The 115,343-nt window shown below is 72.7% G+C and carries 95 protein-coding genes, 2 tRNA genes and 1 riboswitch (2 of these 98 running past the window's edge); of the genes, 62 read left to right on the top strand and 35 right to left on the bottom strand.

All coding sequences use genetic code 11. The features are described 5' to 3' along the window. Positions 1 to 180, bottom strand: partial view of a S41 family peptidase gene (locus PS271_RS10845; RefSeq protein WP_398381748.1) — the 5' portion only. Its footprint begins 3,195 nt before the window's first position; the window shows 180 of its 3,375 coding nt (coding positions 1-180); its start codon is at positions 178 to 180; the stop codon falls past the left edge of the window. A gap of 159 nt (positions 181 to 339) precedes the next feature. Here PS271_RS10845 and PS271_RS10840 point away from each other — a divergent pair, with 159 nt between their 5' ends. The 3 genes from PS271_RS10840 (at position 340) to PS271_RS10830 (ending at position 4,782) form a co-directional block, all read left to right on the top strand. Further along, on the top strand, positions 340 to 939 hold the full coding sequence (locus tag PS271_RS10840) for a TetR/AcrR family transcriptional regulator (RefSeq protein ID WP_398381747.1): 600 nt from the start codon (positions 340 to 342) through the stop codon (positions 937 to 939). Between the two features lie 119 nt (positions 940 to 1,058). Further along, positions 1,059 to 3,272 (top strand): MMPL family transporter, encoded by a 2,214-nt coding sequence (locus PS271_RS10835; protein ID WP_398381746.1) that lies wholly within the window; start codon positions 1,059 to 1,061, stop codon positions 3,270 to 3,272. Positions 3,273 to 3,585: 313 nt separating this feature from the next. Further along, positions 3,586 to 4,782, top strand: coding sequence for a MarP family serine protease (locus PS271_RS10830; protein WP_398381745.1), 1,197 nt, complete (start codon positions 3,586 to 3,588; stop codon positions 4,780 to 4,782). A gap of 55 nt (positions 4,783 to 4,837) precedes the next feature. Here PS271_RS10830 and PS271_RS10825 read toward each other — a convergent pair whose 3' ends face one another. After that, positions 4,838 to 5,788 (bottom strand): HNH endonuclease family protein, encoded by a 951-nt coding sequence (locus PS271_RS10825; protein ID WP_398381744.1) that lies wholly within the window; start codon positions 5,786 to 5,788, stop codon positions 4,838 to 4,840. A 141-nt stretch (positions 5,789 to 5,929) separates the two neighbouring features. Further along, positions 5,930 to 7,954: an MDR family MFS transporter gene (locus PS271_RS10820; RefSeq protein WP_398381743.1), complete on the bottom strand. Its 2,025-nt coding sequence runs from the start codon at positions 7,952 to 7,954 to the stop codon at positions 5,930 to 5,932. A gap of 181 nt (positions 7,955 to 8,135) precedes the next feature. Between PS271_RS10820 and PS271_RS10815 the strand changes: the two genes are divergently transcribed. The 6 genes from PS271_RS10815 (at position 8,136) to PS271_RS10790 (ending at position 14,452) form a co-directional block, all read left to right on the top strand. Next, on the top strand, positions 8,136 to 9,254 hold the full coding sequence (locus PS271_RS10815) for an energy-coupling factor ABC transporter permease (RefSeq protein WP_398381742.1): 1,119 nt from the start codon (positions 8,136 to 8,138) through the stop codon (positions 9,252 to 9,254). Between the two features lies 1 nt (position 9,255). Next, the gene (gene cbiQ, locus PS271_RS10810; RefSeq protein ID WP_398381741.1) at positions 9,256 to 10,023 is read left to right on the top strand and encodes a cobalt ECF transporter T component CbiQ; all 768 of its coding nucleotides are present in this window, start codon (positions 9,256 to 9,258) and stop codon (positions 10,021 to 10,023) included. Beyond that, entirely contained in the window at positions 10,020 to 10,841 is an 822-nt protein-coding gene (locus PS271_RS10805; protein ID WP_398381740.1) for an energy-coupling factor ABC transporter ATP-binding protein, read from the top strand. The genes cbiQ and PS271_RS10805 overlap by 4 nt, the downstream gene beginning before the upstream one ends. Positions 10,842 to 10,932: 91 nt before the next feature. Next, the gene (locus PS271_RS10800) at positions 10,933 to 12,114 is read left to right on the top strand and encodes a serine hydrolase domain-containing protein (protein WP_398386800.1); all 1,182 of its coding nucleotides are present in this window, start codon (positions 10,933 to 10,935) and stop codon (positions 12,112 to 12,114) included. 84 nt (positions 12,115 to 12,198) lie between these two features. Then, complete coding sequence (locus PS271_RS10795; RefSeq protein ID WP_398381739.1) at positions 12,199 to 13,551, top strand: acyltransferase family protein; 1,353 nt, start codon at positions 12,199 to 12,201, stop codon at positions 13,549 to 13,551. Between the two features lie 49 nt (positions 13,552 to 13,600). Further along, positions 13,601 to 14,452, top strand: coding sequence for an EamA family transporter (locus PS271_RS10790; protein ID WP_398381738.1), 852 nt, complete (start codon positions 13,601 to 13,603; stop codon positions 14,450 to 14,452). Between the two features lie 17 nt (positions 14,453 to 14,469). On the opposite strand, the gene PS271_RS10785 is transcribed toward PS271_RS10790, so the two are convergent. The 4 genes from PS271_RS10785 to PS271_RS10770 form a co-directional block, all read right to left on the bottom strand. Further along, on the bottom strand, positions 14,470 to 15,255 hold the full coding sequence (locus PS271_RS10785; protein WP_495656773.1) for an SDR family NAD(P)-dependent oxidoreductase: 786 nt from the start codon (positions 15,253 to 15,255) through the stop codon (positions 14,470 to 14,472). Positions 15,256 to 15,355: 100 nt separating this feature from the next. Beyond that, complete coding sequence (locus tag PS271_RS10780) at positions 15,356 to 16,987, bottom strand: penicillin-binding transpeptidase domain-containing protein (protein ID WP_398381736.1); 1,632 nt, start codon at positions 16,985 to 16,987, stop codon at positions 15,356 to 15,358. Between the two features lie 185 nt (positions 16,988 to 17,172). Further along, the gene (locus PS271_RS10775) at positions 17,173 to 18,933 is read right to left on the bottom strand and encodes a dolichyl-phosphate-mannose--protein mannosyltransferase (protein ID WP_398381735.1); all 1,761 of its coding nucleotides are present in this window, start codon (positions 18,931 to 18,933) and stop codon (positions 17,173 to 17,175) included. Between the two features lie 37 nt (positions 18,934 to 18,970). Next, complete coding sequence (locus PS271_RS10770) at positions 18,971 to 19,348, bottom strand: cupin domain-containing protein (RefSeq protein ID WP_398381734.1); 378 nt, start codon at positions 19,346 to 19,348, stop codon at positions 18,971 to 18,973. A gap of 338 nt (positions 19,349 to 19,686) precedes the next feature. On the opposite strand from PS271_RS10770, the gene rsmI reads away from it, so the two are divergent. The 18 genes from rsmI to PS271_RS10680 all read left to right on the top strand — a co-directional run bounded on the left by rsmI (position 19,687) and on the right by PS271_RS10680 (position 40,378). Continuing rightward, positions 19,687 to 20,544 carry a 16S rRNA (cytidine(1402)-2'-O)-methyltransferase gene (gene rsmI, locus PS271_RS10765; RefSeq protein ID WP_398381733.1) on the top strand — a complete coding sequence of 286 codons (858 nt, stop codon included), beginning with the start codon at positions 19,687 to 19,689 and terminating at the stop codon, positions 20,542 to 20,544. A gap of 183 nt (positions 20,545 to 20,727) precedes the next feature. Further along, positions 20,728 to 21,270, top strand: coding sequence for a hypothetical protein (locus PS271_RS10760; RefSeq protein WP_398381732.1), 543 nt, complete (start codon positions 20,728 to 20,730; stop codon positions 21,268 to 21,270). 30 nt (positions 21,271 to 21,300) lie between these two features. Continuing rightward, the gene (locus PS271_RS10755) at positions 21,301 to 22,224 is read left to right on the top strand and encodes a TatD family hydrolase (protein WP_398381731.1); all 924 of its coding nucleotides are present in this window, start codon (positions 21,301 to 21,303) and stop codon (positions 22,222 to 22,224) included. Between the two features lie 171 nt (positions 22,225 to 22,395). Further along, positions 22,396 to 24,009 carry a resuscitation-promoting factor gene (locus PS271_RS10750; RefSeq protein ID WP_398381730.1) on the top strand — a complete coding sequence of 538 codons (1,614 nt, stop codon included), beginning with the start codon at positions 22,396 to 22,398 and terminating at the stop codon, positions 24,007 to 24,009. Continuing rightward, positions 24,006 to 24,887: a 16S rRNA (adenine(1518)-N(6)/adenine(1519)-N(6))-dimethyltransferase RsmA gene (gene rsmA / locus PS271_RS10745; RefSeq protein ID WP_398381729.1), complete on the top strand. Its 882-nt coding sequence runs from the start codon at positions 24,006 to 24,008 to the stop codon at positions 24,885 to 24,887. Before PS271_RS10750 ends, rsmA begins: the two co-directional genes overlap by 4 nt. Before the next feature lie 262 nt (positions 24,888 to 25,149). Then, the gene (locus tag PS271_RS10740) at positions 25,150 to 26,049 is read left to right on the top strand and encodes a 4-(cytidine 5'-diphospho)-2-C-methyl-D-erythritol kinase (RefSeq protein WP_398381728.1); all 900 of its coding nucleotides are present in this window, start codon (positions 25,150 to 25,152) and stop codon (positions 26,047 to 26,049) included. Positions 26,050 to 26,099: 50 nt separating this feature from the next. After that, positions 26,100 to 26,501 (top strand): hypothetical protein, encoded by a 402-nt coding sequence (locus tag PS271_RS10735; protein WP_398381727.1) that lies wholly within the window; start codon positions 26,100 to 26,102, stop codon positions 26,499 to 26,501. A 114-nt stretch (positions 26,502 to 26,615) separates the two neighbouring features. Further along, the gene (locus tag PS271_RS10730) at positions 26,616 to 27,425 is read left to right on the top strand and encodes a helix-turn-helix domain-containing protein (protein WP_398381726.1); all 810 of its coding nucleotides are present in this window, start codon (positions 26,616 to 26,618) and stop codon (positions 27,423 to 27,425) included. After that, positions 27,422 to 27,604 (top strand): DUF397 domain-containing protein, encoded by a 183-nt coding sequence (locus PS271_RS10725; protein ID WP_398381725.1) that lies wholly within the window; start codon positions 27,422 to 27,424, stop codon positions 27,602 to 27,604. The genes PS271_RS10730 and PS271_RS10725 overlap by 4 nt, the downstream gene beginning before the upstream one ends. A gap of 32 nt (positions 27,605 to 27,636) precedes the next feature. Then, a complete protein-coding gene (locus PS271_RS10720; RefSeq protein ID WP_398381724.1) occupies positions 27,637 to 27,903 on the top strand; it encodes a hypothetical protein in 267 nt (88 codons plus the stop codon). A 296-nt stretch (positions 27,904 to 28,199) separates the two neighbouring features. Then, entirely contained in the window at positions 28,200 to 30,761 is a 2,562-nt protein-coding gene (locus PS271_RS10715; protein ID WP_398381723.1) for an ABC transporter permease, read from the top strand. Positions 30,762 to 30,822: 61 nt separating this feature from the next. After that, entirely contained in the window at positions 30,823 to 32,634 is a 1,812-nt protein-coding gene (locus PS271_RS10710; RefSeq protein ID WP_398381722.1) for an ABC-F family ATP-binding cassette domain-containing protein, read from the top strand. Positions 32,635 to 33,079: 445 nt separating this feature from the next. After that, positions 33,080 to 34,870: an outer membrane protein assembly factor BamB family protein gene (locus PS271_RS10705; RefSeq protein ID WP_398381721.1), complete on the top strand. Its 1,791-nt coding sequence runs from the start codon at positions 33,080 to 33,082 to the stop codon at positions 34,868 to 34,870. Positions 34,871 to 35,183: 313 nt separating this feature from the next. Then, a complete protein-coding gene (locus PS271_RS10700; RefSeq protein WP_398381720.1) occupies positions 35,184 to 35,882 on the top strand; it encodes a response regulator transcription factor in 699 nt (232 codons plus the stop codon). Between the two features lie 73 nt (positions 35,883 to 35,955). Next, a complete protein-coding gene (galT, locus tag PS271_RS10695) occupies positions 35,956 to 37,038 on the top strand; it encodes a galactose-1-phosphate uridylyltransferase (RefSeq protein ID WP_398386798.1) in 1,083 nt (360 codons plus the stop codon). Beyond that, complete coding sequence (gene galE / locus PS271_RS10690) at positions 37,035 to 38,009, top strand: UDP-glucose 4-epimerase GalE (RefSeq protein ID WP_398381719.1); 975 nt, start codon at positions 37,035 to 37,037, stop codon at positions 38,007 to 38,009. The genes galT and galE overlap by 4 nt, the downstream gene beginning before the upstream one ends. Then, complete coding sequence (galK, locus tag PS271_RS10685) at positions 38,006 to 39,178, top strand: galactokinase (protein ID WP_398381718.1); 1,173 nt, start codon at positions 38,006 to 38,008, stop codon at positions 39,176 to 39,178. Before galE ends, galK begins: the two co-directional genes overlap by 4 nt. 333 nt (positions 39,179 to 39,511) lie before the next feature. Beyond that, a complete protein-coding gene (locus PS271_RS10680; protein WP_398381717.1) occupies positions 39,512 to 40,378 on the top strand; it encodes a response regulator transcription factor in 867 nt (288 codons plus the stop codon). Here the strand turns inward: PS271_RS10680 and PS271_RS10675 are convergent. Beyond that, on the bottom strand, positions 40,337 to 40,834 hold the full coding sequence (locus tag PS271_RS10675) for a MarR family winged helix-turn-helix transcriptional regulator (protein WP_106682081.1): 498 nt from the start codon (positions 40,832 to 40,834) through the stop codon (positions 40,337 to 40,339). The two genes, PS271_RS10680 and PS271_RS10675, sit on opposite strands and share 42 nt — an antisense overlap. A 73-nt stretch (positions 40,835 to 40,907) precedes the next feature. On the opposite strand from PS271_RS10675, the gene PS271_RS10670 reads away from it, so the two are divergent. Further along, positions 40,908 to 41,696, top strand: coding sequence for a trans-aconitate 2-methyltransferase (locus PS271_RS10670; protein WP_398381716.1), 789 nt, complete (start codon positions 40,908 to 40,910; stop codon positions 41,694 to 41,696). Between the two features lie 340 nt (positions 41,697 to 42,036). Here the strand turns inward: PS271_RS10670 and PS271_RS10665 are convergent, their stop codons facing one another. Together PS271_RS10665 and PS271_RS10660 are read right to left on the bottom strand one after the other, a co-directional pair. After that, entirely contained in the window at positions 42,037 to 42,729 is a 693-nt protein-coding gene (locus PS271_RS10665) for a TetR/AcrR family transcriptional regulator (RefSeq protein WP_194959945.1), read from the bottom strand. Beyond that, positions 42,726 to 43,706 carry an acyl-CoA desaturase gene (locus PS271_RS10660; RefSeq protein WP_398381715.1) on the bottom strand — a complete coding sequence of 327 codons (981 nt, stop codon included), beginning with the start codon at positions 43,704 to 43,706 and terminating at the stop codon, positions 42,726 to 42,728. Before PS271_RS10660 ends, PS271_RS10665 begins: the two co-directional genes overlap by 4 nt. Before the next feature lie 194 nt (positions 43,707 to 43,900). On the opposite strand from PS271_RS10660, the gene ppc reads away from it, so the two are divergent. Next, positions 43,901 to 46,624, top strand: coding sequence for a phosphoenolpyruvate carboxylase (gene ppc, locus PS271_RS10655; RefSeq protein WP_398381714.1), 2,724 nt, complete (start codon positions 43,901 to 43,903; stop codon positions 46,622 to 46,624). Positions 46,625 to 46,691: 67 nt separating this feature from the next. Here ppc and pth read toward each other — a convergent pair whose 3' ends face one another. From pth to PS271_RS10630, 5 genes are all read right to left on the bottom strand, one after another. Next, a complete protein-coding gene (gene pth, locus PS271_RS10650) occupies positions 46,692 to 47,285 on the bottom strand; it encodes an aminoacyl-tRNA hydrolase (RefSeq protein WP_398386797.1) in 594 nt (197 codons plus the stop codon). 98 nt (positions 47,286 to 47,383) lie between these two features. Further along, the gene (locus PS271_RS10645; protein ID WP_398381713.1) at positions 47,384 to 47,959 is read right to left on the bottom strand and encodes a 50S ribosomal protein L25/general stress protein Ctc; all 576 of its coding nucleotides are present in this window, start codon (positions 47,957 to 47,959) and stop codon (positions 47,384 to 47,386) included. A gap of 222 nt (positions 47,960 to 48,181) precedes the next feature. Then, a complete protein-coding gene (locus PS271_RS10640; protein WP_030365148.1) occupies positions 48,182 to 49,156 on the bottom strand; it encodes a ribose-phosphate diphosphokinase in 975 nt (324 codons plus the stop codon). A gap of 73 nt (positions 49,157 to 49,229) precedes the next feature. Next, positions 49,230 to 50,684: a bifunctional UDP-N-acetylglucosamine diphosphorylase/glucosamine-1-phosphate N-acetyltransferase GlmU gene (gene glmU / locus PS271_RS10635; protein WP_398381712.1), complete on the bottom strand. Its 1,455-nt coding sequence runs from the start codon at positions 50,682 to 50,684 to the stop codon at positions 49,230 to 49,232. A gap of 119 nt (positions 50,685 to 50,803) precedes the next feature. Further along, positions 50,804 to 50,875 (bottom strand) — tRNA-Gln (locus PS271_RS10630). A gap of 198 nt (positions 50,876 to 51,073) precedes the next feature. On the opposite strand from PS271_RS10630, the gene PS271_RS10625 reads away from it, so the two are divergent. Next, complete coding sequence (locus tag PS271_RS10625) at positions 51,074 to 52,471, top strand: histidine kinase (RefSeq protein ID WP_398381711.1); 1,398 nt, start codon at positions 51,074 to 51,076, stop codon at positions 52,469 to 52,471. A 224-nt stretch (positions 52,472 to 52,695) separates the two neighbouring features. On the opposite strand, the gene PS271_RS10620 is transcribed toward PS271_RS10625, so the two are convergent. Together PS271_RS10620 and PS271_RS10615 are read right to left on the bottom strand one after the other, a co-directional pair. Further along, the gene (locus PS271_RS10620) at positions 52,696 to 53,205 is read right to left on the bottom strand and encodes an SUKH-3 domain-containing protein (protein WP_398381710.1); all 510 of its coding nucleotides are present in this window, start codon (positions 53,203 to 53,205) and stop codon (positions 52,696 to 52,698) included. A 7-nt stretch (positions 53,206 to 53,212) separates the two neighbouring features. Next, entirely contained in the window at positions 53,213 to 53,788 is a 576-nt protein-coding gene (locus tag PS271_RS10615) for a YwqJ-related putative deaminase (RefSeq protein WP_398381709.1), read from the bottom strand. A 413-nt stretch (positions 53,789 to 54,201) separates the two neighbouring features. Here PS271_RS10615 and PS271_RS10610 point away from each other — a divergent pair, with 413 nt between their 5' ends. The 3 genes from PS271_RS10610 (at position 54,202) to PS271_RS10600 (ending at position 59,257) form a co-directional block, all read left to right on the top strand. Further along, positions 54,202 to 55,179 carry an HNH endonuclease gene (locus tag PS271_RS10610; protein ID WP_356288716.1) on the top strand — a complete coding sequence of 326 codons (978 nt, stop codon included), beginning with the start codon at positions 54,202 to 54,204 and terminating at the stop codon, positions 55,177 to 55,179. A 7-nt stretch (positions 55,180 to 55,186) separates the two neighbouring features. Beyond that, positions 55,187 to 58,159 carry an SUKH-4 family immunity protein gene (locus PS271_RS10605; RefSeq protein ID WP_398381708.1) on the top strand — a complete coding sequence of 991 codons (2,973 nt, stop codon included), beginning with the start codon at positions 55,187 to 55,189 and terminating at the stop codon, positions 58,157 to 58,159. A 207-nt stretch (positions 58,160 to 58,366) separates the two neighbouring features. Beyond that, positions 58,367 to 59,257, top strand: coding sequence for a cellulose-binding protein (locus PS271_RS10600; RefSeq protein ID WP_398381707.1), 891 nt, complete (start codon positions 58,367 to 58,369; stop codon positions 59,255 to 59,257). Between the two features lie 345 nt (positions 59,258 to 59,602). On the opposite strand, the gene PS271_RS10595 is transcribed toward PS271_RS10600, so the two are convergent. Further along, a complete protein-coding gene (locus PS271_RS10595; protein WP_398381706.1) occupies positions 59,603 to 61,378 on the bottom strand; it encodes a lytic transglycosylase domain-containing protein in 1,776 nt (591 codons plus the stop codon). 639 nt (positions 61,379 to 62,017) lie between these two features. Between PS271_RS10595 and PS271_RS10590 the strand changes: the two genes are divergently transcribed. Both PS271_RS10590 and PS271_RS10585 read left to right on the top strand, forming a co-directional pair. Next, a complete protein-coding gene (locus PS271_RS10590) occupies positions 62,018 to 62,806 on the top strand; it encodes an ABC transporter ATP-binding protein (protein WP_398381705.1) in 789 nt (262 codons plus the stop codon). Next, positions 62,803 to 65,376, top strand: a complete 2,574-nt coding sequence (locus PS271_RS10585; protein ID WP_398381704.1) for an ABC transporter permease — start codon at positions 62,803 to 62,805, stop codon at positions 65,374 to 65,376. The genes PS271_RS10590 and PS271_RS10585 overlap by 4 nt, the downstream gene beginning before the upstream one ends. A gap of 92 nt (positions 65,377 to 65,468) precedes the next feature. On the opposite strand, the gene PS271_RS10580 is transcribed toward PS271_RS10585, so the two are convergent. Together PS271_RS10580 and PS271_RS10575 are read right to left on the bottom strand one after the other, a co-directional pair. Continuing rightward, complete coding sequence (locus PS271_RS10580) at positions 65,469 to 65,663, bottom strand: DUF397 domain-containing protein (RefSeq protein WP_398381703.1); 195 nt, start codon at positions 65,661 to 65,663, stop codon at positions 65,469 to 65,471. 12 nt (positions 65,664 to 65,675) lie between these two features. Next, the gene (locus tag PS271_RS10575) at positions 65,676 to 66,530 is read right to left on the bottom strand and encodes a helix-turn-helix domain-containing protein (RefSeq protein ID WP_398381702.1); all 855 of its coding nucleotides are present in this window, start codon (positions 66,528 to 66,530) and stop codon (positions 65,676 to 65,678) included. A gap of 169 nt (positions 66,531 to 66,699) precedes the next feature. Here PS271_RS10575 and PS271_RS10570 point away from each other — a divergent pair, with 169 nt between their 5' ends. The 4 genes from PS271_RS10570 (at position 66,700) to mfd (ending at position 71,383) form a co-directional block, all read left to right on the top strand. Then, positions 66,700 to 67,056, top strand: coding sequence for a hypothetical protein (locus PS271_RS10570; RefSeq protein ID WP_398381701.1), 357 nt, complete (start codon positions 66,700 to 66,702; stop codon positions 67,054 to 67,056). Between the two features lie 56 nt (positions 67,057 to 67,112). Beyond that, positions 67,113 to 67,439: a hypothetical protein gene (locus PS271_RS10565; RefSeq protein WP_398381700.1), complete on the top strand. Its 327-nt coding sequence runs from the start codon at positions 67,113 to 67,115 to the stop codon at positions 67,437 to 67,439. Further along, positions 67,432 to 67,695 (top strand): hypothetical protein, encoded by a 264-nt coding sequence (locus PS271_RS10560; RefSeq protein ID WP_398381699.1) that lies wholly within the window; start codon positions 67,432 to 67,434, stop codon positions 67,693 to 67,695. Before PS271_RS10565 ends, PS271_RS10560 begins: the two co-directional genes overlap by 8 nt. Positions 67,696 to 67,849: 154 nt before the next feature. Next, the gene (mfd, locus tag PS271_RS10555; protein ID WP_398381698.1) at positions 67,850 to 71,383 is read left to right on the top strand and encodes a transcription-repair coupling factor; all 3,534 of its coding nucleotides are present in this window, start codon (positions 67,850 to 67,852) and stop codon (positions 71,381 to 71,383) included. Positions 71,384 to 71,420: 37 nt separating this feature from the next. On the opposite strand, the gene PS271_RS10550 is transcribed toward mfd, so the two are convergent. Next, the gene (locus tag PS271_RS10550; protein ID WP_398381697.1) at positions 71,421 to 72,905 is read right to left on the bottom strand and encodes a DUF2079 domain-containing protein; all 1,485 of its coding nucleotides are present in this window, start codon (positions 72,903 to 72,905) and stop codon (positions 71,421 to 71,423) included. A 171-nt stretch (positions 72,906 to 73,076) separates the two neighbouring features. Beyond that, positions 73,077 to 73,778 carry an Rv1352/Rv1906c domain-containing protein gene (locus PS271_RS10545; RefSeq protein ID WP_398381696.1) on the bottom strand — a complete coding sequence of 234 codons (702 nt, stop codon included), beginning with the start codon at positions 73,776 to 73,778 and terminating at the stop codon, positions 73,077 to 73,079. A gap of 207 nt (positions 73,779 to 73,985) precedes the next feature. Here PS271_RS10545 and PS271_RS10540 point away from each other — a divergent pair, with 207 nt between their 5' ends. The 5 genes from PS271_RS10540 (at position 73,986) to PS271_RS10520 (ending at position 80,500) form a co-directional block, all read left to right on the top strand. After that, the gene (locus tag PS271_RS10540; RefSeq protein WP_398381695.1) at positions 73,986 to 76,094 is read left to right on the top strand and encodes an N-6 DNA methylase; all 2,109 of its coding nucleotides are present in this window, start codon (positions 73,986 to 73,988) and stop codon (positions 76,092 to 76,094) included. 136 nt (positions 76,095 to 76,230) lie between these two features. Beyond that, complete coding sequence (locus PS271_RS10535) at positions 76,231 to 77,115, top strand: hypothetical protein (RefSeq protein WP_398381694.1); 885 nt, start codon at positions 76,231 to 76,233, stop codon at positions 77,113 to 77,115. Next, positions 77,112 to 78,659 (top strand): serine/threonine-protein kinase, encoded by a 1,548-nt coding sequence (locus tag PS271_RS10530; RefSeq protein ID WP_398381693.1) that lies wholly within the window; start codon positions 77,112 to 77,114, stop codon positions 78,657 to 78,659. Before PS271_RS10535 ends, PS271_RS10530 begins: the two co-directional genes overlap by 4 nt. Before the next feature lie 178 nt (positions 78,660 to 78,837). Then, positions 78,838 to 79,458, top strand: a complete 621-nt coding sequence (locus PS271_RS10525; RefSeq protein WP_398381692.1) for a SurA N-terminal domain-containing protein — start codon at positions 78,838 to 78,840, stop codon at positions 79,456 to 79,458. Between the two features lie 52 nt (positions 79,459 to 79,510). Then, the gene (locus PS271_RS10520; protein WP_398381691.1) at positions 79,511 to 80,500 is read left to right on the top strand and encodes a nucleoside triphosphate pyrophosphohydrolase; all 990 of its coding nucleotides are present in this window, start codon (positions 79,511 to 79,513) and stop codon (positions 80,498 to 80,500) included. 167 nt (positions 80,501 to 80,667) lie between these two features. On the opposite strand, the gene PS271_RS10515 is transcribed toward PS271_RS10520, so the two are convergent. After that, positions 80,668 to 81,432, bottom strand: a complete 765-nt coding sequence (locus PS271_RS10515; RefSeq protein WP_398381690.1) for a hypothetical protein — start codon at positions 81,430 to 81,432, stop codon at positions 80,668 to 80,670. A 147-nt stretch (positions 81,433 to 81,579) separates the two neighbouring features. On the opposite strand from PS271_RS10515, the gene PS271_RS10510 reads away from it, so the two are divergent. The 10 genes from PS271_RS10510 to PS271_RS10465 all read left to right on the top strand — a co-directional run bounded on the left by PS271_RS10510 (position 81,580) and on the right by PS271_RS10465 (position 93,015). Further along, positions 81,580 to 82,023, top strand: a complete 444-nt coding sequence (locus tag PS271_RS10510) for a DUF6479 family protein (RefSeq protein ID WP_398381689.1) — start codon at positions 81,580 to 81,582, stop codon at positions 82,021 to 82,023. A gap of 97 nt (positions 82,024 to 82,120) precedes the next feature. Beyond that, a complete protein-coding gene (locus PS271_RS10505; RefSeq protein WP_398381688.1) occupies positions 82,121 to 83,485 on the top strand; it encodes a cytochrome P450 family protein in 1,365 nt (454 codons plus the stop codon). 197 nt (positions 83,486 to 83,682) lie between these two features. Beyond that, the gene (locus PS271_RS10500; RefSeq protein WP_398381687.1) at positions 83,683 to 84,813 is read left to right on the top strand and encodes a transglycosylase family protein; all 1,131 of its coding nucleotides are present in this window, start codon (positions 83,683 to 83,685) and stop codon (positions 84,811 to 84,813) included. 260 nt (positions 84,814 to 85,073) lie between these two features. Beyond that, positions 85,074 to 85,268: riboswitch (cyclic di-AMP (ydaO/yuaA leader) on the top strand. A gap of 3 nt (positions 85,269 to 85,271) precedes the next feature. Continuing rightward, the gene (locus PS271_RS10495) at positions 85,272 to 86,015 is read left to right on the top strand and encodes a transglycosylase family protein (protein WP_398381686.1); all 744 of its coding nucleotides are present in this window, start codon (positions 85,272 to 85,274) and stop codon (positions 86,013 to 86,015) included. 220 nt (positions 86,016 to 86,235) lie between these two features. Further along, complete coding sequence (eno, locus tag PS271_RS10490) at positions 86,236 to 87,522, top strand: phosphopyruvate hydratase (RefSeq protein ID WP_398381685.1); 1,287 nt, start codon at positions 86,236 to 86,238, stop codon at positions 87,520 to 87,522. A 146-nt stretch (positions 87,523 to 87,668) separates the two neighbouring features. Next, complete coding sequence (locus PS271_RS10485) at positions 87,669 to 88,133, top strand: FtsB family cell division protein (RefSeq protein WP_120756774.1); 465 nt, start codon at positions 87,669 to 87,671, stop codon at positions 88,131 to 88,133. A gap of 109 nt (positions 88,134 to 88,242) precedes the next feature. Continuing rightward, positions 88,243 to 88,785, top strand: a complete 543-nt coding sequence (locus PS271_RS10480) for a DUF501 domain-containing protein (RefSeq protein WP_398381684.1) — start codon at positions 88,243 to 88,245, stop codon at positions 88,783 to 88,785. Then, positions 88,782 to 89,723, top strand: coding sequence for a Ppx/GppA phosphatase family protein (locus PS271_RS10475; protein WP_398381683.1), 942 nt, complete (start codon positions 88,782 to 88,784; stop codon positions 89,721 to 89,723). The genes PS271_RS10480 and PS271_RS10475 overlap by 4 nt, the downstream gene beginning before the upstream one ends. A gap of 380 nt (positions 89,724 to 90,103) precedes the next feature. Further along, a complete protein-coding gene (locus PS271_RS10470) occupies positions 90,104 to 91,495 on the top strand; it encodes an NAD(P)/FAD-dependent oxidoreductase (RefSeq protein ID WP_398381682.1) in 1,392 nt (463 codons plus the stop codon). 194 nt (positions 91,496 to 91,689) lie between these two features. Continuing rightward, positions 91,690 to 93,015 carry a class I SAM-dependent methyltransferase gene (locus tag PS271_RS10465; protein ID WP_398381681.1) on the top strand — a complete coding sequence of 442 codons (1,326 nt, stop codon included), beginning with the start codon at positions 91,690 to 91,692 and terminating at the stop codon, positions 93,013 to 93,015. A gap of 72 nt (positions 93,016 to 93,087) precedes the next feature. Here PS271_RS10465 and PS271_RS10460 read toward each other — a convergent pair whose 3' ends face one another. Then, entirely contained in the window at positions 93,088 to 95,607 is a 2,520-nt protein-coding gene (locus PS271_RS10460; RefSeq protein ID WP_398381680.1) for an ABC transporter permease, read from the bottom strand. Positions 95,608 to 95,681: 74 nt separating this feature from the next. Further along, positions 95,682 to 96,464: an ABC transporter ATP-binding protein gene (locus PS271_RS10455; RefSeq protein ID WP_398381679.1), complete on the bottom strand. Its 783-nt coding sequence runs from the start codon at positions 96,462 to 96,464 to the stop codon at positions 95,682 to 95,684. A 457-nt stretch (positions 96,465 to 96,921) separates the two neighbouring features. Between PS271_RS10455 and PS271_RS10450 the strand changes: the two genes are divergently transcribed. Further along, positions 96,922 to 97,004: transfer RNA gene (locus PS271_RS10450), tRNA-Leu, on the top strand. Positions 97,005 to 97,183: 179 nt separating this feature from the next. Next, positions 97,184 to 98,041, top strand: a complete 858-nt coding sequence (locus tag PS271_RS10445; protein WP_398381678.1) for a Bax inhibitor-1/YccA family protein — start codon at positions 97,184 to 97,186, stop codon at positions 98,039 to 98,041. A gap of 135 nt (positions 98,042 to 98,176) precedes the next feature. Here the strand turns inward: PS271_RS10445 and PS271_RS10440 are convergent, their stop codons facing one another. Then, on the bottom strand, positions 98,177 to 98,407 hold the full coding sequence (locus tag PS271_RS10440) for a DUF4287 domain-containing protein (protein ID WP_030365184.1): 231 nt from the start codon (positions 98,405 to 98,407) through the stop codon (positions 98,177 to 98,179). 98 nt (positions 98,408 to 98,505) lie between these two features. Here PS271_RS10440 and PS271_RS10435 point away from each other — a divergent pair, with 98 nt between their 5' ends. After that, entirely contained in the window at positions 98,506 to 98,844 is a 339-nt protein-coding gene (locus PS271_RS10435; protein ID WP_398381677.1) for a hypothetical protein, read from the top strand. A gap of 208 nt (positions 98,845 to 99,052) precedes the next feature. On the opposite strand, the gene PS271_RS10430 is transcribed toward PS271_RS10435, so the two are convergent. The 3 genes from PS271_RS10430 to PS271_RS10420 all read right to left on the bottom strand — a co-directional run bounded on the left by PS271_RS10430 (position 99,053) and on the right by PS271_RS10420 (position 102,629). Continuing rightward, entirely contained in the window at positions 99,053 to 99,940 is an 888-nt protein-coding gene (locus PS271_RS10430; RefSeq protein WP_398386795.1) for a hypothetical protein, read from the bottom strand. A 236-nt stretch (positions 99,941 to 100,176) separates the two neighbouring features. Then, entirely contained in the window at positions 100,177 to 101,397 is a 1,221-nt protein-coding gene (locus PS271_RS10425; RefSeq protein WP_398381676.1) for an acetyl-CoA C-acetyltransferase, read from the bottom strand. Between the two features lie 197 nt (positions 101,398 to 101,594). Beyond that, on the bottom strand, positions 101,595 to 102,629 hold the full coding sequence (locus tag PS271_RS10420) for an SGNH/GDSL hydrolase family protein (protein ID WP_398381675.1): 1,035 nt from the start codon (positions 102,627 to 102,629) through the stop codon (positions 101,595 to 101,597). Between the two features lie 232 nt (positions 102,630 to 102,861). On the opposite strand from PS271_RS10420, the gene PS271_RS10415 reads away from it, so the two are divergent. After that, positions 102,862 to 104,265 carry a cystathionine beta-synthase gene (locus PS271_RS10415; protein WP_398381674.1) on the top strand — a complete coding sequence of 468 codons (1,404 nt, stop codon included), beginning with the start codon at positions 102,862 to 102,864 and terminating at the stop codon, positions 104,263 to 104,265. Positions 104,266 to 104,666: 401 nt separating this feature from the next. Here PS271_RS10415 and PS271_RS10410 read toward each other — a convergent pair whose 3' ends face one another. Further along, positions 104,667 to 105,098: a hypothetical protein gene (locus tag PS271_RS10410; protein ID WP_398381673.1), complete on the bottom strand. Its 432-nt coding sequence runs from the start codon at positions 105,096 to 105,098 to the stop codon at positions 104,667 to 104,669. Between the two features lie 109 nt (positions 105,099 to 105,207). Between PS271_RS10410 and PS271_RS10405 the strand changes: the two genes are divergently transcribed. Then, on the top strand, positions 105,208 to 106,587 hold the full coding sequence (locus PS271_RS10405; RefSeq protein WP_398381672.1) for an acyl-CoA synthetase: 1,380 nt from the start codon (positions 105,208 to 105,210) through the stop codon (positions 106,585 to 106,587). Between the two features lie 135 nt (positions 106,588 to 106,722). Further along, a complete protein-coding gene (locus PS271_RS10400; RefSeq protein ID WP_398381671.1) occupies positions 106,723 to 107,580 on the top strand; it encodes a MurR/RpiR family transcriptional regulator in 858 nt (285 codons plus the stop codon). 21 nt (positions 107,581 to 107,601) lie between these two features. Here the strand turns inward: PS271_RS10400 and PS271_RS10395 are convergent, their stop codons facing one another. Next, a complete protein-coding gene (locus PS271_RS10395; RefSeq protein ID WP_398381670.1) occupies positions 107,602 to 109,005 on the bottom strand; it encodes an alpha/beta hydrolase family protein in 1,404 nt (467 codons plus the stop codon). A 219-nt stretch (positions 109,006 to 109,224) separates the two neighbouring features. On the opposite strand from PS271_RS10395, the gene PS271_RS10390 reads away from it, so the two are divergent. Next, entirely contained in the window at positions 109,225 to 109,830 is a 606-nt protein-coding gene (locus PS271_RS10390) for a hypothetical protein (protein ID WP_398381669.1), read from the top strand. A gap of 30 nt (positions 109,831 to 109,860) precedes the next feature. Here the strand turns inward: PS271_RS10390 and PS271_RS10385 are convergent, their stop codons facing one another. Both PS271_RS10385 and PS271_RS10380 read right to left on the bottom strand, forming a co-directional pair. Then, positions 109,861 to 111,207, bottom strand: a complete 1,347-nt coding sequence (locus PS271_RS10385; RefSeq protein WP_398381668.1) for a type III PLP-dependent enzyme domain-containing protein — start codon at positions 111,205 to 111,207, stop codon at positions 109,861 to 109,863. Positions 111,208 to 111,395: 188 nt separating this feature from the next. Next, complete coding sequence (locus PS271_RS10380) at positions 111,396 to 111,752, bottom strand: MerR family transcriptional regulator (RefSeq protein ID WP_398381667.1); 357 nt, start codon at positions 111,750 to 111,752, stop codon at positions 111,396 to 111,398. A gap of 59 nt (positions 111,753 to 111,811) precedes the next feature. On the opposite strand from PS271_RS10380, the gene PS271_RS10375 reads away from it, so the two are divergent. Continuing rightward, entirely contained in the window at positions 111,812 to 112,747 is a 936-nt protein-coding gene (locus PS271_RS10375; RefSeq protein WP_398381666.1) for an aldo/keto reductase, read from the top strand. Between the two features lie 56 nt (positions 112,748 to 112,803). On the opposite strand, the gene hutI is transcribed toward PS271_RS10375, so the two are convergent. Both hutI and PS271_RS10365 read right to left on the bottom strand, forming a co-directional pair. Beyond that, complete coding sequence (hutI, locus tag PS271_RS10370) at positions 112,804 to 113,973, bottom strand: imidazolonepropionase (RefSeq protein WP_398381665.1); 1,170 nt, start codon at positions 113,971 to 113,973, stop codon at positions 112,804 to 112,806. Between the two features lie 116 nt (positions 113,974 to 114,089). Beyond that, positions 114,090 to 115,343, bottom strand: partial view of a formimidoylglutamate deiminase gene (locus PS271_RS10365; protein ID WP_398386793.1) — the 3' portion only. Its footprint extends 87 nt past the window's final position; only the last 1,254 of its 1,341 coding nucleotides appear in the window; its start codon lies beyond the right edge, outside the window — the gene reads right to left on this strand; its stop codon occupies positions 114,090 to 114,092.

Here is a 115,343-nt window from a genome sequence, read left to right as displayed (position 1 = left end):
GATGTGGCGGCCGTCGGGGGAGAAGCGGGGGTGGCCGACGCGGGTGCGGTCGACGGTCAGCCGCCAGGCCCGGCCGCCGGACGTCCCCGGCGCCAGGGGGGCCAGCCACAGGTCGTCCTCCGCGGTGAAGCAGAAGAGGTCACCATGGAGATGAGGAAATCTCAGGTAAGAATCACTCACTCCACCATCGTTTCGGCCCCGGGGTGGCGCGGCAACCGGAGCCCCCGGTGCCCCGTGACGGAGAACACGTGCGAAACGGCGTCGTTTCGCAAGGGGGCGTCGTACGCTCGATGTGTACGAAACCGTTTCGTACGTGTGCGCACGCGCAAGGAGGCGGACGTGTCCACGGAATCACCCAGGCCGGCGTCGCGCCGCACCCGGCTCACCCCCGAGCGCGAGGCCGAGCTCTACGAGGCGGTCCTCGCGATCCTGCGCGAGGTCGGCTACGACGCCCTGACCATGGACGCCGTCGCCACCCGCACGCACGCCAGCAAGGCCACCCTCTACCGCCAGTGGAAGGGGAAGCCGGAGCTCGTCGTGGGGGCCCTGCGCCACAAGAAGCCGATCAAGCTGGCGGACATCGACACCGGCACACTGCGCGGTGATCTCCGAGCAATGGTGTGCGAGGCCGACGATGAGCAGATGGCACAGGACGCCGCCCTTATGCGGGGGCTGGGGCACGCGATCCACGCGAACCCCGATCTGCACCGGGCGCTGCGCGAGCTGCTGATCGAGCCGGAGAGCGAAGGTCTCCGGGCGATGCTGCGGCGCGCGGTCGAGCGGGGCGAGATCGCCGCGGACAACCCCGCGACCGACTTCGTCGCGCAGATGATGCTCGGTGCGTTCATGACCCGCCCGCTGGTCGAGGACCGGCCGGCGGACGCCGCGTACCTGGTCCGCTACATCGACGCCGTGGTGCTCCCCGCCCTCGGCGTCTGATCCCCCACACCCCCACATACTCCCCACCCCCCACCGCCCAGCTGACGCGCCGCTCTCGTCGTCGGGCTGCATCCCCATGCCCTTGTTCATCCACTGATCCGACGGGAGCACCACCCCTCGTGGCCACGTTCCTCTACAGACTCGGCCGGCTCGCCTACCGGCGGCGCTGGTACTTCGCCCTGATATGGGTGCTGCTGCTGGTCCTCGCCGGGGCCGGCGCAGCCACCGCGTCCAAGTCCAGCAACAACGACTTCTCCATCCCGGGCACGGAGGCGCAGCGCGCCTTCGACCTGCTGGAGAAGCGCTTCCCGGGCAACAACGAGCAGAACGCCTCCGCCCGCATCGTCTTCAAGGCCCCCGAGGGCCAGAAGCTCACCGACGCCAAGAACAAGGCGGCGGTCGAGAAGGTCATCGCCGAGCTGAAGCGCAGCCCGCAGGTGGCCGGCGCGGCCGACCCGTTCGCGGGGCAGACCGTCAACCCGGCCGGTACCACCGGCTACGCGTCCGCCGCGTACAAGGTCAAGTCCATGGACCTGACCGAGGACTCGCGCACCGAGCTCAAGGACGCGGCCCAGCACGGCCGTGACGCCGGGCTGACCGTCGAGGTCGGCGGCAGCGTGCTCCAGGAGATGCCCGAGGGCGGCTCCGAGGTCATCGGCATCGCCGTGTCCGCGGTCGTCCTGCTGATCACCTTCGGCTCGCTCGTCGCCGCGGGCCTGCCGCTGCTGACGGCCATCATCGGCGTCGGCATCGGCGTCTCGTCCATCGCGGCGCTCGCGCCCCTGCTGGACCTCTCGACCAGCACCTCCACGCTCGCCATGATGATCGGCCTCGCGGTCGGCATCGACTACGCGCTGTTCATCGTCTCCCGCTACCGCGCGGAGCTGGCCGAGGGCCGAGAGCGCGAGGAAGCGGCGGGCCGGGCCGTCGGAACCGCCGGTTCCGCGGTGGTCTTCGCGGGCCTGACGGTCGTCATCGCGCTCGCGGGCCTCATGGTCGTCAACATCCCCATGCTGACGAAGATGGGCATGGCCGCGGCGGGCACCGTCACCATCGCGGTGCTGATCGCGCTCTCGCTCATCCCCGCGCTGCTCGGCTTCGCCGGCAAGCAGGTGCTGGCCCGCAAGGTCCGCAAGGCCGGGCCGGGCGCGGCCGCGGACGAGAAGCCCAACATGGGCACCCGCTGGGCCCGCCTCGTCCTGCGCAAGCCGGTCCTCGTGCTCGTCGCGGGCGTGCTCGGCCTCGGCGCGATCGCCGTCCCGGCCGCCTCGCTGGAGCTGGGCCTGCCCGACGACGGCGCGGCGTCCAAGAGCAGCACGCAGCGCAAGGCCTACGACCTGCTGTCCGAGGGCTTCGGCCCCGGCTTCAACGGCCCGCTCATGGTCATCACCGACGTGGCGCACGCCAAGGACCCCAAGGGTGCCGTCCAGAAGGTCGGCGACACCCTCAAGGGCCTGGACAACGTCGCCACCGTGACGCCGGCGCACTTCAACCCGGCCGGTGACACGGCCATGCTCACCGTCGTCCCCAAGTCCAAGCCGACCAGCACGGACACCGAGGACCTCGTCCACGCGATCCGCGCCGAGGGCGGCTCGCTGAAGGCCGACACGGGCGCGGACGTGCTCGTCACCGGCGCCACGGCGATGAACATCGACGTCTCGCAGAAGCTCAACGACGCCCTGCTGCCCTACCTGGCGCTGGTCGTCGGCCTCGCCTTCCTGCTGCTGATGGTCGTCTTCCGGTCGGTGCTGGTGCCGCTGAAGGCCGCGCTCGGCTTCCTGCTGTCGGTGGTCGCCGCGCTGGGCGCCGTCGTGGCGGTCTTCCAGTGGGGCTGGCTGGGCTCGCTCTTCGGCGTCGAGGAGACCGGGCCGATCATGAGCATGATGCCGATCTTCATGGTGGGCGTCGTCTTCGGTCTCGCCATGGACTACGAGGTCTTCCTCGTCACGCGGATGCGGGAGGCGTTCGTCCACGGCGAGCGGCCGGGCCAGGCCGTCGTGACCGGCTTCAAGCACGGCGCGCGGGTGGTGACGGCCGCGGCGATCATCATGATGAGCGTCTTCGCCGGCTTCATCGGCTCCTCCGAGCAGATGATCAAGATGATCGGCTTCGGCCTGGCCATCGCGGTCTTCTTCGACGCGTTCGTGGTCCGGATGGCCATCGTGCCGGCGGTGCTGGCCCTGCTCGGGAAGTCGGCCTGGTGGCTGCCGGGGTGGCTGGCGAAGATCCTGCCGAACGTGGACGTCGAGGGCGAGGGCTTGCAGAAGCAGCTGGCGGAGCCGGCGGCGGGTGCGCCGGAGGCGGACGAGGACAGGGAGCTGGTCAAGGCCTGACCTCGCCTTTCACGGCTGCGGCCCGGCGGTGCGGCTCACCCATGCGGGTGGGCAGGCACCGCCGGGCCGCGCCGTTTCCGGCTGAGCGCCGCTGCGGCGGGAGAAGAGCCCGGGGCGCTCAGCCACCATCAACGCACCCGGCGGTGCCGAAACCGCCCGCCGTCGTACGCCCCGCCCCCCAACACAACGTGTCGTACGCCATGAATTCGCCCGGAATGGGAACCGCCCCCCGCCGCGCCCGCGTTTTCCCCAGTCCACGGGTCGACGACCCGAGGAGCGCGTCGGGGGCGCGCGCGAAGGAAAGGGCTCCACGTTGAACCTGCTCGATCTGCTGCTGTTGCTCGTCGTGCTCGGCTACGCCGTCTCCGGCTACCGCCGCGGCCTCGTGGCGAGCGCCGTGCTGCTCGCCGGTTTCCTCGGCGGAGCCGTCCTCGGCGTGTGGGCGCTGCCGTTCGCCCTGGAGCCGTTCGACGCGGGGTCGGCCGGCGCGGCCGTCGTCGCCGTCCTCGTGGTCCTCGTCCCGGCGGGGATCGGCCACGCCCTGGCCGGCCGCCTCGCCTACGGCCTGCGCCGCAAGCTCACGTGGGCCCCGGTCCGGGGCGTGGACGGCATCGGCGGTGCCGCCGTGAACTCCCTGGCCGTGCTCCTCGTGGCCTGGGTCGCCGCGAGCGTGCTCGTCTCGGCGCACTCCCCGCTCCTCTCCCGCCAGATCAAGGACTCCACCCTGCTCGGGGCCGTGCAGAAGGCGATGCCCGAGCAGGCCCCGACGTGGTTCAGCCGCACCACGGACGCCCTGACGGGCGCGGGCTTCCCGCAGGTCTTCAACCCGTTCGAGAACGAGCCGGCGACGGGCGTCCCCGAGCCCTCCGGCGACACCGTCACCCCGGCCGCGCAGCGCGTCGCCCGCGAGAGCGTCGTCAAGGTGGAGGGCGTCGCCGACACGGGCGAGGGCCGCCGCGGCCAGGAGGGCAGCGGCTTCGTCTACGCCGCGCAGCACGTGATGACGAACGCCCACGTCGTGGCGGGGGTGCGGACACCCACCGTGCGCGTGGGCGGCGTCGGCAAGGCGTACCAGGCGAAGGTCGTGCTCTTCGACCCGCGCACGGACGTCGCCGTCCTGGACGTGCCGGGCCTGCGGGCCCCCGTGCTGCCGTTCGACAAGAGCGCCAAGCGCGGCGACGCGGCGATCGTCGCGGGCTTCCCGCAGAACGGCGGGCTCGACGTCCGCGCGGCCACTGTTGCCAATGAGCTCCGTGCCAAGGGCCAGGACATCTACGGCGACGGCGTGACCACCCGCCAGGTGTACTCCGTACGGTCCACGATCCGCCCGGGCAACTCGGGCGGCCCGCTCCTGACCCCCTCCGGGCGGGTCTACGGCGTCGTCTTCGCCCGCTCGACGTCCGACGCGGAGACGGGCTACGTCCTGACGGCGGCGCAGGTCGCGGACGCCGCCCGGAGCGCGGCCACGGCGACGGCGCCGGTGAGCACCGGGAGCCGGGCGGCGCTGTAGCACCGCCCGGCTCCGGGGCACGGCCGGGGCTGCCGCGGTCGGTCCCGGCGCCGGTTCAGTTCCGGCAGCCGGACAGGACCTGGGCGAGCTTGTCCTTCTCGGAGCTGGTGACGCTCAGCCTGTAGTAGTCCTTCACGCCGACCCAGGCCCGGGCGTAGCTGCACTCCCCGCCGGCCGCCGGCATCCACTGGTCCGGGCTCTTGTCGCCCTTGCGCCGGTTGGCCCACGTGGACACCGCGACCAGCTGCGGCGAGGCGGTCAGGTCGTTGGCGAACTCCCGCCGCTTCCTGTCCGTCCAGTCGCGCGCCCCGGCCCCCCACGCCTGCCGCAGCGGCACGATGTGGTCGATGTCGACGTGCGCCGGGTCGGCCATGTCCCTGTTGTCGTACTCGCTGTGCCAGCGGCCGCCGACGACCTTGCACCGGCCGTCGAGCCTCGCGGGGACGGCGGACTGGAGCTTGAGGGCGACCTCCCGGGTCGTGCACTGGTCGACGCCGTGCCGGACCCAGCAGGCGGAGCCGCCGAAGTACTTGCGGTGGTAGCCCCTGCTGTTGAACGCCCTGACCTTGAGGTCGTCCAGCATGCGTGCGGCCTCCTTGGTCTCCGGCAGGTTCCGGGGCCACTTCTGCGGGAGGGCGCGGTGGTGCGCGGGCCGTGCGTGTGAAGGCTGTGTGTGGGAGGGCTGCGCATGCGAGGGCTGTGTGTGGGAGGGCCGTGCGTGGGAGGGCTGCGTGTGTGCGGGCTGCGCGTGTGAGGGCTGCGTGTGCGTGCCCGCCGAGTGGCCGGTCGTGTCGGTCTTGGGCGGTGCGAAGACGTCCCCTTCGTCCGGCGTGGCGCCTTCGCATTCGTTCTCGTCGTAGTCCAGCGGGGCCCGGTGGTGCCCGGACTGCGGGGCGGCGGGTTCGGGCGGCGGGGGAGTGGCCCGGGCCGCGGTTCCGGGAAGGGCCGCCGGAAGAAGGGCGGCGGCGGTGGCGAAAACGATGACCAGGCGTCTGGACCGGCTCATGACGCATCTCCTCGTGGCTGCTGCGGATGCCGATGTGGCCGATGTAGCTGTCAAGAGGAATTGCCCAAAGAGAGGTCAAGTCTGCATATATTCCGATGAATTCACTCATCCGAGCAGGCACGCGCACTAAGTCCGGCGCCGTCACACCCCCACCCGTTCGTCCTCCTCCTCCGACTCCTCCAGGAGCCGGGCCGCCAGGGCGTCCAGCGCGCGGTCGAGGCGGGCGCGGTCCTCCGGGGAGCCCGGGTCCCAGTCGTCCAGGCGGGCGCCCAGCCACGAGCGCCACGTCGCGGCCAGCCGCTCGATCTCCGCCTCGCCCGCGGGCGTGAGCGACAGCACGTCGCCGTCCAGCCGCGCGTACCCCGCCCCCGCCGTCCGTGCGAACACGGGCTCCAGCGCCTCCGGCGGCATCCGGTGCGCGGCCGCCACCGACGACAGCGTCGCCTCGCCGCGCACGCGCAGCCGCCAGTGGATCTGGCCCAGCGTCCACGCCTCCGCCGGATCGAGCGGACTGCCCGACTCCGCCAGCATCCGCGGGCCCACCGGCCCCCCGGCCTTGCGCAGGACGCCCGCGACCGCCCGTTCCAGCTGCCGCTCCGCCTCCCCGGAGTCCGGCGCCGCGAAGCCCTCGCCCATGTCGGACGCCCCGGCCCGCGCACTGTCGCGCAGCGGCACCTCCTTGAGGAACCACGCCGCCACGAAGCCCGCCAGCGCCACCGGCACGACCCACAGGAAGACGTAGTTCACGGTCTCCGCGTAGGCATCGACGACCGGCCGGGCCTGCGCGGGCGGCAGCGCGGCCAGTCGCTGCGGGCTGACGACGGCGGACGGCGGCACGCCGGGTGAGCGCAGCAACGCCTCCGTCAGGTTCGGCTTGAGCCGGTTGCTGTAGAGCGTGCCGAAGATGGCTGTCCCGAACGAGCTGCCGAGCGTGCGGAAGAACGTGACGCCGGAGGTGGCCGTGCCCAGCTCGTGGTACGGGACGGTGTTCTGCACGGCGATCGTCAGCACCTGCATGGCCAGCCCGATCCCGGCCCCCAGCACGAACATGTACAGGGACTCCAGCCACGCCCCCGTCGACGCCCCCATTGTCGACATCAGGAACAGCCCCAGCGCCATGACCGCCATCCCGGCGACCGGGAACCACCGGTAGCGGCCGGTGCGGCTGATCACGATGCCCGAGACCATGGACGCGCCCAGCAGCCCCACGACCATCGGCAGCGCCCGCACGCCCGACATCGTCGCCGACACCCCGTCCACGTACTGCAAGTACGTCGGCAGGTACGTCAGCGCGCCCAGCATCGCGAAGCCGACGATGAAGCTGAGGAGGGAGCAGACGGTGAAGACGGGGTTGCGGAAGAGGTGCATGGGAAGCATGGGCTCCCGTGCCCGCAGCTCCACCAGGACGAAGCCGGTCAGCAGCACGACCGCGCCCGCGAAGAGGCCGACGATCACCGCCGAGCTCCACGCGTACGTGTTGCCGCCCCACTCCAGGCCGAGGACGAGCGCGGAGGCGCCCGCCGCGACCAGGGCGATGCCCAGGTAGTCGATCACGGGCCGCACGGCCGAGCGGACGACGGGAATCGTGCGGGCGGCCATCACGACCATGACGACGGCGACGGGCACGTTGACGTAGAAGCACCACCGCCACGTCGCGTGATCGGTGAAGACGCCGCCCAGGGTCGGGCCGACGACCGTCGTCACGCCGAAGACCGCACCCAGCGCCCCCTGGTACTTGCCGCGCTCGCGCAGCGGGATCACGTCCGCGATCAGCGCCATCGCGGTGACCATCAGCCCGCCGCCGCCCGCGCCCTGCACGGCGCGCGCCGCGATCAGCATCGCCATGGAGCCGGCGGCGCCCGCGAAGACCGACCCCGCCGTGAAGACCACCGCACTGAGCTGGAAGACGATCTTCCGGCCGAAGAGGTCGCCGAACTTGCCGACGAGGACGGTCGCGACGGTCTCGGCCAGCAGGTACGCGGTGACCACCCAGGCCATGTGCCCGCCGCCGCCGAGGTCCGCGACGATCGTCGGCAGCGCGGTCGAGACGATCGTCTGGTCGAGGGCCGCGAGCAGCATGCCGAGCACGATCGTGACGAAGACCAGGTTCGTGCGGCGGCGGGTGAGCACGGGCGGGGCCGTGGTCGCCGGGGTGGCCGTGGTCATACGCCCAGCATTCGGGGGATGGGCGGAGGCCGCCACCGGGGCCGCCGCGGAAGCCGCCGGCGGGGGAGGCGCGCGCGGGGGCGAGGGGCGCGCAGAAGCGGGTTGCGAGCTCTTGCGAATGCTTCGCAGAGAGCCCCTATCATCGAGCGGCCCGTTGCGGGCAGGAAGTGAGGGGGACGCCATGCACGTACCCGACGGATTCATCAACGCGCCGGTCTCCGCCGCCACCGCCGCCGTGGCCGCGGCGGCCGTCGCCGTGAGCCTGCGCGGCGCCCGGCGCGAGCTCGACGACAAGGCCGCGCCGCTGGCCGGCCTCGTCGCGGCGTTCGTCTTCGCCGTCCAGATGCTGAACTTCCCCGTCGCGGCGGGCACCAGCGGGCATCTCCTCGGCGGCGCGCTCGCGGCGATACTCGTCGGCCCGTACACGGGAGTGCTCTGCATATCCGTCGTCCTGCTCATGCAGGGCGTCCTCTTCGCGGACGGCGGGCTCACCGCGCTCGGCGTCAACATCACCGACATGGGCATCGTCACGACGGTGGTGGCCTACGGGGTCTTCCGCGTGCTGGTGCGGCTGCTGCCGCGCGGGCGTACGGGCCTGAGCGCGGCGTCCTTCCTCGCGGCCCTCGTCTCCGTGCCGGCCGCGGCGGCGGCGTTCACCCTGATCTACGCGCTCGGGGGGACGACGGACGTCCCGGTGGACCGGGTGTTCACGGCCATGGTCGGCGTCCACGTCCTGATCGGCCTCGGCGAGGCGGCGATCACCGCGCTGACGGTCAGCGCGGTGGCGGCGGTCCGCCCGGACCTGGTCCACGGGGCGAGGGGTGTGACGAAGCCCCTGGAACTCCGGACAACCCCGGAAACGGCACCTTCCGCTCCGGGAAGCCCGGAAATCTCTTCCCGCCGCGACGGCGATCAGCCACAGCGGCGCGATCCGGCGGTGCCGGACCACGGCACCCCGGGGGCACCCCGCAGCGCCACGCGCCTCTGGCTGGCCGGCGTCGCCGCCGCCCTCGTCTGTGCCGGCGGGCTCAGCTACTACGCCTCCACCAGCCCCGACGGCCTCGAAAAGGTCGCCCACGACCAGGGCATCGACAGCAAGGAAGAAGCGCACGCCGCCAAGGACTCCCCCCTGGCCGACTACCAGGTCAAGGACGTCGCGGACGAGCGCCTCTCCGGCGGCCTGGCCGGCGTGATCGGCGTGGGCGCCACCCTCGCCGCCGGCACGGGCGTCTTCGTCACCCTGCGCTGGAAGCGCGCCCGCACGGCGGCCCGCGCCGGGTCCGAGTCGGCAGCCCTCTGACATGTCCGCCGGCCACGCCCACAAGCTCTACCGCCCCGCCCGCACCCCCGTGCACTCCCTCCCCCCGCACTGCAAGATCGCAGCGGTCCTGGCCTTCGTCGTCACCGTCGTGGCGACCCCGCGCGAGGCGGTCTGGGCGTTCGCCCTGTACGCCGTGCTGATCGCCGCCGCGGCGGCAGCGGCCCGCATCCCCGCCGCGTTCCTGCTCCGCCGCCTCCTGATCGAGATCCCGTTCGTGGCGTTCGCGCTGCTCATGCCGTTCGTCGTGCCGGGCGAGCCGGTGGCGCACGTGCTCGGGGTGCCGCTCAGCGGCCCCGGCCTCTGGGGCGCCTGGAACGTCCTGGCCAAGGGCACCCTCGGCGTCGCCGCCTCCGTCGTGCTCGCCTCGACGACGGAGCTCCGTGCGCTGCTCCTCGGCCTGCAGCGGCTGCGCATGCCCCCGCTGCTCGTCCAGATCGCCTCGTTCATGATCCGCTACGGGGACGTGGTGACCGACGAGATGCGCCGGATGCGCATCGCCCGCGAGTCCCGCGGCTTCACCGCCCGCGGCGTGCGCCACTGGGGCGTGCTGGCCAGGTCCGCGGGCGCGCTGTTCATCCGCTCCTACGAGCGGGGCGAGCGCGTCCACCTGGCGATGGTCAGCCGGGGCTACACCGGCACGATGCCGGTGACCGACGACGCGCCCGCGACCCGTACGCAGTGGACGTACGCCGCCGCACTGCCGCTGGCCGCCCTCGCGGTCTGCCTGACCGGATGGACCCTCACATGACCGCCGCACCCCGCACGGCCGACGCCCCCTCCCTGGCCGTCTCCGGCCTCGCCTACGCCTACCCCGACGGCCACCAGGCCCTCTTCGGCGTCGACCTGGAGGTCGCCCGCGGCGAGCGCGTCGCGCTCCTCGGACCGAACGGCGCCGGCAAGACGACCCTCGTCCTGCACCTCAACGGCATCCTCGGCGGCGGCCTCGGCACGGTCCGCGTCGCGGGCCTGCCCGTCGAGAAGCGGAACCTCGCCGAGGTCCGCCGCCGGGTCGGCATCGTCTTCCAGGACCCCGACGACCAGCTGTTCATGCCGACCGTCCGCGAGGACGTCGCCTTCGGCCCGGCCGCCGCGGGTCTGCGCGGCGCCGAGCTCGCGGCGTGCGTGGAGAAGGCCCTGGCGCAGGTCGGCATGGCCGGCTACGCGGACCGGCCCCCGCACCACCTGTCCTTCGGGCAGCGCCGCCGCGTCGCCGTGGCGACCGTCCTCGCCATGGAGCCGGAGATCCTCGTCCTGGACGAGCCGTCCTCCAACCTCGACCCGGCCTCCCGCCGCGAGCTCGCGGACATCCTGCGCTCCCTGGACGTGACGGTGCTCATGGTCACGCACGACCTCCCGTACGCCCTGGAGCTCTGCGAGCGCTCCGTCGTCCTCAGCGACGGCGTCATCGCGGCCGACGGCCCGACCCGCGACCTGCTGTGTGACGAGGACCTCATGCGGGCGCACCGACTGGAACTGCCGTTCGGCTTCGACCCGCGGACCCCGTGCATCCCGGTCACCGCACGGCCGGACGCGGCGGACGCGGCCGCCGGGACGGCCCGGAGCTGACGGACTCCGTCCACCCCGGTCTACGCGCATTGACGAACACGTTGCACCATGGTGGAGGAATTTGCAGCAATCGGCACAGGAGCAGGCAACAGTGGTGGACGTCCAGGGCACGGTGACGGACGGTTTCGAACCGGTCCGGGACGCCTTCGCGGAGAACTTCGCCCGGCGCGGCGAGCGGGGCGCGGCGGTCGCCGTGTACCGCGACGGGCGCAAGGTCGCCGACCTGTGGGGCGGCGTGCGCGACGCCGACGGCGGCGAGGAGCCGTGGCAGCACGGCACCGCGCAGATCGTCCGCTCCGCCACGAAGGGCGTCGCCGCGGCCGTCCTGCTGCTCCTGCACCAGCGCGGCCAGGTCGACCTGGACGCCCCCGTCGGCACGTACTGGCCCGAGTTCAAGGCGGCCGGCAAGGAGCGCGTCCTCGTCCGGCACCTCCTCTCGCACCGCGCCGGCCTGCCCGCGCTCGACACGCCCCTCACCCCGGCGCAGGCCGTCGACGGCGTCAGCGGCCCCGCAGCCGTCGCCGCCCAGGCCCCGGCCTGGGAGCCCGGCACGGCGCACGGCTACCACGCCCAGACGTACAGCTGGCTGATCGGCGAGCTCGTCGAGCGCATCACCGGGCGGTCCATCGGCCGCTGGGTCGCCCAGGAGATAGCCGGGCCGCTGGGCCTGGACCTGTGGATCGGCATGCCGGAGCCCGAGCAGGCGGCCCGCGCCGGGCGCATCGCCGACATCGAGCCGCCGGCCGCCGCCGCGCCCTCGGCGGGCCTGCGCGTGCGCCCCAAGCAGTCCGTCACGGACGCCTACGGCGACCCGGAGTCGCTGACCCGGCGCGCCTTCGCCGCGATCTCCCCGGCGGCGGACGAGAACGACCCGGCGTACCGCGCCGCCGAACTGCCCGCCTCCGCGGGCATCGCCACGGCCGACGCCCTCGCCCGCTTCTACGCCTCCCTCATCGGCGACGTGGACGGCGTACGGCGCCTCTTCGCCCCCGCGACGCTGACCCTGGCCCGCACGGAGGAGTCCGCCGGGCCGGACAAGGTCCTCGTCGTCACCACCCGCTTCGGCCTCGGCTACATGCTCCACGGCCCGGCCTCCCCGCTCCTCGCCCCCGGCTCCTTCGGCCACCCGGGCCGCGGCGGCTCCCTGGCCTTCGCCGACCCGGAGTCGGGCCTGTCCTTCGCGTACGTCACGAACGGCATGCAGAAGAACGTCACCGCGGACCCCCGGGCCCAGGCCCTGGTCCGCGCGGTCTCGCGAGCGCTCGCGGCGTAGCTCGTAGCTCCCGCGGGTACTCAGGAGCGATCTGAGTACCCCGGCGGTGGTGGGCGGTCGCCCGCGCGGGCGAGGCTCGCGTGCATGGGAACGATAATGAGCGCGCGGGAGCTCGCCGCGGCGACGCCCGGGGCGCGCGACCGCGTCATCGACCTGCTGCGCGTGGCGTCCCTCGGGACCGTCGTGCTCGGGCACTGGCTCATGGCCGCCGTCACCGTGGACGACGACGGCCGGGCCGCCGTCGGCAACCTCCTCGCGGTCGAGCCGAAGCTGCAACTGCTGACCTGGTTCCTCCAGGTCATGCCGGTGTTCTTCTTCGTCGGCGGCTTCTCGCACGCCCTCTCGTACCGCTCCCTCACCCGCCGCACCGGCGGCGCCCCCGCCTACGCGCTCTTCCTGCGCGCCCGCCTCCAGCGCCTCCTCCGCCCCACGATGCTCTTCGTCGCAGTGTGGGGCGCGGGCGCGCTCGCCGTGCAACTGGCGGGCGGGAACGGGAACCTGACGGACGTCGCCGCCCGGCTCGTCGCCCAGCCGCTCTGGTTCATCGGCATCTACCTCGCCATGGTGGCCTTCACGCCGCCCCTCCTGCGCCTCCACGAGCGCTACGGCTGGGGCGCGTTCGCCGTCCTGGCGGCCGCCGCCGCGGCCGTCGACGTCCTGCGCTTCGCCGCCGGCGTCCCGTACGTGGAGTTCCTCAACTTCGCCTTCGTCTGGCTGGCCGTCCACCAGCTCGGCTTCCTCCGCGCGGACGGGCGCCTGCGCCGCCCGGCGCTCCTCGCCGCCGCGGGCCTCGCCGGGGCCGTCGCCCTCGTGGCCTTCGGCCCGTACCCGCTCTCGATGGTGGGCATGCCGGGCGAGAAGATCAGCAACATGGCGCCGCCCACCGCCGCCCTGCTCTGCCACGGCATGTGGCTGATCGGCGCGGTCGAGCTGCTGCGCGGCCGCATGACCCGCGCGGTGGCCCGCCCCCGCGTCTGGCGCACGGTCGTCGCCGCGAACGGCGTCGCGATGACGGCGTTCCTGTGGCACCTCACGGCGATGCTGGGCGTGTACGGGGCGATGCTCGCGGCGCACGTGACCCTGCCGGCGCCCGCGAGCGCGGCCTGGTGGCTGCACGTCCCGCTCCGCATCGCGGCCGCGGCGGTCGTCACGGCGCTCCTCGTCGCGGTCTTCCGCAGGGCCGAGCAGCCGCCGGCCTCGGTCTCCGCGGGGGCGCCCGCCGCCCGCCGCGGCGCCGCTCCCGCCGCCGCGCTCGGTGTCACGCTCGCCCTCTTCGGCGTGCTCGGACTGTCCATGGTGGGCTTCGGTGGACTCCTGGAGGGGCACTCCGCGGTGCTCGTCGCGGTACGGGTCACCGCGCCCGTGACGGTCATGATGTGCGCGGTGGGCTGGCTGCTCGTGGAGACGGCGGGGCGGGCGCGGCGCTCTGCGGCGTGAGACGCACGTCATCGCGTGGGGCGTACACCCAGGACTAACGTCCTGGTCCATGACCCCTTTGGTCGCCACGGCCGTCCTCATAGCCGCCATCACGCACGCCAGTTGGAACGCCGTCGCGCACGGCATCAAGGACCAGCTCGTCGCCTTCACGCTGGTCGGGGGCGGCGGGGCGCTGTGCGGGGTGGCGATGGCGGGCTTCGTCCCCCTGCCGGCGGGCGCTGCCTGGCCGTACCTGCTGGGCTCCGCGGTCCTGCACGTCGTCTACCAGCTGCTGCTCATGCGGTCGTTCACGCTCGGCGACTTCGGGCAGATGTACCCGATCGCCCGGGGCACGGCCCCGCTCGCGGTCACCGTCCTGGCCGCCGTGTTCGCCGGCGAGACGCCCGGCGGCTGGCAGGCGGCGGGCGTCCTCGTGGCCTCGGCCGGGCTGGTCGGGCTCGCGCTCTGGGGGATCCGGGGCTCGGGGAAGCGGCCGCACTGGGCGGCGATCGCCGCGGCCGCGGCCACGGGCCTCGCGATCGCCGCGTACACGGTCGTGGACGGCCTCGGAGTCCGCGCCTCCGGGACGCCGCTCGGCTACATCGCGTGGCTGATGATCCTGGAGGGGCTCCCGATCCCGGTGTACGCGATGGTGACGCGGCGCGGCGGGTTCGCGGCGCAGGTCAGGCCGTTCGCGGTGCGGGGACTGGCGGGCGGGGTGCTGTCCGTGGCCGCGTACGGGCTGGTGCTGTGGGCGCAGACGCGCGCGGACCTCGCGCCGATCTCGGCGCTGCGGGAGTCGTCGATCCTGGTGGGGGCGGCGATCGGGGCGGTGTTCTTCAAGGAGCGGTTCGGTGCGCCGAGGGTGGCGGCGGCGGGGCTGATGGTGGCGGGGATCGGGATGATGCTGCACGCGGGGTGAGGCGTGGGCTGCGCCGCTCACTGTCTCTTGAGCGCTTGTCGCAGGCCGAGGTTGCCGATGAGGATGCCGCCGTCCACGGGGAGGGTGACGCCCGTGATCCAGGAGGCGTCGCGGGAGGCGAGGAAGGCGACGGCCGCCGCGATGTCCTCCGGCTCGCCGACCCGCCCCAGCGGGTACTGCCCGGCCGCCCGCTCCAGCGCGCCCGGCCGGTCGTCCCAGCCGGGCGTGCGGACGGTGCCGGGGGCGACGAGGTTGACCCGTACGCCGCGGGGCGCGCACTGCCCGGCCAGGGTGCGGGTCAGGCTCGCGAGGCCGGCCTTGGCGGCGCTGTAGGCGTGGTTGCCGAAGTCCTGCTCGCCGTTGACGGAACCGATGCTGACGACGGCGCCGCGGCCGTCCGGGGCGGCGGCCAGGTGCGGCATGGCGGCCCGTACGCAGCGGAACGCGCCGGTCAGGGTGATGTCGAGGTCCCGGGCCCAGGTCTCGTCGGGGACGTCCTCGACGAGCGGGGGGTCGGAGTGGAACGCGTACGCGTTGTTGACCAGGACGTCCAGCCCGCCGAACCGCTCGACGGCGCGGGCCACGGCCGCCTCGACGGCCGCCCGGTCGCCCACGTCGCACGGGTACGCCTCGGCCGCGAGGCCGTCGGCACGGAGCCGGCTCGCGGCGCGGTCGGCTCGGTCGCCGTCAAGATCCGTGACGAGCACGCGGGCGCCCTCCGCGGCGAGGCGCCGCGCGATGGCGGCCCCGATGCCGCGCCCGGCACCGGTAACAAGGACGACGTACCCACCGAAGCGCTGCAGAGCCTCCATGAACGGCAACGGTAGGCACCTCCCGCCGCCCCCAAAAGACCGCCGCGGCGGCGGGGACGGCCGGAGCCGACAGCCGATCGTGCGGGCCGTCTCAGGACGCCCGCAGAACCGACGCCACGAGTGGGCCCGCCGAGTCGCCGCCGTGGCCGCCGCTCGGGACGACCGCCGCCGCGGCGACGTCGCCGCGGTACGCGGTGAACCAGCCGTTCGGCTTGGGCTGGCCGTCGACCTCCGCGGAGCCGGTCTTCGCGCCGATGTCCGGGCCGAGCCCGGACATCGCCCGGGCGCCCGTCCCCGCCGTCGCGGTGAGCCGCATCATGCCCCGCAGCTGCTCGGCGACACCCCCCGGCAGGGACCGCGGCGCCCGCGCGAGCTTCCGGTCGTCGAGCGACGGGTCGACGACGTAGGGCTGGTGGAAGGAGCCGGCCCGTACCGTCGCCGCCATCGAGGCGACGTTCAGCGCGGACATCTGCACCTTGCCCTGCCCGATCATCGCCGCCGCCTTGCCCGCCCCGGACTCGGCCGGCACGCTGCCGTCGAACGTGGCGAGGCCCGTCTTCCACTCCATCCCGAGCCCGAAGACGTCCCGCGCCTCCGCCGCGAGCGCCCCGTCACCGACCTCGCCCGCCAGCGAGATGAAGGCGGTGTTGCAGGAGGCGGCGAAGTCCTGCGCGAAGGTCGCGCCGGGGTTCTCGCTCTCCTCCACGTTGTGGAAGCGCATCCCGTACGTGGCGTACTTCGGGCACGGCAACGGCTTGCCGGGAGACGCCTTCCCGGCCTCCATCAGCATCGCCGACGTGATGATCTTCATCGTGGAGCCGGGCGCGGTCTGCCCCATCAGCGCGGTGTTGAACTCGGTCTTCTTGGAGTTGGCGATCGCGAGGATCTCGCCCGTACTGGCCTTGACCGCGACGACGGACGCGTCGTCGCGGAGGTTCACGGCCGCCTCGGCCGCCCGCTGGACTCCGGCGTCGAACGTGGTCTTCAGCTGGGCGGGCTTGCCCTTAGAGACGACGTGCAGGGTCTTGGGGGCGGAACTCCCGGCCCCGGCAGCGCCTTCCGGCACCGCCTGCACCTCCACCCCCGGCGCGCCCCCCGCCTTCTCCCCGAACCGCTTGCGCAGCTGCGGCAGGACGGACGCGAGCGAGGGATAGTCCTTGGCGTCCAGCTTCGCGCCGTTCCGGTCGAGCGCGTCGACCTGCGGCGGGGCGGCCGCGGTGGTCCGCAGGGTCTCGCCGTGCGCGAGCTGCGGATGGACGACGGCCGGCTGCCAGTCGACGAGCGCCTGCCCGCTGGTGCGCCCGCGGACGACGTCGAGCGAGGAGTCGTACGTCCACGTCGAGCGCTGCTCGCCGTAGGAGATCTCGGCGCTCACCGAGAACGGCACCTTGGCGCCCTGCGGCGCGCCCGGCTTGAGGGACACCTTCTCGACGTGCGCGGTCTCGCGGTAGCCGGTGAGGGCGGTGGCCGCCGCGCCGGAGTTGTCGGTCAAGGCGGCGGCCTTGGCCGCGTCGCCGGACTCCCACGCGGCGAGGAAGTCCTGCGCGGTCTTCTTGATCTCGGCCGCTGTCGGCGGCCCGGTTCTCAGCGGGGCGGGCTCGCCGTGCGCCCCGGTCGAGCCGTCACCCGCCACGGCGTCGACCAGGTTGTACGCGCCCAGGCCGGCCGCCCCCACGACCGCCGTCGCCACGACGCCGATCGCGATCTTCGCTCCCTTGTGCATGTGTTCCCCCTCCAGGCCCGTACCGGGCCTCCCCGCCCGACCGGTTTAATCATCCGATTAAAACCTCTGTGTGGGCACTGTACGGGAAGGCCGGGGCGCCGGAGGGGGCTATGGCCGGAACCGGTCCTTCAGGTTTCCTTCAGGGTTATTGAATCGCCGTCAGATCCACGTCAGCCCGGTCCACGTCAGATCCACGAGTCGAACCACATCCGGTTCCGCCACGCGTCTATCGGGATCGCATGGCCGGTGTAGATCGGCCAGAAGTAGACGAAGTTCCACGCGATCAGCAGCACCAGCGTGCCCGCACCGACCGCGCCCGCCACCCGCCGCCGCTCCGAGGACCCCGGCGGCCCCAGGATCGCGCCGATCATCATGGCCAGCGCCAGGCACAGGAACGGCAGGAACACCACCGCGTAGAAGATGAAGATGGTCCGCTCCTGCCACAGGAACCACGGCAGATAGCCCGCCGCGACCGCGCACAGCACCGCGCCCGCCCGCCAGTCGCGCCGCAGCGCCCACCGGTAGAGCAGGTACGCCAGCGCGAAGCACGCCGCCCACCACAGCAGCGGGGTGCCCAGCGCGAGCACCTCGCGCGCGCACTTGTCCGCCGCGTTCACCGGGCAGCCGTCCTCGCCCGGCTTCGGCGACTCGTAGAAGTACGAGACCGGGCGCGCCTGGACGAGCCAGCTCCACGGGTTGGACTGGTACGTGTGGGGCGAGGAGAGCGTGGTGTTGAAGTGCCACACCTCCTGCTCGTACTTCCACAGGCTGCGCAGCGGGTTGAGGACGCCGGAGAGGAAGCCGTCCGTGCTGTAGCCGCCGTCGTTCTCGGCCCAGTGCCGGTAGTAGCCGCTGTGCTGCCAGCCGTTCGTCTTGTCGTACGTGCCGCTGTTGGCGAACCAGCCGGTCCACGACGCCACATAGACCGCGATCGCCACCGGCACCGTCGACAGGAACGCCCACGGCACGTCGCGGCGCAGCGCCGAGCGGTACGGGCGGCGGGCGCCCGCCGTCCGCCGGGACGCCGCGTCCCACAGGACGATCATCAGGCCGAACGCGGCCAGGAAGACGATGCCGTTCCACTTCGTGGCGCAGGCCAGGCCCAGGAAGACGCCCGCGGCGATCCGCCACGGGCGCGGGCCCAGCCGCAGGCCGTCACCGACCCCGTCGTCGGGGCAGGCCACGCCGTCCGGGCCGACCGGCAGCGCGGCGGCCAGCCGGGCGCGCGAGCGGTCCCGGTCGACCAGGACGCAGCCGAACGCCGCCAGCACGAAGAACATCAGCACCGAGTCGAGCAGCGACGTGCGGCTCATGACGAAGTGCAGGCCGTCCACGGCCATCAGGGCGCCCGCGAGGCAGCCGAGGAACGTGGAGCGGAAGAGGCGGCGGCCGATGCGGCACAGCATCAGGACGGACAGGGTGCCCAGCACCGCCACCATGAAGCGCCAGCCGACGGGGTTCAGCCCGAAGAGCCACTCGCCCAGGCCGATGACCCACTTGCCGACCGGCGGGTGCACGACGTAGCCGGGGGCGTCCGCGACGTCGGACCAGCCCCCGATGACCTTGTCGTTGATGTCGTCCGGCCACTTCGCCTCGTAGCCGTACTTCCACAGGGCCCACGCGTCCTTGGCGTAGTAGGTCTCGTCGAATATGACGGCCTTGGGGCTGCCGAGGTGCCAGAAGCGGATGAGGCCGGCGAAGAGGGTGACGAGCAGCGGGCCCGTCCAGCCCGACCAGCGGGCGAGCCGGTGCGCGGCGTCCTGCCGCACGCCCAGCAGTGACCACACGCGCGTCCCCGGCTCCGGGAACGGAGGGACGAGCCGCTCCCGCACGTCCTGCTGCGGCCGGGCCGCGTAGCCGAACCGGCGGAGTCTGAGCTGCCACGGTGGCGGTTGCTCGGCTGCCGTCCGGCCTTGCGAGGCGTGCGTCGCGGTGTCACTGGTCACCGCGCCATCGTAGGGAACCAGCCTGTGGACCGGCGGATCACCGCCCGGGCATGTTCGCCTGCATCGCTTCCTCCACGACGCGGAGCTCCGCGGTGGGGCTGAACTGGACGACCTCGCTCCCCGCGGTGGCGAGCGGCACGTGCCCGCGCGGCAGGTAGAACGCGTCGCCCTCCTCGAAGACCTCCTCACGGCCTCCGTCGTCCGGGAACCGGTAGGTCAGGCGGCCCTTCAGTACGTAGCCCCAGTGCGGGCAGCTGCACGCGCCGCCGGGCAGACCCCGGAAGAGGCCGGTGCCGTCGACGTCATCGGTGAAGGTCACGAAGTCGACGGTGTACCCGTCGATGTCCTCGTGCCGGTGGACGATGGGCCCGTACGTGCTGACCTGCGCGGCCCGCTCCCTGGAAACCCTGGCCATGCCACCCACCTCTCTCGTACGGACCTCGACCCTTACAGGGTCCGCCTTCGCGGGCCCGCTCGCACGGGGGTGATCCCGGCACCGCCGGGCAGCTCCGTGGTGGTTGCGCGCCGCTGCGGCGGATTTTTCTTGCCTGCGGCAAGGAGGCGGGCCGCAGCCCGCGGCTTTACCTGTCGGCCGGATGGCCGGACACGCACTCTTGCCCGTCGGCAAGGAACCCCGCCCCGCGGGGCACCCGCCCCCGTCGGCAGGCGGGAGAAGCCGCCCGCGACGGGGGCGCACCCTCCGCCGTCACGCGACCCGCGCCGGAGGCGCCCCGCGCCTGGGAGGATGGGGGCGTGACTGGAACGCTCGTACTTGCTGGTACTCCCATCGGGGACGTCGCCGACGCCCCGCCCCGCCTCGCCGCCGAGCTCGCCGCCGCCGAGGTGATCGCCGCGGAGGACACGCGCCGGCTGCGCAGGCTGACCCAGGCGCTGGGCGTGCACACGACCGGCCGCGTCGTGTCGTACTTCGAGGGCAACGAGTCGGCCCGCACCCCCGAGCTCGTGGAGGCCCTGGCCGGCGGCGCCCGCGTGCTGCTGGTCACCGACGCCGGCATGCCCTCCGTCTCCGACCCGGGCTACCGCCTCGTCGCGGCCGCCGTCGAGCAGGACATCAAGGTGACGGCCGTGCCGGGCCCGTCCGCCGTGCTGACGGCGCTGGCCGTCAGCGGCCTGCCCGTGGACCGCTTCTGCTTCGAGGGCTTCCTGCCCCGCAAGGCCGGCGAGCGCCTGGCCCGCCTCCGCGCGGAGGCGGGCGAGCGCCGCACGCTCGTCTACTTCGAGGCCCCGCACCGCCTGGACGACACCCTCGCGGCCATGGCGGAGGCCTTCGGCGCGGACCGCCGCGCCGCGGTCTGCCGCGAGCTGACGAAGACCTACGAGGAGGTCAAGCGGGGCCCGCTGAAGGACCTCGCGGCCTGGGCGGCCGAAGGCGTACGCGGCGAGATCACGATCGTCGTGGAAGGCGCACCCGAGCCCGGCCCCCAGGAGCTGGACGCCGAGGAGCTCGTGCGCCGTGTGCGGGCGCGCGAGGAGGCCGGCGAGCGCCGGAAGGAGGCCATCGCGGCTGTGGCTGCGGAAGCAGGCCTACCCAAGCGCGAGGTCTTTGATGCGGTCGTCGCAGCAAAAAATGCGCCACACCAGGGCCCATAAGACAGTAAAGGGATAATCTGAAAAGCAAAGCTTAGGCCTGGCAACCTGGGACTTTGGGCAGTACCCCGCCAAGTTTGCCCCAATTCGGGGGAAGGGCTGCTGCGCCGTCGCCGGGATGGGCGTTCCCTGGATGTGGGACGTCCGGTCCCGGAGAGACTTGTCCTCAGGACAAGAGGAGCTGCCATGAGCGAGATCGCAGGAACCTCGAACGGTGTCCACTCGATAGCCGGCCCGCAGCCGGCCCCCGAGCGCAGCACATTCACCGCCGCCGCACCTCCGACCGTGCTGGAGACGGAGACGGTGCACGAGTCGTACTCGTTCGCCTGCATGCGGTGCGGCCACGGCTGGGAGCAGTCGTACGAGATCAAGCACCACACGGACGCCGAGGGCCGGCCCTTCGTCATCTACTACGCGGACGGCGAGCGCGTCCCGTCCCCGCTGACCCGCCCCACCTGCGTGAACTGCGGCGAGCATGTCGTGCGCATCATGCGGTCCGGCCGCGTCTCGCTGATCGCGGACGTCCTGCACCGCCCCGCCCATGAGGTCCCGGCCACCCAGCAGGCCCCCGCGGGCCCCCTCCACGCCGGCGGCCCGGAGCCGTGGCACCGGTCGCGCCGGGAGCGCGCGGAGGCGCCGGAGAGCGCCGGCGAGCCCGACCGGGCGCACCACTGGCACCTCTCCGATCTCCTCCACCCCTTCCGGGCCCACCGCGAGCACCAGCGCTGACGGTCACGGGCGCTGCCTAGAATCGCTCGCATGGCGGCAACAGCATCGAACAGCAGTAGCAGGACCGGCAGCGGCAAGACCGACAAGACGGACAAGGACGTCCCACCGCCGCTCCCGGCCCCGCTGAACATTCCTGTTGCCGACTCGCACACCCACTTGGACATGCAGGGCGGAACCGTCGCCGACGCGCTCGCCAAGGCCGCGTCCGTCGGCGTGACGACGGTCATCCAGGTGGGGTGCGACGTGGCCGGTTCCCGCTGGGCCGCGGAGACGGCCGCCGCGCACGACGCCGTCTGGGCCACCGTGGCCCTCCACCCCAATGAGGCTCCCCGCATCGTCCACGGCGACCCCGACGGCTGGTCCCGCCAGGGCACCCGCCCCGCGGGCGGCCGCGAGGCCCTCGGCGAAGCCCTCGCCGAGATCGACCGCCTCGCCGCGCTCCCGCAGGTCAAGGGCGTCGGCGAGACCGGCCTGGACTTCTTCCGCACCGGCCCGGAGGGCATGGAGGCGCAGGAGTACTCCTTCCGCCGCCACATCGACATCGCCAAGCGCCACGGCAAGGCCCTGGTCATCCACGACCGCGAGGCCCACGCCGACGTCCTGCGCGTCCTGGACGAGGAGGGCGCGCCCGACGCCGTCGTCTTCCACTGCTACTCCGGCGACGCCGCCATGGCGAAGGTCTGCGCCGACAACGGCTACTACATGTCGTTCGCCGGCAACGTCACCTTCAAGAACGCCCAGCCCCTGCGCGACGCCCTCGCCGTCGCGCCCCTCGACCTCATCCTCGTCGAGACCGACGCGCCCTTCCTGACCCCCGCCCCCTATCGCGGACGGCCCAACGCGCCGTACCTCATTCCGGTCACGTTGCGCGCCATGGCGGGCCACAAGGAAATCGGCGAGGACGAGCTCGCCACGGCCGTCGCGGCGAACACGGCCCGGGCCTTCGGTTACTGAAATCCGGCCGCCCCGGCGGCTGACGGGGCGGCTCCCGAGGTGGTCCGCGAAGGCCTCCGCGCGCCCCCTCCGCACCCCACGCCCCGCGACACCGTGTGATGATCCGACTTTGGAGAGTGACGCCCCCTCCGCTACAGTCCCGGGCCGAAGCCCGTCCCAGGGGAGCGTCACGTGACTCATGCACAGGGCAGCCCCCGCGCCGCACGCAGCGGTGCGGCGGAAGCACCGCCGTACGACCCGTTCGACCCGTACAGCCCGTACGCCGCGCACGACCCGTACGACCCGCACGATCCGTACTTTGCGGGGCGCTACGACGACGGTCGCTACGGCGACAGCCGGTACTACGCCGCCTACGCCGCCCCCGCCGGGCCTTCAGAGCCCTACCACCCGATATACGAACCGGTTCCCGCCCCCGCGGGCCCCGGCTCCGTCCCGTACGACCCCTTCCTGCCCGAGCCCCGCGAGTCGGCCGGCCCCGAGACGCCCTACGACGCGCCCTACGACGCGCCGCCGCCGGCGCACTTGCCGCGCCAGCCGCTCACCCGGGAGGTGTACGCGGCGGGGCAGGTCGTCGCGGGCGAGGTCGTCTCAGCCGAGGCCCCGGCCCCCGAGGCCGCCCCGGACGCCCCCCGCCTCGCTTCTGAGCGCCGCTCCGGCGGCCGCGGCCGCAAGCGCCCCGGCGACCGCCCCGACGCCCTCCGCAAGCTCCTCCCGCAGGCCCTCGTCGTCGCCTTCCTCGCCGGCGGCACGTCCGCGTTCGTCGCCGACGACAAGACCGTCCACCTCACCGTCGACGGCCGCGAGCGCGTCCTGCACACCTTCGCCGACGACGTCGACGAGCTCCTCGCCGACCAGGGCATGGCCCTCGGCGAGCACGACGACGTCTCACCCGGCCACGGCCACGACCTTGCCCGCGGCGACGAGATCCACGTCCGCTACGGCCGCCCCCTCGCCCTCACCCTCGACGGCGAGCACCGCCGCATGTGGACCACCGCCCGCACCGTCGACGGCGCCCTGCGCCAGCTCGGCGTCCGCGCCGAAGGCGCCTACCTCTCCGCCGCCCGCTCCGCCCCCATCAGCCGCGAAGGCCTCGACCTCGACGTCCGTACGGAGCGCACTGTCACCTTCATGGCCGACGGCCGCGAACGCACCATCCGCACCAACGCCGCCACCGTCCACGAAGCCGTCGAACAGGCCGGCATCTCCCTCCACGGCGAGGACACCACCTCCGTCGACCCCGACAGCTTCCCCCGCGAAGGCCAGACGATCTCCGTCATGCGGATCACCGGCAGCGAGGAGGTCCGCGAAGAGCCCATCGACTTCACCACCGAGCGCCACGACGACCCCGACCTGTTCAAGGGCACCGAGGTCGTCTCCCAGCGCGGCGAGAAGGGCGTCGAACGCATCACGTACGCCCTGCGCACCGTCAACGGCGTCAAGCAGAAGCCGCGCCGCGTCGCCTCCGAGACCGTGCGGGAGCCCCGCACCCAGATCGTCCGCGTCGGCACCAAGCCCCGCCCCGTCTCCGTCCAGAGCGTCAGCGGGGACGGCCTGAACTGGGACGGGCTCGCCCAGTGCGAGGCCGGCGGCCGCCCGGACGCGGTCGATCCGTCCGGTACGTACGGCGGCCTCTACCAGTTCGACGTGCACACCTGGCGGTCCCTGGGCGGCAGCGGCCGGCCGCAGGACGCGCCCGCCTCCGAGCAGACGCTGCGGGCCAAGAAGCTGTACGTCAGCCGGGGGGCGAGCCCGTGGCCCGTGTGCGGCCGTAAACTTCACGGGTGAGCTCCAGCCCCAGCACAGACGAGTCCGGTTCCGGCGCACTGCTCGGCCCCGCCGACATCCGCGAGCTGGCCGCAGCCCTCGGCGTACGTCCGACGAAGCAGCGCGGCCAGAACTTCGTGATCGACGCCAACACGGTCCGGCGCATCGTCCGCACCGCGGAGGTCCGGCCCGACGACGTCGTCGTCGAGGTCGGCCCCGGCCTGGGGTCGCTGACCCTCGCCCTGCTGGAGGCCGCCGACCGGGTCGTCGCCGTCGAGATCGACGACGTGCTGGCGGGAGCGCTCCCGTCGACGATCGCGGCGCGGCTGCCCGAGCGGGCGGACCGTTTCTCGCTGGTCCACAGCGACGCGATGCACGTACAGGAGCTTCCGGGGCCGCCGCCTACGGCGCTGGTGGCCAACCTGCCGTACAACGTCGCCGTGCCGGTGCTGCTGCACATGCTGGACCGGTTCCCCAGCATCGAGCGCACCCTCGTCATGGTCCAGGCCGAGGTCGCGGACCGGCTCGCCGCCGCGCCCGGCAACAAGGTCTACGGCGTGCCGTCCGTGAAGGCCAACTGGTACGCGGAGGTCAAGCGCGCCGGTTCCATCGGGCGGAACGTCTTCTGGCCGGCGCCGAACGTCGACTCCGGTCTGGTGTCGCTCGTCCGCCGCGACAAGCCGGTCGAGACCACGGCGAGCAAGGACGAGGTCTTCGCGGTCGTGGACGCCGCGTTCGCGCAGCGGCGCAAGACGCTGCGGGCGGCGCTGGCCGGCTGGGCCGGTTCGGCCGCGGCGGCGGAGGCGGCGCTGGTCGCGGCCGGGATCTCGCCGCAGGCGCGGGGCGAGGCGCTGACGGTGCACGAGTTCGCGGCGATCGCGGAGAACAAGCCGGGCTGAGCCGGCCGGTGGTTCGGGTGCCGGTGCGGGCCCGTTCGGGTGCCGGTGGCGGGGGCTCCGGGGTGGGGGTCCGGGGCCGTATATTTACGGGCCCGTTGCCGCGGTCGCCGAGGGCACCCCGGTATTGGGCCCACAAATACACGTCAGCGCCCCGGACCCCCACCCCTGCGCCCCCACCACCTCCGCCGTCTTCCGGCTGGCGCTCTCGTCCCCCGTACGATCGGGGTGACCGATATCGCCCCCACCCGTAGGAGCCCGCTCCGTGTCCGTGACCGTTCGCGTTCCCGCCAAGGTCAACGTCCAGCTCGCGGTCGGCCCGCTGCGGCCTGACGGCTTCCATGACCTGGCCAATGTGTTTCTGGCGGTCGGTCTGTACGACGTGGTGACGGTGACGCCGGCTGATGAGCTGCGGGTGACCTGTTCGGGGCCGGACGCGGACAAGGTTCCGCAGGACCGTTCCAATTTGGCGGCTCGGGCGGCGCTGGCCCTGGCCGCGCGGCACGGGCGTGAGGCGAACGTCCATATCCACATCGAGAAGGACATTCCCGTCGCGGGCGGCATGGCGGGCGGCAGCGCGGACGGCGCGGCCGCGCTGGTGGCGTGCGACGAGCTGTGGGGGACGGGGGCTTCGCGCGAGGAGCTCCTGGAGATCTGCGCCGAGCTCGGCAGCGACGTGCCGTTCAGCCTGGTCGGCGGGACTGCTTTGGGCCGGGGGAGGGGCGAGCTCCTGACGCCCGTCGAGACGGGCGGGAGCTTCTGGTGGGTGTTCGCCGTCGCGGATGGCGGGTTGTCGACCCCGGCCGTGTACGGGGAGTGCGACCGCCTGCGGAGTGACGCGTACGTGCCGTCGCCCGACCCGTCGCCCGCGCTGCTGGAGGCGCTGCGGGCCGGGGACGCGGTCGCGCTGGCGGGCGCCGTGGCCAACGACCTCCAGGCGGCGGCGGTCTCGCTGCGGCCGTCGCTGGCGGAGACGCTGACGGCGGGTACGGAGGCGGGGGCGCTGGCGGCGATGGTCTCGGGTTCCGGGCCGACGACGGCGTTCCTGGTCAGCGATGAGGCGGAGGCGGAAGAGGTCGCCGAGGCGCTGAAGGCTTCCGGCACGTGCCGGGCGGTCCGAGTGGCGGCGGGGCCGGCGCCCGGAGCGACGATCACTGTCGGTTAGGCTCTGCGATTCCGCGCCCAGGAGGGGCGCCTGAATCGGGGGTTACGAACGTGGCGACTCCGCCGCCGTACCAGCAGCAGAATCCGTACCAGCAGCAGCCGCCCGCGTACGGTTACGCGGCGCCCGGCGCTGCGCCCGCGCCCATGTTCGCGGGGCCGTCGTGCCGGATGTGCGGCGGGTTCCCCGCCGTCGAGGCGACGGTCCGGCAGCACCAGGGAGTCCTCATCATGATGCGGTTCCTGCATGTGCGGGGACCGTTCTGCCGCAACTGCGGGTTGTCCGTGGTGAGCGACATGACGGGCAAGACGCTGTGGCAGGGCTGGTGGAGCCCGCTGTCCCTGGCACTCTTCACGCCGTTCACGCTGATCTGGAACATGACGGTGAAGTCCAAACTGCAGAAGCTTCCGCCGCCGATGATGCCGGGGCAGCAGCAGCCCCAGCCCTGGCAGTAGTTCGCCCGTTCACCCGTTCGGGGAGTAGTTCTTCGAGTCCGGCGTGTTTGCGGCTTGCCCGCCCTAGCGTCCCTTGCTACCGACAGAGGTAGGCAGAAGGGGCGGGATGCCGGGATGGAACTGCGATCCGACTCGCCGATGGCGTGGCGCCTGTGCGGCAACCAGATCAAGCTGTGGCGCCAGGCGGCGAACGTCTCCCGCGAGGAGCTGGCAGCGGAGGCGGGGTACGGCGTCGAGGCCGTGAGGTCGATGGAAATGGGACGGCGCAGGCCGTCCCAGCACCTCCTTGAGGTGGCGGACAGCATGTTCGGCGCGTGCGGAAAGTTGAAGGCGGCCCATCCGTACCTGGAGCCGGACCGGTTCAACAATCGCGTGCGCGAGTACATGGCCATTGAGGCCGAGACGGTCGCCTTCCACTGGTACGACGTCCTGCTCATCCCCGGCTTGCTGCAAACCGAGGGCTACGCACGGGCGCTCATGGCAAGCCACTGTCCGCCGGTGGACGACGAGACCGTCGAAGCGCGTGTGACTGGGCGGATCGAGCGCGGGGAACTGCTGAAGAAGACGACCACGCTGTTCAGCTTTGTGATCCACGAAGCTGCCCTGAGGGGACTTGTGGGCGGCCCCGAAGTAATGAAGGGTCAGCTCAACCACCTCTTGGAGGTGGGTAAGTTGCGCAACGTGTCGATCCAGGTCCTGCCCCTCGGCCAGGGCGCCACTCCTGGGATCAGCGGATCCTTCACCGTGATGGAGACTGCCGATTTCAGGCAGTACGGCTATCAGGAGGCGCAGGGGTCCCACCTGCTGTTCACCGACACGGAAAAGGTGGGCGACCTGGTGAAGCGGCACTCCATGATCCGCATGCAAGCACTTGACGTCGAAGCTTCGGCCGAAATGATCAGAAGGGTGGCGGAAGAGCTGTGATAAGCGAGCTGTCGTGGGTGAAGTCCAGCTACAGCGGCACCGACGGAGACGTGTGCGTTGAAGTCGCCGTCCTCCCCCAGGCCATACGAATACGCGACTCCAAACGCAAAAGCGGGCCCCAACTCGCCGTAGGCGCACCCGCCTGGAAGGCCTTCGTGGGGCACGTGACCGTCGTCTGACCTACAGCCGAGAGGCAGGTCGCTCGCCCCGTATGCGTTACGCAATCCGCTACAGCGAAGAAGCCGCGGCGCGGCGCGACCGTCTCAACGTGGCGCGCCGCGAGACGTTCGACCGCGCCGTCATCGTCCTCGCCGAGCGCCCCCGGCATGAGAAGTCACTGGCGATGGGCGGAAACGTACGGCAGGTCCGGCTGACGAACGACGTCCTCGCCCGGTACGCAATCGTCCACCACGTCGTGGTGATCCTCGACCTGTCGGTCTTCGACCGGGAGGACACCGTCCTCGCTGACGAGGGCTGATCACTCCGGGGGCGAGCCCGGCGCATCACAGCGTGCGGGAGGGGGCCGGGGGTGGAGGGGTGGGGGTCCGGGGCGCTGACGTGTATTTGTGGGCCCAATACCGGGGCACCCTTCGCGTCCGCGGCAACGGGCCCGTAAATATACGGCCCCGGACCCCCACCCCGGAGGCCCCGGCACCCGGCACCGGACCACGGCCCGAGCCCACCCGGCTCTTCACGACCGCGGCCGCGGTAGGGCTACCCCCACCCCGGAGACGCCCGCTGTTCCCATGGGGGAAGCCCGCGCCGCTCCCTAGCGTGAACCCCGTGATGGGCAAGCTCGCAGCACGCTCGCTGCGCTACAGAATCGGCGGCTTCGCCGCCACCTTCCTCGCGCTGTTCATCGGCGCCACGCTAGTGATGGGCTGCGGCGGTCTCATGGAGACCGGCATCCGGAACAACGTGCCGCCGCAACGCCTCGCCGGCGCCGAGCTGCTCGTCACCGGCGACCGTACCCACGCCGTGGCGACGAGCAAGAAGCACAAGAAGCGGACCACCCTCCCCGAACGGGCGGAGATCCCCGCCGCCCTCACCGACAAGATCCGCGCCGTACCCGGCGTACGCACCGCCGTCGGGGAGCGCACCTTCGACGCCGCCGTGCTGGGCCGCGGCGGCACCGCAACGGTCACCGCCCAAGCCCACGCATGGGAGTCCGCGGCGCTCACCCCGTACGCCCTCACGGCCGGCACCGCGCCCGCCCGCGGCGAGGTCGTCCTGGACGCCGCCACCGCCCGCCGCGCGGGCGCCGCACCCGGCGACCGGATACGGATCGCCGCACACGGCGGCTCGGCCACGTACACAGTGAGCGGCATAGCCCAAGCCGAAGACGTCCCCCAGACCACCCTCTTCCTCTCCGCACCGGACGCGGCCCGCCTCTCCGGCCGCCCCGACACCGTCGCCGACATCGCCGTCACTCTCGCCCCCGGCGCCCACCTGGACGCCGTCCGCAAGGACATAACAGAGGCCCTCGCCGCCCAGACGGACACGCCCGTCACCCTCCTCTCCGGGGACGACAGGGGCTCCGTAGAGCACCCGGAGGTGCTGCAAGGCAGCGACGACCTGATCGCGCTGTCCGGCGTCGTCGGCGGCCTCGTCATCCTCGTCGCGGCGTTCGTCGTGGCGGGGACCGTCGCCCTGTCGGCACAGCAGCGCAGCCGTGAACTGGCCCTCCTACGGGCCATCGGCACGTCCACCCGCCAGCTCCGCCGCATGCTGCTCGGCGAGACGCTCATGGTGATGGTGCTGGCGGGCGCCGCGGCCTGGCCCGCAGGGCCGCTCGCCGGGCGGGCCCTGTACGACACGCTCGTCGACAGCGGCATGATTGCCGGCACCGTCGAGTTCAGCCAGGGCTGGATCCCGGCGATGCCCGCCTACGGAGCGCTGCTCCTCACCGCCGTCGGCGGCGGCCTGCTCGGCAGCGCGCGGGCGGTCCGCGCCAAGCCCGTACAGGCGCTCGGCGAGGCGGCCGTGCAGCAGCAGGGCCTGCACCCCGTACGGATCGCCGCCGGGCTGCTGTTCCTCGCCGGAACGGTCGCCCTGGCGCTCGTCACCGCGCTGGTCCTGCGCGGCCCGGTGGCGGCCAGCACCGCAGGGCCGACGGTGATGTGCTGTGCGATCGCCCTCGCCTTCCTCGGCCCCTGGTTCACGAAAGCCGTCACTCTCGTCCTGCACTGGCCCGTACGGCTCCTGACCGGGCCCGCCGGCCGCCTCGCCGTCCTCAACTGCCGCGCCCGTACGGCCAAGGTGGCCGCGATCGCCACTCCGGTCATGCTCGCCAGCGCGATCGCCACCGGGAACCTCTACCTCCAGACCACCACGGCCGCCGTGTCGGACAAGGCGTTCGCGGAGAACCTCCGGGCGGACGCCGTCCTCACCTCGGCGGCGGGCGGGGTCGACCCCGCGCTGCTCGCGCGCGTACGGGCGCTGCCGTCCGTCGCGGGGGCGAGCGCGTACGTGACCAGCGCCGCGCACACCGAGAAGCCGCATGACGGTGACGAGAACAAGAAGGGCCTGCCCCTCCAGGGCGTGAGCGCGGAGGGCGTCGCGCGGACCCTCGCCGTGAAGGCGAGCGCGGGCAGCCTCGACGGGCTGCGCGGGAACGCGATCGCGCTGCCCGAGACCGTGGCGCACCGCATGCACCGCACCGTGGGGGACACGATCACCCTGCGGATGGGCGACGGCGTACGGACCGACGTACGGGTCGTGGCGCTGTTCAAGGGACGCGAGGGCTTCGAGTCGGCGCTGACCAGTGCCGAGCTGCTCGCCCCGCACACCACCGCCGGCCTCCCCGCGCAGCTCCTCGTGCGGGCGGCGGACGGCGGCCGGGACCGGCTGGCGGGGGACCTCACCGCGCTGGCCGCGCAGCAGCCGGGGCTGAAGGTCATGGACCGGGACGCGGTGACGACCGCGCACGCGCAGGGCAGCCGCACGCAGGCGTCCGTCAACTACCTGATCATCGCGATGCTCGTCGCGTACACGGCGCTGTCCGTCGTGAACACGACCGCCGTCGCCGTCGGCAACCGCCGCAAGGAGTTCGCGCTCCAGCGGCTCACGGGGGCCACGCGGGGACAGGTGATGCGGATGATGGCGGTGGAGGGCGGCCTGGTGGCCGTGGTGGGCCTCCTCCTCGGCGGGGCGGCCGCGGCGAGCACGCTGGTGCCGTTCGGCTACGCACTGGGCGGCGGTACGGGGGCGATCTCCGGGCCGCCGGAGATCGCCGTCACGGTGATCGGCGCGGGCCTGGCCCTGACGCTGGCGGCGACCCTCGTGCCCACGTGGTGGGCGCTGCGGCACCGGCCGGTGGAGGCGGCCCGGATCTGACCCCGGGACCTTGCCGCGGGCATGGGATCCTGGAAGCCAGGAACCCCACGCAAGGAGCGGCATGGCAGCCAACCTCGTCAATCTGGAAGCCGTCGACAAGGTGTACGGCACCCGTGCACTGCTCGACGGCATCTCCCTCGGCGTGAACGAGGGCGACCGGATCGGTGTGGTCGGCCGCAACGGTGACGGCAAGACCACCCTGATCCGGATCCTCGCCAAGCTGGAGGAGGCGGACAAGGGCCGCGTCACCCACGCCGGCGGCCTGCACCTCGGCGTGCTCACGCAGCACGACTCGCTCGACCCGGCCGCCACCATCCGGCACGAGGTCATCGGCGACCTCGCCGACCACGAGTGGGCGGGCAGCGCGAAGATCCGCGACGTGCTCACGGGCCTGTTCGGCGGGCTCGACCTGCCCGGCTTCGCGGACGGCCTGGACACCGTGATCGGCCCGCTGTCCGGCGGCGAGCGCCGCCGCATCGCGCTCGCCAAGCTGCTGATCGCCGACCAGGACATGATCGTCCTGGACGAGCCCACCAACCACCTCGACGTCGAGGGCATCTCCTGGCTCGCCCAGCACCTCCAGCAGCGCCGCTCGGCGCTCGTCTGCGTCACGCACGACCGCTGGTTCCTGGACCAGGTGTGCACGCGCATGTGGGACGTGCAGCGCGGCGTCGTCCACGAGTACGAGGGCGGGTACAGCGACTACGTCTTCGCGCGCGCTGAGCGCGAGCGCATCGCCGCGACCGAGGAGGCGAAGCGGCAGAACCTGATGCGCAAGGAGCTGGCCTGGCTGCGCCGCGGCGCGCCCGCCCGCACCAGCAAGCCGCGCTTCCGCATCGAGGCCGCGAACGAGCTCATCGCGGACGTGCCGCCGCCGCGCGACAGCGCGGAGCTGATGAAGTTCGCGAGCTCGCGCCTCGGCAAGACCGTCTTCGACCTGGAGAACGTCTCCATCCAGGCCGGCCCCAAGGAGCTGATCAAGCACCTGACGTGGCAGCTCGGCCCGGGCGACCGGATCGGCCTCGTCGGCGTCAACGGTGCCGGCAAGACCTCGCTGCTGCGGGCCCTCGCGGAGGCGGCCGCCACCGAGGGCGAGAAGCAGCCGGCCGGCGGCAAGGTCGTCGTCGGCAAGACCGTCAAGCTGGCCTACCTGTCCCAGGAGGTCGGTGAACTCAACCCCGCCATGCGGGTGCTGGAGGCCGTGCAGCAGGTCCGCGACCGCGTGGACCTCGGCAAGGGCCGTGAGATGACGGCGGGGCAGCTGTGCGAGAAGTTCGGCTTCACGAAGGAGAAGCAGTGGACGCCGGTCGGCGACCTCTCCGGCGGTGAGCGCCGCCGGCTCCAGATCCTGCGCCTCCTCATGGACGAGCCCAACGTCCTCTTCCTCGACGAGCCCACGAACGACCTCGACATCGAGACCCTGACGCAGCTGGAGGACCTCCTCGACGGCTGGCCCGGCTCGATGATCGTCATCAGCCACGACCGGTACTTCGTCGAGCGCACCACCGACCGGGTGTACGCGCTCCTCGGCGACCGGGCGCTGCGGATGTTGCCGCGCGGCCTGGACGAGTACCTGGAGCGGCGCCGGCGCGTCATCGAGGCCGCCACGCCCGCCGCCGCTCCGGCCGCGGCCCCGGCGGCGGGCGCGCCCGCGAAGTCCGCGGCGGACGCGCGCGCCGCGAAGAAGGAACTCCATAAGATCGAGCGCCGCCTGGACCGCATCAGCGAACAGGAAGCGAAGCTCCATGCCCAGATCGCCGAAAAGGCCACCGACTTCGAGGCCGTCGCCAAGCTCGACACCGAGCTGAGGGAACTGGCGTCCGAACGCGACGACCTGGAACTCCGCTGGCTGGAACTGGCGGAAGACGCGTAGCCGTTCCGGCGTCGGCATGACAGGTCAAGGATGCTCCGCATCCTTGAACCCGCCGCGGCGACGCGCAACCACAACGGCGGCATCCGGCGGTGCCGAACACACCTGAGCCGGTCCCGGCACCGCCGGTCTCCGCCGCGGTGGCTGATCGCCGTTGCGGCGGTTTGAAGGGTGACGGGCGCCACCCTTCACCGGCCCCGGCGGCCTGACGGCTCGGCAGCCCGGCCGGTCAAGGATGCACCGGCATCCTTGAATCCGCCGCCGTGGCGAGCAACCACAGCGGCGGCATTCGGCGGTGCCGAACGCACCCAAACCCGTACGGCACCGCCGAGCCCAAGGGCATCCGGTCACCGCAACGGTCTCGTCACGGGGCGGTCTCAGCCCGTGTCCCGTCCGTACCGGGTGATAAAAAGAACATCCGCCAGCCCCGCCGCAACGAGGAAAGCTGATGTCAACACCGCCCCCGCCCCAGCCGCCCAACCAGCCGCCGCCGGGCTTCGGGGCACCCAGCCCCTCGTACGGCTACCCGCCCCAGCAGCCGCCGCAACAGCCCCCGCAGCCCCCGCAGGGGGCCCCGGCGGGCCAGCCCGGCTACGGCTACCCGCAGACACCCCCGCCCCCGCCGCCCCCCGCCGCGCCGCAGACCCCGCCCCCGGGCGGCTACGGCTACCCGGGCCCGGCCGGCGCCGGCCAGCCCGCGCAGGGCTACCCGCAGTACAACGCGTACCCGACGCAGCCGCCCGGCCCGTACGGCGCCCCCGGCCAGTACCCCGGCGCGCCCGGCACACCCGGCGGCCCCGGAGGCGACGGCGTCAAGAAGAAGCGCATGGCGATCATCGCCGGCGCCGTCGCGGCCGTCCTCGTCCTCGCCGGCGGCGGCATCTGGTTCGCCACCAGCGGCAGCGACGACGACGAGCCGAACGTCTCCAGCGCCGGCCAGACCGGCGGCACCGGCGACAAGGGCAACAAGGGCGGCGGAGGAGGCAACAGCAAGCCCAAGTCCGTCAACGGCAAGATGCTCTTCAACGTCGAGCAGGAGAAGGTCGACGACCTGGTCAACACGAAGGGCATGTGGGCCACCGACCAGGCCGTCGCCAAGGCCGACGTGTACAAGATCGTCGGCTACGGCCTGGACGGCGGCAAGAAGTGGGAGCTCCCCCTCGACGGCGCCGTCTGCTGGTCCAACCCGCAGGCCACCGCCGACGGCAAGGCCGTCATCCTGGTCAGCGACGGCAAGCCCAGCCAGGAGAAGAAGTACGGCGGCCCCTGCACCCAGGTCATCGCCTTCGACGTCAACAAGGGCACCAAGCTCTGGCAGAAGTCCGCCAAGTCCGGTGACCGCGACGTCATCTTCGACGAGGTCACCATCGGCGGCGGCACGGTCGCCGCGGGCGGCACCAGCGGCGGAGCCGCCTGGTCCCTGGACGAGGGCAAGGAGCTGTGGGCGCCCAAGGCCGACGGCGACGACTGCCGCGACGGCGGCTACGGCGGCGGCAGCAAGCTCGTCGCCGTGCGCCGCTGCGGCGACATCGAGCGCGGCATCGTCACCGTCCAGACGCTCGACCCCAAGACCGGCGCGGTGAAGTCCAAGTACCAGCTGCCGCCCGGCCTGAGCTGGCCGCACATCGCCTCCACCGAGCCCCTCGTCGTCGCCGTCAACGCCGGCGGCAGCACGGGCAACGGCGCCTCCGACTTCTTCGTGGTCGACGACAGCGCCAAGGAGGGCAAGCTCCGCAGCAAGATCTCCACGGACAACGGCAAGTACGAGCCGCGCTGCCCGTCGACCGACGTCGAGGGCTGCACCAAGCTGTCCATCACCAAGGACACGCTCTACATGCCGACCGCGGACCACTCCTCCGGCAACGCGGACGGGCCCGGCCGCGTCAACGAGATCGTCGCCTTCGACCTGGCCACCGGCCAGACCAAGGGCAAGACGGACGGCACCCCCGGCTCCACCCTCGTGCCCCTCGGCGTCGACACGGACGGCTACCCGGTCGCGTACCAGATCCCGACCTACAACGCCGGCGGCAAGGTGCTGCGCATCGACCCCAAGACGTACAAGGGCGAGGTGCTGCTGAAGAACGCCGACGAAACGTCCCGCCCGGAGCGGGAGCTCTCGCCCGACTACCAGCAGGGCCTGTGGGCCCAGGGCCGGCTCTACCTCGGCTCGACCTCCGCGCACCGCAGCTCGGCCGCGCTGGGGAAGCAGTACATGATGATGGCCTTCGGCGGGAGCTGACCCGGCCCGGAAGGCTTGACCGCCCGCGTTGACGCAACTTGATCACGGCGCTGCCCGTACAGCGGTTTCCGACCGCTTGGCGCCGTGATCAAGCACAATTGACGTCGGAGAAGTCGTATCCCTGCTCGTCGCGCTGCCGTGCCTGAACGATCCGTTTCAGTCGCGAAGTACACGTGATTGGCAGGGATTTCGGCATTCCGGGGGACTTCTCACCGGTAAGGGGCGCGCAACGTCGAACAAGCGTGTAGCTTCCGGGGTCGAGGGGTCGACAAGGAGACGTAGAGACGTACGCGGGGCGACAGGGGGCAAGCGCATGGGCGTGCGGCTCATGGTGGTCGATGATCACCGACTGCTGGCCGAGGCGCTCGCCTCGGCCCTGAAGCTGCGCGGGCACCGGGTCCTGGCCGCGGCCGCGCCGAGCGCGGGCGCCGCCGACCTGGTGGTGAGCCGCGCACCCGAGGTGTGCCTGCTGGGCACCGCCACACCGGCCGAGCCGGGGGCCTTCGACCCCGTCGTCCGCATCAAGCGGGACCGGCCGCAGGTGGCCGTCGTCGTGCTCGGCCCGGTGCCGAGCCCGCTCGGCATCGCCGCGGCCTTCGCCGCGGGCGCATCCGGCTATGTGCGGCACAACGAGCGGATCGAGGGCGTCGAGCGCGCCATGATGAAGGCGCGGGCGGGAGAGGCGGCGGTCGATCCGCAGCTCCTGCAAGGCGCGTTCACGGAGCTGCTCAACCCCGCGGCCCAGCCGGACGACGAAGGAGCGCGGTTGCTCCAGCTCCTCACCCCGCGGGAGGTGGAGGTCCTCGTCCGGGTCGCCGAAGGGGAGGACACGCGCCTGATCGCGGCGGGCATGGGGATAGCGCCGAGCACGGCGCGCACGCACGTTCAGCGGGTGCTGATGAAGCTGGGGGTGGGCTCGCGCCTGGAGGCGGCGGCGCTCGCCGCGCGTACGGGGCTGCTGGACCGCGCGGCCGCCGGGCCGGGGCCGCTGCCCCCGCAGAGGGGTTCCTAGGGGTCCGGGGCGTGCCCCCAGTTATGGGAAGGGGCGGGGTGGGGAGGAGGAACCCGTGAGCCCCGCGATCCCCATGAGGAAGACGGCAACCAAGCTCGCCGACGGCCGCGAGCTCATCTACTACGACTCCTACGACTCCTGCGGCGCCTACGACTCCGGCGGCTCCCGCGTCGACGTCATCCGCGACGCCGCCGACCCCCGCCCCCTCCGCCCCGTCCTCACCACCACCGAAATCCGCCACGACCCGATCCTCGGCGACGACGTCGCCATCGCCTCGCACCGGCAGACCCGCACCTTCCTCCCACCCGCCGAAGCGTGCCCCCTGTGCCCCTCAAGTCCCGGGCGTCCCACGGAAATCCCCGCCCCCGACTACGAGGTCGCCGTCTTCGAGAACCGCTTCCCCTCCCTCACCGGCGAGGCGGGCCGCTGCGAAGTCGTCTGCTTCACCCCCGACCACCACACCTCCTTCGCCGCCCTCGGCGAAGACCGCGCCGCCCTCGTCCTCGCCGCCTGGACCGACCGCACCGCCGAACTGGCCGCGCTCCCTGCCGTCCGGCAGGTCTTCTGCTTCGAGAACCGCGGCGAGGAGATCGGCGTGACCCTCGGCCACCCGCACGGCCAGATCTACGCGTATCCGTTCGTCACCCCGCGCACCGAGCGCATGCTCGCCTCCGCCGCCGCCCACGCGGCCCGCACGGGCGGGCGCAACCTCTTCGACGACACCGTCGCCGCCGAGCGCGACGACGGCCGCCGCACCGTCCTCGCCACCGAGCACTGGACGGCCTTCGTGCCGTACGCCGCCCACTGGCCCTACGAAGTGCACCTCTACCCGCGCCGCCGCGTGCCCGACCTGCTCGCCCTGGACGACGCGGCGGCCACAGAGTTCCCACAGGTGTACCTGGAACTCTTGCGCCGGTTCGACCGGATCTTCGGCCGGGACGCGCCGCCGACCCCGTACGTCTCCGCCTGGCACCAGGCGCCGTTCCACGACCCCCGCAGGACTGAATTCGCGCTTCACCTCGAGCTCTTCACCATCCGCCGGGCTCCCGGAAAGCTGAAGTTCCTCGCGGGTTCCGAATCCGGCATGAACGTGTTCATCAACGATGTGCCGCCCGAGGCCGCGGCGGAGCGACTGCGAGAGGTAGCGGGTCAATGAGCGAGAACAGCAGGAAGTGCCTGGTCACGGGCGGCGCGGGGTACGTCGGAAGCGTCGTGGCGGCGCATCTGCTGGCCGCCGGGCACGCCGTGACCGTCCTCGACGACCTCTCGACCGGGCACCGGGCCGCCGTCCCCGCTTCCGCCGCCTTCATCCACGGCCGCGTGCAGGACGCCGGGCAGTGGCTCGACAGCTCCTACGACGCCGTCCTGCACTTCGCGGCGTTCTCGCAGGTCGGCCAGTCCGTCGCCGACCCCGAGCCGTACTGGCGCAACAACGTCGGCGGCACCGCCGACCTGCTCGCCGCCATGCGCGACGCCGGCGTGCGCACCCTCGTCTTCTCCTCCACGGCCGCCACCTACGGCGAACCGTCCGCCGTCCCCATCACCGAGGACGCCCCCACCGCCCCCACCAACCCCTACGGCGCCACCAAGCTCGCCGTCGACCACATGATCAGCGGCGAGTGCGCCGCCCACGGCCTGGCCGCCGTCTCCCTGCGCTACTTCAACGTCGCGGGCGCGCACGGCCCCTACGGCGAGCGGCACGCCCCCGAGACCCACCTGATCCCGATCGTCCTCCAAGTGGCCCGCGGCGAGCGCGAGGCCGTCGCCGTCTACGGCGACGACTACCCCACCCCGGACGGCACCTGCGTCCGCGACTACATCCACGTCGCCGACCTCGCCGAGGCCCACCTCCTCGCCCTCTCCGCCGCACGCGACGGCGAACACCTCATCTGCAACCTGGGCAACGGCAACGGCTTCTCCGTCCACGAGGTCATCGAGACCGTCCGCAAGGTCACCGGCCACCCCGTCCCGCAGACCGCCGCGCCGCGCCGCCCAGGCGACCCGGCCGTCCTCGTGGCCTCCGCCGAGCGCGCCCGCGAGACCCTCGGCTGGACGCCGCGCCGCCCGGACCTCACCCAGATCGTCGCCGACGCCTGGGAGTTCGCGCGCCGCGGGCCCGAGCAGTGACCGCAGCGGCGAACGACGCGGCCGAGGGCTTCGAGCGCGCTTACGGGTACGCCCCGGTCGGCGTCTGGGCCGCACCCGGCCGCGTCAACCTCATCGGCGAGTACACGGACGTCAACGAAGGCCACGTCCTGCCCATCGCCCTCCCGCACTGCACCCGCGTGGCCGCCGCGGCCCGCACGGACGGCCTGCTGCGGCTGCGCTCGCGCGAAGCGGCGGAGGCGGGCACGTCCGAGCTGCCCCTGGCCGGTCTCGTACCCGGCGGCGTGCCGGGCTGGGCCGCCTACCCGGCGGGCGTCGCCTGGGCGCTGCGCGAAGCGGGCCTGCCCGTGGGCGGGGCGGACCTGTACGTGGAGAGCGACGTGCCGGCGGGTGCGGGGCTGTCGTCCTCCGCCGCCCTGGAGGTCGCCACGGCCCTGGCGCTGACCGAGCTGCACGGGGCGGCGGGCGAGCGCCCCGCCCTCGCCCGGCTCGCCCAGCGCGCCGAGAACGCCTTCGTGGGCGTCCCCTGCGGCGTCATGGACCAGACGGCGTCCGCCTGCTGCACCGCCGGCCACGCCCTGCACCTCGACACCCGCGACCTCGCGCTGCGGCAGGTGCCCTTCGACCTGGCCGCCCACGGGCTGCGGCTCCTCGTGGTCGACACCCGCGTCCGGCACGCCCTGGCGGACGGGGCCTACGCGGCGCGGCGGGCGGGCTGCGAGGCGGCGGCGCGGGCCCTGGGCGTACGGGCCCTGCGGGACGTGCCGCACGCGGAGCTGGGCGACGCGCTGGGCCGGCTCGCCGACGCGTCCCTGAGGCCCCTGGTGCGGCATGTGGTGACCGAGGGCGAGCGCGTACGGGAGGTCGTGGCGCTCCTCGCCGCGCGCGAGCCGCGCAAGGCCGGGCCGCTGCTGACCGCCGGGCACACCTCCCTCCGCGACGACTTCGCCGTCTCCTGCCCGGAGCTCGACCTGGCCGTCGCGGTCGCGAACGAAGCGGGCGCGCTCGGGGCGCGGATGACCGGCGCCGGCTTCGGCGGTTCCGCGCTGGCGCTCGTGGAGGAGGGGGCGGCGGACGCGGTCGGCGCGGCCGTCACGGCGGCCTTCGCGGCGGCCGGACACCGCCCGCCGCGGGTCTTCGCAGCGGTGGCGGGCGCAGGTGCGCGGCGGGTGTTCCGGGGCGAGGGGTGAAAACCGGGCCGCCGGGCCCTGCCCGATCGTGCAGTCGCGCATGGTCAACTTCGCGTCGTTCCACGTCGTTCACTGCCTCAATACTGAACAGAAAGCTCACCATAAACAGGCGGGTCGAGCAGTTTTGCCAATCGGCTTCCGTTGCGGGACCCCCGCCGTACGCTGATGCACAGTGCCGGTGGGGGCCGGCGCTGATCAGGGGGCGAGACAGGCAGGTACGACGCCCGGGGCGGGGTGGAAGTCGACAAGTGCGGCGGCGGCCGTGCGGTGTGCGGCGGCCCCGGACCGGGCGCCGTACCCGCACTGACCGCCGCCCAGGATATGGGGGTGGCTGTGGCACGTATTCGGGTACTGGTGGTCGACGACCACCGCATCTTCGCCGAGTCGCTCGCCGCCGCCCTCGCGGCCGAGCAGGACGTGGAGGTCTCGGCGGCCGGCAGCGGGCCGGCGGCGCTGCGCGCGCTGGAGAGGGCGGCGGCCGAGGGGCGCCGCTTCGACGTGCTGCTGATCGACGCCGATCTCGGCACGGTCGGTCAGGACGGCGGCGGGACGGTGCCGGGCCAGCTCAGGGGGCCAGCTCCGCACGGCGCGGGCCTCGGGCCCGGCCACGGTCCGGGTCACGGCCCGGCCCACGGCGTGGGCCATGTGCCCGTGCACGACGGTGGCGGCTCCGGTGAGGGCGCGGTCGACGGGATCTCGCTCGTGGCCGGGGTGCGCACCGCGCACCCCGCGGTGCGCACGGTGGTCCTCGCCGAGCGCGACGACCCGCGGCGGGCCGCGGCGGCCCTCCAGGCGGGCGCCGGCGGCTGGGTGGCCAAGGACTGCTCGCTGTCGCGGCTGCTGGCCGTCATCAGGGGCGTCCTGCGCGATGAGACGCACCTGCCGCCCGCCCTGCTCACGGGCGTGCTGCGGGAGCTCACGGCGGCCCGCAAGCACCGCACGGAGAGCGAGCGGCTCGTGGAGTCGCTGACACCGCGCGAGCGGGAGGTGCTGCGCTGCATGGTGGCGGGGCTGGGCCGCAAGGCCGTCGCCGAGCGGCTCTATCTCTCCCCGCACACCGTCCGCACCCACATGCAGAACGTGCTGGGGAAGCTGGGCGTCCACTCCACCCTCGCCGCGGTCGCGCTCGCGCGCCGCGCCGGGGTCGGGCCCGTGGACCTAACCGGGAGTGTTGTCGAACGGGGCGGTCAGCTGGCGTAGCAGATCGGCCAGCTCGCGGCGCTGGGTGCGGGACAGCTCGGAGAGGATGGCGCGCTCCTGCTCCAGGAGTCCGGCCAGGGCCTCGTCGGCGCGGTCCCGCCCCTCGTCCGTGAGGCGTACGAGCACGCCCCGGCGGTCGCTCGGGTCCGGCTCGCGCCGGACCAGGCCCTTCTTGGCGAGCCGGTCGATGCGGTTGGTCATCGTGCCGGACGTGACCAGCGTCTGGGTCAGCAGCTGGCCGGGCGAGAGCTGGTACGGGGCCCCGGCGCGGCGCAGCGCGGTCAGCACGTCGAACTCCCACGGTTCGAGCTCGTGCTCGGCGAAGGCCAGGCGGCGGGCGCGGTCGAGGTGGCGGGCGAGCCTGCTCACGCGGCTGAGCACCTCGAGTGGCTCCACGTCGAGGTCAGGGCGCTCGCGGCGCCACGCTGAAACCAGCCGATCGACCTCGTCCTCCATGACGATCAGTGTAGAGGGTCTGTCGACATGAAGTCTCTTGACGTCAAGATATTCATGTGGTGATCCTGGAGGTATGACGACTCACGCTGCCACGCCTGTCTGGGATCCGGAGCAGTACCTGCGTCACTCCGGCCCCCGCGCCCGGCCCTTCTCCGACCTGCTGGCCCGCGTACCGGTGCGCGATCCCGCGCGGATCGTGGACCTCGGGTGCGGGCCGGGGAACGTCACGGCGCTGCTCGCCGAGCGGTGGCCGCGGGCGGGGATCACGGGGCTGGACAACTCGGAGGAGATGCTGCGGCAGGCGCGCGAGCGCGCGCCCGGCATCGACTTCGGGTGGGCGGACCTGAGGTCCTGGACGCCGGAGGGGACGTACGACCTGATCATCTCCAGCGCGACGTTCCAGTGGGTGCGGGGGCACGAGGAGTCCTTCCCGGCGTGGACCGGGGCGCTCGCCCCGGGCGGGGTCTTCGCCTTCACGGTGCCGGGCAATTTCGACGAGCCGAGCCATGTGCTGCTGCGCGAGCTCTGCGAGAGCAGGGCGTGGCGGGGCCGTCTGGGCGGGCTCCAGCGGCCCGGGTACGTGCTGACGCCCGCGGAGTACCTGGAGCGGCTGGCGGGGCTGGGGCTGACGGTCGACGCGTGGGAGACGACGTACGTGCACGCCCTTCCGGGCGAGGATGCGGTCCTGGAGTGGACGAAGGGCACGGCCCTGAGGCCGGTCCTGACGGCCCTGGGCGACGACGAGAAGGCGACGTCGCGCTTCCTGGCGGAATACGGGTCACTCCTACGCGAGGCGTACCCCCGGGGCCCCCACGGCACGCTGTTCCCGTTCCGGCGGATCTTCGTGGTGGCCGAGCGGTGACGCGGGGGCGCTGCCCGACGGCGCCGGTACACCTGAGCCCCTACGGCACCGCCGGTCTCCACCGTCGTGGTGGCGCGCCGCGGCGGCGGTTTCAAGGGGGCGAGGCCCCCTTGACCTGCGCAAGCTTGCGCGGCGAGCACGCGATGAAGGGGCCCCGCCCCTTCATTCCGCCGGGACGGCGATCAGCCACAGCGGCGCCATCCGGCGGTGCCGGTCCCACCCGAGCCCGTACGGCATCGCCGACATCCGCCGTCGTGGCTGGTCGCCGTCGCGGCGGATTCAAGGGGGCGAGCCCCCTTGAACCTCGGGGCGACGGGGGCGCCGCCCCCGTGTCGCGCTCTCAGGCGCGCCTGTGCCCAACAAGGCGCGGCTTCGGTTCCAGGCCGTCCAAGCCGTGCCACGCCAGATTCACCAGATGCGCCGCCACCTCCGCCTTCTTCGGCTTGCGGACGTCCAGCCACCACTGGCCCGTGAGGGCCACCATGCCGACGAGGGCCTGGGCGTACAGCGGGGCGAGCTTCGCGTCGAAGCCGCGGGCCTTGAACTCCAGGCCGAGGATGTCCTCGACCTGCGTGGCGATGTCGCTGATCAGAGAGGCGAACGTGCCTGTCGACTGCGCGACCGGCGAATCGCGGACGAGGATGCGGAAGCCGTCCGTATACCGCTCGATGTAGTCCAGCAGTGCGAACGCCGCCTGCTCCAGCAGTTCCCGCGGGTGGCCCGCGGTCAGCGCGCCCGTGACCATGTCGAGCAGCTGCCGCATCTCGCGGTCGACGACCACCGCGTACAGCCCCTCCTTGCCGCCGAAGTGCTCGTAGACGACCGGCTTGGAGACCCCGGCCTTCGCCGCGATCTCTTCGACCGACGTGCCCTCGAACCCCCGCTCGGCGAAGAGCGTGCGACCGATGTCCAGCAGCTGCTCCCGGCGCTCCGCGCCGGTCATCCGCACCCGCCGGGCGCGGCGGGCCCCCGCAGCAGGGGCCCGGTCCTTGTTACTGGTGGTATTGCTGTCGATCGCCACGCTGTCAATCATGCCGCCTCGGCGGCACTCTCCTTCCGCCGGGAGTCCAGGCGGCCGGCCGTGGGCCACCGCACGTCGTAGGCCCAGCCCGCCTGCTCGAACCAGCGGATCAGGCGGGCGCTGGAGTCCAGCTGCCCCTTGAGCACACCATGCCGGGCCGACGTCGGGTCCGCGTGGTGCAGGTTGTGCCAGGACTCGCCGCAGGAGAGGATCGCCAGCCACCACACGTTGCCCGAGCGGTCACGCGACTTGAAGGGCCGCTTGCCGACGGCGTGGCAGATCGAATTGATCGACCACGTCACATGGTGCAGCAGGGCGACCCGGACCAGCGAACCCCAGAAGAACGCCGTGAGCGCCCCCTGCCAGGACCAGGTGGCCAGGCCGCCGACGAGCGGCGGGATCAGCAGGGACACCGACGTCCACAGCACGAACTGGCGGGAGATCGCCCGGATCGCCGGATCCTTGATCAGATCGGGGGCGTACTTGTGCTGCGGGGTCTGCTCCTCGTCGAACATCCAGCCGACGTGGGCCCACCACAGCCCCTTCATCAGCGCCGGCACCGTCTCGCCGAAGCGCCACGGCGAGTGCGGGTCCCCCTCCGCGTCCGAGAACCGGTGGTGGCGGCGGTGATCGGCGACCCAGCGCACCAGCGGGCCCTCCACCGCCATCGACCCCATGATCGCCAAGGCGATCCGCAGCGGACGCCTGGCCTTGAACGAGCCGTGCGTGAAATAGCGGTGGAAGCCGATCGTGATGCCGTGGCAGCCGATGAAGTACATCGCGGTCATCAGCCCGAGATCCAGCCAGCTCACCCCCCAGCCCCAGGCGAGCGGGACCGCCGCGACCAGGGCGAGGAACGGCACGGTGATGAAGAGCAGCAGGGCGAGCTGCTCGACGGAACGCTTGCTGTCGCTCCCCAGCGTGGCGGAGGGGAGCGGGGCTTCCTGGGCCTTCGGCGCGTCTTCGAGCACGTCGGGGCTTGCAGTCATGGGTTCCCTCATGGGGGTCGGGGCATGGCTACGGTTCCGTAACCTACGGCTTCGTAAGTATGGCAGGGCGGGGGCGGGGAGCAAGAGGGCTGTGGATAACCGCGCGTCGTGCGGAGACCTATGCTGGTGGGCGTCGGACAGCGCGGTCCGCATCCCCTCCAGACGTGCCGGAAACTCTGCAAGGAGCAGCACCTGTGAGCAGTGCCGACAACACCAACGCCGCCCTGCGCGCCGACATCCGCCGCCTCGGCGATCTCCTCGGCGAGACCCTGGTCCGCCAGGAGGGGGAAGAGCTCCTCGACCTTGTGGAGCGGGTCCGTGCCCTGACCCGTACCGACGGCGAGGCCGCCGCCGAGCTGCTCGGCGCGACCGATCTGGAGACCGCCGCCAAGCTGGTGCGCGCCTTCTCCACCTACTTCCACCTGGCGAACGTCACCGAGCAGGTGCACCGCGGCCGCGAGCTCGGCGCCAAGCGCGCCGCCGAGGGTTCGATCCTCGCCCGCACCGCGGACCAGCTCAAGGAAGCCGACGCCGAGCACGTGCAGCAGACCGTGGAGAACCTCGGCGTCCGCCCCGTCTTCACCGCACACCCCACCGAGGCCGCCCGCCGCAGCGTCCTCAACAAGCTCCGCCGCATCGCGGCCCTCCTCGACACCCTCGCCGCGGGCACCGGCGACAAGCGCCGCACCGACCTGCGCCTCGCCGAGAACATCGACCTGCTCTGGCAGACCGACGAGCTGCGCGTCGCCCGCCCCGAGCCCACCGACGAGGCCCGCAACGCGATCTACTACCTCGACGAGCTCCACGCCAACGCCGTCGGCGACGTCCTGGAGGACCTCGCCGCCGAACTGGAGCGCGTCGGCGTCACCCTGCCGCCCACCACCCGCCCCCTCACCTTCGGCACCTGGATCGGCGGCGACCGCGACGGCAACCCCAACGTGACCCCCCAGGTCACCTGGGACGTCCTCCTCCTCCAGTACGAGCACGGCATCACCGACGCCCTCGACCTCGTCGACGAGCTGCGCGGCGCCCTCTCCAACTCCATCCGCAACAGCGGTGCCACCGAGGAGCTCCTCTCCTCCCTCCAGCGCGACCTCGAGCTCCTGCCCGAGATCAGCCCGCGCTACAAGCGCCTCAACGCGGAAGAGCCCTACCGCCTCAAGGCCACCTGCATCCGGCAGAAGCTCGTCAACACCCGCGAGCGCCTCGCCCGCAACACCCCCCACGAGGAAGGCCGCGACTACCTCGGCACCACCGAGCTCCTCGCCGACCTCCAGACCCTCCAGGACTCCCTGCGCGCCCACCGCGGCCGCCTCATCGCCGACGGCCGCCTGGAGCGCGCCCTGCGCACCCTCGCCGCCTTCGGCCTCCACCTGGCCACCATGGACGTCCGCGAGCACGCCGACGCCCACCACCACGCGCTCGGCCAGCTCTTCGACCGCCTCGGCGAGGAGTCCTGGCGCTACGCCGACATGCCGCGCGACTACCGCCGCAAGCTCCTGGCCAAGGAGCTGCGCTCGCGCCGCCCGCTCGCCCCCAGCCCCGCTCCCCTCGACGCGGCCGGAGCCAAGACGCTCGGCGTCTTCGGCACCATCCGCGAGGCCCTGGAGAAGTTCGGCCCCGAGGTCGTCGAGTCCTACATCATCTCGATGTGCCAGGGCGCCGACGACGTCTTCGCCGCCGCCGTCCTCGCCCGCGAAGCCGGCCTCATCGACCTCCACACCGGCTGGGCCAAGATCGGCATCGTGCCGCTCCTGGAGACCACCGACGAGCTCAAGGAAGCCGACCGCATCCTCGACGAGATGCTCGCCGACCCCTCCTACCGGCGTCTGGTCGCGCTGCGCGGCGACGTCCAGGAGGTCATGCTCGGCTACTCCGACTCCTCCAAGTTCGGCGGCATCACCACCTCCCAGTGGGAGATCCACCGCGCCCAGCGCCGCCTGCGCGACGTCGCCCACCGCTACGGCGTCCGCCTCCGCCTCTTCCACGGCCGCGGCGGCACCGTCGGCCGCGGCGGCGGCCCCACCCACGACGCGATCCTCGCCCAGCCCTGGGGCACCCTCGAAGGCGAGATCAAGGTCACCGAGCAGGGCGAGGTCATCTCCGACAAGTACCTCATCCCGGCCCTCGCCCGCGAGAACCTGGAACTGACGGTCGCCGCGACCCTCCAGGCCTCCGCGCTGCACACCGCGCCCCGCCAGTCCGACGAGGCCCTCGCCCGCTGGGACGCGGCCATGGACACCGTCTCCGACGCCGCCCACTCCGCCTACCGGCGCCTGGTCGAGGACCCCGACCTCCCCGCGTACTTCTTCGCCTCCACCCCCGTCGACCAGCTCGCCGAGCTCCACCTCGGCTCGCGCCCCTCGCGCCGCCCCGACTCCGGCGCCGGCCTCGACGGCCTCCGCGCCATCCCCTGGGTCTTCGGCTGGACCCAGTCCCGCCAGATCGTGCCCGGCTGGTTCGGCGTCGGCTCCGGCCTCAAGGCCGCCCGCGAAGCCGGTCTCGACACCGTCCTGGACGAAATGCACGAGCACTGGCACTTCTTCCAGAACTTCCTCTCCAACGTCGAGATGACCCTCGCCAAGACCGACCTGCGCATCGCCCAGCACTACGTCGACACCCTCGTCCCCGACGACCTCAAGCACGTCTTCGACGTCATCAAGGCCGAACACGAGCTCACCGTGCAGGAAGTGCTGCGCATCACCGGCGAGGCGGAGCTCCTCGACGCCAGCCCGGTCCTCCGCCAGACCTTCCGCGTGCGGGACGCCTACCTGGACCCGATCTCGTACCTCCAGGTGACGCTGCTCCACCGCCAGCGGCTCGCCGCGGAGAACGGCGAGAGCCCCGACCCGCTGCTGGCACGGGCGCTGCTCCTCACCGTCAACGGTGTGGCCGCGGGCCTGCGCAACACGGGCTGACGCACGTACGCGAAGCGGCCCCTCGCCTCAGGGCGGGGGGCCGCTTCGCGCGTGTATGGAGGCGGAGTCAGGAGTTGTACGTGGTCCGGGCGCGCTCCAGGCCGTCCACGATCAGGGACTCCACCGCGTCCGCGGCCCGGTCGACCTGGTAGTCCAGTTCCTTCCGCTCCGTGGACGAGAAGTCCTTGAGCACGAAGTCCGCCACCTGCATGCGGCCCGGCGGGCGCCCGATCCCGAACCGTACGCGCAGGTAGTCCGGGCCCAGCGCCTTCGTGATCGACTTCAGGCCGTTGTGGCCGTTGTCGCCGCCGCCGAGCTTCAGCCGCAGCGTGCCGTAGTCGATGTCCAGCTCGTCGTGGACCGCGATGACCCGGTCCGCCGGCACCTTGTAGAAGTCGCGCAGCGCGGCCGTCGGCCCGCCCGACAGATTCATGAACGACATCGGCTTGGCCACCACGATCCGCCGGCTCGACAGGCCGGGCGCGCCGATGCGGCCCTCGACGACCTGGGCCCGCGAGGCCTTGTGCGCCTTGAACTTGGCGCCCATCCGCTCCGCGAGCAGGTCCGCGACCATGAAGCCCACGTTGTGGCGGTTGCCTGCGTACTCCGGCCCGGGGTTGCCCAGGCCCACGATCAGCCAGGGGCTGGAGTCGTCCGTCATCTGCATGTCTCCTTCATAGCCAACCGCTCAAAGCCGACCGCCGTCCCACTCCGGTGGAGCGGGACGGCGGTCGGAAGAAAAGCCGGGTGCGGCGAGGATCAGGCCTCGGTGCCCTCGGCCTCGGCCGGGGCCTCGACCGAACCGGCGACGACGTGCAGGACCACGGCGTCGGCGTCGACGGCGAGGGAGACACCGGCCGGCAGGACGACGTCCTTGGCCAGGACGGAGGCGCCGGCCTCCAGGCCCGCGATGGAGACGGTGACGGCCTCGGGGATGTGGGTGGCCTCGGCCTCGACCGGCAGGGCGGTCAGGGTGTGCTCGAGCAGGTTGCCGCCGGGGGCCAGGTCGCCCTCGGTCTGGACCGGGACCTCGACGGTGACGGTCTCGCCGCGCTTGACGACCAGCAGGTCGACGTGCTCCAGGAAGCCCTTGAGCGCGTCACGCTGGACGGCCTTGGGGATGACGAGCTCGTCGCGGCCCTCGATGTCCACGGACAGCAGGACGTTCGGGGTCTTGAGGGCCATCATCAGGTCGTGACCCGGCAGGGTGATGTGGACCGGCTCGGAACCGTGGCCGTAGACGACGGCGGGAACCTGGTTGGCGCGGCGGATGCGGCGGGCGGCACCCTTGCCGAACTCGGCACGGACCTGGGCGGGGATCTTGATCTCAGCCATGGTGCACTCCTCGTGAGCGGTGATCGTGGACCGTTACCCGGCCACATACGGACCTGCTACGAAGAGCGCGTCGATAACGGACCGCCGCACATGAGTGCGGCCTCCCTCGCCGAGCAACTCCAGGAGTGTACCCGGCGGGGGAGGCCGCTCAGAAATCGATCAGGACCCTTCCGGACCCGGGCCGATCGTTTTTGCAGCCGGCAGGCTAGGGCTGCGGGAGACTCACTGCTCCTCGAACAGGCTCGTCACCGAGCCGTCCTCGAAGACCTCGCGCACGGCGCGCGCGATCGTCGGCGCGATCGACAGCACCGTGATCTTGTCGAGCTCCAGCTCACCCGGCGTCGGCAGGGTGTTCGTGAAGACGAACTCGCTCACCTTGGAGTTCTTCAGACGGTCCGCGGCCGGGCCCGAGAGCACACCGTGCGTGGCCGTCACGATGACGTCCTCGGCACCGTTGGCGAACAGGGCGTCCGCGGCGGCGCAGATCGTGCCACCGGTGTCGATCATGTCGTCGACCAGGACGCACACGCGGCCCTTCACGTCACCGACGACCTCGTGCACCGTCACCTGGTTGGCGACATCCTTGTCACGGCGCTTGTGGACGATGGCCAGCGGCGCGCCCAGGCGGTCGCACCAGCGGTCGGCGACGCGCACGCGGCCGGCGTCCGGGGAGACGACGGTCAGCTTCTCGCGGTCGACCTTGGCGCCCACGTAGTCCGCGAGGATCGGCAGCGCGAACAGGTGGTCCACCGGGCCGTCGAAGAAGCCCTGGATCTGGTCCGTGTGCAGGTCGACCGTGAGGATCCGGTCCGCGCCCGCGGTCTTGAACAGATCGGCGATCAGGCGCGCCGAGATCGGCTCACGGCCGCGGTGCTTCTTGTCCTGACGGGCGTAGCCGTAGAACGGCACGACCACCGTGATGGAGCGGGCCGACGCGCGCTTCAGCGCGTCGAGCATGATCAGCTGCTCCATGACCCACTTGTTGATGGGAGCCGTGTGGCTCTGCATCAGGAAGCAGTCCGCGCCACGCGCCGACTCCTGGAAGCGGACGTAGATCTCGCCGTTGGCGAAGTCGAATGCCTTGGTCGGGACCAGGCCGACGCCCAGCTGGTGCGCGACCTCCTCGGCAAGCTCGGGGTGGGCGCGGCCGGAGAAGAGCATCAGCTTCTTCTCGCCGGTCGTCTTGATCCCGGTCACAGCACAGTCTCCTTGGATGTCGCTTTGTGTGCGCTTATCACGGTACGCCCCGCACGACGTACCCGTGTCACGGTCACTGCTCGCCGTCGGTCTCCCGGTGAGCGGCGGAAGCGGCCTGTGCGGCTGCGCTTCCCGGGCGCTTACGTGCCACCCAGCCCTCGATATTCCGCTGCTGTCCACGTGCGACGGCCAGCGAACCCGGGGGCACATCCTTGGTGATGACCGAGCCGGCGGCGGTGTACGCGCCGTCCCCGATCGTGACCGGAGCCACAAACATGTTGTCCGATCCGGTACGGCAGTGCGAGCCGATCGTGGTGTGGTGCTTGTTCACACCGTCGTAGTTCACGAAGACGCTCGCCGCGCCGATGTTGCTGTACTCGCCGATCGTCGCGTCACCGACGTAGGACAGGTGGGGCACCTTGGTGCCCTCGCCGATCTCGGCGTTCTTCATCTCGACGTACGCGCCGGCCTTCGACTTCGCGCCGAGCTTCGTGCCCGGGCGCAGGTAGGCGAAGGGGCCGACGGAGGCGCCCGCGCCGATCAGGGCCGAGTCCGCGACGGTGTTGTCCACGCGGGCGCCGGCGCCGACGGCGGTGTCCGTCAGGCGCGTGTTCGGGCCGACCTCGCTACCGGCGGCCAGGCTGGTGGTGCCGGTCAGCTGGGTGCCGGGGTGGACGAGCACGTCCGCCTCGAACGAGACCGTGACGTCGATCCAGGTCGACGCCGGGTCCACGACCGTGACGCCGCTCATCATCGCCGCGTGCAGCAGCCGCTCGTTGAGCAGCTTGCGGGCCTCGGCGAGCTGGACGCGGTTGTTGATGCCGAGGATCTCCCGGTGGTCGTCCGCGACGGCCGCGCCCACCCGGTGCCCGGCCTCGCGCAGGATGCCCAGGACGTCCGTCAGGTACTCCTCGCCCTGGCTGTTGTCCGTGCGGACCTTGCCGAGGGCGTCCGTCAGCAGCTGGGCGTCGAAGGCGAACACCCCGGAGTTGATCTCGCGGATCGCGCGCTGCTCGTCGGTGGCGTCCTTGTGCTCGACGATCGCCGTGACGGCGCCGCCGCCGTCGCGCACGATGCGCCCGTAGCCGGTGGAGTCGGGGACCTCGGCGGTCAGCACGGTGACGGCGTTGCCGTCGGCGGCGTGGGTGTCGCTGAGGGTCTTGAGCGTGGCGCCCGTGAGCAGCGGGGTGTCGCCGCAGACGACGACGACCGTGCCGTCGAGGACGATGCCGCTGTTCGACAGCTCTTCCAGGCCCATGCGCACGGCGTGGCCGGTGCCGTTCTGCTCGTACTGGACGGCGGTGCGGACCTCGGGGTCGATCTGCGCGAGGTGCGCGGAGACCTGCTCGCGGGCGTGCCCGACGATCACGACGAGGTGCTCGGGGTCCAGTTCGCGGGAGGCGGCGACGACGTGGCCGACGAGGGAACGTCCGCAGATGGCGTGCAGGACCTTGGGGGTCGCCGACTTCATGCGGGTGCCCTCACCCGCTGCGAGAACGACGACGGCTGCCGGGCGGTTGGCGCTCACGGGTGTGCCCTTCGGCTTCGGGTGGTGGACATCCGAAGGATACCGGTGCGTTTTACTGCTGAAACGCGGGCGGGTCCTGACCTGGGCGGTCAGGACCCGGTGCGGTGCGGAACCGTGAGCTCCCCCGCCAGGACTCGAACCCGGACAAATGGCACCAAAAGCCACGGTGCTGCCAATTACACCACGGGGGATGGGCAAAATTGCCAAAACGGACAGTTTCCTAGATCGCCGCTTCGGCCCCCACCACTATGCCGTACCACCGGCCTCCGACGCGACGGTGCGGCTCGGCGCTTCCCGGGGGACGCAGGTGCCGGGGCGGCCCCGGGCGGCTGCCGCCGGGGTTCTCCCGGGCAGGAAAAGGTGTGGCGGGCTTCCGTAGTCTGGGTGGTATGACCACAACGGGGGCAAACGCGGAGGCGGGCGCGCGCGGCGCGCCGGACGGGCCTTGGTGGTGGGCGCGGCGGCGGAGCATGGTGCTCGACACCGTCCTGGCGCTGGTGTCCGCACTGGAGTGCGTGGCGGAGGGCGTGGCGTTCGCCGGTGAGCACCGGATACCGGTGGTGCCCGCGGCCTTGGTGGGGCTGCTCGTCGGCGGCACGCTGATCTTCCGGCGCCGGTGGCCCGTGGCCGTCGTGCTGCTGGGCATCGCGATCACCCCGGCCGAGCTGGGGTTCCTGCTGGGGGTCGTCGGGCTGTACACGCTGGCGGCGTCGGACTTGCCGCGCCGGCTGACGGTGATCCTGGCCGGGGTGTCCGTGCTGGGGACGTTCGCGGTCACGCTGGCGAAGTTCCACCAGAACGTGGCCGACGACGGCACCCCGCAGAACCTCGGGGCGATGGTGTTCTTCTCGGCCCTGGTGGCGCTGGGGCTCACGGCACCTCCCGTGCTGACGGGGCTGTACGTGGGCGCGCGGCGCCGGCTGGTCGAGAGCCTGCGGGAGCGGGCGGACGGCCTGGAGCGCGAGCTGTCGCTGCTCGCGGAGCGGGCCGAGGAGCGTGCGGTCTGGGCGCGCAACGAGGAGCGGACGCGCATCGCGCGGGAGATGCACGACGTCGTGGCGCACCGGGTGTCGCTGATGGTGGTGCACGCGGCCGCGTTGCAGGCGGTGGCGCTGAAGGATCCCGAGAAGGCCTCGCGGAACGCGGGCCTGGTGGGCGACATGGGCCGGCAGGCGCTGACCGAGCTGCGGGAGATGCTCGGGGTGCTGCGGTCGTCTTCGGAGGAGCCGGCGCCCGAGGCGGCCTCGGCGCTGGATTCGCGGCGGCTGGCGGAGGTGGCCGCGGCGGCGTCGGCGCGGGTGTCCGCCGGGGTCGGTGCCGTGGGACGGCCGGGGCCCGGTCCGGCGGACGGCGGGTCGCTGTCCGGTGACGGTCCGTGTCTGGACGGTCTGGAGGATCTCGTCGGGCAGTCGCGGGCGGCCGGGATGGCCGTGGAGCTGTCCGTGGAGGGCGAGGAGCGTGCGTACGGCGCGCGGGTGGAGAGCACGGCGTACCGCGTGGTGCAGGAGGCGCTGACCAACGTCCACAAGCACGCGCCGGGGGCGAAGGCCGTCGTGCGCGTCGCGCATCGCGGCGGCGAGGTGGCGCTCCAGGTGGAGAACGGCCCGTCGGACGGCGGTGCGGCCGCGCCCGGCCTGCCGAGCGGCGGCAACGGCCTGGTGGGGATGCGCGAGCGGGTGTCGGCGCTGGGCGGCGTGTTCGTGTCGGGTGCGACGGACGCGGGGGGATTCCGGGTCTCGGCCGTCATCCCGGCGGGGGTGGCGGACGGCGTCGGCGCGGGGGCGTAGGGCGGGACGGGGGCGCGTGGCGGGCCGCGGGCGCTCGGCCTTTCCGGTTCGGCGGGGTGTGTGCCGTTGTGTGACCGGTCGGCGGCGGGCCTGCTTTCGGCCGGTTCTCGCCTGGCTTTTGGCCGGTTCGTATTGCTCCGGTCGGCGGTGTCCGTACGGGGCCTGTGTTCGCACCCGCACCCGCACCCGCACCCGTGCCCGTACGCGTACCCGTACGGAACGGATCAGCGGCGTCCCGTGCCCGCCGACAGCCGCGACGGCCGGGTCCCGCTGACGAGCGTGCCGATGGCGTGGTCGATGTCCGAGCCGAGGTACCAGTCGCCGGTGTGGTCGAGGCTGTAGACGCGGCCGTGGGCGTCGATGGCGAGCAGCGCCTGCCCGTCCGCCTCCTGGCCGAGCGGGCACACGTCGGCTCCGAGCGCGCGGCCGAGGTCGGCGACGGTACGGGCGAGGTGGAGGCCGTGCAGCGGGTCGACGTGGAAGGGCGTGGGGGCGATGTGCCGGCCCGGCCCCGTCCCCGTGATGTGCAGGCCCCCGAACTCCGCCCAGGCTTCGACGGCGGCGGGGAAGACGGTGTGCCGGTGGCCGGCGGGGGAGGAGTGGGCGCGCAGGGCGTCGGCCCAGTTCTCGGCGGCCTTGATGTCCCAGCGCCCGGGCTGCCAGCCGGCTTCGCGCAGGGCGGCGTCGACGGCGGCGGGGAAGCGGGTGGCCGCGGTGCGGTCGAAGGCGCGCATGTGCTGGTCAGCCCTTGTTCTTGAGTGCGGCGGCGTTCTTGAGCGCGGCGGTCTTGGCGGGTGGTGCGGCGGGGTCGACGCTGCGTACGCCGAAGTGGCTCAGCAGGGCCGTGCAGGAGCGGCAGGGCGGGGCGTACGCGCCGTGCCGGGGGTCGCCTTCCTCGCGGATGTGCCGGGCGGTGAGCTTGGCGTGCTTGAGGGCGCGCCGGGCCTCGCCGTGGGTCAGGGGTTTGCGGGCGGCACGTTTGCTGCGGGCGTTCTCGTGCGCGGTGAGGAAGCGGGTCAGCAGCAGCGCTTCGGAGCAGCGGCCGGTGAAGCGTTCGCGGCGGTCGCTGGTGAGGGTGTCCAGGAAGTCCTGGACGAGGGGGTGGAGCGCGGGCGGCACGTCGGCCTTGCCCCCGGTGCAGGTCAGTGTCTCGCCGCGGACGGACAGGGCGGCGGCGATCACGGGCAGGATGCCGTCGCGGCGGTGCAGCAGGGCGGGGGGCCGGTCGGCGTCCTCGGTGCTCCAGCTGAGCCGCGGGTCGCCGGAGGCCGTCGTGCCGTGGTCGTCGGCCGGCGGTCGGTCCTGAGTCGTGTGCATGGTGGTTCTTCCCTCCCTGCAATCCCCCTGTTGCGGGGATCAGCCTGCCAAACGGGACGGCAGGTGCGGAAGTCAGGTCGGGGTTGGCGGGGTGTCGTGTGATGTTCATGGGTCGGATGGTCGGACCGTTGGGGGCGTGGCCGCTTCGGCCGGACGGCGCTTACGGGGCGTGACGGATGCCCGTGGGCCCGCGGCGGCCCGGCCGGGCCGGCAGGGGGTGTGCCCGGGCGGGGACCTGGGCGCGGCCCCTGTCTTGCGATACCGCATAGGCTGTGCCGCACGGGGTGTTCTCGGCCATGGGGACACCGGCCGGCCGGGCCGCCCCGTGGCCCGGGCGGGGGCCCGGTGACGCGCGGCGACCGCGGCGTTCGCCGGGGCCTTTTCGGATCCACAGTCAGCAGGGGGCTTCCGCCATGACGACAGGTCGGCTCGGGCAGCAGGCCGCGCCACCGAATGCGGCCTACGCCGGGCAGGTCGTGCACTTCCCGGACCCGGTCCGCGCCAGCCGCTATCCCAAGGGGGTGCGGATGGACGACTCGGGTCACCCGGTCTTCTCGCCGTACGCGCGGGCCGCCGCGGAGATCGCGGAGCCGCCGGAGGGCTTCGGCGTGGACGAGTTGCGGCTGACCGACTACGTGTCGGCGAACGCCGCGCTGCACGCCGCCGGTCACGAACTGTGGGCGAGCCTGCCGTCGGTCGCGACGCCGCACGGCTGGACGTGGCACCACGTGGCGGGCACGCGCCGGCTGGAGCTGGTGCCCGCCGAGGTGAAGGCGCTGCTGCGGCACCACGGCGGGCTCGCGACGGCCGCCGTGGACCAGGAGAAGCGCGGCACGCGCCCGCTCCAGGAGACCCGGCCGGTGCACTTCGTCCTGCCGCAGCGGGACCTCGCGGTGACGGAGGAGCAGATCCAGGGCGTCGAGGAGGACCTCGGCTACCGCCTGCCCGGCGCCTACCGGGCGTTCCTGAAGGCGGCGGGCGGCTGCGCGCCGGTCGGCGCCGCGCTGGACGCGGAGCTGGGCCTGCTGATCGACCAGCCCTTCTTCACGGTGCGCGACGAAGCGGCGGTGAACGACCTCGTCTACGTCAACAAGTGTCTGCGCGACCACTTCACCAAGGACTATCTGGGCGTGGGATTCGTCCAGGGGGGCGTACTCGCGGTGAAGGTGAAGGGCGAGGCCGTCGGCTCGGTCTGGTTCTGCCCGTACGACGACGCGCGTGACCGGGACGGCTGGTCGGTGCAGGAGCGGGTGGAGCGGTTGCTGCTGCCCTGTGGTGAGGACTTCGACGTGTTTTTGTCGCGGCTGGCGGGCGGTCCGCCCGAGCTGGAGACGGTGGCCGGCCTGATGGTGGACGGTGGCTTCGCCTTCGCCGTCCCGGTGGAGGGGTGAGCGCGCGGTGGTGACGTTCGCGCAGGCGCAGGAGCGCGGTGAGCGCTGGGCCAACGGTGACGTGGCGGCGTACCAGCACCGGGAGGTGCGGGTCCGCGAGTTCGACCTGGGGTTCGTGGTGTGGGCGGAGGACCGCGAGGACGGTCCGACGTCCGACGGCGGGCACGCCAGGCTGGTGATCGCCCGGGACAGCGGGGAGACGACGCTGTGGCCGGCGCTGCCGGTGGGCGAGGTCATCCGGCGCTACGAGGAGGAGTACGGAGCGGTGCCCGTGGAAGAACCGGAACCGTCGGACGCCCCGCCGAAACGGCTGGACCTGAACGCGACGTCGTTCCTGCTGAGCCCGCCGCAGTGGCTCCAGGACGCGGCGGACGCGATGGGGATTCCCGACCGGAGGGCGGACGGGTCGACGTCGGGCGGGGGTTCGCAGGCCGGCGCTTCGCCGGTCGGCGGGGGTACGGGGGCGCCGTCCGGCGTGGGTGCGGGTGCGCCTGCTGGTGCGGGGGCGTCCGCGGGTTCGCCCGCGGGTTCTGCTGAGGGTGCGCCTGCGGGCGGGGCTGCCGGTGGGGCTACGGACTCGCCTGCCGGTACGTCTGCGGGCGGTCACGCGGGTGCGGGCGGCTCTGCGGATGGCGCTTCCGGTGCGCCTTCCGGTGCGCCTTCGAGCGATTCTGACGGTACGTCTACGGGTGGTGCTCCGGGTCTGCCGGCCGGTGGGGCTGGGGGTGGGGCTGCGGGTGGCGCTTCCGGCGCGCTTGCGGGTGCTTCTGACGGCGCGTCCGCGGGTGGGGCTTCGGGCCCGTCCGCCGGTGGCGCCTCCGGTGCGCCTGGGGCCGGGCCTGTCGGCAAGGCCTGGGACGCGCCTGCGGGCTCGCCTTCCGGTTCCGGCGCGTTCCCGGGCGCGCCCGATGAGACGCCTGCGGGCACGTCCGCCCGCTCCGCGGCGTCCTCGGACGCGTCGCTGGGCCGGCCGGTGCCGCTGTCCGCCCCCTCGGAGGGGCCGGAGTCGGCAGCGCCTGCCGCACCGCCCGCGCCTCCCGCACCGCCCGCGCCGCCGGTCACGCCTCCCGCGCCGGAGACCACTCCTTGGGCCACGGCGGCCACGCACACCGCGGATGACGACGACCGTTCGGTCGGCCTGCCGGCCACCGTGCTGGCGCCGGCCCTGTCGGGTACGGACGAGGACGACACGCCGCCCCCGGGCGTCGGCCCGGAGGCGAAGACGGCCCTGATGTCCGCCGGCAGCGCGCTGCCGAAGACGGCCATAGCCCCGTCCCTTGACTCCCTTGAGGGCCCGTCGGGAGCACAGGGCGCCCCCGGCGCCCCGGTCCCGCCGCCCGCGGCTCCCGCCGGAGCGCCCGTCCCGCCGCCGGCGCCGCCGGCAGGGCCGGGTGCGCCTGTTCCGCCGCCGCCCGCTCCCGGTGCTCCCGGCGCCGGCGGCCCGCAGACCCCCACGCCGCCCGGCCCGCCCGCGGGCCCCGGTCCCGGCGCTCCCGGCACCGGTGCGGCCTACGCCGCGACGATGCTCGCCCAGCCCGGTACGCCGGGCATGCCCGGAGCCGCACCCGCCGCCCCGGCACCCGGCGCGCCCGTACCGCCCGGTCCGCCCGGTGTCCCGGGCCGCCCGGCGGGCCCCGCCGCACCGCCGGCCGCACCGCCCGCCGCTCCGGCCGGCCCCGGTGGCGTGCACCACGCGGCGACCATGCTCGCGAGCGCCCCCGGCGGCCCGGCCGCCCCAGGCGCCCCAGGCGCCCCAGGCGCTCCGGGCGCTCCGGGCGCTCCGGGCGCTCCCGGCGCCCCGGGACAGCCCCCCGCGGCCCCCGCCGGCCCTGGCGGCACCCCGCCGCCCGCCGGCCCCGGCGGCGTGCACCACGCCGCCACCATGCTGGCGAGCCCGGGCGCACCCGGCATGCCCCCGGCCCCGCAGGGCCCCGCCGCGCCGCAGCCGGCCCCCGCGGCCCCCGCGTACGGCTACCCGCAGCCGCCCAGCGGCCTGCCGACCGTAGGCCCGGGCTACATGGCCGTCCTGCGCTACCGCGCGCAGGACGGTTCCGAGCAGCAGCTCATCCGCCGCAGCGCGCCGGGCACGCCGCACCCGGAGTGGCAGATCCTGCACGAGCTGATGGCGCTGAACGTGCCGCGCGAGCAGGTGCTGGAGCTCCACACGGAGCTGGAGTCCTGCGACGGCCCGGGCGGCTACTGCGCCCGCATGGTGCGCGACAACTGGCCGCAGGCGACGGTCAGTCACACGGCCGCGTACGGCCGCGACCACGCCACGCGCCAGCAGGGCGTCCGGCACCTGATCGAGCATCAGGGCGAGCTGCACCAGGTCGCGGACGGCCCGGCGCGCCCCGCGCCGAACCGGGTGCCGCTGCCGCACCCCGGCCAGGTGCCGCAGGCGCCGCCGGTCGGCCCGGACGTGATCGCCCGGGAGCTGGCCGAGTCGTTCGGCCCGCAGGGCGTGTTCCGGTTCGAGCAGCGTGCGGTGTCGCGCCAGGGCGTGCCGGACGTCGTCGCTCAGACGCTGGTGTGGGCCGGAGTGCCCGTGGACTGCGGACCGTTCTTCTGGGGCCAGGCGCAGCCGGGCCGGCCCGTGCCGACGCTGGCGGAGCTGGCGGCGGAGCGGCGGGTGCAGGCGGCTCCGGACGCGGGTTCGTATCTCGTGATGGGCACGGACTTCGGCAAGCAGCTGTGCGTCCAGTACGGGACGGCGCACATCGTCGCGGTGCCGCTGGAGGCGGGGCCGGGCGGTTCGTCCGTTCCGCCGCAGTTCGTCAACACGAGCCTGCCTCAGTTCGTTCGCTCTTTGGCGCTGCTCGGGAAGATGTGGCGGTGGCGCTACGGATTGACGCCGGAGCAGGCGGGCCGCTGGACGGTGGATTTCCAGGAACAGCTGATGGCGCTGGACACGGCCGCCTTGTCCTCACCGGAGAACTGGTGGTCGGTGCTGGTGGAGCAGATGTGGGACGGCCTGTTCTAACGGCACGGCAGGTGCGCTGAGGGCGCGGGGCGCCCGATCCGGGATGAGGGTCGGGCGCCCCGTGTCGTAGGTTGGCGCATCCTTGACAGAAGAAGCGGGCGGAGTGTCGCGTCATCGGCACTTCCCGTGGTCCAGGGATGATGTGCGCCAGACTGCGTCACATACCGGACATCCGGGATATAAGGGGCTTCAAGGATGAGTGCATCGGTGTCTCCCGACGGTTTCGCTGTCGTACGGGGCCGGGGTTACCGGCCCGAGCAGGTCGATCGCGTGCTCGCCGACTTCGCGCGCCAGCGGGACGCGGCCTGGGAGCGGGTGGCGCGGCTGACCGTACTCGCGCGCGAGATGGAGGAGGAGGCACAGCGGCTGGGGCAGGTGGTGACGCAGCTCCCCCCGCAGACGTACGAATCGCTCGGACAGCGCGCGCAAGGGCTCCTCATCACCGCCCAGGCCGAGGCGGCCGGGCTGCGGGAGCGGGCCGAGGCGGCCGCCGCCGAGCTGATGGAGGCCGCCGAGGCGCACGGGCGGGCCGTCCGGGACGCGGCTCACCAGGCCGCCACGGCGGTGCGCGCCGAGGCCGAGGAATGGGCCCGGCAGGCCCTCGTCGCGGCCGAGTCCGTCGCCGACGACGTCATCGCCGTGGCGCGGCGCGACGCCAAGCAGCGGCGCGAGGACGCGGCGGCGGCGCTGGCGGAGATGCGCGAGCGGACGGCGGCGGCGCTCGCCGAGCAGGAGAAGGACCACGCGGAGCGGTGGGAGGCGTCGGGGCGCGAGATCGCCGAGCGCGAGGCCGCGCTCGACACGCGCATCGCCGCGATGGAGGAGTACGCCCGCAACGCCCTGGCGGAGGCGCAGCGCCGCTACGCGGAGGCGGAGGAGGCGGCGCGGCACGGCCAGGAGGACGCGGAGGCGCAGGGCGCCGCCCTGATCGCGCAGGCGCGGGTCCGCGAGGAGCGGGTCGTACGCGACATGGAGCGCAACCTCCGCGAACACGAGGAACGCCGCGAGGAGCTCCGCGCCCACATGGCCCACGTCCGCCACAGCCTGGCAGCCCTCACGGGCAAGCCGGTGGCGGAGGACCTGGGCGCGGGGGAGTAGGCGCGGTACGTACGCGTACTGCCGGTTCGGCACCGCGGGGACGGCCCGCCGGGTCAAGGAAGCCCGCTTCCTTGAATCCGCCGCGACGGCGAGCGACCACAACGGCGGTGTCCGGCGGTGCCGTACGGGCTCAGGCGGGTGCGGCACCGCCGATGGCCGCCACTGTGGCTGATCGCCGTCGCGGCGGAGTGAAGGGTGCGGGGCGGCACCCTTCACGGCCGCTTCGGCCCGGCGCCTGTGCCTTCAAGGCCAAGGAAGCCCGCTTTCTTGACTCCGCCGCCGCGGTGATCAGCCACAACGGCGGATTCCGGCGGTGCCGTACCCGTGCCGAGCCCCCCGCAGGGGCTACGCCTTCGGCGGCTGGAGCGTGGCCGTAGGGGCATTCACCGTCAGGTGGAAGGCGTGGGCCTTGCCGTCCGCCGTCGTCACGTTCAGCACGTACTCGCCGGACTTCGCGTCCGTCAGCAGCTGCGGCAGCTCCAGGACGCCGTCCTTGTCCGTCGTCCCGGCCTCCAGCCGCCACGTCCGCTTGCCGTCGGGCCCCTTGAAGTAGGGGCCGACGCCCTTGCAGTCCTCTGTGGCGGGCGTCGTGCAGTCGGCCTTGGTGACCGTCGCGGTGATGGCCGAGCCGACGACGTCCTTGCCGTCCTTCGCCAGCACCTTGACCTTGAACCGGTCGGCGAACGCGCCATTGGGGTCGGCCTTCAGACTCGGGTCATTGACAGCGATGACCCGATCGGCCTCCCGCACGGACACCGTGCCCGCGAACTCCACCGCCGGAAGGTCACGGTCGACGACCGTAGCCGTCACCTTGACCTTGCCGATCTTGAGCCCGGCCGTGACGCGCGGCGCCTTGGCCGTACCGTCCTTGCCCGTGACGACGGTCGCCTCCGTGGCGCCGTCCGTGAACGCGGCACCGTCACCGCTCACCACGAACCGTACGCGCGCCCCCGCCACCGGCTTCCCGGACTTGTCGTTGACCAGGACCTGCGCCTGCTCCTTGAACGTCTCGCCGGCGTTCGCCTTCCAGGCCTCGCCACTGCCGACCCGCTCCAGGCGGCTCGGCTGCGGCGCGGGCGGGGTCGGCTTGCTGGGCTCAGGCTTACTGGGCTCCGGCTTATTGGGCTCGGGCTTGCTGGGCTTCTCCGGCCTCTCCGGCTTGCTCGGCGGAGTGCTGGGCTTGCCCGGCGTCGTCCCCGTCGACCCGCCGGACGGCGGCGGCACCGGCTTCGAAGGCTGCGGCTTCCGCGAAGGAGCGCTGCCCGAAGGCGTGTTACCGGACGGCGTGTTGCCCGACGGCCCGTTGCCCGAAGGCACCCCCGGAACATCCGGCAGCGACGGCACATTGCCCTGCTGGTACGTGCGCATCCACTCCGTGACGGCGTTCACGTACAAGCGCGAGTTGTTGTAGCTGAGGATCGCCCGGTCGAGGTCCTCGGGCCGGTTCATGTCCTTGCCGCCCGCGCACAAGTACTTGGCGGTGCCGAGCGCGGCGTCGTAGATGTTGTTGGGGTTCTTCACCCCGTCGCCGTTGCCGTCGGCGCCGTACTGCGCCCACGTGGACGGCAGGAACTGCGTGGGGCCGACGGCCTTGTCGTAGACGCTGTCGCCGTCCCACTGCCCCCGGTCGGTGTCCATGACCCTGGCGAAGCTGTTGCCGTCCAGCTGCGGGCCGAGGATCGGCTTGTCCGTCGTGCCGTCGGAGGTCATGCGCGCGCCGTTGTACGTGGCGTGATGCGTCTCCACCTGGCCGATGCCGGCTATGAGCTCCCACGGCATGTGGCAGCCCGGCATGTCCGCCGCGGCGCGCTGCGCGGCCTTGCGGTAGGCGTCCAGGGCCGTCGCGGGGATGCCCGTGGCGGCGTCCTTGGAGTCGTCCTTGCCGGCGCCGGGCGTGCCGGGCAGGCCGGGGCGGCCCTTCGGTCTGAGGTCGGGCAGCGTGAGGTTGGGCGTGCCGTGCGGCATGCCCTGGGGGTTCTTCGGGTCCTTCGCGGGGTCGTCCGCACCCGCCGTGTTGTGCGGGGGACTGACGCCGACCGCGGCCGTCAGGCTGGCCACGAGCAGGGCCGTGCACAGACCCTGCCGGGAGACACTGGCAGCGCGCGTAGGGAGTATCTTCACGATGCTGCTTCCTTCGGAGACCTGCGGCCCGTACGAAGGGGTGCACGACGTCCCCCCTCGACCATGACACCGAACACTAATTCCCTGTGGCCCCAATTGTCTTGTCCGGTGGGCGCCTTCACGTAGTATTCGCCCTTCGTTCCCTCTTCACTTCCTCCCCTTTAGGTAGTTTCCTGCCGTTTGTCCGCAGCCCGTGGCGGGTTCGGTGAGCCTGTAAGGCAGCCGCAGGGCAGCCGCAGGGCAGGAACCTGGCATGTGCAGGGGAGCGGGCCACCCGGCCCCCCGCCCCCCAGATCGTTTCCCCGGACACGCATCCCCCCGTCAGAGGCTTATTTGCGCCTTACGTAACGGCAGGGTGCAGACTCGGCCCCCGGCGGACCCCGAGATCCGCGGGCCCGCCGGCCCCGCAACCCCTAGGGGTCCTGCCCGGCTTTCTCCTGCTCGTCCCGGCCACCCGGTTCGTACCGCAGGGGGAGGGGCTGGCACGACCCGCTGCCTAGCCTTTTCATGGCGATGCCGGCCGGAGAGGCGGTGGTGGGGCTAACCCCACCTCGGATACACGGACGAGCACCATCGCGCCGGCCTCCCGCCTGCGGGCAGGCTGTGGACCGCACCGCATGAACACCAAGGAGTTTCACCGTGACAACGGCTGTATCGATTCCCAAGACCGGGGGCAGCGGAGGGCGTACGGCCGTCGCGGCGAGGGCCCGCCAGGTCGTCAAGGCCTACGGGGCCGGCGAGACCCGCGTCACCGCCCTCGACCAGGTGGACGTGGACATCACCCGCGGGCAGTTCACCGCCATCATGGGCCCCTCCGGCTCCGGCAAGTCCACCCTGATGCACTGCCTGGCCGGTCTGGACACCGTCACGTCCGGCCAGATCTTCATCGACGAGACCGAGATAACCGGCCTCAAGGACAAGAAGCTCACCCGGCTCCGCCGCGACCGCATCGGCTTCATCTTCCAGGCGTTCAACCTGCTCCCGACGCTCAACGCGATCGAGAACATCACGCTCCCCATGGACATCGCCGGCCGCAAGCCGGACAAGGCCTGGCTCGACCGCGTCGTGGAGACCGTGGGCCTCGCCGGCCGCCTCAAGCACCGGCCGAACCAGCTCTCCGGCGGCCAGCAGCAGCGCGTCGCCGTGGCCCGCGCCCTCGCCGCCCGCCCCGAGATCATCTTCGGTGACGAGCCGACCGGAAACCTCGACTCGCGCGCCGGCGCCGAGGTGCTCGGCTTCCTGCGGCAGTCCGTGGACGAGCTGGGCCAGACCATCGTCATGGTCACCCACGACCCCGTGGCCGCCTCGTACGCCGACCGCGTGCTCTACCTGGCCGACGGCCGCATCGTGGACGAGATGTACAGCCCGACCGCCGACGCGGTCCTCGAGCGCATGAAGAACTTCGACGCCCGTGGACGGGTGTCGTGACCGTCCTCAAGACCTCGATGCGCAACTTCCTCGCGCACAAGGGCCGCATGGCGCTCTCCGCCGTCGCGGTCCTGCTGTCGGTGGCGTTCGTGTGCGGCACGCTCGTCTTCACCGACACCATGAACGCCACGTTCGACAAGCTCTTCGCGAACACCGCCTCCGACGTCTCCGTCGCCCCCAAGAAGGACGACGACGCCCAGGAGACCGGCAAGCCGCAGGCCCTGCCGGCCGCGCTCCAGGCCAAGCTGGCGAAGGTCGACGGCGTCGCCAAGGTCGAGCCGCACGTCACCAGCATGCAGCTGACCGTCGTGAAGGGGAAGAACAAGAGCCTCAGCCCCACCTCCGGCGCCCCCACCGTGGGCACCAACTGGGACGAGAGCCAGCGGAAGTCCGTCGAGATCACCAGCGGCCACGCCCCGCACGGCCCGGCCGAGGCCGTCCTCGACGCCGACACCGCCGCCAAGCACGGCGTGAAGACGGGCGACGAGCTCCGCGTCCTCGCCGTCCCCGGCGACTTCACCGTGCGCGTCGCCGGCATCGCCACCTTCAAGACCACCAACCCCGGCGCCGCCCTCCTCTACTTCGACACCGCGACCGCGCAGGCGAAGCTGCTCGGCAGCGCGGACGCCTTCAGCAGCTACGGGCTGACCGCCGCGTCCGGCACGAGCGACGAGCAGCTGAAGGAGCGCGTCACCGCGGCCCTCGGTTCCTCCGCGGGCGACTACGCGGTGCGTACCGCGGCAGAGTCCAAGGAGGAGAACAAGAAGGACGTCGGCTCCTTCCTGGACGTCATGAAGTACGCGCTGCTGGGCTTCGCCGGCATCGCCGTCCTCGTCGGCATCTTCCTCATCGTCAACACCTTCTCCATGCTGGTCGCCCAGCGCACCCGGGAGATCGGCCTGATGCGCGCCATCGGCTCCAGCCGCTGGCAGATCCTGCGCTCCGTGCTGGTCGAGGCCGTGCTGCTCGGCGTCGTCGGCTCGGTGCTCGGCATCGGCGGCGGCATCGCCCTCGCCGTGGGGCTGATGGAGCTCATGGGCTCCATGGGCATGAAGCTCGACATGGGCGAGCTCACGATCAAGGCCGCGACGCCGGTCGTGGGCCTGACCATCGGCGTGTTCGTCACCGTGCTCGCCGCCGTCCTGCCCGCCGTCAAGGCCACCCGCATCTCCCCGATGTCCGCCCTGCGCGACGCCGGCACCCCGGCGGACGGCAAGGCCGGCAAGGTGCGCGCCACGATCGGTGTGCTGCTCACCGCCCTGGGCGGGCTGGCCCTGGCCGCCGCGGCGAAGGCGGACGACGCCAAGGCGGGCTCGGGCATGCTGGGCCTCGGCGTCTTCCTGTCCCTCGTCGGCTTCATCGTCGTCGGACCGCTGCTGGCCGGCTTCGTCGTCCGCGTGATCAGCGCGGTCGTGCTGCGGGTCTTCGGGCCCGTCGGCCGCCTCGCCGAGCGCAACGCGCTGCGCAACCCGCGGCGCACCGGAGCCACCGCCTCCGCGCTGATGATCGGCCTCGCGCTGGTCGCCGCGCTGTCGGTGGTCGGCTCCTCGATGGTCGCCTCGGCCACGGACCAGCTCGACAAGTCGGTGGGCGCCGACTTCATCGTCCAGTCCGAGAACCAGCAGCCGCTGAGCCCGGCCGTGGTCAAGGCGGTCAAGGCCGCCGGCCACGTCGAGCACGTCACGGAATACACGATCGTCAGCGCGAAGATCACGACGCCGGACGGCAAGACCGCCACCAAGCGTCTCTCCGCCGTCACCCCCACGTACGCCGATGACGTACGCGCCGAGACGGTCAAGGGCAGCCTGAAGGACGCCTACGCCAAGGACGCCATGTCCGTGCCGGAGGGCTTCGCCAAGGACAACGGCATCAAGCTCGGCGACCGGCTGAAGGTCGCCATGACCGGCGGCCGCACGGCCCAGCTGACGGTCAACGCCATCACCTCGGACGACACCAGCATCGACCAGGGCGCGATCTACACCAACATCGCCACCGCACGGACCTACCTCCCCGCGGACCGGATGCCCCTGGACTTCATGGTCTTCGCCAAGGCCGCCGACGGGCAGACGAAGGAGGCCGCGGCCGCCCTCAAGGCGTCCGTCGAGCAGTACCCGCAGATCAAGGTCCGCGACCAGTCCGACTACAAGAAGCTCATCCAGGACCAGGTCGGCCAGCTCCTCAACATGATCTACGGCCTGCTCGCCCTCGCGATCATCGTCGCCGTCCTGGGCGTCGTGAACACCCTGGCCCTGTCGGTCGTCGAACGCACCCGGGAGATCGGCCTCCTGCGGGCCATCGGCCTCTCGCGCCGCCAGATGCGCCGCATGATCCGCCTGGAGTCGGTCGTCATCGCCCTCTTCGGCGCCCTGCTCGGCCTCGGCCTGGGCATGGCCTGGGGCACCACGTCCCAGAAGCTCCTGGCCCTCCAGGGCCTGGGCGTCCTGGACATCCCCTGGCCGACGATCACCGCGGTCTTCCTCGGCTCGGCGGTGGTGGGCCTCCTCGCGGCCCTGGTCCCGGCGTTCCGCGCGGGCCGGATGAACGTCCTGAACGCGATCGCCACGGACTAGCAGGCTGCTGCCCGAGGGGGAAGAGCAACGGCCCGGACGCGCCACGGGGGTGCGCGTCCGGGCCGTTGTCTTTGCACCCGGCCCGGGGTGCGTCACGCTCTCCGGGGAGCCGGTCGGCCGGCCTTGGCGGCGTGGATGAGGGCGCGGAGTGCGGCGGGGGATGCGGTGAGTATGAGGTCGGGGGCGTCGCTCTCGCGGAGTCGTATGGTTCCGGGGGCGGCGGCCACGTAGAGGCAGTTGGCGGCGTTGCCGCTGTAGGAGGACTTCTGCCAGCTGTGGAGGGACACGGCATTCCTTCGTCAGAGGTCGTGTGCGATGCGGTGGATCATGTCGCGTGACGCTTCCGGCTTCAGGGTCAGGGCTTCCAGCCGGTCCAGGGTGCTGCGATACCTGGCCAGTTGCGGCTGAGTGTCCAGGAACTCGGAGCCGTGATCCGTGTCGAGCTGGACGGTGTCCATGTGCCGCACCTCCCCGTCGAGGTAGACGACGGACTGCCCCGAGCTGGGCAACGTACCCGCCTCGAAGGGAATCACCAGCACCGTGATGTGCTCCCGCTCGCTCATGGCGAGCACGTGCTGGAGCTGCGCGCGGGCCACGCTCCGGCCGCCGAAGTGCATACGCAACGCGGCCTCGTGGAGGATCGCGGTCAGCGGGGTCGGGCGATCCCCGTGGATCACTGCTTGCCGCTTGATCCGGTACGAGACCCGGTGCTCCACCTCGTGCGGCGGCAAAGGGGGCTCGATGCTGCCGATGATCGCGTGGGCGTGATCCCGGGTCTGTAGCAGGCCGGGCATGTGGATGATGCAGGCGATCCGCATGGACTGTGCGTGGTGCTCCAGCTCGGCCATGTCGAGCATGCTCGGCGGGAGGATCTCGCGGTACTCCTCCCACCAGCCGCGGGTCCGGCCCCCGGTCATTCCCGCGAGCGCGTCGATCAGCGGCTGATCCGCACAGCCGTACGCGCGAGCCATGGCGCGGACCTTGTCGGCACTGACCGCGTAACCGCCGGACTCGATGCTGCTCACGCGTGACTGGGAAGAGCCGAGCAGCGCTCCAGCCTGGGTGGCGTTGAGATCCACCTGCTCGCGCAGCCGGCGCAGCTCCGTGCCCAGCCGTCGCTGCCGGATGGTCGGCGGAAGCTTGATCCGGGCCATTGCTCGTTCCTCCTGTCACCCACACGAGGGTGCGTTATGACGTATCCCACCGGATTTACTAGATGGATCCTAGCTTCTGGCTATGGTGTAACTCAGGCGCTGGGCTGGAGAGTTACTCCACTGGCCGCGGCATGCCTTCCGCTCGACTCCTCGGTGACAGGAGACTTCCATGACGGCTGAAACCCCGCAGGGCTCCGGCCCCGGCTCACTCGATCGTGACTTCGAATTCGACCTGGATGAAGAGGTCTGCGCGCTCGTTCTTGACACCGCACCGCGGATGTTCGCCGTCGTCCAGGAGACCGACGTGGCGGAGGGCGTCACGGACGCGGAGGTCGTCGCATGGGGCATCGCCCACGAGGGCGGGCACGTGGACCTGGTCGCCGTCGACGGGCGCGCCCCGTTGCGCCTCCGCTCGCCGGAGCGGGCCCTGTGGTGGTACGGCGAGAAGCGCGGCGAGCGGGCCCGCCTCGTATGGCTCGGCCCCGCCGGGAGTGCCACGTTCGGTCAGCCGCTTGCCGTACGGTGATCGGGGCATCCTTGGGAGGACTCATGACCACACAGCCGGTTCACGACGGTGGGGCGTTGATCCCCAGACCCGAGAAGACGTTTCCCGCACTCCGGGCCGCCCTTGCGCAGGTCGCGCCGTCCCGGCTGCCGGAGATGACGACCGAGCGGGACACGGTCTTCACGATGGCCACCCAGGCCAACAGTTTCGGGCCGATCGCCATGTTCCAGCTCAAGTGGGCCACCGTGATCGAGGTCGAGCGGTTCCCCGAGGTCGCCCGGCGGCTGCATGTGGCGGAGCACGCCGCGCAGTCCCTCGACAGGGATGATCCGGCGTGGCGGGCCGCGATGGATGAGATCCGGAAGATCATGGACACGGCCAGGGCGCAGGTCGCCGATGGGTGACTGGGACTGGAAGTACGACCCCGACGCCCGGCACGTCATCGGCGAGACGCCGAACCTCGCCTTCGTCGCACGGGTGGAAGAACGTGCCGACGAGCTGGTCCGGGCTGCGGCGGCCCTCTATCTGGACGGTGCCTCTTACCAGGGCCGGTCGCCCGGGGTGCAGGAGGAAGTCCTCCCCGGCGGGATGTTCCAGTATCTGACCGTCGTGCGGCAGCAGTGCCTGTACATCGTCCAGGTCATCGCCTGGCCACTCTGACCGGCCCGGGCGGGGGGGGGGCGTCCCGGGCCGCCGGAACCGTCGGGCCGCGGTTGTCGGCGGTCCGTCGTAGGCTGGGGCTCACCCGGCCCGTGACACGTGTCGGGCCGTTCGCGTTGTCACCCCTTGTCATCCCGGGACGGAAAAAGCCTCCATGAGCCTGCACGGTCTGCTCGACGCCGTCGTCAATGATCCGGCGCTCGCCGAAGCGGTGAAGGCCGCGGCCGACGGCAACCGCCCGCACGTCGACCTCGTCGGCCCGTCCGCCGCCCGGCCCTTCGCCGTGGCCGCGCTGGCGCGCGACGCGGGGCGCCCGGTGCTGGCCGTGACGGCCACCGGCCGGGAGGCCGAGGACCTGGCAGCGGCGCTGCGCTCGCTGCTGCCGCCGGACGGCGTGGTGGAGTTCCCGGCCTGGGAGACGCTGCCCCACGAGCGCCTCTCGCCCCGTTCGGACACGGTCGGCCGCCGCCTGGCCGTGCTGCGCCGGCTGGCGCACCCGCGCAAGGACGATCCGGCGGCGGGGCCGGTCAGCGTGGTCGTCGCGCCGATCCGGTCCGTACTGCAGCCGCAGGTGAAGGGGCTCGGGGACCTGGAGCCGGTCAGCCTGCGCTCGGGTCAGAGCGCCGACCTGGAGGAGACCGTGGACGCGCTGGCGGCCGCCGCGTACTCCCGGGTCGAACTGGTGGAGAAGCGCGGCGAGTTCGCCGTCCGCGGCGGCATCCTCGACGTCTTCCCGCCGACCGAGGAGCACCCGCTCCGGGTCGAGTTCTGGGGCGACGACGTCGAGGAGATCCGCTACTTCAAGGTCGCCGACCAGCGCTCGCTGGAGGTCGCCGAGCACGGCCTGTGGGCGCCGCCCTGCCGTGAGCTGCTGCTGACGGAGGACGTACGGGCCCGGGCGGCGGAGCTCGCGGAGGAGCACCCGGAGCTCGGCGAGCTCCTCTCCAAGATCGCCGAGGGCATCGCGGTGGAGGGCATGGAGTCCCTCGCCCCGGTCCTGGTGGACGAGATGGAGCTGCTGCTGGACGTGCTGCCGGCGCGCGCGATGACGGTCGTGTGCGACCCGGAGCGCGTGCGGACCCGCGCCGCGGACCTCGTGGCCACCAGCCAGGAGTTCCTCCAGGCGTCGTGGGCGGCCACGGCCGGCGGCGGCGAGGCCCCCATCGACGTGAACGCGGCCTCCCTGTGGGGCATCGCGGACGTCCGCGACCGCGCCCGCGAGCTCGGCCAGATGTGGTGGACGGTGAGCCCCTTCGCCGCCGACGAGGACCTGGGCGGCGACACCCTCAAGCTCGGCATGCACGCCCCGGAGACGTACCGCGGCGACACCGCCCGCGCCCTCGCCGACACCAAGGGCTGGCTGGCCGACGGCTGGCGCACCGTCTTCGTCACGGAGGGCCACGGCCCCGCGGCCCGCACGGTCGAGGTGCTCGGCGGCGAGGGCATCGCCGCGCGCCTGGACGCCGACATCACCGAGCTGGCCCCCTCCGTGGTCCACGTCTCCTGCGGCAGCATCGACAACGGCTTCGTCGACCCCGGCCTGAAGATCGCCGTCCTCACCGAGACGGACCTGTCCGGGCAGAAGTCCGCCAGCAAGGACATGGGCCGGATGCCGGCCCGCCGCCGCAAGACCATCGACCCGCTCACGCTCCAGGCCGGCGACTACATCGTCCACGAGCAGCACGGCGTCGGCCGCTACATCGAGATGGTGCAGCGCACCGTCCAGGGCGCCACCCGCGAGTACCTGCTCGTGGAGTACGCCCCCGCCAAGCGCGGCCAGCCCGGCGACCGCCTCTACATCCCGACCGACCAGCTGGAGCAGGTCACCAAGTACGTGGGCGGCGAGGCCCCCACCCTGCACCGCCTGGGCGGCGCGGACTGGACGAAGACCAAGGCGCGCGCCAAGAAGGCCGTCAAGGAGATCGCCGCCGACCTGATCAAGCTGTACTCGGCGCGGATGGCCGCCCCCGGTCACTCCTTCGGCTCCGACACCCCCTGGCAGCGCGAGCTGGAGGACGCCTTCCCGTACGCGGAGACGCCCGACCAGCTCACGACCATCGCCGAGGTCAAGGAGGACATGGAGAAGTCCGTCCCCATGGACCGCCTGATCTGCGGCGACGTCGGCTACGGCAAGACGGAGATCGCGGTCCGGGCCGCGTTCAAGGCCGTGCAGGACGGCAAGCAGGTGGCCGTGCTGGTGCCCACGACCCTCCTCGTCCAGCAGCACTTCGGCACCTTCTCGGAGCGGTACTCCCAGTTCCCGGTCGTGACGAAGGCGCTGTCCCGCTTCCAGACGGACGCCGAGGCCAAGGCCGTGCTGGAGGGCCTGCGCGACGGCTCGGTCGACATCGTCATCGGCACGCACCGCCTGTTCTCGTCCGAGACGAAGTTCAAGGACCTGGGCCTCGTCATCGTCGACGAGGAGCAGCGCTTCGGCGTCGAGCACAAGGAGCAGCTGAAGAAGCTGCGGGCGAACGTCGACGTCCTGACGATGTCCGCCACCCCGATCCCGCGCACCCTGGAGATGGCGGTCACCGGCATCCGCGAGATGTCGACCATCACCACCCCGCCGGAGGAGCGGCACCCGGTGCTGACCTTCGTCGGCCCGTACGACCAGAAGCAGATCGGCGCCGCGATCCGCCGCGAGCTGCTGCGCGAGGGCCAGGTCTTCTACATCCACAACCGGGTGGAGTCCATCGACCGGGCGGCCGCGCGGCTGCGCGAGATCGTGCCGGAGGCGCGGATCCAGACCGCGCACGGGCAGATGGGCGAGAGCCGGCTGGAGCAGGTCGTCGTCGACTTCTGGGAGAAGAAGTTCGACGTCCTGGTGTCGACCACGATCGTCGAGTCCGGCATCGACATCTCCAACGCCAACACGCTGATCGTGGAGCGGGGCGACAACTTCGGGTTGTCGCAGCTGCACCAGCTGCGCGGGCGCGTGGGCCGTAGCCGTGAGCGCGGCTACGCCTACTTCCTCTACCCGCCGGAGAAGCCCCTGACCGAGACCGCCCACGAGCGGCTCGCCACCATCGCCCAGCACACCGAGATGGGCGCCGGCATGTACGTGGCGATGAAGGACCTGGAGATCCGCGGCGCGGGCAACCTGCTCGGCGGCGAGCAGTCCGGCCACATCGCGGGCGTCGGCTTCGACCTCTACATCCGCATGGTCGGTGAGGCCGTGGCGGACTACCGGGCGTCGGTCGAGGGCGGCGAGGAGCAGCCCGAGGCGCCGCTCGAAGTCAAGATCGAACTGCCGGTGGACGCGCACGTCCCGCATGACTACGCGCCCGGCGAGCGCCTGCGCCTCCAGGCCTACCGCGCGATCGCCTCCGCGAACAGCGAGGAGGACATCCGCGCCGTCCGCGAGGAGCTCACCGACCGCTACGGCAAGCTGCCCGAGCCCGTGGAGAACCTGCTGCTCGTCGCCGGCCTGCGGATGCTGGCCCGGGCGTGCGGCGTCTCCGACATCACCCTCCAGGGCTCCAACGTCCGCTTCGGCCCCGTGGAGCTGCGCGAGTCCCAGGAGCTGCGCCTCAAGCGGCTCTACCCGCGCACGGTCATGAAGCCGGCCACGCACCAGATCCTGGTGCCCCGCCCGGCGACGCGCCCGATCGGCGGCAAGCCGCTGGTCGGACGGGAACTGCTCGCGTGGACGGGCGAGTTCCTCACGACGATCCTGGGGTCGTAGGGCCCCGGCCGGCAGGCGCAGGGGGCGGGGGCGGGGGTCAGGAGGCCGCCGCCCCCGACCTCTTCAGCACCACATAGCCCCCTTCGCCGCCGAGGAACGCGTACCGCGCGCCCGGGTGCATCCGCTCCCCGTCCGCGAGCAGGTCCCCCGGGGTCTTGCCGTCCGCCATGCGCATGGCTATGTAGTCGGGCGTGATGCCGCGGGTGTCGCCGATCCAGAAGACCCGGCACCGGCCGGCGAGGCGGCTTATCGGGGCTATGTCCGCTTCGACGCTCGCCCCGTCGGGGATGCGGTCCAGCAGCCGCTCGGTCGCCCGGACGCTCTCCGGGACGCTGTACGTGGCGGACTCGGTCAGGGAGTACAGGGGCAGGGACGCGGTCAGGGCGAGGGACGCGGCGAGCACCGCACCGGGCAGGTGGTGCGCGTACGAGCGCAGCAGGGGGCGGCGGCTGTCGCGGGCCCGGGCCAGGGCGTCGGTGAGCGCGATGAGGACGACGGGCATCAGGACGGCGTTGTAGTGCCAGTCCGTGCTCCAGTAGTGGTCGTCGTGGGAGGCGAACCGCCACGCGAGCGTCGGCACGGCGGCGATCAGGACCGGGGAGCGCAGGGCCAGCAGGCCGGTGGTGGGCAGCAGGATCCACAGCAGGGTGCGTATCGCGGTGTCGGCGGGAATCGTGGCGGGGGATCCGTCGCCCCCGCCGCCGTCGAGCTTGTTCCAGTAGTCGTAGGCGCCGCCGGTGTTGAACCCGGGGATGATCAGCCCGAACGTGATCGCGGCGGCCGCCAGGCCGAAGGCCACCAGCCCGGTGGCCAGCGGGGCCGCTCCCCGGGGGACGCCCTCGCCGCGGGACTTCGCGCCGCGCAGCCGGATCAGGACGATCACGCCGATCGCGGCCGCCGTGATGCCCAGGTCCTCCTTCACCAGGACGAGGGGCACGGCCCACCAGACCGCGGCCCGCCAGCGCCCGCGCACCACCGCTTCGAGGGAGAAGGCGAGCAGCGGCATCGCGAACGCGATCTCGTGGAAGTCGAAGTCGACCGCGCGCTGGACGCCCCACGACAGGCCGTAGGCGATGCCGATGGCCAGTCCGCGCTTGCGGCCGAGCAGCCCGGCGGCGAGCCGGGCGACCGGTATCGCGGAGAGGGCGAAGAGCGCGGCCTGGGCGACGAGCAGGGTGACCGGGGTGGGGAAGAGCCGGTAGAGCGGGGCGAGGAGGGCGGTGACCGGGCTGAAGTGGTCGCCGAGGATGTTGGTCCCCGGGCCCTTGAGGTCGGCTATGGGCGCCTGGAGGTGGGCGTAGCCGCGGACGGCCTGCTCGAAGATGCCCAGGTCCCAGGACATGGTGAGCATGCGGCGGTGCCGGCACACGGACAGCGCGGTGTAGAGGACGAAGAGGGCTCCCGCGAGCCAGTACGGATCCCAGCGCGGGGCGCGCAGGGCCGCGGCGCGGGGCCGGGTGCCGGGTGCCGCCTCGGCCGCGGGCCCGCCCGGTGCCGGAACGGTGGCGGCGGCCGAGTCCATGGGGGAGTCCTTTGTCCGGGAACGGTGGGATGACTGAGAGATGGCTGAGGGAATGACTGTCGGAAAAGATACGCGGAGCCTCGCCGGCGCCCGGCTCCCTTTCCGAGAGACGAGCGGTCTCCCGGCGCGGTTCGGCCGGAATGTGTCGTCCTTCTCTCAGGACCCCGCCGTTCAGCCCGTCTTCTTCCAGTCCGAGCAGCCGGTGGTCTTGAAGTAGGCGTCGCCGGGGGCGATGGTCACGACGGCATTGCCCGTGACGTTGTCGTTGGCGAGGATCGAGTCCGCGCTCTCGTGCAGGGCGTCCTTGGCGCGCTCCCAGTAGCAGCCGTCCTGCTTGTTGCCGGCCGACTTGTAGGTGCCGGGGGCTATGTCGGCCCCCACCTTGTACATGCCGTTGCCGGGCATCTCGGTCTTCGGGCTCCCGGCCGCTTCGCCCTCGGCCACGCGCTCCCAGCTCTTGCAGCCCTGCGTCTTGAAGATCTTGTCCCCGGCCTTGACCGTCACGTACGAGGCGCCGATCACGTTGTCGTTGGCGAGGATCGCATCGGGGTCGCCGCTGGAGTCCTTGGCGCGCTCCCAGTAGCACCCGAGCTTGTTGCCCAGCGAGCGGTAGGTGCCGGGCTGGAGGTCCGAGCCGACCTGATAGGTGCCGCTCCCCTTCAGGGCACCCTTCGCGGCCTTCTCCTTTCCTTCGCCGCCCTCCTGCCCCTTCTTCTCCGACGAGCCGGCGGCCGAGGCCTTGCCGTCGCCGCTGTCGCCGCCGCCGCTCAGGGCGCCGCCGATGCCGACGACCACGACGAGGGCGCCCGCGGCCGTGAGGACCTTGTGCCGGGCGAACCAGTTCCGCTGCTTGGCCTGGGAGTGCTGAGACATGGCTGACACCTTTCGGCGGGGAAATCTTCTCGAACCGACGCGTCAATGACAGCAGAGCCTGTGAACCGAGTCAACCACGTTCACACGATGGGGTGTGTTCACGGCTGTGAAGGGGTGTGTGTGGTGCTTGCGGGTATGCTCGGCATCACAGCGACGAGGCGGGCCGGCTCCGTGCAGGGCAGGGCCGGGCAGGAGAGGGGAAGCCGGATGCCGGACAGCGACAGTGCAGCGGAGGTGACCGCGGCCGGGATCGCACGGCTGGCCGGAGTGGGCCGCGCGGCCGTCAGCAACTGGCGCAGGCGCCACCCCGACTTCCCGCAGCCGATAGGGGGCAGCGAGACCAGCCCCACGTTCGCCCTCGGCGACGTCGAACAGTGGCTGCGCCACCAGGGCAAGCTCGCCGAAGTCCCGCTGCGCGAGCGGGTCTGGCAGCAGGTCGCCGGCCACCCCGCCGGGGCCGTGACCGCCCTGCGCTACGCGGGCTCCGTCCTCCTCCTCGTCCGGGACCGGCCCGCCACCTGGCTGGAGCTGGCCGCCCTCGGCGACCTCAAGCTCTCCGAGCAGCTGCCCTCGGCCCTGGAATCCGCGCTCGCCGCGCGCCTGGGCCGGCACCACCCCGTCGGCGTGCCCACCACCGCCGAGCTGGCCGTCTCCTCCGCCCTGCTGCGCGGCGCCGCCGAGCTCGCCTCCGCGCGCGGCGCCGCCCACGTCTACGAATTCCTCCTGGGCCGCCACCTCGACGCCAACCCCCGGCAGTACACCCTCACCCCGCCCGGCCCCGCCGAGCTCATGGCCGCCCTCGGCGAGGGAAGCCCCGCCGACCGCCACCGGCCGCGCACCGTCCTCGACCCCGCCTGCGGCACCGGCGGCCTCCTCCACGCCGCCGCGGCCGGCGGCGGCGCCCCCGCGCCGGCGGTCCTCGGGCAGGAGGCCGACCCCGGCCTCGCGGCGCTCACCGCCCTGCGCCTCGCCCTGCACAGCGACGCCCGGGTCCGGGTGCGCGCGGGCGACAGCCTCCGCGCCGACGCCTTCCCGGACACCGCCGCCGACACGGTGCTGTGCCACCCCCCGTTCAACGAGCGCAACTGGGGCCATGACGAGCTCGCCTACGACCCGCGCTGGGAGTACGGCTTCCCCGCCCGCACCGAGTCCGAGCTCGCCTGGGTCCAGCACGCCCTCGCCCGGCTGCGCGACGGCGGCACCGCCGTCCTGCTGATGCCCCCCGCCGCGGCCTCCCGCCGCTCCGGCCGCCGCATCCGCGCCGACCTCCTGCGCCGCGGCGCCCTGCGCGCCGTGATCGCCCTGCCAGCGGGCGCCGCCCCGCCCTACAACATCCCGCTGCACGTGTGGGTGCTGCGCCGGCCCGGTGCCCAGGCCTCGCCCGTCCCGCACGTCCTCCTGGCCGAGACGGGCGATCTCGCCCCGGCCGGCCGCGACAAGCTGCCCTGGCAGGCCGTGCGCACCGAGGTCCTCGGCGCCTGGGAGGAATTCGAGCGGCACGGCACCGTCGAGGAGAAGCCCGGCCGGTGCCGCTCCCTCCCCGTCATCGACCTGCTCGACGACGACGTCGACCTCGCCCCCGCCCGCCACCTGCCGCCGCCCGCCGCCGGCAGCGGCGCGGCCGGGCTCACCGACACCCACGACCGGCTCCTGGCCGCCCTGCGGCGCACCGGCGAGCTCACGCCCGCCCCGCCCGCCGCTCCCGGAGACCCGGCCCGCTGGCCCACCACCACCGTCGGCGAGCTCGCCCGCGCCGGGGCGCTGGTGCTGCGTGCGGGCGGCCCGGGAGCGGTGCCCGAGCCGGGCGCCGCCGCCCCGCCGGTGCTCACCGACTACGACGTGAAGGCGGGCAGCCCTCCCACGGGCACGCTGCCCGAAGGGCAGGCCGAGGAGCCGGTCCTGGTGCGGGCCGGGGATGTCGTCGTCCCCGTCGTCGGCGATGTCACCGTGGCCCGCGTCATCGGCGAGGAGACGGCCGGCGCCGCCCTCGGCCGGGGCCTGTTCCTGCTGCGGCCCGATCCGGCCGCGCTCGACCCGTGGTTCCTCGCCGGCTTCCTGCGCGGCACCGCCAACCAGCGCCAGGCCAGCAGCTACGCCTCCACCGCGACCCGCCTCGACGTCCGCCGGCTCCAGGTGCCCCGCCTCCCGCTCGCCGACCAGCGGCGCTACGGCAGCCGCTTCCGCGGACTCGCGGAGTTCGAGGAGGCGCTGCGGCGGACGGAGCGGCTGGGGGAGCGGCTGGTGCAGGGGATGTTCGACGGGCTGACGGACGGGAGCGTCCGGCCGGAAGGCACCCCGGAGCGCATCCCGGACTAAATCCCGGAATGCGCGCTTCCGTGAGGTCCGCGTGGTTCGAGTGACCTGTCACACCGTCTGATGTGCGCAACCTGGGGTGAGTTGCCCGTGTCGGTATATAGGCTCAGGACACAAACGCGCACTCCAGGAGCGAGGAATGAACGGCCACGAACCGCCGCAGCCGCCACCCGGCAGAGCAAAGGTCATTGCTGTGCGGGTGGTCGTGGTGGCGATCACCGTGGGCACGATCCTTCTGCTGCCCTGGGTGCCGGTCCTGCGCGTGGCGATCATGCGCAGGAGGAAGCAGGACTGGGCGCTGTTCTGGGGCGTCCTCGTGCTGTCCTTCCTCAACCTGTCCCGCATCAACGGCGCGGAATCGTGGACGGCCGACGCGCAGGTGCAGGCGGGCGCGATCAGTCTCGTGGGCACCGGCATCTGGTCCATCTGGTACTACCTCCGCTACGACATCCGCCACCACCGGGAGCTGGAGACCCGCTACGCCGTCGCGCAGGCCGTAGCCGCGGAGCGGGAAGCCGCGGCGCACCGCCAGGCCGTCGCCCGCAACGAGGCGGCCCTCGCCGAGGCGGTCAAGGCCTCCCTCTTCGGCCCCGCGCCCGCGCCCGCCCCTGAGCACGCTCCCGCGCCACCGGCCCCTCTCGCCCCTCCGGCCCCGCGGGTGAACGACCCGTTCACCGACACCCGCTCCTACGTCCGCATGCCGCAGCAGGCCCCCGGCCCGCCGGCCCGTCCGGCGCCGGCGCCGTTCCACGCCCACCCGACACTGGCGCCGACGCCGGCCTCAGCACCGAAACCGGCACCGGCGCCGGCGCCGTTCCAGACTCCGCCGCCCCCGCAGCGGGGCGGCCGGCACCGCCGCCCCCCGGAGCACGCGGCAGCGGGCGCGCCCACGCCCACTCCCTCGCCCCCGCCCCACCCCCGGCGCATCCACGAAGTCCGGGCCGAGCTCGACGAACTCAGTGATCTGCTCCGTAAGGAGCCCAAGGACGGGCCGCAGGGCGGTCGTAAGGAGCAGGAGTGGTGAACGGCCGCATCATCGCCGGGCGCTACGAGCTCGCCACCGTCATCGGCCAGGGCGGCATGGGCCAGGTCTGGACCGCCTACGACCGGCGCCTCGACCGGCGCGTGGCCGTGAAGCTGCTGCGCCCCGACCGCATGGCCGGCACCGACAGCGCCGCCGACGAGATGCGCCGCCGCTTCGTGCGCGAGTGCCGGGTGACCGCCCAGGTCGACCACCGCGGCCTCGTCACCGTCCACGACGCCGGCAGCGACGGCGACGACCTCTACCTCGTCATGCAGTACGTGGAGGGCGCCGACCTCGCCGATCATCTCGCCGAGCACGAGCCCTACCCCTGGCCCTGGGCCGTCTCGGTCGCCGCGCAACTGTGCTCGGTGCTCTCCGCGGTGCACGCCGTGCCGATCGTCCACCGCGACCTCAAGCCGCGGAACGTGATGGTCCGCCCCGACGGCTCCGTCATCGTCCTCGACCTCGGCGTCGCCTCCGTCATGGATGCCGACACCACGCGCCTCACCCGCACCGGCTCACCCATCGGCAGCCCCGCTTACATGGCTCCCGAGCAGGCCATGGGCGGCGCGGTCGGCCCGTACACCGACCTCTACGCCCTCGGCGTGCTCCTGCACGAACTGCTCAGCGGCAATGTGCCCTTCGCCGGGTCCACCGCGCTCGGCGTCCTGCACCGCCATCTCTACGAGCCCCCCGTGCCGCTGCGGCAGCTGCGCCCCGAGCTGCCCCAGGCCCTCGAAGACCTCGTGCTGCGCCTGCTCGCGAAGGACCCGCTGCACCGGCTCGCCGACGCCCAGGAGGCGTACGAGGCGCTCGCTCCCCTCCTGCCCTCGCCGGGCTCCGCCCCGGCGAGGCCCCTGGGGCCCATGAACCCCACGCGTCCTTTCCTGCTGCCGCACGCCCCCTGGCCCGAGCGGTCCGCCACGGTCCCCGGCGCCCGTCAGCAGGCGGAGGCCTTCGCCCCCGCGCCGTCCGCGCCCAGCGGGCCCGATGTCGCCGAAGCCGTCGAGGAGGTCAAGCGCCTGCTCGACCAGGGCGGCATCACCCAGGCCGTCGACCTGCTCGGCTCGATCCTGCCCGCCGCCGCGGCCGAGCACGGCGAGCACTCCACCGTCGTCAGGACGCTCCGCAAGCAGTACGCGGCCACCCTCATGGACGACGGCCAGTACCGGCGTGCGCTGCCCGAGCTGCGCCGGCTCGCCGACGACTACGCCGCCGAGAGCACTCCGCGTGCGGCCCGCCAGCGGCTGCGCTGCCAGTACGACGCCGCGCAGTGCCTGGAGCAGCTCGGAGAGGCGGTGGCCGCGCTCGACGAATACCGCGCGCTCCTCCCGCACTTCGAGAGCCACCCCGACGACCCGGCCACCCCGCTCGACATCCGCCGCCGCATAGGCCACCTGCTGCTCTCCCTCGGAGACCGGCAGGCCGCCCACCACACACTCGTCACCCTCCTGCACGACGCCGAGCTCCTGCACGGGCCGCACCACCCGCTCCCCGCGGAGATCCGCCACACGTTGCAGTGGCTGGGCCAAGTCAGGGCCTGAGCCCCCGGTCCGGGCCCCGGGCTTCCCGCGGCCCGGGCTCCCGGCTTTCCGCGGCGTCACCCGCACATCCCCGCGCCCCGCGAATCGTTGGTCGAATCGGTGGCCCGGGCCACTCGGACTCCCTACCATCGATCAACGCAGGTCGATCACCGTCGCACGACCGCCGCCGGGAGGCTTCATGATCCGCCGAAGGACCGCGCTCTCCGTCACCGCCGCCGCGCTGCTCGCCACGGCCCCGCTCCTCACCGCCTGCGGGCAGACCGCCCATCCGGGGGCCGCGGCCGTCGTGGGCGACGACAAGATCACCGTTTCCCAGCTCCAGCGCCAGGTCGCGGACGTCCGCGACGCGCAGAGCTCCTCCCCGCAGGGGGACCAGCTCACGGCGAACAGCGCCCGCCTCGGCCAGGACACCCTGGTCCGCCTCATCCAGTACCGGATCGTGGAGCAGGCCGGCAAGGACCACGGCGTCGAGGTCACGCGGCGCGAGTTGCAGCGGCAGCGGGCCGACGTCGAGGCGGCCAACGGAGGGGCGGCGGCGGTGCGCGCCCGGTTCCTCGCCCTCGGCATCGCGCCCGACCAGATCGACCGGGCCCTCTCCGTGGACCTCGTCCGCGCCAAGCTGGACGGCAAGTTCGGCACGGCCCGTACGAACGAGATCCTGATGCAGACCTCCGACTCCCTGCACGTCGACGTGAACCCGCGCTACGGCCGGTGGGACGGCAAGCGCGGCACCGCTCAGACCGCGCTGGAGCCGTGGCTGCGCTCCGCGGCGGCCGCCGCGGCCGAACGCCCGGCTTAGGCGGTGCGCCCGGCGTGGGCCGCCCGCCGCCCGGTCGCCTAGGCTCGGCGGTGTGAACGACTCCGCCGACTCTGCCGCCCCCGCCGGCTCCGCACCGGGCCGCATCGTCCTGCTCACCACCAGCCACCGGGTCGCCCCGGGGCTGCTGTCCTGGCCCGCGTGGCAGGCGCTCCGCGCCGCCGACCGGGTCCTGTGCGCCGACGCCGGCCACCCGCAGCTGCCGTATCTGCGGGAGGCCGGCATCAAGGTCGAGCACGGCTCGGCCACGGCCCGCGAGCTGGTCGACTTCTGCGCGAGCGGGCGGCGCAGCGCCGTCGTCCTCACCTCCGCCGAGGGCGAGTCCGCCCTCACCGACGGGCTCGCCCGGCTCGCCGGCTCCGGCCGCGAGACGATGCCGGCGCTGGAGCTGCTGCCCGGTTCGTACGACCTGCCCGGCGCGCGCCTGCTCGACCTGGTGCAGGTCATGGACCGGATCCGGGCCGCCTGCCCGTGGAGCGGGATCCGTACGCACGAGGACCTCGCGAAGTACGCGCTGGAAGAGACGTACGAGCTCCTCGAAGCGATCGAGACGGGGGACCGGGAAGCGCTGCGGGAGGAACTGGGCGACGTCCTGCTCCAGGTCGTCTTCCACGCGCGGATCGCACAGGACGACCCCGACGAGGGGTTCTCCGTCGACGACGTCGCCGGCACGATCGTCGACAAGCTCATCCACCGGCACCCGCACGTCTTCGGCGAGGAGTCCGCGCAGACCCCGGAGGACGTACGGGCGCACTGGATGCGGACGAAGGCGGAGGAGAAGGGGCGCGAGTCGGTGACCGAAGGCGTCCCGCTCGGCCAGCCGGCGCTCGCCCTCACGGCGCAGCTGGCCTCCCGGGCCCGGTCGCAGGGCCTCGACGTCGCCGTCCCCGCGGGCGAGGGCATCGGCTACGAGCTGCTGGCGCTGGCCGTACGGGCCGAGGCGTCGGGCGTCGAACCGGAGACGGCGCTGCGGGCGGCGGCCCGCACGTACCGCGACGCGATCCGCTCCGCCGAGGGTATGTAGCCGAGGGTATGTAGGGGTACGTACGGCTGCGGCGGGCTCGGCACTGCAGGGGTACGTACGGCTGCGGCGGATTCGGCACCACCGGGTGCCGCCGTTGCGGCTCGGCGCCGTCGCGGCGGGAGCCAGGTGCGGGGCGCCCGGTCATGGATGGGCGCCCCGGGGCGTCGTTACGCCGTCTTCGCGGCCGCCGCCGTCAGCTTTTCCGCCGCCTTGGCCAGGGCCTTGGCGAACGCGGCCTTGCCGCGGTCGCCGTGGTCGCTGTAGTTGTTCAGGACCGTCGTGATCGCGCCGTGGCTGCGGACGGTGCCGAGGTCGAAGTCCATCTGCATGTCGCCGGTGCGGACGGTCACCGCGTAGGAGACGGACTCGTCGCCGTACGTCTGCTGCTGCCCGGCGGCCTTCTTCACCTTCACCGTGGCCTTCTTGCCGCCGTCCTTGGCGTCGAAGGACGCGCACTTCTCGACCGCTGTCCGCAGCCCGGCCATGGCCTTCTCGGCCACCGCGCGCTCGTAGCCGCTGACGTCCTGGGCGACGGTCGTCTGGTCGCCCTTCTTGGTGAAGACCACCTGGGCGTTCGCCTTGTGGTCCTCCTCCAGCCGGCCGGTGTTGAGGACGGCTGCGATCGGCGCGCACTCGGGCCGGGAGCCGTTGAGGAGCTGCTCCTCCCCGCCACCCTCCGACTTGTCCATGCCCGTGTTCGGCTCCAGCTGCCAGCCGGCCGGCAGGTCCGTCACGGCGACGAGCGCCTGCTTGGCCTGGTCGGCGGTGATGGAGGCGGGGGCGGTGGGCGCCCCCTTGTCCTTCTTGCCGCCTGCGCCTGCGCCCGTACCCGAGCCGGAAGCGGAATCAGAGCCGCCGTCGCAGGCGGCGAGCAGCAGCGACGAGGCGGCGACCAGGGCGGCGAGAGCGACCCGGCGGGGGCGAACGTGCACAGGGGTTCCTTTGCGCGAGAACAGTGAGTGATCAAAAAGACCAGAATTCGAACGCAAGTATGCACATGTCATGGTCGCCGTCCCGCTCGGGCACCCGTTCGGCCTACGGGCCGTCTTGTCCGGGCGGTGGGCGGGTACCCGCATGTCATGCGCATCCAGTACGTACACCTCGCCGACCTCGCCGCCCCGCACTGGGCCGGCGGGATCATCCAGTTCATCGTGGGCCTCTTCGTCGTCGCCCTGCTGATCATGGCCGTGGTCAAGGGCTTCCGGAAGCGCGACGAGGAACCGCCCCCGCCCTCCCAGCCCCAGCGCAGGCAAGGCGCCTGGCAGACCCGGCAGGAGCACGACACCGGACCCACCTCGCCGGACCACGGCCCGGGGCACAACGACGACGAGGAGAACAAGGTCGGCTACGTCACCGAGCACCGTGAGGCGGACGAACTGCACCCCGAAGCGAACGGGGAGCGCGTGCTGCCGCACGAGATCCACAACCCCGGCAGCCACCCCGAGGACCTCTCCGAGGAGAGGAAGAAGTGGAACCCGGGCGGCAGTGGCGGCTTCGGCAGCGGCGGCCCCGGCCACCACTAGGCTCCGCCCGGCCATCACAAGGCTCCGCCCGGTCACCGCCAGGCCCCGCCCCCGCCGCCGCTCAGCCCCACCGCCGCGCCCCTTGTAGCGTCAAGGGGTGCACGACTCGAACGACACGGCCATCCCGCCCGCCCCCTCCCTCTTCACCTGGGAGTTCGCCTCCGACCCCTACCCCGCGTACGCCTGGCTGCGTGAGCACGCCCCCGTGCACCGCACCGCCCTGCCCAGCGGTGTGGAGGCCTGGCTGGTCACCCGGTACGCCGACGCCCGCCAGGCGCTCGCCGACCAGCGGCTGTCGAAGAACCCCGTGCACCACTCCGAGTCGGCGCACGGCAAGGGCAAGGTCGGCATCCCGGGCGAGCGCAGCGCCAACCTCATGACGCACCTGCTCAACATCGATCCCCCGGACCACACCCGGCTGCGCCGCCTCGTCTCCAAGGCGTTCACCCCGGGCCGCGTCGCCGAGTTCGCGCCCCGGGTGCAGGAGCTGACGGACCAGCTCATCGACGGGTTCGCGGCCAAGGGGGAGGCGGACCTCATCCACGAGTTCGCGTTCCCGCTCCCCATCTACGCCATCTGCGACATGCTCGGCGTCCCGCCCGAGGACCAGGACGACTTCCGGGACTGGGCCGGAATGATGATCCGCCACGGCGGCGGCCCTCGCGGCGGCGTGGCCCGCTCCGTCAAGAAGATGCGGACCTACCTCGCGGAACTGATCCACCGCAAGCGGGAGGATCTCGGCGAAGACCTGATCTCGGGACTCATCAGGGCAAGCGACCACGGCGAGCACCTCACCGAGAACGAGGCCGCGGCGATGGCCTTCATCCTGCTCTTCGCCGGTTTCGAAACAACTGTGAACCTGATTGGTAACGGAACCTACGCGCTCCTGCGCCATCCCGGGCAGCGCGAGCGCCTCCAGCGCGCCCTCGCCGAGGGCGACGAGAGCCTGCTCGCCACCGGCATCGAGGAACTGCTGCGCTACGACGGACCGGTGGAGCTCGCGACCTGGCGCTTCGCCACCCAGGACCTGACGATCGGCGGTCAGCGCATCGCCGAGGGCGACCCCGTCCTCGTCGTCCTGGCGGCCGCCGACCGCGACCCCGAGCGGTTCGCCGAACCCGACACCCTCGACCTCTCCCGCAGCGACAACCAGCACCTCGGCTACGGGCACGGCATCCACTACTGCCTCGGCGCACCCCTCGCGCGCCTGGAGGGCCGGACCGCCCTCGCGACCCTCCTGCGGCGCCTGCCCGACCTGCGGCTGAACGCCGAACCGGAGGAGCTGCGATGGCGCGGCGGGCTCATCATGCGCGGCCTGCGCACCCTGCCGGTGGCATTCACCCCGGAGGCCATCCCGGAGGCCACCCCGAAGGCCATCCCGGAGGTCACTCCGGAGGCCGTCTCTGAGGGCATTCCGGAGAGCAATCCGGGCACAAGCACTCAGGAGGAACCGTACGCCTGAGCGACCGTCATCCGGCGTGACCTCGGCGTGACCTCCGCTACACCGGCTTGTGACTGGCGTGGGCCGTCGCTATCTTCAACGACCATTCCGACGCGACACCAAATGTCACGCCGAGACGTCACGAGACGTCCCGCCGGACGTCATACCGGACGTCACGTCAAACGTCGCACCGAACGCCGCACGAGAGGCCCTTGCCCATGAGATCTGGAACCGGCCGACATCGCCGCCCCCGTCAGATACCCGCCATCGTGGTCGCCGCGGGGGTGACCGCCTCCGGAATCGCCATGCCGCTGCTCGCGGCCACCGGTGCGAACGCCGCCGACGCCGGCACCTGGGACCGCGTGGCCCAGTGCGAGAGCGGAGGCCTGTGGAGCGCCGACTCCGGCAACGGGAGCTACGGGGGACTGCAGCTGACCCAGAACCTCTGGGACCGCCACGGCGGCCTGGAGTACGCCCCCCGGCCCGACCTCGCCAGCCGTGCGCAGCAGATCGCCGTCGCCGAGAAGATCCTCGAAACCAGAGGCAACGCCACCTGGTCGAGCTGCGCCGCGACGTCGGGTCTGACCTCGGGAGGCACCAAGGCCGACGTCGACCCGGGCGGCACGCACGCCCCCGCGAGCGGCTCGTCGCCATCGCACGCCCCGGAGCGCACCACTTCGCCCTCCGCGCCGTCGGAGCCGGACGAGCACTCCAAGCCCTCGGAGCCGTCGGCGTCCCCCTCGCAGTCCGGGAAGCCCTCGACGGAGCCTTCCGCTCAGCCCTCGGCCGGCAAGCCCTCGCCGGACACGTCGTCCGGCACCCCCTCCGGCAAGCCCTCCGGCAGCGCGTCCCCCGACGCCTCGCCGTCCAAGCCGGGCGACGCGAAGCCGGGCGACGGCAAGCCCGGTGACGGCAAGCCGGGTGACGACGCGTCCGGCGCGCCGGGCGACGGCCGCCACCGCAAGCCCTCGACGTCCCCCACGGGCGACGACCCGACCTCGATCCCCACGTCCCCCGAGTCCCCCGCGACGCCGTCCCAGGGCACCCCTGACGATTCCGGTTCCGCGGCGGGGCAGGCGTCCGACGGCGTCGAAGGCGGTACGGGCAAGCACCGTGCCGACCCGTCACGTTCGGACGACACCCGATCGTCGCGCGGCGGCGGCGAAGGCCGTACCGGCAGTCCCACGGCCACCGACTACACCGTGCGCCCCGGTGACAACTTGTCAGTCATTGCCGAACAGCATGCGGTCAACGGTGGTTGGCAGTCCCTCTACCACCGCAATGAGAAAGTGGTCGGAACCGATCCCGACCTGATCCTTCCTGGTCAGAAGCTTGAGATGGGTAAATAGACCGGCAGTTCGCGGCGAATGTCCGTTCCAGTCGAAAGTGAGACATGGGTCTCTTTGCCAGTTGGCGGAATGTCATCTTCCCTAACTTGGCAAACAGCCTCCTACCTGCGGAAACATGATGTTCCCGTGGGTAACTAGGGGCGACTGTGGCTGGAAAGAGGGGTTTGAACCCTTGCCTCGACTGTGTTTACCGTCGTGACCGCTCGCCACCGCGAGCACCACGGTCGTCACGCCGAATCCTGCCGACGGCCGCTGGAGTCGTCGCGCAAGCGCCGTAGGCAGGAGCGGGGGAACCAAGGTAGGCGCCGGAAACGGCTCCTCGGCCGGAGGAAGGCCGCGGGACCGGGACCGGCTAGGGGTGAAGCCGAGTGTGCTCGCACAGCGCGCACAGGAGGCCGGGCGAACTCACAGCCCGAACCCGACAGCTCACCTCGTAGGCGTCGGTGAGGAAACGACTCATGTCCAAGGGCAAGCACCGTCGTCCGTCCAAGGCCGTCCGTATCGTCACGCTCGCCGGCGTCGCCGGTGCCGCCGTGGCCGCCCCGCTGATGGTCGCCACCTCCGCCAACGCCGCGTCCGTCTCCACGTGGGACAAGGTCGCCGAGTGCGAGTCCAGCGGCAACTGGTCCATCAACAGCGGCAACGGCTACTACGGCGGTCTGCAGTTCTCGCAGTCCTCCTGGAACGCCGCCGGCGGCCAGAAGTACGCCGACCGCGCCGACCACGCCTCCAAGAGCGCCCAGATCGCCGTGGCCGAGAAGCTGCTCGCCATGCAGGGCCCGGGCGCCTGGGGCTGCGCCGGCGCCGGCAACCTGACGTCCGGCGGCCCGAAGGCGAACGTCGACCCGGGTTCCGGCTCCTCCGGCAAGTCCTCCCGCGCGGGCGGCACCGTCTCGGGCAAGTCCCACGCGGACCGCAGCGAGCGCCAGGCCGCGCCGAAGAAGGCCGCGCCCAAGCACACCGCCCCGCAGACCGTCGAGCGGGACGAGGCCCCGGCCCCGAAGCCGGCTCCGAGCCACACCGCTCCGCAGTCCTACAAGGTCGGTGACGGCGAGTACGAGGTCAAGGAGGGCGACACCCTCTCCAAGATCGCCGACGCCAAGAACGTCAAGGGCGGCTGGCAGAAGCTGTACGACCACAACAAGGACATCGTCCAGGACGCGGACGTGATCTTCGTCGGCCAGAAGCTGCACCTCAGCTGACCGAGCTGACAGGGGCGGTCCACGCGAGTGGGCCGCCCCTCTTTGGCTTTTCCGGGCAAATCCCTCATTCGTGCGGCGATCTCGTCATTTGTGCTGCTGTGATGATTTTTCTGACTTTTCGGATTCTTCGGCCCGGAAACACCGTCCAACGGCGAGGTGAGCCTCCGGCGCCCGTTAGGCTCGTGCAGCAGAACCTCAGACACACACGAAGGAGACCCTCGTGCCGTCCATCGACGTCGTCGTAGCTCGCGAGATCCTCGACTCGCGAGGCAACCCCACGGTCGAGGTCGAGGTCGGCCTCGACGACGGCTCCACGGGCCGTGCCGCCGTGCCGTCCGGCGCCTCCACCGGCGCCTTCGAAGCCATCGAGCTCCGCGACGGTGACAAGAACCGTTACCTGGGCAAGGGCGTCGAGAAGGCCGTCCTGGCCGTCATCGAGCAGATCGGCCCGGAGCTCGTCGGTTACGACGCCACCGAGCAGCGCCTGATCGACCAGGCCATGTTCGACCTGGACGCCACCGACAACAAGGGCTCGCTCGGCGCCAACGCCATCCTGGGCGTCTCCCTCGCCGTCGCGCACGCCGCCTCCGAGGCCTCCGACCTGCCGCTCTTCCGCTACCTGGGCGGCCCGAACGCGCACCTGCTGCCCGTTCCGATGATGAACATCCTGAACGGCGGCTCGCACGCCGACTCCAACGTGGACATCCAGGAGTTCATGATCGCGCCGATCGGCGCGGAGTCCTTCTCCGAGGCCCTGCGCTGGGGCACCGAGGTCTACCACACCCTCAAGTCGGTCCTGAAGACCAAGGGCCTGTCCACCGGCCTGGGCGACGAGGGCGGCTTCGCCCCCAACCTCGGCTCCAACCGCGAGGCCCTCGACCTCATCCTCGAGGCCATCAAGCAGGCCGGCTACACCCCCGGCCAGGACATCGCGCTCGCGCTCGACGTCGCCGCCTCCGAGTTCTACAAGGACGGCGCCTACACCTTCGAGGGCAAGTCCCGCACCGCCGCCGAGATGACCGAGTACTACGCCGAGCTCGTCGACGCGTACCCGCTGGTCTCCATCGAGGACCCGCTGTTCGAGGACGACTGGGACGGCTGGAAGACCATCACCGACAAGCTCGGCGACAAGGTCCAGCTCGTCGGCGACGACCTGTTCGTCACCAACCCGGAGCGCCTCGGCCGCGGCATCGAGGAGGGCGCCGCCAACGCCCTGCTGGTCAAGGTCAACCAGATCGGCTCGCTGACCGAGACCCTCGACGCCGTCGAGCTGGCCCAGCGCAACGGCTTCAAGTGCATGATGTCGCACCGCTCCGGCGAGACCGAGGACGTCACCATCGCCGACCTGGCCGTCGCCACCAACTGCGGCCAGATCAAGACCGGTGCCCCGGCCCGCTCCGAGCGCGTCGCCAAGTACAACCAGCTCCTGCGCATCGAGGAGATCCTGGACGACGCCGCGGTCTACGCCGGCCGCAGCGCCTTCCCGCGGTTTCGCTCTGCGAACTAATTAAACGCAGCAAGGGCTGAACCCCGGCGGGCTGACACGGCCTCAGAACCGCAGCCTCACCACGTCCCCGGCCACGGTCCCGTACCGTGGCCGGGGACGTACGTTCGTAGCGGGACTGCGGGCGACCAGGACCTCGGGGAGGCGAAGTGGCGGCGGACCGTTCCACCGCGACCAGGCTCAGGGCACTCGGCTCGGTGCTCGTCCAGGGCCCCACGGCCCGCGTCTACCGCGCCCGGGGCCCGCGCCGCAGCCGGCTGACCGGCCGCGCGGCGCTGCTGGCGCTCGTCGTCTGCTCGCTGGTCGTCGCCCTCGCCTATCCCATGCGCCAGTGGGTCACCCAGCGCTCCGACATCGCCGACCAGCGCCGCCAGTCCGAGCGCGCCCGCGAGCAGGTGCAGCGGCTGGAGGACGAGAAGGCGCGCCTGGAGGACCCGGCCTACGTCGAGCAGCAGGCGCGCGAGCACCTGCACTACCTGCGCCCCGGTGAGACGGGCTTCAGCGTGGTCGACGGCAGCGGCACCGCCCGCCGCCCCCGGGATCAGGGCGCCGCCGACCGCCCCTGGTACAGCAATCTGTGGGACGGTGTGGACGCCGCGGACACCCCGCGCTGACGCCCCGGCACCGCCCCTCACGCGCACGCCGCCCCTCCACACGTAAGACGTACGAACGCCGGCACCACCGAGCGAAGACGACCCCAGCGAAGACGACACGAGCGAGCACATGGACACCCCTCCGCCCCAGACCGAGCCCACCGAGCCCACCGCCGCCGACATCGAGGCGTTCAAGGAGCAGCTCGGCCGCCCGCCGCGCGGACTGCGCGCCATCGCCCACCGCTGCCCCTGCGGCCGGCCGGACGTGGTCGAGACCGCGCCCCGGCTGCCGGACGGCACGCCCTTCCCGACGACGTACTACCTGACCTGCCCGCGCGCCGCCTCCGCGATCGGCACGCTGGAGGGCTCGGGCCTGATGAAGGAGATGCAGGACCGGCTGGCGACCGATCCGGAGCTCGCCGCCGCCTACCGCGCCGCGCACGAGGACTACCTCCGCCGCCGCGACGCGATCGAGGTCCTGGAGGGCTTCCCGAGCGCGGGCGGCATGCCCGACCGCGTCAAGTGCCTGCACGTGCTGGTGGGTCACTCGCTGGTGGCGGGCCCGGGCGTGAACCCGTTCGGCGACGAGGCGCTGGCGCTGCTGCCCGAGTGGTGGGCCAAGGGCCCGTGCGTGACGCCGTGCGCCGTCCCGGACGGGGGTGACGAGAAGTGACCCGCGTCGCCGCCATCGACTGCGGTACGAACTCGATCCGCCTGCTCGTCGCCGATCTCGACGCCGCGACCGGCGCGTTCACCGAGCTCGACCGCCGGATGACGATCGTCCGCCTGGGCCAGGGCGTGGACCGCACGGGCCGGCTCGCGGACGAGGCCCTGGAGCGGACGTTCGCGGCCTGCCGGGAGTTCGCGGAGGTCATCCGCGACCTGAAGGCCGAGCGGGTGCGCTTCGTCGCCACCTCCGCCTCGCGCGACGCCGAGAACCGCGCGGACTTCGTGCGCGGCGTGGTGGACATCCTGGGCGTGGAGCCCGAGGTGATCAGCGGTGACCAGGAGGCCGAGTTCTCCTTCACCGGCGCCACCAAGGAGCTGACCGGCCGCCAGGATCTGGCGAAGCCGTTCCTCGTCGTGGACATCGGCGGCGGCTCCACGGAGTTCGTCGTCGGCGAGGAGCATGTGCGGGCCGCCCGCAGCGTCGACGTCGGCTGCGTGCGCATGACGGAGCGCCACCTCGTGGCGGACGGCGTCATCGTGGACCCGCCGACGCCGGAGCGCATCGCCGCGATACGCGAGGACGTCGAGGCCGCCCTCGACCTGGCCGAGGAGGCCGTTCCGCTCGCCGAGGCCCGTACGCTCGTCGGCCTGGCCGGCTCGGTGACCACGGTCGCGGCGATCGCGCTGGGCCTGACCGACTACGACTGGACGCGCATCCACCACGCGCGGATCTCCCTGGAGCAGGTCCGGGAGATCACCGGGCGGCTGCTCGCCGCGACGCACGAGGAGCGCGCGGCGATCCCCGTGATGCACCCGGGCCGGGTCGACGTGATCTGCGCCGGTGCGCTCGTCCTGCAAGCGATCATGGAGCGTGTGGGCGCCCGTGAGGTCGTCGTCAGCGAACACGACATTCTGGACGGAATCGCCTGGTCCCTCGCCTGAGAAGGCACCCCGTGGGGGCCCCTCCGGGGGCCTCCGGGAAAAAGTTCGTGAAATCCTTCACATGAAAAAAGGGAGCGTTGGCGGCGCGAAGGGGCCCATTGGGCCCTTCCGGGGCCTCCCGGGGTGCCCGCGGCAGGATGCCGTCCGGTTTCGGGCGGCTTAAAGAGATGTTTATGTGAGCGCCGTTGCGGCAGTGGTCTAGTCAACCTGACGCCCACAAGGCCAGTTCAACGGGGGTTCACAACGCATCCGGAGCCGTAGTGGTTCCCTTACGGCCGTATGGCATGGGTCACGGTGGCGGCGGAGTGTAGCAGATACCCTCAGGCCCCTTGTGAAGGGGCTCACGAGCACCCCCGCCAAGAGTGCTGGATACTCGAATCATGAGCACCACGGAGCGTCCACGGATCCTCGTAGTAGGCGGTGGGTACGTCGGCCTGTACGCGGCGCGCCGCATCCTCAAGAAGATGCGGTACGGCGAGGCGACCGTCACGGTCGTCGACCCGCGTTCGTACATGACCTACCAGCCCTTCCTGCCCGAAGCAGCTGCCGGCAGCATCTCCCCCCGCCACGTCGTGGTGCCGCTGCGACGCGTGCTCCCCAAGGCGGAGGTCCTCACCGGCCGCGTCACCACCATCGACCAGGACCGCAAGGTCGCCACCGTCGCGCCGCTCGTCGGCGAGGCGTACGAGCTGCCCTTCGACTACCTGATCGTCACGCTCGGCGCCGTCTCCCGCACCTTCCCGATCCCCGGCCTCGCCGAGAACGGCATCGGCATGAAGGGCGTCGAGGAGGCCATCGGCCTGCGCAACCACGTCCTGGAGCAGCTCGACAAGGCCGACTCCACGACCGACGAGGAGATCCGCCGCAAGGCGCTGACCTTCGTCTTCATCGGCGGCGGCTTCGCGGGTGCGGAGACCATCGGCGAGGTCGAGGACATGGCGCGCGACGCCGCCAAGTACTACCCGAACGTCAAGCGCGAGGACATGCGGTTCGTCCTCGTCGACGCCGCCGACAAGATCCTCCCCGAGGTCGGCCCCAAGCTCGGCGCGTACGGCAAGGCGCACCTGGAGAGCCGCGGCATCGAGATCCACCTCTCGACGTCGATGGACTCCTGCATCGACGGCCACGTCGTGCTGAAGAACGGCCTCGAGGTCGACTCCAACACGATCGTGTGGACCGCGGGCGTCAAGCCCAACCCGGCGCTGGCCCGCTTCGGCCTGCCGCTCGGCCCGCGCGGCCACGTCGACACCCTGCCGACCCTCCAGGTCAACGGCACCGACTACATCTGGGCCGCGGGCGACAACGCCCAGGTGCCGGACCTCGTCGGCCGCGCCGCGGGCAACGAAAACGCCTGGTGCCCGCCGAACGCCCAGCACGCGCTGCGCCAGGCCAAGGTCCTCGGCGACAACGTCATCTCGGCGATGCGCGGCTTCGGTGCCGCCCAGACCGAGTACAAGCACGCCAACAAGGGTGCGGTGGCGGGCCTCGGCCTCCACAAGGGCGTGGCGATGATCGTCATGGGCAAGATGAAGATCAAGCTCAAGGGCCGCCTCGCCTGGTACATGCACCGTGGCTACCACGGCATGGCCATGCCGACCTGGAACCGGAAGATCCGCGTCTTCGCGGACTGGACCCTCGGCATGTTCCTCAAGCGCGAGGTCGTCTCCCTGCGCGCCATGGAGAACCCCCGCGAGGAGTTCTACGAGGCCGCGAAGCCGGCCCCCCGGCCGCAGGCCGACTCCGTCCCCTCGGAGAAGGCGAAGGCCTCCTAACGGCGGTCGCGGCTCGGCCGCGGTCAACCAGTCGGCAACGGCGTCCACCAATCCGTGGGGTGGGCGCCGTTGCCGTATGTCCGGCCACCGACAGTTGATCTAATCTGACTGAACGGGACTACCGTGCCGACTCTTGGTGTTTAGGTGTCAGTTGAACGTTTCTCCTGACCTTGCATCATGGAGGTGTGTGCGACATGGCCGACGCCGCTCGACGGCTCACCGCGCTCGCGGAAGAGGTCCTGGGAGCCCCGCTCCCGGTCCGGATCCGCGCATGGGACCGCAGCGAGTACGGCCCTCCGGGCGCCCCCGCCGCCCCCGTGCTGGTCATCCGGCGCCGCCGCGCCCTGCGCCGGCTGCTGTGGAAGCCGGGCGAGCTGGGCCTCGCCCGGGCGTGGGTCGCGGGCGACATCGACGTCGAGGGTGATCTCTACGAGGCGCTCGACCTGCTGGCCGGCTCCCTCTGGGAGCGCGGCGAGGACACCCCCCGCTCCGGCCTGGCCGCCCTCCTGGCGGCCGTGCGCGACCCGCGCCTGCGCGCCGCGGGCAGCGAGCTGGTGAAGCTGGCCGGCCCCGGGCTGCCGCCCCGCCCGCCCCGCGAAGAGGCCCGCAGGACGAGCGGCCCGCTGCACACCCTGCGCCGCGACAAGCAGTCCATCAGCCACCACTACGACGTCGGCAACACCTTCTACGAGCGGGTCCTGGGCCCCTCGATGGTGTACTCCTGCGCGTACTGGGGGACTCCTGAGGACGGGGCGTCCACCCTTGAGGAGGCACAGCGCGCCAAGCTCGACCTCGTCTGCCGCAAGCTCGACCTCCGGCCCGGGCAGCGCCTCCTCGACGTCGGCTGCGGCTGGGGCTCGATGGTGCTGCACGCCGCCCGCGAGTACGGGGTGAGCGCCGTCGGCATCACCCTCTCCGCGGAGCAGGCCGCCTACGCCCGCAAGCGCATCGCCGAGGCCGGCCTGACGGACCGCATCGAGATCCGGGTCCAGGACTACCGCGAGATCTCCGACGGCCCCTTCGACGCGATCTCCTCGATCGGCATGGCCGAGCACGTCGGCTCCGCCCGCTACGCCGAGTACGCCGCCGACGTCTACGCCCTCCTCAAGCCGGGCGGCCGGCTGCTCAACCACCAGATCGCCCGCCGCCCCCTGAAGGACGAGGAGACGTACGAGGTCGACGAGTTCATCGACCGCTACGTCTTCCCCGACGGCGAGCTCGCTCCCGTCGGCCGCACCGTGGCCCAGCTGGAGCAGGCCGGGTTCGAGGTGCGCGACGTGGAGTCGCTGCGCGAGCACTACGCCCTGACCCTCCGTCAGTGGGTCGCCAACCTCCAGAAGCACTGGGCGGAGGCCGTGGACCTCACCTCGGCGGGCCGCGCCCGGGTCTGGCGGCTCTACATGGCCGCGTCGGCCCTGTCCTTCGAGCGGAACAGGATCGGCGTCAACCAGGTGCTGGCCGTCCGCACGCCCGGGACGGGCGCGGCGGGGATGCCGCTGCGGGCGCGGGACTGGCGCTAGACGCGCAACCGGACACATAAGGGGCCCCGCGGCGCGCTGCCGCGGGGCCCCTGTTCCGTCCGTGCCTGCCGGCTACTCCGCCTTGATGGCGGACAGCATGTTCAGCTTCGCCGCCCGGCGGGCCGGCCACAGCGCGGCCAGCACGCCGACCAGCGCGGCGAGCAGCAGGAAGATGCCCATCCGGCCCCACGGGAGCACGAGCTCGTAGGTGTTCAGGGCCTTGCTGATGAGGTCACCGGCCGCCCAGCCGAAGAAGACGCCGAGACCCACGCCCATCACACCGCCGAAGAGCGAGATGACCAGCGACTCCAGGCGGACCATCCGCTTGATGCCCTTGCGGTCCAGGCCGATGGCGCGCAGCATGCCGATCTCCTGCTGCCGCTCGAAGACGCTCATGGCCAGGGTGTTGATGACGCCGAGGACGGCGACGACCACGGCCATGGCCAGCAGGCCGTAGAGCATGTTCAGCAGCAGGTTGATGCCCTTGGCGATGCTGTTGGAGATGTCCTGCTTGGTCTGGATCTGGATGGCGGGGTTGTCGCCGAGGGCCTTGCGGAGGGAGTCCTTGGTGGCCTCGCTCGCGCCGGACTTGGTCTTGACCATCACCTGCTTGTCGTCGATCAGGCTCTGGTGCGGGGCCAGGGTCTTGGTGTCGACCCACACGCCGCGCATCAGGTCGTTGCCCTTATAGATGCCGGAGACGGTCAGGCGGCCCTTCTTGCCGTCCTCGAAGGTGACGTCCAGGGACGAGCCGAGCTTCCAGTGGTTGCTGCGGGAGGTGGCGTCGTCGATGACGACCTTGTCGCCGGAGAGCCCGGCGAGCGAGCCCGCGGTGAACTCCAGGCGCGTCAGCTTGCCGATGGTCGCGCCGTTGACGCCGGTGAGGCTCTGGTGCTCGCCGCCGATACGGGCCGGGGACGAACGCAGCGGGCTGGTGGCGGTGACGTCCGGGTGCCCGGTGAGCTTCTTTTCCACATCGGGGGACAGCGAGGTCATGCTGGCCATGGAGACGACGTAGTCGGCCTTCACCGAGCCGGTGGCCATCTTGTCGATGGCCTGCTGGACGCTGCCGGCGATCACGGTCAGGCCGGTGATCAGGGTGAGGCCGATCATCAGCGCGGAGGCGGTGGCGGCGGTGCGGCGCGGGTTGCGCACGGCGTTCTGCCGGGCGAGCTTGCCGGGCATGCCGAACAGGCGCAGCACGGGCGCGGCCGCGGCGATCATCGGGCGGGACAGCAGCGGGGTCAGCACGAAGATGCCGATCAGGACCACCCCGGCGCCCAGGCCCATCATCTGGGTGCCCGAGGCGGTCAGCACGACGGCTGCACCGATCGCGGTGAGGGCACCGCCGATGGTGTTGCGCACGACCAGGGAGCGCGTGGTGGCCACGGCGTGGATGCTGTTCATCGCGGCGACCGGCGGGATCTTCGCGGCGCGGCGGCCGGGCAGCCAGGCGGACAGCATGGTGACGACGATGCCGACGACGAGCGAGACCAGGATCGTGCTCGGCTCGATGACCAGCGGGCCGTCGGGGAGCGGGGCGCCGTTGCCGTTGAGCAGCGCCCGCAGGCCGGTGGCGATGCCGATGCCCGCGAGGAGGCCGGTGACACCGGCGACGGTGCCGACGAGGAACGCCTCGATGAGCACGGAGCGGGTGACCTGGCGGCGGCTCGCACCGACCGCGCGCATCAGGGCCAGCTCCTTGGTGCGCAGGGCGACCAGCATGGTGAAGGTGTTGGCGATGATGAAGATGCCGACGAAGAGCGCGATGCCGGCGAAGGTCAGCAGGATGGTCCGCTGGGCGTCCTGCTGCTGCGCGATCATGCGGGCCTGCTCGTCGGCGAGCTGCTTGCCGGTGGTGGCCTCGGCGTCGGCGGGCAGGATCTTCTCGACGGCGGACTTGAGGGCGGCCTGGGAGGTGCCGGCCGCGGCCTTCACGTAGATCTCGCTGAACTCGCCGGGCTTGCCGTAGAGCTTCTGCGCGGTGGGGGTGTCGAAGAGGGCGAGGCTGCCGCCCGCGGAGACGTTGCCGTCGTCGGTGGTGAAGATGCCGGCGAGCTTCTGCTCGAGCACCGGGCCGTCGACGGAGACGCGGACGGTGTCGCCCACCTTGTAGCCGCCGCGCTCGGCGGTCTTGGCGTCGAGGGCTGTCTCGCCGGCGCCGTGGGGCGCGCGGCCGCTCTTGAGCGGGTAGCGGGCGTCCTTGCCGCCGGTGCCCGGGTAGTAGTTGGCGCCGGTGGAGTCGAAGCCCTCGCCGATGAGCTTGCCCTGCTTGTCGGCGATGGCGGCGAAGCCGTTGACGGTGCCGGTGGCGCCGGCCGCACCGGGCACCGCGGCGGCCTGGTCGAGCAGGCGCTGGGTGAGCTTGGGCGCGTCGCCGGGGTTGCCCTTGTCGCCGTCCTGCCGGTGCGGCTGGATGGCGACGTCGACGCCGGTGAAGCCCTTCTCGGAGCTCTTCTTCTGGGCGGCCGAGATGGTCGAGGTGAAGACCAGGGTGCCGGAGACGAAGGCCACGCCGAGCATCACGGCGAGTACGGTCATCAGCAGCCGGGCCTTGTGCGCGAGGACGTTGCGCAAGGCGGTACGGAACATGGTCTGTGTGTCCTGGGGGAGCGGGGCCCGTGCCGGGCCGTCGTCGGGAGGCTGGGAAGCGGCGGAGCCGTCTCTCAGCTCGTGCGGCCCTTGGCGTCGAAGCGCTTCATGCGGTCGAGGACCGCGTCCGCGGTGGGCTCGCGCATCTCGTCGACGATGCGGCCGTCGGCGAGGAAGACCACGCGGTCCGCGTAGGAGGCGGCCACGGGGTCGTGGGTGACCATGACGACGGTCTGGCCCAGCTCGCGCACGGAGTTGCGCAGGAAGCCCAGGACCTCCGCGCCGGAGCGCGAGTCCAGGTTTCCGGTGGGCTCGTCCGCGAACATGATCTCGGGCTTGCCGGCCAGGGCGCGGGCGACCGCCACGCGCTGCTGCTGGCCGCCCGAGAGCTGGTTGGGGCGGTGCTTGAGGCGCCCGGAGAGGCCGACGGTGTCGACGACCATGTCCAGCCACTGCCGGTCGGGCTTCCGGCCGGCGATGTCCATCGGCAGGGTGATGTTCTCCAGGGCGGTCAGCGTCGGCAGGAGGTTGAACGCCTGGAAGATGAAGCCGATCTTGTCGCGCCGCAGTCGCGTGAGCTTCTTGTCGTTCAGCGTGGTCAGCTCGGTGTCGCCGATCGTGGCCGAGCCGCCGGAGACGGAGTCCAGGCCGGCCATGCAGTGCATCAGCGTGGACTTGCCGGAGCCCGAGGGGCCCATGATCGCGGTGAACTCGGACTGGCGGAACTCGACGGAGACCGCGTCCAGGGCGATGACCTGAGTCTCGCCCTGTCCGTAGACCTTGGAGAGGTCCGTGGCGCGGGCTGCCACTGCCGTGGGGCGGGCGGCGGTCTGGACGCCGTAGGGGGAGGTGGTCACGGTGGCGGTCTCCTGTCGGAACGACGGTTTCGGCGGACCACTCCATCGTCGGCGCCGATCGGCCGCCCCGGGTCAGACCCAGCTCCCGTTCCCGGGGCAGACCTCGGTCGGACCCGGGCCGGCGCCCCTCCTCCTTGGGTATGACACCGCGGGTGCGGCGTGCCCGGGTCGCGCGGGGCGGCGGGGGCGGCCCGGCACCCGGTCGGAAGGCGGCGAGATTGCGACAATTCCCTACCCCGCCCGGGCCTCCTCGGTGAACGGGGGGTATCGGCCCGTGGCATGTGCCTTTGGCGTCGTTCCTGCACTGATGCACCCTCAGTTGCCAATAAAATAAGACAACCTCGGGTCATCGTTCCGCTGTTTGGGGGGCGCTCCCCGGCTAGGCTCGTCCTGCTCTCCTCTTACCAGGGTGGCTCGCGCGCCTTTCCTGCCTGTACGCATGTACACCCGAGAGCGCGCCCGGATGGTGGAATGCAGACACGGCGAGCTTAAACCTCGCTGGCCCTTCGGGCCGTGCCGGTTCAAGTCCGGCTCCGGGCACCCAGCTGCTCGGTGTCCCCCACTCTCCGTAGGGAACCGAGTGCCACCCGTTTGCGTTCTCCCCGTAGGGGCGGGGGAGAGCGCCGGAAAAGATCCTTCCCAAGCACGAGCGCATTCCTTTGCCTACCTATTACCCTTGGTCGCGAGGCCGCGCAGGGTGGCCACGGATGGAGTGAAGGATGAGGAGCAGCAACCCGGTCTTCTCGCGGCGGTTCCGCGGCAACAACGGCTACGCGGGCTTCAACGCGGCGCCGCAGGCCGGGACCGCGGCCCAGGGCGGGAACCCCTACGCGCAGCCCGCCAACCCGTACGCCACCAACCCCTATGCCCAGGGCGGCCCGGATCTCCAGCAGGGGTATCCGCAGGCTCCCGCCACCACGGGCCGCATGACCATGGACGACGTCGTCATGCGCACGGGCATGACGCTCGGCACGGTCATCCTGGCCGCCGTCGCCGGCTGGGCGCTGAACGTCCCGGTCGGGGTCGGCTACGGCGCGGCCCTCGTGGCCATGCTGCTGGGCCTGGCCCAGTCCATGTTCCTGCGCAAGCCGGTCCCCGCCGTGATCCTGGCGTACGCCGCGTTCGAGGGCCTCTTCCTCGGCGTGGTCAGCAAGGCCTTCAACCACTACGCGCAGGGCGCCCCGGTCCAGGCCGTGCTCGGCACGATGCTCGTCTCGGTCGGCGTGCTCATCGCGTACAAGACGCGTCTGATCCGCGTCGACCGCCGCTTCGTCCGCTTCGTGACGGCCGCCGTGATCGGCTTCGTCCTGCTGATGATGGCGAACCTGCTGTTCGCCGTGATCGGCGGCGGTGACGGCCTCGGCCTGCGCACCGGCTGGCTCGGCGTCCTCGTCGGCATCGCCGGCGTGCTGATCGGCGCGGCCGTCCTCGCGCTCGACTTCAAGCAGGTCGAGGACGGCATCCAGTACGGGGCGCCGCGCGAGGAGTCGTGGTTCGCGGCCTTCGGCCTCACCGTCTCGCTGGTGTGGATCTACATCCAGATGCTCCAGCTGATCGGCGTGCTCAACGAGGACTGACCGATCGCCCAGCGTGCGAGAAGGGCCCGGGAAGAGATTCCCGGGCCCTTCGCCGTACGCGTGGTCGTAGGTGTTGTCGTACGTGCTCGTACGTGTGCGCCGTGGGGAGTTTTCCGGTTCAGGGGGCGCTGCCGGTTACAGCAGCTTCCGAGCGGCCCGTCGGAGGTCGTACTCGTGGACGATCGCCTTGGCGTGGCCATATGCGAGGTCGTGCTCTCCGCGCAGCCAGCTGACCTTCTCCTCGAAGCGGAAGAGGGAAGGGCCTTCTTCGACCGTGCGCAGCCAGTCGGCGACTTCACGGCCGGTGCAGTGGGGGATTCGGGAGAGCAGGTTCCGGTGGGTCTCGTCGGAGAAGACGTGGGACATCGGCGCCTCCGGACGCGTCGAATGATGGTCCTTCATGTCACCGTGCCCGAGTGTGCAGACGTTGGCAACACTCCGGCAACGGCGCATAGGCTCGCGCTGTGGATGATGTGACGTCTCTTCTGGCCGCCGTGGACGCTTTCGCCGACCGGCTGCGGACCCTGCCGCAGTCCCGCCTGAGCAGGGGGGCGGCCGCGGAAGCGCTGACCCTGGCCCGGGAACTGGCGGCACGGACGCAGCGGATAGAGGAGCCCGGGGCCGCGGCGCCCAGGGAAATGCCCGAGGCCGGAATGTTCGCGGTCGCCGACCAAGTGGCGGTGGCGGGCCATGATTTGGCCGAAGCGTTGGCGTCAGCGTCCGGCGACGCGGACGCCGCCGGAGGCGGGGTCGCGGAGGCGGTGGCGTTGGTGGAGGCGGCGGCTAAGCGGTGCGGGTTGTAGGGGTTTGTACGGGTGCGGGTGGTTTTGGCGCCGCCGGATTCCGTCGTTGTGGCTGAGCGCCGCGGCGGCGGCTTCAAGGATGCAGGGCATCCTTGACCGGGGCGGGGCCGGTGAAGGGGCTCGCCCCTTCATCCCGCCGCGACGGCGCCCAGCCACAGCGACGCTGTCCGGCGGTGCCGGACCGGCGTGAGGCCGGCTGCCTCAGCCCCTACAGCGACGCGATGACCCGGTCCGCCAGGACGTAGATCTTCTCCGGGCCGCACCCGAAGGTCAGGGCGTACGCGCCGGAGACCCCGGAGCCGCCCAGCAGGACCGGCTCCTCCCCGGCGCGCAGGGCGTCCGCGAGGTGCTCCGCGGTCTCGCGGTGCCCGGGCGTCATGCAGACGGTCGTGCCGTCGGCGAAGACGTAGACGTCGAGCGTGCCGAGCGGGCCGGGCCGCGCCTCGGTCAGCGGGACGCGGGCCTGCGCGAGCTCGGTGAGCCGCTCCACGGTGGACTCGTGGTCGCCGGTGCGGGGCGGTGCGGGCGAGAAGTCCGGGTGCGAGGGGTGGCGGCGGCGCGCGGCGGCCAGCTCGGGGGAGTCCGCGGCCTCCGCCTCGGCCGCGGCGGCCTCCGAGTACTCGGCGAACTCCGCGAGCGCGGCGAGCTCCGCCAGCTCCGTGAGCCCGGCCGCCTCGGCCGTCGGCTCCAGGCCCGCGAAGTCGGCCTGGCGGGGGAGGTAGAGGCCGCCGTACGGGCCGTCGGCGAGGTCGTCACCGAGGCCGGGCAGCCCGCCCAGCAGGGAGGGGGAGTCCCCGGCGCCGCCGAGGTCGCGGGCCTCCTGGGCGGCCCAGAACGCGCGGGCCTCGGCGAGCTCCCGCTCGCGCTCCTCCGCGAGCGCGTCGGCGACGGCCGCCCGTATTTCCGCGAGCTCCGCACCGGGGGCGGGGCGCGCGGCGGGCACGGTGGCCTGCGGGGTGCGGTCGGCGGCGGCTCTGGCGTCCGCGAGGTCGGCGCGCAGGTCGGTGATCTGCCGGCGCAGGCCGCGAGTGGCGTGCAGGGCGGCGGCGCCCGCGGCCGTCGCGGTGGCCGCGGCGAGCAGCAGGGCAAGGGACATGGCGCTCACTGACGTACTCCCGGTTGCTATGGATCCCCCAGATTCCTACCTCAGCTTGAGGCCCGCTTTCTGGTGACCCCAGTGCAAAACGTCATGAACCGGGCGGGACTTACGTCCCGGACGTTGTTCCTTCAACATCTCTGACCTGCGGAAACGAATCGCCCCCGGGACGTTGGTCACATCCTGGGGGCGATTCGGTCACGGTTGAGCAAGGGGGCCCGGGAAGGAGCCCCAGCTCAGCTCAGCCGCTCGATGACCATCGCCATGCCCTGGCCGCCGCCCACGCACATCGTCTCCAGGCCGAACTGCTTGTCGTGCCACTGGAGCGAGTTGATGAGCGTGCCGGTGATGCGGGCGCCCGTCATGCCGAAGGGGTGGCCGACGGCGATGGCGCCGCCGTTGACGTTGAGGCGGTCGATGTCGATGCCCAGGGCCTGGTAGGCCGGGATGACCTGGGCCGCGAACGCCTCGTTGATCTCGACCAGGTCGATGTCGCCGATGCTCATGCCGGCCCGTGCCAGCGCCTGCTTGCTGGCCTCGACCGGGCCGAAGCCCATGATCTCGGGGGAGAGGGCGGAGACGCCGGTGGAGACGATCCGGGCCAGCGGGGTCAGGCCCAGCTCGCGCGCCTTCGTGTCCGACATGATCACCAGGGCGGCGGCGCCGTCGTTGAGCGGGCAGCAGTTGCCCGGCGTGACCAGGCCGTCCGCGCGGAACGAGGGCTTCAGGCCCGCAACGCCCTCCATGGTCACGCCCGCCCGCGGGCCGTCGTCCTTGCTCACGACGGTGCCGTCCGGGGTGGTGACGGGGGTGATCTCGCGCTCCCAGAAGCCCTTCTTGATGGCTTCCTCGGCGAGGTTCTGCGAGCGGACGCCGAACTCGTCCATCTCCTGGCGCGAGATGCCCTTCAGGCGGGCCAGGTTCTCGGCGGTCTGGCCCATCGCGATGTACGCGTCGGGCACGAGGCCGTCCTCGCGCGGGTCGTGCCACTCGTCGCTGCCCTGCTCGGCGCGCGCGGCGGTGCGGGCCTCGGCCTCGGCGAAGAAGGGGTTGTGGCTGCCCGGCATGCCGTCCGAGGAGCCGTTGACCGTGCGGGAGACCGTCTCGACACCCGCGGAGATGAAGACGTCGCCCTCGCCGGCCTTGATGGCGTGCATCGCCATCCGGGACGTCTGGAGGGAGGAGGAGCAGTAGCGGGTGATCGTGCAGCCCGGCAGGTGGTCCATGCCCATCTGCACGGCCACGATCCGGCCCAGGTTGTGGCCCTGCTCGCCGCCGGGCAGGCCGCAGCCGAGCATCAGGTCGTCGATGTCGCGCGGGTCGAGCCCGGGCACCTTGTCGAGCGCGGCCTTGATGATCGTCGCGGTCAGGTCGTCGGCGCGCATCTCCTTCAGCGAGCCCTTGAAGGCGCGACCGATGGGGGAGCGGGCGGTTGAGACGATCACGGCTTCGGGCATCACGGCTCCATGGCGTGAGAAGGCAGGACTGGGTGGAAGTTACCCGCCCGTAGGCTTCGGGTCACGGCCTGGTCACTGTGACCCCTCGCACTCTTGCCCTTGCGGGCTGTACGGACCGTACGGGCGGGAGCCCTGCCCGTACGGTCCCGGTGCGGTCAAGGATGCGCCCGCGTCCCTGCTCCCGGCGAGAACCGGGGTCAGTTCCGCCCCATCCGCGACCAGACGTGGTGCGGGACCGGCTCCGTGTGGGCCGGGAGGCGGCGCCGCTTGCGGTGCTTGAGGAGGGCCCAGCGGCCCCGCGCCGCCGTGACCTCCGTACCCGCCTCGGCCGCGGCCTCCGCCGCCGCGCGGGCCACCGGCAGGATGCCCTCGCGCCGGGCCGCGTCCGGCCGCTCCTCGTCCTCGGGCCACAGCCCCAGCGCCGCGCACAGCGTCGGCAGGACGGCCATCGCGGCCGTGGCGTAGCCCTCCGCGGAGGGGTGGAAGTTGTCCGGGCCGAACAGCTCGCGCGGGTTCGCCGCGAACTCCGGGCCGAGCAGGTCGCCCAGCGACACCGTGCGCCCGCCCGCCTCGATCACCGCTATCGTCTGCGCCGCGGCGAGCTGCCGGCTCAGCCGCCGGGCCACCCAGCGCAGCGGCTGGTAGACGGGCTCGATCGTGCCCAGGTCGGGGCACGTGCCCGCCACGACCTCGCAGCCCGCCTCCCGCAGCCGCCGCACCGCGTCCGACAGCAGCCGTACGGAGCGCGCCGCCGGCATCCCGTGCGTGACGTCGTTCGCGCCGATCATGATCACGGCGACGTCGGGCGACCGGTCCACGTCGTCGAGCAGGAGCGTGACCTGCCGGTCCAGGTCGTGGGAGCGGGCCCCGGACAGGGCGACGTTCCGCAGCTCCACGGGCCGCTCGGCGACCGCCGCGAGCCCGGAGGCGAGCAGCGCCCCCGGCGTCTGGCGGGGCCGGTGCACGCCCTGGCCGGCGGCCGTGGAGTCGCCGAGCAGGCCGAGCAGCAGCGGCTCGCGCCCGAGCCGGTGCACGAACGCCGAGCCGTAGCGGCCGTCCGCGTGGGGCGGGGTGCCGCCCGCGCCGCCGACCACGCGCCTGGCCAGCCGCATCTCGGTGAGCAGGACGCCCGCCGCCGTGGCCCCGAGCAGGCCGATCCCGCCGCCCCCGTAGGCCGCGGCCGAGGCGATCCTCCGGGCGACCCTCGCCCTCGACGTGGTGATGGGTGACATGGGCCGGACCTCCTCCGCAGCGCCGGTCACCGGGCTTCGCAGCACGGCCTCCGGGCCGCGTACGCGGTTTTACAAACACTTCATAAAAACACCGCACCCTTGCGAGGGCACGCTATGAGCAGGTTGCCCCGAGCGCCCGCTTCTGCAACGCGCCGTTGGAGCGGCCGGATGCGTTCTAGGCTGGCCGTATGGGTACGCGAGACCGCTAGTGCCCCCGACCGCGGAGATCACCGTGCAGTATCACGATTCGATGATTGAGCTCGTTGGCAACACCCCGCTCGTGAAGCTCAACAGCGTGACCGAAGGCATCAAGGCCACCGTTCTTGCCAAGGTCGAGTACTTCAACCCGGGCGGTTCCGTGAAGGACCGGATCGCCGTGCGCATGATCGAGGCCGCGGAGAAGTCCGGCGAGCTCAAGCCGGGCGGCACCATCGTGGAGCCGACCTCCGGCAATACGGGTGTCGGTCTTGCGATCGTGGCCCAGCAGAAGGGTTACAAGTGCATCTTCGTCTGCCCGGACAAGGTCTCCACTGACAAGATCAACGTGCTGCGGGCGTACGGCGCGGAGGTCGTCGTCTGCCCGACCGCGGTCGACCCGGAGCACCCGGACTCGTACTACAACGTCTCCGACCGCCTCGTGCGCGAGACGCCCAACGCCTGGAAGCCCGACCAGTACAGCAACCCCAACAACCCCCTTTCGCACTACTACTCCACCGGCCCCGAGCTCTGGGAGCAGACGGAGGGGAAGATCACCCACTTCGTGGCGGGCGTCGGCACCGGCGGCACCATCAGCGGCACCGGGCGCTATCTGAAGGAGGTCAGCGACGGCCGCGTCAAGGTCATCGGCTCCGACCCCGAGGGCTCGGTCTACAGCGGCGGCTCCGGCCGTCCGTACCTGATCGAGGGCGTCGGCGAGGACTTCTGGCCGAGCGCCTACGACGGCACCGTCACGGACGAGATCATCGCGGTCTCCGACAAGGACGCCTTCCAGATGACGCGCCGCCTCGCCAAGGAGGAGGGCCTGCTGGTCGGCGGCTCCTGCGGCATGGCGGTCGTCAGCGCCCTGCGCGCCGCCGAGAACCTCGGCCCGGACGACGTCGTGGTCGTCCTGCTGCCGGACAGCGGCCGCGGCTACCTGAGCAAGATCTTCAACGACGAGTGGATGGCGGACTACGGCTTCCTGGAGGAGGCCGGCGACGCCGCCCGCGTGGGCGACGTGCTGCGCCGCAAGGACGGCGGCCTGCCCTCCCTGGTGCACATGCACCCGGAGGAGACGGTCGGCGAGGCCATCGAGGTGCTCCGCGAGTACGGCGTCTCACAGATGCCCATCGTCAAGCCGGGCGCGGGGCACCCCGATGTGATGGCCGCAGAGGTCATCGGCTCGGTCGTGGAGCGCGAGCTGCTGGACGCCCTGTTCACCCAGCGCGCCTCCCTGTCCGACCCGCTGGAGAAGCACATGTGCGCGCCGCTGCCGGTGGTCGGCTCCGGCGAGCCCGTAGCGGACCTGATGGCCGTGCTGGGCGAGGCGGACGCGGCGATCGTGATCGTAGAGGGCAAGCCCACCGGCGTGGTGAGCCGTCAGGACCTGCTGGCCTTCCTCGCGGAGAGCTCCGGCAAGGCCAACGGCACCAAGTAGCACGGCCGGGGGCGCGGCTTCCGGCCCGCCCCCGTACGGCCGCGTGAACGCCACGCGGACGGACGGCCCGTCAAAGGTACGTATGCGTCACGCGCCCGCAGCACCGCCTTAACAACGGTCCTGCATAGTGGAGGTGCCGGCAGGGGCCAGCCCCGGGCCGGCACCGAAGCGGCGGCAGGACTTCCGGAGCGGCTCCCGGACTCCTCGGCCGTCCGGACGCGGCTCACCGGCCCTGACCCGGCCCGTGTCCTCGTGGGGGACCGCCGTCGTCCCGACTCCGGCTCCGGCCGGGGTGCGGCGGTCCCCTGCGCATTTCCTCTGACGGGATTCCCCTTCGCGATTACGGGGGAATCCCTCCGCGTTACGGGATCCCCTTCGCGTTTACGGGATTCCCGCCGTGTTCACTCCCAGGCGGAGCCCTCGTTCCGCTTCTGCAGCGCGCGCTGCCAGGGGAACACTCCCGCCACGTTCAGGGCGTTGACGCCCACGATCCCCGCCCAGCTCACGAGCAGGCCGGGCAGGTGCTCGTTCACCACCGCGATCGCGGACAGCGGGACGGCCAGCACCAGGGACACCGCGGCGAAGCCGAAGCGCTCGCCGAAGCTCCCCCTGCTGCCGGGACCGCCGGGGTGCGGCCGTGCCCCGCGGGCTACGGCCATCTGTGTCTCCGCCGCCTGCCGGCGCACCCGCCGGTCGATCTCGGCGTCCAGTTTCCGGTCGACCTTCTCCAGGAAGGCGTCGACCAGCTCGGCCTCGTACTCCGGTCCCAGTTCCTTCCGGGTCCCCAGAGTCGCGGCGAGATCCTTCTTCAGCTCGTGGTCGCGGGCCATCATGCTCAGGACGATACGGTCGGCAGGGCCCCGCGTCGCTGGGGCTAGCACCCGTATCCGCCGTAGGGGCAGCCCCGTCGCCGTGCCGGGGCGCCGCTGGAAGGAGCAGTCCGTGCCCGGACCGACCGAAGCTCTGCTCACCCACCTCGCTCCCGGGGCGGGCGAGGACCGGCCCGACGCCCTGGCCGTCGCCGGGCGGGCCTGTTCCCGCGAGCAACTGCTCGGCGCCGCCGCCGCGGTGGCGCACCGCATCGCGGGCGCCCCCGCCGTCGCCGTCCACGCCGACGCCTCCCTGGAGACCGTGGCGGCCGTCGTCGGCGGGCTGCTCGCCGGAGTGCCGGTGGTGCCGCTGCCGCCGGACGCGGGCCCCGCCGAGCGCGGCCACATCCTGCGCGACTCGGGTGCCGCCCTGGTGCTCGGCGGCGACAGCGCCGACGGCGGCCTGCCCGTCGGCATGGACGAGCGGGGCGACTGGTCCGGTGCCGAGCCTGACCCTGACAGCACCGCCCTGATCCTCTACACGTCCGGCACGACCGGCGCCCCCAAGGGCGCGCTGATCCCGCGCAGCGCGGTCGCCGCGGGCCTCGACGGGCTCGCCGAGGCGTGGCAGTGGACCGCCGAGGACACCCTCGTGCACGGCCTGCCGCTGTTCCACGTCCACGGCCTCGTCCTGGGCGTCCTGGGGGCGCTGCGCACGGGCTGCCGGCTCGTGCACACCGGGCGGCCGGCGCCGGAGGCGTACGCGGCGGCCGGCGGCAGCCTGTACTTCGGGGTGCCGACGGTGTGGTCCCGGGTGGTGCGCGAGCCGTCCGCGGCCCGGGAGCTGGCCGGGGCCCGGCTGCTGGTGTCGGGCAGCGCGGCCCTGCCCGCGCCCGTCTTCCGCGACCTGGAGGCCCTCACCGGGCAGCGGCCCGTCGAGCGCTACGGCATGACCGAAACGCTGATCACCGTCTCCGCGCGGGCCGGGGGCGAGCGCCGGCCGGGCGCCGTGGGCACCTCGCTGCCGGGCGTCCGCACGCGCCTCGTGGCGGCCGAGGGCGGCATCGGCGAGCTGGAGGTCTCCGGGCCGACGCTCTTCAGCGGCTACCTCGGCCGCCCGGAGGCCACGGAGGCCGCGCACACGGCCGACGGCTGGTTCCGTACGGGCGACATCGCCGCGATCGAGGAGGACGGCACGCACCGCATCGTCGGCCGGGCCTCCACCGACTTGATCAAGTCCGGCGGCTACCGCGTCGGGGCGGGCGAAGTGGAGAACGCCCTCCTCGACCACCCGGCCGTCCGGGAGGCCGCCGTCGTCGGCGTCCCGCACGACGACCTCGGCCAGGAGATCGTGGCCTACGTGGTGGCCGACGGAGCGACGGAGAAGCAGCTGATCGACTTCGTGGCGGGGCACCTGTCCGTGCACAAGCGGCCACGTCGGGTCCGCTTCCTTGAGGCCCTGCCGCGCAACGCGATGGGCAAGCCCCAGAAGAAGCTCCTGCCTCCCGTGTGACGGCGAGGTGGCGAAGTGGCTCCGGGAGGCGCCGCCGCCCTGCATAATTCCATGCAGAGCGGCGCTGACTGAATGACTGGCTGACCAGCCGGCGGGCCGGCTGCCGCGGTGACCACCGACGACATGGAGGGCCCGATGAGCGACACCGGGGGCGAACCGGAAGCCACCGCACGGCTGCAGAAGCTCTTCGAAGGGCACCGGCTGACGCCCACCCAGCGCCGCATCGCGCACTGCATGGTGCGCCGCGCCGCCGACGCGCCCTTCCTCTCCAGCGTCGAGCTCGCCGAGCTCGCCGGTGTCAGCCAGCCCTCCGTCACCCGCTTCGCGGTCGCCCTCGGCTTCGACGGCTACCCGGCGCTCCGACGGCACCTGCGCGACGTCGTCCCCGCGGCGGACGCGCCGGCCGAGGGCGACAGCGCGTACAACGAGTACCAGCAGGCCGTCCAGGTCGAGATCGACAACCTCCGCCACCTCTCCTCGGTCCTCGCCGACCCCGCTCCCGTCACCCGCGCGGGCCGGCTCCTCGCCACGTCCCGGCCGCTGCTCGTGCTCGGCCTGCGCGCCGCCGGCGCCCAGGCCGCCGGCTTCGCCTACTTCGCCCGCAAGGTCCACCCCGACGTCCGGCTCCTGGACGAGGGCGGCACGCTCCTTGCCGACCGCGTCGACGCGGCCGTACGGGCCGGGGCGAGCACCCTCCTGTGCTTCGCCCTGCCCCGCCACCCGCGCGAGGTCGTGGAGGCCCTGGAGTACGCGCGGGGGCAGGGCCTGACCGTCGTCACCGTCGCCGACTCCACCTTCGCGCCCGTGGCCCGCCACAGCGACCTCCTGCTCCCCGCCGCCGTCGGCACGGGCCTGGCCTTCGACACGGCCTGCGCGCCGATGCTGCTGGGGCGCATGCTGCTGGAGGCCATGTGCGACGCCCTGCCGGACGCGCAGGCGCGCCTGGAGGAGTTCGACGCGAAGGCGGCCGCGCGGGGGCTGTTCGTGGAGTAGGGCGGGCCCTGGAGCTTTGCTTCAGGAGGCGGGGCGCTCCTGGAAGCGCACCTCCTGGAAGCGCACCTCCTGGAAGCGCATCTCCGGGAAGCGCGGCGACGGGCCGTCCAGCAACTGCCCGTCCTGCTGCCCGGGAGAGCTCTCCTGCTTGAGGAAGCGGTCGAAGAACGCCACCACGTACGCGCGCGTGGCCGCCACCGCCCGCTCCGGGCGGACCGTCCCGACGTCCTGCCGGAGGTCCTCCTCCGACAGCGCTCCCTGCCGGGCGAGCGGCGGCAGCAGCGACACGGCGTCCGTGTACGTGCCGTGCTCCGCGCCCGTCATCGTCAGCTCGGCCTGCCAGCCGCGCGCGTGCTGCCGGAAGGACGTCCACGACGCCCGGTTGTCCGCCGCGCCCGGCCCGTCGGAGCCCAGCAGGAGGAACGGCCGGTCCACGCCCTCGCGCGCCACAGTGCTCAGCTTGCTGCCCGTGCTGTCGGGGAGCGGGAAGTCCATCTGGCCGTCCATGTTGATCCCCGCCTTGAGGCGGCGGTCGTCGTGCAGGGCCTGCGCCGCCGTGAAGCCGCCCGCGGACTGCCCGGCCATGCCCACGCGCCGCAGGTCCACGGCGTCCCCCAGGCCGCGCGGGAGGCTCCGCCGCCACCGCGCCGAGCCGAGGGTGTCGAGGACGAACCGGGTGTCGTCCACCCGCGCCTTCATCGCCCTGCGGAGCGCGGCGTCGACCTCGGGCGCGGGCGCGCCGGCCAGCGCGGGCAGCACCGACTCGGCCAGTTCGCCGCCGGCCAGGCGCACCTCGGAGGAGTCGTAGGTGTGGTCGACGGTGACGACGACGTAGCCGCGGGAGGCCAGTTCCTCCACCAGGCCGGTGTTCCAGGTGCGCGGGTCGCCCAGGCCGGCGGAGTAGAGCACGACCGGCAGGGCGCGGGTGCCGCGCGCCACGGGAGCGGCCACGCGCGCGTGCGTACGCGTGGCCGCCCAGTCGGCCGCGCCCGGACGCACGTGGTAGTTGAAGCTGCCCGCGCCCCGGGTGGTGCCGAAGTGGGCGGCGGAGGCGGCGTCCATGTGGGGCGCGGTGCGGGGACCGGTCTTCCGGCCGGTGGGGTGCTCCGGCTCCCGGTCTGCCGGGTAGAAGAGGCTGATCGCGACCTGGCGGTCGCCTTGCTCCGGCTTCCAGGGGTCCTTGCGTGCGGTGTCCACGAGGTGGCGGGTGACCGTGCCGACGGCGTACGGGCCGGTGGGCGCGGGCAGCGCGGACCGGGCGCTCGCGGAGCCCGTGGCCGCGGGTGCGGGTGCGGCCGGGCCGCCCGCCGCGCGGGCGTCCGGCGCCGGTGCGAGTGCGCTCAGCACCCCGGTCAGGGCCAGCGCCCCCGCGGCGGCCACGGCGCGCCGCCTGAGCCTGCCGTCCCCTCGCTGCTGAATCCGCATCTCCGGCCTCCCCCGCTCGTCCTTCTCCGACGGGACGACCATAGGGACCACACAAGTGCGCACACGTCATACGGAGGAGCCAAGTCCGGGCTGATACCGGGGTATGACCCCTGTGGGGTACACCCTGCGGGATTCTCAGCTCGCACTCAGATTCGTTGGCTAGCCTGCCGCGTGAGAGCCGGGATCGAGGGGATTTCAGAGGGAAAGGCGGGATTCGACGTGGGGCGCGGTTCGTATGCGCTGGCGCGGGTGGCAGTGATCGTCAGGGCGCCCGCGGGCTGGCTGTGCTGGGCGGGGCTGCTGAGCGCGGGGATCGGCGTCCTGGTGCCCGGGTTCACCGGGCGGCGGATCGGCGTCCTCGCCGGGGCGGCGCTGTTCCTGATCGTCGCCGGCGCGGTCTTCGCGGCCCGCCGCAAGCGGTACGCGGCGCTGGCGCGCGGCGCGTCGCGGGCGGGCCGGTCGGTGTTCCTCCAGGACCGCGCCGTGACCCTGCGCAACTGGCGGCGCGCCCGCCGCTGGTGGCTGCTCCTCGCCTTCCTCGCCGCCGCGGGCTCGTCCTTCGCGGTGCCGGCCGCGGCCGGCATGGCCCTCGCCGGCGCGGGCGCGGGCCTGTGGGCGAAGGCCCTGTGGCTGGGCGGCCTGGAGCGCCGCGCGGAGTCGCTGCTGTGGGTCCGTACGGAGTGGGCGCAGGCGTCCCCCGCCGCCGAGCCCGTACGCGGCTACATGTCCACCGGGCTCGCCGCGGGCGATGCCGCGCCCGGCGGCGGCAGGCGCCGCGCGGGCCGGGTGCCGGCCGGGACGGCGGTCAGCGCGGCCCGCCAGTAGAGCGGGCTCGATCGCCCGGGGGCCGTCCGGTCAGCCGAGCGCGCTGAGGTCCGCCGCGTGGGCACCGCCGCTTTCCGCGACCAGTTCGCTGAGGCTCTGCGGGGCCCGTACGGTCGCGAAGCGCACGCCGTCACTCTCCTCTTCTGCGCGCGCGTACCCGTAAACCCCGGGACGCGGCAGAGAGTTGTACGCATAGTGGTTCGAGAAGTAGTACGCGCCGGTGTCCAGGAGCGCCACGTGGTCGCCCGCCTCCAGCAGCGGCAGCGGCCTGCTCACCGCGACGACGTCGCCCGCGAAGCAGCACGGGCCCGCGACGTCCTGCTCCACCGGCGGCCCGGCCTTGGGCCGCCCCAGTGCGTCGAAGGCCGCCACCCGCAGTGGCCAGGACGCGGGCGCGAACACCGTACGGGTGGCCACCTGGGCGCCCGCGTGCGTCACGGCGATCCGCCGCCCGCCCGCGGTCTTCGTGTACTCCACGCGCGCCAGCACCAGGCCGCTCTTCGCCAGCAGGGAGCGGCCGAACTCCGTCACCAGCCCGTAGCGCCCGTCGAACAGGCCGGGGGCGGCGTCCGCGAGCAGGCGGGCGTAGGCGCGGAAGGTCGGGGTCACGTCGTCCGACGCGAAGTTCACGGGCAGCCCGCCGCCGATGTCCAGCGTGGTCACCTGCCGGCGCCCCACCGCGTGGTTGATCTCCTCCGCCAGCTCGTACGCGGCCCGCACGCCCGCCGCCATCAGCTCCAGGGGGCAGCCCTGGGAGCCCACGTGGGCGTGCAGCCGGGTGAGCCAGGGGCGCTCGGCGAAAGCGTCCACGAGCCAGGCGCGTGCCCCGTCGTCCCGCAGCGCCACCCCGAACTTGGACGTGTCCGTGGCGGTGCTCAGCGCGTCGATGCTGCCCCCGCCCACCTGGGGGTTGACGCGGACGCCGAGCGGGGAGCGGGGCGGCCCGGCGGCGTCCCGCAGCAGCCCGTCCAGGCGGGCGAGCTCCTCGCGGCTGTCGGCGTTGACCGCGACGCCCAGGGCGAGGGCCTCACGCAGCTCCGCGGTGGTCTTCACGGGGGAGTCCAGCACGATCCGCGCGGGGTTCACCCGCGCCGCCCGCGCCAGGGCGAGCTCCCCGGGGCTCGCCACCTCGGCGCCCATCCCCTCCTCGGCCAGCAGGCGCAGCACCGGCACCAGGGAGGCCGCCTTCACGGCGAACGCGTGCAGGGTCGTGCCGCGGGCCGCCCCGGCCTCCTCGAAGGACTCCCGCAGCGCCGCCGCGGCCGTGCGGATCCCCTGGACGTCGAGCAGCCCGGCCACGGGCGCCCACGCGGGCAGCAGCCCCTGCCGCACCGCGGCCCGCACCACGGTGCCGAGGCGTACGGCACTGGACGACATGGAGCTACTCCACCACACGGAGCCGTGAAAATGGCATGCGCTGCGGGCGGTTTCCGCACACGATGGCCCTACGGGGCGGGACGGGGTGCGAGCCGGACCGGCCCGCGATGCGGGCCGGCCGCCGGTGCGCCCGCGCCGCACGACGCCTTCGACCGGCTCATCGGTGCCGGTCGATGGGCGTGCGGAACTCACGCCACCGCGGCCTCGGTGGCGGTCAGCAGTCCGGCCAGTGCCGTCCGCGTCTCCTGAAGCTCCCCGATGCGCGCGTCGAGCCCCCGCAACTGCTCGCGCAGGTGCAGCGCGACACACGGGTCGAAATCAGCCTCACCCGCGCCCCGTACGCACGGCAGCACGTCCCGGATGACGCGCGTGGGCAGGCCCGCCGACAGCAGGACGCGGATGCGGCGGACCGTCTCCGGGGCGTCCGCGCCGTAGCGCCGGTGCCCGCTGGGCAGGCGGTGGGAGTCCAGCAGGCCCTGCTCCTCGTAGTAGCGCAGCAGCCGCACGCTCACTCCGGTCTCGCGCGCCAGATCACCGATCTTCATATGAGCTGCCTCACACGGGGTTGAATCTCACACGGATGTGAGAATTTAGCGTTGCGGTCATGACGAACACCGCGGCAGCCCCCGCCTCTTCCCCCGTTTCTTCCTCCGCTCCCTCTGCCTTCCCGGCCGTCCACAGCATCGGCGGCGACCTGCCCGTCACCCGCATCGCCTACGGCGCGATGCGGCTGGCCGAGACCCCCGCCGGGCTCACCGACCTGATGCAGGCGCCCATCTGGCGCGCGCCCGCGGACCGCGGCGGCGCCGTCGCCCTGCTGCGCCGCGCGGCCGAGCTCGGCGTCGATCTCATCGACACCGCCGACGCCTACTCGCTCGGCGAGAGCGAGGAACTCATCGCGGAGGCCCTCCACCCGTACGACGGCGTCACGGTCGCCACCAAGGTCGGCGTCGTACGGCCCAGCCCTGCCGAGTGGGTGACGCACGGTCACCCCGCCTACCTCCGGCAGCAGGCGGAACTGGCGCTGCGGCGGCTGCGCGTGGAGCGCCTGGACCTGCTCCAGCTGCACCGCATCGACCCCGCCTACCCGCTCGCCGACCAGCTCGGCGCGCTCCGGCAGCTCCAGGACGAGGGCAAGGTGCGGCACATCGGCCTGTCCGAGGTGAGCGTCGGCGAGCTGCGGGCGGCGCAGGAGATCGCCCCCATCGCCTCCGTGCAGAACGTGTACAACCTCTCGGAGCGCGGCCACGACGACGTCGTCGACTACACCGCCGCACACGGCATCGCCTTCTTCGCCTACTTCCCGGTCGCCGTGGGCGCGCACGCCGCCGCCGGCGGGCCGGTTGCGGAAGTGGCGCGCGAGGTGGGTGCGACGCCCGCGCAGACGGCGCTCGCCTGGCTGCTGCACCGCTCGCCCACGCTCATCCCCCTCCCCGGCACGCGATCGCTCGCGCACCTGGAGGAGAACACCGGCGCGCTGGGCGTCCGGCTGACGGATGCCCAGTACGCGCGGCTGGACGCGATCGGCACGCAGGCCTGAGGGCGCGGGTTGCGGCGGGGGGCGCCTCGGGTCCGCCGGTGGCGGCGGGAGCCGCCTCAGGCCTCCCGCACGCCCGCGCGCCAGACCGCCGAGACCAGCGGCACGCCCGGGCGGTACGCGAGGTGGACGTGCGACGGGGCGTCGAGGAGGGTGAGGTCGGCCCGGGCGCCCGGGGCGATGCGGCCCACGTCCGTACGGCGCAGGGCCGCCGCGCCGCCCGCCGTCGCGGACCGCACGGCCTCGTCCGGCGTCATCCCCATGTCCCGCACGGCCAGGGCGATGCAGAACGGCATGGAGCTGGTGAAGGACGAGCCCGGGTTGCAGTCGGTGGACAGGGCGACCGTCACCCCCGCGTCCAGGAGGCGGCGCGCGTCCGGCCACTGGGCGCGCGTCGAGAACTCCGCGCCGGGCAGGAGCGTCGCGACGGTCGTGCCGCTCGCCAGGGCGTCCACGTCCGCGTCGGTCAGGTGCGTGCAGTGGTCGGCCGAGGCCGCGCCGAGCTCGACGGCCAGCTGGACGCCGGGCCCGTAGGACAGCTGGTTGGCGTGCACGCGCGGGGTCAGGCCCCGGGCGGCACCGGCCTTGAGGATCGTCCGGGCCTGGTCGCCGTCGAACGCGCCCTGCTCGCAGAAGACGTCGACCCAGCGGGCGTGCGGGGCGCAGGCGTCGAGCATCGGCCCGGTGACCAGGTCCACGTACGCGGCCGGGTCGCCGGCGTAGTCGGGGGAGACGATGTGGGCGCCGAGGTAGGTGACCTCGTCGGTGTGGGCCGCGGCGATGCGCAGCGCGCGGGCCTCGTCCTCGACGGTGAGGCCGTAGCCGGACTTGGTCTCCAGGACCGTGGTGCCCTGGCGCAGGGCCTCGCGGACGTAGCGGCGCACGTTGGCGTCCAGCGCCTCGTCGGTCGCGGCGCGCGTGGCGGCGACGGTGGTGCGGATGCCGCCGGCGCTGTAGCTGCGGCCGGACATGCGGGCGTTGAACTCGGCGGTCCGGTCGCCCGCGAAGACCAGGTGGGAGTGGGAGTCGACGAAGCCGGGCAGGCCCGCCCGGCCCTCGGCGTCGACGCGATTGTCAGTGGCGGGTGCTTTGCTGGACGTGCCGACCCAGACGACGCGGTCGCCGTCGATGACGACCGCCGCGTCCTGGACCGTGCCGAGGGGGCCTTCGCCGAGGGAGGGGTCGTTGGTGACGAGACTGCTGATGTTGGTGATGACCGTCGTCGCCATGGGCGTGCGGCACTCCTTCGCTCTGTTCGGTGGTGGGGCGGGGGCACACCCCGGTCACGTACGGTTCCCCGGTCGCGTCCCCGGTCGCACGCGGCTCCCCGGGCTCGTGCGGCTCCTCAGCCTCGTACGGCCGCGATCGCTTCCGCCAGCGCCGCCGGCACGTGGGCCACGAGCTGGTGCGTCCCGTCCCGCACGATGTGGCGGCCGCCGACCACGGTGTCCCGCACGTCCGCGCCGTTCGCCGCGAATACGGCCGTCTCGGCCGCGAGGGCGGGCGGCGAGCCCGCGGTGCGCACGGAGTCCAGCGCGACGGCCGTGAAGTCCGCGAGCGCGCCCGGCTCGATGCGGCCCGCCTCGTCCCAGCCGAGGGCGGCGTGGCCGTCGGCGGAGGCGGCTCGCAGCAGCTGGACGGCCGTCCAGTGGCCGCGGGTGCGGGAGTGCAGCCGCTCGTCCATCTCCATCGCGCGCGCCTCTTCGAGCAGGTCGATGACGGCGTGGCTGTCGCTGCCGAGGGAGAGCGGGGAGCCCGCCTCCTGGAGGGCCCGGGCCGGGCCGATGCCGTCGGCCAGGTCCCGCTCGGTGGTCGGGCACATGCACACGCCCGTGCCCGAGTGGCCCAGCAGCCGGATGTCGCCCGGGGTGAGGTGCGTGGCGTGGACGGCCGTGGTGCGCGGGCCGAGCACGCCGTGGTGCGCGAGGAGGGCCGTGGGCGTGAAGCCGTGCGCCTCGACGCAGGCGTCGTTCTCCGCGGTCTGCTCGGACAGGTGCACGTGCAGCGGTGCCTCGCGCTCCTGCGCCCACGCGGCCACGGTGCCCAGCTGCTCCGCGGGCACCGCCCGTACGGAGTGGATCGCCGCGCCGATCCGCGTGTTGTCGTCGCTCTTGAGGGCGGAGACGCGCTCGGCCCAGCGCTCGGCGGTGCCGTCGCTGAAGCGGCGCTGGTGCTTGTCGGGCTCGGCGCCGAAGCCGGAGGAGAGGTAGCAGGTGTCGAGGAGGGTGATGCGGATGCCGGCCTCGGCGGCGGCCGCGATCAGGGCCTCGCCCATGGCGTTGGGGTTGTCGTAGCGGGCGCCGCCGGCGAGGTGGTGCACGTAGTGGAACTCACCGACGGAGGTGATGCCGGCGAGCGCCATCTCGGCGTAGGCCGCGCGGGCGAGCGCGAAGTAGTTGTCGGGAGTGAGGTGGTCGGCGACGCGGTACATGACCTCGCGCCAGGTCCAGAACGTGCCCTCGCCCGCCTGGGTGGCCCCGCGCAGGGCGCGGTGGAAGGCGTGGCTGTGGGCGTTCGCGAACCCGGGCAGCGTGATCCCCCGGAGGGCCACCGCGCCCGGGGGCGGGGCCGCCGCGCCCCGCCGGACGGCCGCGATGCG

The organism is Streptomyces sp. SCA2-17 (assembly GCF_044336695.1).
This window is presented reverse-complemented; position numbering and strand designations above follow the sequence as displayed.

Coding starts and splice junctions, on each gene's coding strand:
- PS271_RS10825 (WP_398381744.1), bottom strand. CDS start 5,788: ATGAGCCGGTCCAGACGCCTGGTCATCGTTTTCGCCACCGCCGCCGCC.
- PS271_RS10820 (WP_398381743.1), bottom strand. CDS start 7,954: ATGACCACGGCCACCCCGGCGACCACGGCCCCGCCCGTGCTCACCCGC.
- PS271_RS10815 (WP_398381742.1), top strand. CDS start 8,136: ATGCACGTACCCGACGGATTCATCAACGCGCCGGTCTCCGCCGCCACC.
- cbiQ (WP_398381741.1), top strand. CDS start 9,256: ATGTCCGCCGGCCACGCCCACAAGCTCTACCGCCCCGCCCGCACCCCC.
- PS271_RS10805 (WP_398381740.1), top strand. CDS start 10,020: ATGACCGCCGCACCCCGCACGGCCGACGCCCCCTCCCTGGCCGTCTCC.
- PS271_RS10795 (WP_398381739.1), top strand. CDS start 12,199: ATGGGAACGATAATGAGCGCGCGGGAGCTCGCCGCGGCGACGCCCGGG.
- PS271_RS10790 (WP_398381738.1), top strand. CDS start 13,601: ATGACCCCTTTGGTCGCCACGGCCGTCCTCATAGCCGCCATCACGCAC.
- PS271_RS10780 (WP_398381736.1), bottom strand. CDS start 16,987: ATGCACAAGGGAGCGAAGATCGCGATCGGCGTCGTGGCGACGGCGGTC.
- PS271_RS10770 (WP_398381734.1), bottom strand. CDS start 19,348: ATGGCCAGGGTTTCCAGGGAGCGGGCCGCGCAGGTCAGCACGTACGGG.
- PS271_RS10760 (WP_398381732.1), top strand. CDS start 20,728: ATGAGCGAGATCGCAGGAACCTCGAACGGTGTCCACTCGATAGCCGGC.
- PS271_RS10755 (WP_398381731.1), top strand. CDS start 21,301: ATGGCGGCAACAGCATCGAACAGCAGTAGCAGGACCGGCAGCGGCAAG.
- PS271_RS10730 (WP_398381726.1), top strand. CDS start 26,616: ATGGAACTGCGATCCGACTCGCCGATGGCGTGGCGCCTGTGCGGCAAC.
- PS271_RS10720 (WP_398381724.1), top strand. CDS start 27,637: ATGCGTTACGCAATCCGCTACAGCGAAGAAGCCGCGGCGCGGCGCGAC.
- PS271_RS10710 (WP_398381722.1), top strand. CDS start 30,823: ATGGCAGCCAACCTCGTCAATCTGGAAGCCGTCGACAAGGTGTACGGC.
- PS271_RS10705 (WP_398381721.1), top strand. CDS start 33,080: ATGTCAACACCGCCCCCGCCCCAGCCGCCCAACCAGCCGCCGCCGGGC.
- PS271_RS10700 (WP_398381720.1), top strand. CDS start 35,184: ATGGGCGTGCGGCTCATGGTGGTCGATGATCACCGACTGCTGGCCGAG.
- galT (WP_398386798.1), top strand. CDS start 35,956: ATGAGGAAGACGGCAACCAAGCTCGCCGACGGCCGCGAGCTCATCTAC.
- galE (WP_398381719.1), top strand. CDS start 37,035: ATGAGCGAGAACAGCAGGAAGTGCCTGGTCACGGGCGGCGCGGGGTAC.
- PS271_RS10675 (WP_106682081.1), bottom strand. CDS start 40,834: ATGGAGGACGAGGTCGATCGGCTGGTTTCAGCGTGGCGCCGCGAGCGC.
- PS271_RS10670 (WP_398381716.1), top strand. CDS start 40,908: ATGACGACTCACGCTGCCACGCCTGTCTGGGATCCGGAGCAGTACCTG.
- PS271_RS10665 (WP_194959945.1), bottom strand. CDS start 42,729: ATGATTGACAGCGTGGCGATCGACAGCAATACCACCAGTAACAAGGAC.
- PS271_RS10660 (WP_398381715.1), bottom strand. CDS start 43,706: ATGACTGCAAGCCCCGACGTGCTCGAAGACGCGCCGAAGGCCCAGGAA.
- pth (WP_398386797.1), bottom strand. CDS start 47,285: ATGACGGACGACTCCAGCCCCTGGCTGATCGTGGGCCTGGGCAACCCC.
- PS271_RS10645 (WP_398381713.1), bottom strand. CDS start 47,959: ATGGCTGAGATCAAGATCCCCGCCCAGGTCCGTGCCGAGTTCGGCAAG.
- PS271_RS10625 (WP_398381711.1), top strand. CDS start 51,074: ATGACCACAACGGGGGCAAACGCGGAGGCGGGCGCGCGCGGCGCGCCG.
- PS271_RS10620 (WP_398381710.1), bottom strand. CDS start 53,205: ATGCGCGCCTTCGACCGCACCGCGGCCACCCGCTTCCCCGCCGCCGTC.
- PS271_RS10615 (WP_398381709.1), bottom strand. CDS start 53,788: ATGCACACGACTCAGGACCGACCGCCGGCCGACGACCACGGCACGACG.
- PS271_RS10610 (WP_356288716.1), top strand. CDS start 54,202: ATGACGACAGGTCGGCTCGGGCAGCAGGCCGCGCCACCGAATGCGGCC.
- PS271_RS10575 (WP_398381702.1), bottom strand. CDS start 66,530: ATGGCCCGGATCAAGCTTCCGCCGACCATCCGGCAGCGACGGCTGGGC.
- PS271_RS10570 (WP_398381701.1), top strand. CDS start 66,700: ATGACGGCTGAAACCCCGCAGGGCTCCGGCCCCGGCTCACTCGATCGT.
- PS271_RS10560 (WP_398381699.1), top strand. CDS start 67,432: ATGGGTGACTGGGACTGGAAGTACGACCCCGACGCCCGGCACGTCATC.
- mfd (WP_398381698.1), top strand. CDS start 67,850: ATGAGCCTGCACGGTCTGCTCGACGCCGTCGTCAATGATCCGGCGCTC.
- PS271_RS10550 (WP_398381697.1), bottom strand. CDS start 72,905: ATGGACTCGGCCGCCGCCACCGTTCCGGCACCGGGCGGGCCCGCGGCC.
- PS271_RS10545 (WP_398381696.1), bottom strand. CDS start 73,778: ATGTCTCAGCACTCCCAGGCCAAGCAGCGGAACTGGTTCGCCCGGCAC.
- PS271_RS10540 (WP_398381695.1), top strand. CDS start 73,986: ATGCCGGACAGCGACAGTGCAGCGGAGGTGACCGCGGCCGGGATCGCA.
- PS271_RS10535 (WP_398381694.1), top strand. CDS start 76,231: ATGAACGGCCACGAACCGCCGCAGCCGCCACCCGGCAGAGCAAAGGTC.
- PS271_RS10525 (WP_398381692.1), top strand. CDS start 78,838: ATGATCCGCCGAAGGACCGCGCTCTCCGTCACCGCCGCCGCGCTGCTC.
- PS271_RS10510 (WP_398381689.1), top strand. CDS start 81,580: ATGCGCATCCAGTACGTACACCTCGCCGACCTCGCCGCCCCGCACTGG.
- PS271_RS10500 (WP_398381687.1), top strand. CDS start 83,683: ATGAGATCTGGAACCGGCCGACATCGCCGCCCCCGTCAGATACCCGCC.
- PS271_RS10495 (WP_398381686.1), top strand. CDS start 85,272: ATGTCCAAGGGCAAGCACCGTCGTCCGTCCAAGGCCGTCCGTATCGTC.
- PS271_RS10480 (WP_398381684.1), top strand. CDS start 88,243: ATGGACACCCCTCCGCCCCAGACCGAGCCCACCGAGCCCACCGCCGCC.
- PS271_RS10470 (WP_398381682.1), top strand. CDS start 90,104: ATGAGCACCACGGAGCGTCCACGGATCCTCGTAGTAGGCGGTGGGTAC.
- PS271_RS10465 (WP_398381681.1), top strand. CDS start 91,690: ATGGCCGACGCCGCTCGACGGCTCACCGCGCTCGCGGAAGAGGTCCTG.
- PS271_RS10460 (WP_398381680.1), bottom strand. CDS start 95,607: ATGTTCCGTACCGCCTTGCGCAACGTCCTCGCGCACAAGGCCCGGCTG.
- PS271_RS10445 (WP_398381678.1), top strand. CDS start 97,184: ATGAGGAGCAGCAACCCGGTCTTCTCGCGGCGGTTCCGCGGCAACAAC.
- PS271_RS10440 (WP_030365184.1), bottom strand. CDS start 98,407: ATGTCCCACGTCTTCTCCGACGAGACCCACCGGAACCTGCTCTCCCGA.
- PS271_RS10430 (WP_398386795.1), bottom strand. CDS start 99,940: ATGTCCCTTGCCCTGCTGCTCGCCGCGGCCACCGCGACGGCCGCGGGC.
- PS271_RS10425 (WP_398381676.1), bottom strand. CDS start 101,397: ATGCCCGAAGCCGTGATCGTCTCAACCGCCCGCTCCCCCATCGGTCGC.
- PS271_RS10420 (WP_398381675.1), bottom strand. CDS start 102,629: ATGTCACCCATCACCACGTCGAGGGCGAGGGTCGCCCGGAGGATCGCC.
- PS271_RS10410 (WP_398381673.1), bottom strand. CDS start 105,098: ATGATGGCCCGCGACCACGAGCTGAAGAAGGATCTCGCCGCGACTCTG.
- PS271_RS10400 (WP_398381671.1), top strand. CDS start 106,723: ATGAGCGACACCGGGGGCGAACCGGAAGCCACCGCACGGCTGCAGAAG.
- PS271_RS10395 (WP_398381670.1), bottom strand. CDS start 109,005: ATGCGGATTCAGCAGCGAGGGGACGGCAGGCTCAGGCGGCGCGCCGTG.
- PS271_RS10385 (WP_398381668.1), bottom strand. CDS start 111,207: ATGTCGTCCAGTGCCGTACGCCTCGGCACCGTGGTGCGGGCCGCGGTG.
- PS271_RS10380 (WP_398381667.1), bottom strand. CDS start 111,752: ATGAAGATCGGTGATCTGGCGCGCGAGACCGGAGTGAGCGTGCGGCTG.
- PS271_RS10375 (WP_398381666.1), top strand. CDS start 111,812: ATGACGAACACCGCGGCAGCCCCCGCCTCTTCCCCCGTTTCTTCCTCC.
- hutI (WP_398381665.1), bottom strand. CDS start 113,973: ATGGCGACGACGGTCATCACCAACATCAGCAGTCTCGTCACCAACGAC.